Origin of the sequence: Bradyrhizobium sp. LTSPM299 (assembly GCF_000938235.1) — a bacterium.
GTDB lineage: Bacteria > Pseudomonadota > Alphaproteobacteria > Rhizobiales > Xanthobacteraceae > Bradyrhizobium.
In genome coordinates, this window is sequence record NZ_JYMU01000035.1 from 1 (window position 1) to 93,421 (window position 93,421).

The 93,421-nt window shown below is 64.3% G+C and carries 80 protein-coding genes; 36 read left to right on the forward strand and 44 right to left on the reverse strand.

The genetic code is table 11. The features are described from left to right. Positions 1-1,101: 1,101 nt before the first annotated feature. The gene (locus UP10_RS19155) at positions 1,102-2,604 is read left to right on the forward strand and encodes a sensor domain-containing diguanylate cyclase (protein ID WP_050043742.1); all 1,503 of its coding nucleotides are present in this window, start codon (positions 1,102-1,104) and stop codon (positions 2,602-2,604) included. A gap of 41 nt (positions 2,605-2,645) precedes the next feature. On the opposite strand, the gene UP10_RS19160 is transcribed toward UP10_RS19155, so the two are convergent. From UP10_RS19160 to UP10_RS19170, 3 genes are read right to left on the reverse strand one after another with little or no spacing between them, the layout of a single operon-like run. Further along, positions 2,646-3,524 (reverse strand): transglutaminase family protein, encoded by an 879-nt coding sequence (locus tag UP10_RS19160; protein ID WP_044588854.1) that lies wholly within the window; start codon positions 3,522-3,524, stop codon positions 2,646-2,648. Then, a complete protein-coding gene (locus tag UP10_RS19165) occupies positions 3,521-6,052 on the reverse strand; it encodes a circularly permuted type 2 ATP-grasp protein (protein WP_044588855.1) in 2,532 nt (843 codons plus the stop codon). The genes UP10_RS19160 and UP10_RS19165 overlap by 4 nt, the downstream gene beginning before the upstream one ends. Before the next feature lie 20 nt (positions 6,053-6,072). Continuing rightward, positions 6,073-9,339: a transglutaminase family protein gene (locus UP10_RS19170; RefSeq protein WP_044588856.1), complete on the reverse strand. Its 3,267-nt coding sequence runs from the start codon at positions 9,337-9,339 to the stop codon at positions 6,073-6,075. A 180-nt stretch (positions 9,340-9,519) separates the two neighbouring features. Here UP10_RS19170 and UP10_RS19175 point away from each other — a divergent pair, with 180 nt between their 5' ends. Further along, positions 9,520-10,452: a lipase family protein gene (locus UP10_RS19175; protein ID WP_050043743.1), complete on the forward strand. Its 933-nt coding sequence runs from the start codon at positions 9,520-9,522 to the stop codon at positions 10,450-10,452. 112 nt (positions 10,453-10,564) lie between these two features. Here the strand turns inward: UP10_RS19175 and UP10_RS19180 are convergent, their stop codons facing one another. From UP10_RS19180 to UP10_RS19210, 7 genes are all read right to left on the reverse strand, one after another. After that, a complete protein-coding gene (locus UP10_RS19180; protein WP_044537255.1) occupies positions 10,565-12,085 on the reverse strand; it encodes a UxaA family hydrolase in 1,521 nt (506 codons plus the stop codon). 203 nt (positions 12,086-12,288) lie between these two features. After that, positions 12,289-13,065 carry an HpcH/HpaI aldolase family protein gene (locus UP10_RS19185; RefSeq protein ID WP_044588857.1) on the reverse strand — a complete coding sequence of 259 codons (777 nt, stop codon included), beginning with the start codon at positions 13,063-13,065 and terminating at the stop codon, positions 12,289-12,291. 39 nt (positions 13,066-13,104) lie between these two features. Beyond that, a complete protein-coding gene (locus tag UP10_RS19190) occupies positions 13,105-14,190 on the reverse strand; it encodes a malate/lactate/ureidoglycolate dehydrogenase (RefSeq protein WP_044588858.1) in 1,086 nt (361 codons plus the stop codon). A 31-nt stretch (positions 14,191-14,221) separates the two neighbouring features. Next, entirely contained in the window at positions 14,222-14,950 is a 729-nt protein-coding gene (locus UP10_RS19195) for an ABC transporter ATP-binding protein (RefSeq protein WP_044588920.1), read from the reverse strand. Next, complete coding sequence (locus tag UP10_RS19200) at positions 14,950-16,725, reverse strand: branched-chain amino acid ABC transporter ATP-binding protein/permease (RefSeq protein WP_044588859.1); 1,776 nt, start codon at positions 16,723-16,725, stop codon at positions 14,950-14,952. Before UP10_RS19200 ends, UP10_RS19195 begins: the two co-directional genes overlap by 1 nt. Continuing rightward, positions 16,722-17,597, reverse strand: coding sequence for a branched-chain amino acid ABC transporter permease (locus UP10_RS19205; RefSeq protein ID WP_044588921.1), 876 nt, complete (start codon positions 17,595-17,597; stop codon positions 16,722-16,724). The genes UP10_RS19200 and UP10_RS19205 overlap by 4 nt, the downstream gene beginning before the upstream one ends. An 88-nt stretch (positions 17,598-17,685) precedes the next feature. Continuing rightward, on the reverse strand, positions 17,686-18,831 hold the full coding sequence (locus tag UP10_RS19210) for an ABC transporter substrate-binding protein (protein ID WP_044588860.1): 1,146 nt from the start codon (positions 18,829-18,831) through the stop codon (positions 17,686-17,688). A gap of 268 nt (positions 18,832-19,099) precedes the next feature. On the opposite strand from UP10_RS19210, the gene UP10_RS19215 reads away from it, so the two are divergent. Next, positions 19,100-20,131 (forward strand): GntR family transcriptional regulator, encoded by a 1,032-nt coding sequence (locus tag UP10_RS19215; RefSeq protein WP_245321790.1) that lies wholly within the window; start codon positions 19,100-19,102, stop codon positions 20,129-20,131. A gap of 15 nt (positions 20,132-20,146) precedes the next feature. Here the strand turns inward: UP10_RS19215 and hpaR are convergent, their stop codons facing one another. Further along, complete coding sequence (hpaR, locus tag UP10_RS19220) at positions 20,147-20,683, reverse strand: homoprotocatechuate degradation operon regulator HpaR (protein ID WP_044588862.1); 537 nt, start codon at positions 20,681-20,683, stop codon at positions 20,147-20,149. A 109-nt stretch (positions 20,684-20,792) separates the two neighbouring features. Between hpaR and hpaH the strand changes: the two genes are divergently transcribed. The 6 genes from hpaH to UP10_RS19250 all read left to right on the forward strand — a co-directional run bounded on the left by hpaH (position 20,793) and on the right by UP10_RS19250 (position 27,181). Then, positions 20,793-21,599 (forward strand): 2-oxo-hept-4-ene-1,7-dioate hydratase, encoded by an 807-nt coding sequence (hpaH, locus tag UP10_RS19225; protein ID WP_044588863.1) that lies wholly within the window; start codon positions 20,793-20,795, stop codon positions 21,597-21,599. 27 nt (positions 21,600-21,626) lie between these two features. Then, positions 21,627-22,028, forward strand: coding sequence for a 5-carboxymethyl-2-hydroxymuconate Delta-isomerase (locus UP10_RS19230; RefSeq protein ID WP_044588864.1), 402 nt, complete (start codon positions 21,627-21,629; stop codon positions 22,026-22,028). After that, on the forward strand, positions 22,021-23,562 hold the full coding sequence (gene hpaE / locus UP10_RS19235; RefSeq protein ID WP_044588865.1) for a 5-carboxymethyl-2-hydroxymuconate semialdehyde dehydrogenase: 1,542 nt from the start codon (positions 22,021-22,023) through the stop codon (positions 23,560-23,562). Before UP10_RS19230 ends, hpaE begins: the two co-directional genes overlap by 8 nt. Before the next feature lie 99 nt (positions 23,563-23,661). Then, on the forward strand, positions 23,662-24,645 hold the full coding sequence (gene hpaD, locus UP10_RS19240) for a 3,4-dihydroxyphenylacetate 2,3-dioxygenase (RefSeq protein ID WP_044588866.1): 984 nt from the start codon (positions 23,662-23,664) through the stop codon (positions 24,643-24,645). 9 nt (positions 24,646-24,654) lie between these two features. Next, a complete protein-coding gene (locus UP10_RS19245) occupies positions 24,655-25,527 on the forward strand; it encodes a fumarylacetoacetate hydrolase family protein (protein ID WP_044588922.1) in 873 nt (290 codons plus the stop codon). Positions 25,528-25,552: 25 nt separating this feature from the next. Further along, a complete protein-coding gene (locus tag UP10_RS19250; RefSeq protein ID WP_044588867.1) occupies positions 25,553-27,181 on the forward strand; it encodes a thiamine pyrophosphate-dependent enzyme in 1,629 nt (542 codons plus the stop codon). 13 nt (positions 27,182-27,194) lie between these two features. Here UP10_RS19250 and alkB read toward each other — a convergent pair whose 3' ends face one another. The 9 genes from alkB to UP10_RS19295 form a co-directional block, all read right to left on the reverse strand. Further along, positions 27,195-27,848: a DNA oxidative demethylase AlkB gene (alkB, locus tag UP10_RS19255; protein WP_044588868.1), complete on the reverse strand. Its 654-nt coding sequence runs from the start codon at positions 27,846-27,848 to the stop codon at positions 27,195-27,197. 8 nt (positions 27,849-27,856) lie between these two features. Continuing rightward, positions 27,857-28,603, reverse strand: coding sequence for a 2OG-Fe(II) oxygenase (locus UP10_RS19260; protein ID WP_044588869.1), 747 nt, complete (start codon positions 28,601-28,603; stop codon positions 27,857-27,859). A 155-nt stretch (positions 28,604-28,758) separates the two neighbouring features. Continuing rightward, positions 28,759-29,445, reverse strand: a complete 687-nt coding sequence (locus UP10_RS19265; RefSeq protein ID WP_044588870.1) for a DUF2848 domain-containing protein — start codon at positions 29,443-29,445, stop codon at positions 28,759-28,761. Beyond that, positions 29,438-30,787 carry an amidase gene (locus tag UP10_RS19270; RefSeq protein ID WP_044588871.1) on the reverse strand — a complete coding sequence of 450 codons (1,350 nt, stop codon included), beginning with the start codon at positions 30,785-30,787 and terminating at the stop codon, positions 29,438-29,440. Before UP10_RS19270 ends, UP10_RS19265 begins: the two co-directional genes overlap by 8 nt. Positions 30,788-30,878: 91 nt before the next feature. Then, a complete protein-coding gene (locus tag UP10_RS19275) occupies positions 30,879-31,598 on the reverse strand; it encodes an ABC transporter ATP-binding protein (protein WP_044588872.1) in 720 nt (239 codons plus the stop codon). After that, a complete protein-coding gene (locus UP10_RS19280; RefSeq protein WP_044588873.1) occupies positions 31,588-32,319 on the reverse strand; it encodes an ABC transporter ATP-binding protein in 732 nt (243 codons plus the stop codon). Before UP10_RS19280 ends, UP10_RS19275 begins: the two co-directional genes overlap by 11 nt. Then, on the reverse strand, positions 32,309-33,229 hold the full coding sequence (locus UP10_RS19285; protein WP_044588874.1) for a branched-chain amino acid ABC transporter permease: 921 nt from the start codon (positions 33,227-33,229) through the stop codon (positions 32,309-32,311). The genes UP10_RS19280 and UP10_RS19285 overlap by 11 nt, the downstream gene beginning before the upstream one ends. Continuing rightward, complete coding sequence (locus UP10_RS19290) at positions 33,222-34,145, reverse strand: branched-chain amino acid ABC transporter permease (RefSeq protein WP_044588875.1); 924 nt, start codon at positions 34,143-34,145, stop codon at positions 33,222-33,224. Before UP10_RS19290 ends, UP10_RS19285 begins: the two co-directional genes overlap by 8 nt. A 45-nt stretch (positions 34,146-34,190) precedes the next feature. Further along, on the reverse strand, positions 34,191-35,438 hold the full coding sequence (locus tag UP10_RS19295) for an ABC transporter substrate-binding protein (protein WP_044588876.1): 1,248 nt from the start codon (positions 35,436-35,438) through the stop codon (positions 34,191-34,193). Between the two features lie 207 nt (positions 35,439-35,645). Between UP10_RS19295 and UP10_RS19300 the strand changes: the two genes are divergently transcribed. The 4 genes from UP10_RS19300 (at position 35,646) to UP10_RS19315 (ending at position 39,477) form a co-directional block, all read left to right on the forward strand. Continuing rightward, on the forward strand, positions 35,646-36,059 hold the full coding sequence (locus UP10_RS19300; RefSeq protein WP_044588877.1) for a Zn-ribbon domain-containing OB-fold protein: 414 nt from the start codon (positions 35,646-35,648) through the stop codon (positions 36,057-36,059). A gap of 5 nt (positions 36,060-36,064) precedes the next feature. After that, on the forward strand, positions 36,065-37,204 hold the full coding sequence (locus UP10_RS19305) for a thiolase C-terminal domain-containing protein (RefSeq protein WP_044588878.1): 1,140 nt from the start codon (positions 36,065-36,067) through the stop codon (positions 37,202-37,204). Between the two features lie 107 nt (positions 37,205-37,311). Next, positions 37,312-38,226 (forward strand): SDR family oxidoreductase, encoded by a 915-nt coding sequence (locus tag UP10_RS19310; protein ID WP_044588879.1) that lies wholly within the window; start codon positions 37,312-37,314, stop codon positions 38,224-38,226. A 138-nt stretch (positions 38,227-38,364) separates the two neighbouring features. Continuing rightward, positions 38,365-39,477, forward strand: coding sequence for an SMP-30/gluconolactonase/LRE family protein (locus tag UP10_RS19315; RefSeq protein WP_044588880.1), 1,113 nt, complete (start codon positions 38,365-38,367; stop codon positions 39,475-39,477). A 126-nt stretch (positions 39,478-39,603) separates the two neighbouring features. Here UP10_RS19315 and ppc read toward each other — a convergent pair whose 3' ends face one another. The 3 genes from ppc to UP10_RS19330 form a co-directional block, all read right to left on the reverse strand. Beyond that, a complete protein-coding gene (gene ppc / locus UP10_RS19320) occupies positions 39,604-42,411 on the reverse strand; it encodes a phosphoenolpyruvate carboxylase (protein ID WP_044588881.1) in 2,808 nt (935 codons plus the stop codon). Between the two features lie 121 nt (positions 42,412-42,532). Further along, positions 42,533-44,080 carry an acyl-CoA synthetase gene (locus UP10_RS19325; protein ID WP_044588882.1) on the reverse strand — a complete coding sequence of 516 codons (1,548 nt, stop codon included), beginning with the start codon at positions 44,078-44,080 and terminating at the stop codon, positions 42,533-42,535. 144 nt (positions 44,081-44,224) lie between these two features. Beyond that, entirely contained in the window at positions 44,225-45,037 is an 813-nt protein-coding gene (locus tag UP10_RS19330; RefSeq protein WP_044588883.1) for a crotonase/enoyl-CoA hydratase family protein, read from the reverse strand. A 100-nt stretch (positions 45,038-45,137) separates the two neighbouring features. On the opposite strand from UP10_RS19330, the gene UP10_RS19335 reads away from it, so the two are divergent. Both UP10_RS19335 and UP10_RS19340 read left to right on the forward strand, forming a co-directional pair. After that, complete coding sequence (locus UP10_RS19335; protein ID WP_044588884.1) at positions 45,138-46,013, forward strand: SDR family oxidoreductase; 876 nt, start codon at positions 45,138-45,140, stop codon at positions 46,011-46,013. 81 nt (positions 46,014-46,094) lie between these two features. Further along, on the forward strand, positions 46,095-47,675 hold the full coding sequence (locus tag UP10_RS19340; protein WP_044588885.1) for a fatty acid--CoA ligase: 1,581 nt from the start codon (positions 46,095-46,097) through the stop codon (positions 47,673-47,675). Between the two features lie 143 nt (positions 47,676-47,818). On the opposite strand, the gene UP10_RS19345 is transcribed toward UP10_RS19340, so the two are convergent. Next, a complete protein-coding gene (locus tag UP10_RS19345; protein WP_044588886.1) occupies positions 47,819-49,093 on the reverse strand; it encodes an acyl-CoA dehydrogenase family protein in 1,275 nt (424 codons plus the stop codon). A 221-nt stretch (positions 49,094-49,314) separates the two neighbouring features. Between UP10_RS19345 and UP10_RS19350 the strand changes: the two genes are divergently transcribed. After that, entirely contained in the window at positions 49,315-50,094 is a 780-nt protein-coding gene (locus UP10_RS19350) for an enoyl-CoA hydratase-related protein (RefSeq protein WP_044588887.1), read from the forward strand. A gap of 100 nt (positions 50,095-50,194) precedes the next feature. Here UP10_RS19350 and UP10_RS19355 read toward each other — a convergent pair whose 3' ends face one another. From UP10_RS19355 to UP10_RS19365, 3 genes are read right to left on the reverse strand one after another with little or no spacing between them, the layout of a single operon-like run. Continuing rightward, positions 50,195-50,569 (reverse strand): DUF6285 domain-containing protein, encoded by a 375-nt coding sequence (locus UP10_RS19355; protein WP_044588888.1) that lies wholly within the window; start codon positions 50,567-50,569, stop codon positions 50,195-50,197. Between the two features lies 1 nt (position 50,570). Then, the gene (locus UP10_RS19360) at positions 50,571-51,557 is read right to left on the reverse strand and encodes a phosphotransferase family protein (RefSeq protein WP_044588889.1); all 987 of its coding nucleotides are present in this window, start codon (positions 51,555-51,557) and stop codon (positions 50,571-50,573) included. After that, positions 51,554-52,348 (reverse strand): enoyl-CoA hydratase/isomerase, encoded by a 795-nt coding sequence (locus tag UP10_RS19365; protein ID WP_044588923.1) that lies wholly within the window; start codon positions 52,346-52,348, stop codon positions 51,554-51,556. Before UP10_RS19365 ends, UP10_RS19360 begins: the two co-directional genes overlap by 4 nt. 153 nt (positions 52,349-52,501) lie before the next feature. On the opposite strand from UP10_RS19365, the gene UP10_RS19370 reads away from it, so the two are divergent. From UP10_RS19370 to UP10_RS19395, 6 genes are all read left to right on the forward strand, one after another. Then, complete coding sequence (locus UP10_RS19370) at positions 52,502-53,284, forward strand: SDR family NAD(P)-dependent oxidoreductase (protein ID WP_044588890.1); 783 nt, start codon at positions 52,502-52,504, stop codon at positions 53,282-53,284. 263 nt (positions 53,285-53,547) lie between these two features. Beyond that, positions 53,548-53,925, forward strand: coding sequence for a VOC family protein (locus UP10_RS19375; RefSeq protein ID WP_044588891.1), 378 nt, complete (start codon positions 53,548-53,550; stop codon positions 53,923-53,925). Between the two features lie 171 nt (positions 53,926-54,096). Next, positions 54,097-55,371, forward strand: coding sequence for an acyl-CoA dehydrogenase family protein (locus UP10_RS19380; RefSeq protein WP_044588892.1), 1,275 nt, complete (start codon positions 54,097-54,099; stop codon positions 55,369-55,371). Between the two features lie 139 nt (positions 55,372-55,510). Beyond that, the gene (locus tag UP10_RS19385) at positions 55,511-56,128 is read left to right on the forward strand and encodes a flavin reductase family protein (protein WP_044588893.1); all 618 of its coding nucleotides are present in this window, start codon (positions 55,511-55,513) and stop codon (positions 56,126-56,128) included. Positions 56,129-56,144: 16 nt separating this feature from the next. Next, positions 56,145-56,420 (forward strand): GNAT family N-acetyltransferase, encoded by a 276-nt coding sequence (locus UP10_RS19390; RefSeq protein ID WP_044588894.1) that lies wholly within the window; start codon positions 56,145-56,147, stop codon positions 56,418-56,420. Between the two features lie 108 nt (positions 56,421-56,528). Continuing rightward, on the forward strand, positions 56,529-57,410 hold the full coding sequence (locus UP10_RS19395; RefSeq protein ID WP_044588895.1) for a hypothetical protein: 882 nt from the start codon (positions 56,529-56,531) through the stop codon (positions 57,408-57,410). Between the two features lie 176 nt (positions 57,411-57,586). On the opposite strand, the gene yghU is transcribed toward UP10_RS19395, so the two are convergent. Continuing rightward, positions 57,587-58,465, reverse strand: coding sequence for a glutathione-dependent disulfide-bond oxidoreductase (gene yghU / locus UP10_RS19400; protein WP_044588924.1), 879 nt, complete (start codon positions 58,463-58,465; stop codon positions 57,587-57,589). A 283-nt stretch (positions 58,466-58,748) separates the two neighbouring features. On the opposite strand from yghU, the gene UP10_RS19405 reads away from it, so the two are divergent. Together UP10_RS19405 and UP10_RS19410 are read left to right on the forward strand one after the other, a co-directional pair. Continuing rightward, positions 58,749-59,882 (forward strand): nitronate monooxygenase, encoded by a 1,134-nt coding sequence (locus UP10_RS19405; protein ID WP_044588896.1) that lies wholly within the window; start codon positions 58,749-58,751, stop codon positions 59,880-59,882. A gap of 138 nt (positions 59,883-60,020) precedes the next feature. Continuing rightward, complete coding sequence (locus UP10_RS19410) at positions 60,021-61,529, forward strand: acetyl-CoA acetyltransferase (protein ID WP_044588925.1); 1,509 nt, start codon at positions 60,021-60,023, stop codon at positions 61,527-61,529. Between the two features lie 148 nt (positions 61,530-61,677). On the opposite strand, the gene UP10_RS19415 is transcribed toward UP10_RS19410, so the two are convergent. From UP10_RS19415 to ltnD, 6 genes are all read right to left on the reverse strand, one after another. After that, entirely contained in the window at positions 61,678-62,880 is a 1,203-nt protein-coding gene (locus UP10_RS19415) for an efflux RND transporter periplasmic adaptor subunit (protein WP_044588897.1), read from the reverse strand. Continuing rightward, positions 62,867-66,046: an efflux RND transporter permease subunit gene (locus UP10_RS19420; RefSeq protein ID WP_044588898.1), complete on the reverse strand. Its 3,180-nt coding sequence runs from the start codon at positions 66,044-66,046 to the stop codon at positions 62,867-62,869. The genes UP10_RS19415 and UP10_RS19420 overlap by 14 nt, the downstream gene beginning before the upstream one ends. A 399-nt stretch (positions 66,047-66,445) precedes the next feature. Beyond that, entirely contained in the window at positions 66,446-68,137 is a 1,692-nt protein-coding gene (locus UP10_RS19425) for a methyl-accepting chemotaxis protein (RefSeq protein ID WP_044588899.1), read from the reverse strand. Between the two features lie 153 nt (positions 68,138-68,290). Continuing rightward, a complete protein-coding gene (gene otnK, locus UP10_RS19430; protein ID WP_044588900.1) occupies positions 68,291-69,580 on the reverse strand; it encodes a 3-oxo-tetronate kinase in 1,290 nt (429 codons plus the stop codon). Then, the gene (otnI, locus tag UP10_RS19435; RefSeq protein WP_044588901.1) at positions 69,577-70,359 is read right to left on the reverse strand and encodes a 2-oxo-tetronate isomerase; all 783 of its coding nucleotides are present in this window, start codon (positions 70,357-70,359) and stop codon (positions 69,577-69,579) included. Before otnI ends, otnK begins: the two co-directional genes overlap by 4 nt. A 12-nt stretch (positions 70,360-70,371) precedes the next feature. After that, positions 70,372-71,283 (reverse strand): L-threonate dehydrogenase, encoded by a 912-nt coding sequence (gene ltnD, locus UP10_RS19440; protein WP_044588902.1) that lies wholly within the window; start codon positions 71,281-71,283, stop codon positions 70,372-70,374. Between the two features lie 103 nt (positions 71,284-71,386). Between ltnD and otnC the strand changes: the two genes are divergently transcribed. After that, positions 71,387-72,043 (forward strand): 3-oxo-tetronate 4-phosphate decarboxylase, encoded by a 657-nt coding sequence (gene otnC, locus UP10_RS19445; protein WP_156180157.1) that lies wholly within the window; start codon positions 71,387-71,389, stop codon positions 72,041-72,043. Between the two features lie 111 nt (positions 72,044-72,154). On the opposite strand, the gene UP10_RS19450 is transcribed toward otnC, so the two are convergent. Then, positions 72,155-72,919, reverse strand: coding sequence for an alpha/beta hydrolase (locus UP10_RS19450; RefSeq protein WP_082077183.1), 765 nt, complete (start codon positions 72,917-72,919; stop codon positions 72,155-72,157). Between the two features lie 141 nt (positions 72,920-73,060). Here UP10_RS19450 and UP10_RS19455 point away from each other — a divergent pair, with 141 nt between their 5' ends. Further along, complete coding sequence (locus UP10_RS19455) at positions 73,061-73,531, forward strand: MarR family winged helix-turn-helix transcriptional regulator (protein ID WP_044588904.1); 471 nt, start codon at positions 73,061-73,063, stop codon at positions 73,529-73,531. Here UP10_RS19455 and UP10_RS19460 read toward each other — a convergent pair. The 6 genes from UP10_RS19460 to UP10_RS19485 form a co-directional block, all read right to left on the reverse strand. Further along, positions 73,528-74,232: an ABC transporter ATP-binding protein gene (locus UP10_RS19460; protein ID WP_044588905.1), complete on the reverse strand. Its 705-nt coding sequence runs from the start codon at positions 74,230-74,232 to the stop codon at positions 73,528-73,530. The genes UP10_RS19455 and UP10_RS19460 overlap by 4 nt on opposite strands. Next, the gene (locus UP10_RS19465) at positions 74,216-74,947 is read right to left on the reverse strand and encodes an ABC transporter ATP-binding protein (RefSeq protein WP_044538653.1); all 732 of its coding nucleotides are present in this window, start codon (positions 74,945-74,947) and stop codon (positions 74,216-74,218) included. The genes UP10_RS19460 and UP10_RS19465 overlap by 17 nt, the downstream gene beginning before the upstream one ends. Beyond that, a complete protein-coding gene (locus UP10_RS19470) occupies positions 74,944-75,921 on the reverse strand; it encodes a branched-chain amino acid ABC transporter permease (protein WP_044588906.1) in 978 nt (325 codons plus the stop codon). The genes UP10_RS19465 and UP10_RS19470 overlap by 4 nt, the downstream gene beginning before the upstream one ends. Next, positions 75,921-76,799, reverse strand: a complete 879-nt coding sequence (locus tag UP10_RS19475; RefSeq protein WP_044538655.1) for a branched-chain amino acid ABC transporter permease — start codon at positions 76,797-76,799, stop codon at positions 75,921-75,923. The genes UP10_RS19470 and UP10_RS19475 overlap by 1 nt, the downstream gene beginning before the upstream one ends. Before the next feature lie 205 nt (positions 76,800-77,004). Continuing rightward, a complete protein-coding gene (locus UP10_RS19480) occupies positions 77,005-78,249 on the reverse strand; it encodes an ABC transporter substrate-binding protein (RefSeq protein ID WP_044588907.1) in 1,245 nt (414 codons plus the stop codon). Between the two features lie 83 nt (positions 78,250-78,332). Then, positions 78,333-79,148, reverse strand: coding sequence for a putative hydro-lyase (locus tag UP10_RS19485; protein ID WP_044588908.1), 816 nt, complete (start codon positions 79,146-79,148; stop codon positions 78,333-78,335). Positions 79,149-79,266: 118 nt separating this feature from the next. On the opposite strand from UP10_RS19485, the gene UP10_RS19490 reads away from it, so the two are divergent. The 3 genes from UP10_RS19490 to UP10_RS19500 are packed head-to-tail and all read left to right on the forward strand — an operon-like array spanning position 79,267 to position 82,400. Continuing rightward, entirely contained in the window at positions 79,267-80,199 is a 933-nt protein-coding gene (locus tag UP10_RS19490) for a LysR family transcriptional regulator (protein ID WP_044588927.1), read from the forward strand. Positions 80,200-80,213: 14 nt separating this feature from the next. Next, entirely contained in the window at positions 80,214-81,464 is a 1,251-nt protein-coding gene (locus UP10_RS19495; protein ID WP_044588909.1) for a Zn-dependent hydrolase, read from the forward strand. A gap of 24 nt (positions 81,465-81,488) precedes the next feature. Then, complete coding sequence (locus UP10_RS19500; RefSeq protein ID WP_044588910.1) at positions 81,489-82,400, forward strand: NAD(P)-dependent oxidoreductase; 912 nt, start codon at positions 81,489-81,491, stop codon at positions 82,398-82,400. Between the two features lie 173 nt (positions 82,401-82,573). Here the strand turns inward: UP10_RS19500 and UP10_RS19505 are convergent, their stop codons facing one another. Then, on the reverse strand, positions 82,574-83,653 hold the full coding sequence (locus tag UP10_RS19505; RefSeq protein WP_044588911.1) for a tartrate dehydrogenase: 1,080 nt from the start codon (positions 83,651-83,653) through the stop codon (positions 82,574-82,576). A 167-nt stretch (positions 83,654-83,820) separates the two neighbouring features. Here UP10_RS19505 and UP10_RS19510 point away from each other — a divergent pair, with 167 nt between their 5' ends. Then, positions 83,821-84,597 carry an SDR family oxidoreductase gene (locus UP10_RS19510; RefSeq protein ID WP_044538663.1) on the forward strand — a complete coding sequence of 259 codons (777 nt, stop codon included), beginning with the start codon at positions 83,821-83,823 and terminating at the stop codon, positions 84,595-84,597. 212 nt (positions 84,598-84,809) lie between these two features. Further along, entirely contained in the window at positions 84,810-86,231 is a 1,422-nt protein-coding gene (locus UP10_RS19515) for an amidase (protein ID WP_044588912.1), read from the forward strand. 171 nt (positions 86,232-86,402) lie between these two features. On the opposite strand, the gene UP10_RS19520 is transcribed toward UP10_RS19515, so the two are convergent. Then, positions 86,403-87,047, reverse strand: coding sequence for a TetR/AcrR family transcriptional regulator (locus tag UP10_RS19520; protein WP_502692214.1), 645 nt, complete (start codon positions 87,045-87,047; stop codon positions 86,403-86,405). A gap of 208 nt (positions 87,048-87,255) precedes the next feature. Then, positions 87,256-87,957 (reverse strand): haloacid dehalogenase type II, encoded by a 702-nt coding sequence (locus UP10_RS19525; RefSeq protein ID WP_044588913.1) that lies wholly within the window; start codon positions 87,955-87,957, stop codon positions 87,256-87,258. Between the two features lie 323 nt (positions 87,958-88,280). Between UP10_RS19525 and UP10_RS19530 the strand changes: the two genes are divergently transcribed. The 5 genes from UP10_RS19530 to UP10_RS19550 all read left to right on the forward strand — a co-directional run bounded on the left by UP10_RS19530 (position 88,281) and on the right by UP10_RS19550 (position 93,109). Then, complete coding sequence (locus tag UP10_RS19530) at positions 88,281-88,487, forward strand: ferredoxin (RefSeq protein WP_044588914.1); 207 nt, start codon at positions 88,281-88,283, stop codon at positions 88,485-88,487. Between the two features lie 52 nt (positions 88,488-88,539). Next, positions 88,540-89,778, forward strand: coding sequence for a cytochrome P450 (locus tag UP10_RS19535; RefSeq protein ID WP_044588915.1), 1,239 nt, complete (start codon positions 88,540-88,542; stop codon positions 89,776-89,778). Between the two features lie 84 nt (positions 89,779-89,862). Further along, positions 89,863-91,185 (forward strand): MFS transporter, encoded by a 1,323-nt coding sequence (locus tag UP10_RS19540; protein ID WP_044588916.1) that lies wholly within the window; start codon positions 89,863-89,865, stop codon positions 91,183-91,185. Positions 91,186-91,192: 7 nt separating this feature from the next. Further along, positions 91,193-91,858, forward strand: coding sequence for a sulfite oxidase-like oxidoreductase (locus UP10_RS19545; RefSeq protein WP_044588917.1), 666 nt, complete (start codon positions 91,193-91,195; stop codon positions 91,856-91,858). 27 nt (positions 91,859-91,885) lie between these two features. Beyond that, positions 91,886-93,109, forward strand: coding sequence for a bifunctional alpha/beta hydrolase/OsmC family protein (locus tag UP10_RS19550; RefSeq protein WP_044588929.1), 1,224 nt, complete (start codon positions 91,886-91,888; stop codon positions 93,107-93,109). Positions 93,110-93,421: the final 312 nt, after the last annotated feature.

Sequence of the window (93,421 nt, forward strand, 5' to 3'; positions counted from 1 at the left end):
GACGCTCCTTAACCAACCCCGCGGTGCGCGCACGGGCGGTAGCAATCATCTCTTCCGGCCTCACGCGGGGAGTACGCAAGAAGCGCGTAATCCGCATCTCGCCCGCGCGATTGCCTCCCACGCGACGCACACTAATACCGGATTGCCCGACACTGACCAAACGGGCCAGCAAGCCGGCCCCCCTTTTTCCAGGCGCCGGTCGCCAAACCGTCCCAAACCGCCTTCCATGCCTGTTCCCCGAATGTTGCGGGGCCATCATCGATTCAGAGAATGGGACGCTCCGCAAGGGCGCGTCTGGAGATGTGTGTATATCGTAGGGCTTGTCCGGGCGATCCAGTATTCTAGAGGCGGTTGTGATTAAGCCGGTGGGCCGCAGCGTACTGGGTCGCCCGGTCCATGTGCGCAATTGCGCACAGGCCGGGCGATGACAGCGGTGGATGGGGACGCAGCTTCGCATACTCGCGACATGAATCGCCCGAGCTTTGCATTTCGTTTGCCCTATTCTTGAGCAGAAGGCGCAGGGAAAGCCGGGTGCCGATCGCACCCATGGGCCCGGTGCAACAGAAAGCACCGGGGTAGGACCACAGGTGTAACCGGGAACTCCGGCTTTCCCTGCGCGATGGGTTACGGCTTATACGTGCTCTCCCGGCGAAGACCGGGCTTATTTGTCACCGTCATCCGCGAGACGCGTATGCGCCTTGCGGACTTTTGCCTGACACTGGGGCGTCGGGACCATACGATTTCGCCGTCCGCCTCACGCGCTCTCGTCAGTTGCGCATTCGGCGTCCACCGCATCCCACCGCGCGTTCGTGACGTGCGCTCGCCCCTCAATCGGGTGGGACGGCATATCTATATCACTGAGTTGCTATTCTGAAAATCGGAATATTTTTCACGCGAGGGCTTGACGGGTTTTTGCTGAGTTGCGCGACAGGCAGTTTTTGCATGGCTCACGGCCCTCATTCCGGGGGAATGCGCCATGGTTAATCACCCCCTAACCGGCTCGAATAAATTGCGTCCGGTTCACGCCGGCTTTCTCAATCCGATGCCCCCATAAAAACGGCCGAAGCACGGGGGTGCGGGGAATTCTCGGGGAAGCACGCGATGCACGGGCTTTTGCTACGACCGAAGGCGATGCCAGCGAAACGGCTGTTCGCACTCGGCATCGGCCTCATCCTCTGCTTTTGCGCAGTCTGCGCGGCCATCATCTGGGAGATGGCGCAGAAGGACTACCAACATGCGAAGGAAGCATCGACCAACCTCGTCGCCAGCATCGCAAGCGAAATCGACCGTAACATCGAGCTCTATGATCTCTCGCTGCAGGCTGTCGCCGACGGCGTGAAGCTGCCCGAGATCAACAGCATCAGCCCGGAACTTCGGCAGGTCGTGCTGTTCGACCGGGCCGCCACCGCAAAGGATCTCGGTTCAATTCTGGTCCTGAACCCGGCCGGCGACGTCACGCTGGATTCCAGAACGCTGACGCCGCCGCAGACGAATTTCGCCCAACAGGATTTCTTCCGGGTTCATCAGACGCAAGCGACCACGGGATTGTTCATCAGTGCGCCCTGGGTCACGTCGGAAGGGGAGTATCTGATCAGCCTGAGCCGACGCATCAGCAACAGCGACGGCTCGTTCGCCGGCGTCGTCGCCGGCAGCATGCGGCTCAGCTATTTCCACAATCTGTTCCGGAAGCTGAACTTCGGCCCCGGCGACAGCATGGCGCTGTTCAACAGCGACGGCGCGATGCTGATGCGGGCGCCGTTCGACATCAGCAAGATCGGGCAAAGCATCCGGGACTCCCAAGCCCTCAAGCAGTTTCCGGCACGGCAATCCGGCTCCTACGTCACGAAATCGGTCGTCGATCACGTCAGCCGGCTCTACGTTTTTCAGCAGGTCGGGCACCATCCCCTCATCATTGCCCAGGGTCTTGCGCTCGACGGTATCTATGCCGACTGGTGGCAACAGCTTTGGCTGATCGGCGGCGTGGTGGCCGCACTCGGCGGCTTCTCGATCGTCCTGATGTTCTACCTGGTGGCAGCCGTCAAACGGCGGGCGGCGGCTGAAGACCAGCTGGCGCATCTCGCCAGCACCGATGCACTGACCGGCCTTGCCAACCGCCGCCGCCTCGACAATACCCTCGACGTCGAATGGCGCCGCGGCATGCGCGCCAAGGCACCGGTCTCGCTCCTGATGATCGATGTCGATCATTTCAAGATCTTCAACGACACCTACGGGCATCAGGCCGGCGACGCGGTGCTTGCCACCGTGGGGCGGTGCATCGCAACCAGCACCAAGCGCGTAACCGACCTTGGCGCGCGCTATGGCGGCGAGGAGTTTTCCGTGCTGCTGCCCGGCATCGGCAAAGCGGGCGCGCAGGAAATTGCCGAACAGATTCGCGCAAGGCTGACGACCGCCCGCGCATCCCAGGGTGAGTTGCCGACCGTCAGCATCGGATTGGCTTGCCTGGTTCCCGACCATGAGCGCACGTCGCGCGATCTGATCAAGGCCGCGGACCTCGCGCTTTATGAAGCCAAGCGTGAAGGCCGGGACCGCGTCGTGGTCAGTCCGATCGGGTGGGACAAATCGGGCAAACGGCGCGTGGCTTGATCGAGGCGCTGGCGCCATCGAGTGCGCCCGCCTGTTTCCGCTCACTCCACCAGCAGCACGTCCACCGCGACGTTGAGCTTCTGCTTGCGCGCGCCGACGATGACGCCGTCGACCGGCGAGACGTCGGAGAAGTCGCGCCCGACGGCAAGGATGATGTGGTCGCTCGCGACGACGAGATCGTTGGTCGGATCGAACCCGATCCAGCCGAGTTCGGCGCCACACCAGACCGAGACCCAGGCATGGGTCGCGTCCGCGCCCTGCAGCCGCGGCTGGCCGGGCGGCGGAATGGTGCGCAAATAGCCGCTGACATAGGCCGCCGGCAGGCCAAGCCCGCGCAGCCCTGCGATCATCACATGGGCAAAATCCTGGCAGACGCCGTGGCGCTTCTCGAACACCTCCTTCAGCGGCGTCGAGATCACGGTCGCCTTCGGATCGTATTTGAAGTCGGTGCGGATGCGGCGCATCAGGTCGGCGGCGCCTCGCAGGATGCCGCCGCCGGACGCAAAGCTCGCCGACGCATAGGCGGTCACCGGCCGCAGCACCGGCACCAGCGCGCTGGCGAAGACATAGCCGACCGGCGAGTCCGCACCCAGGCTCGCGGCCTCAAAGGCGACGTCACGCACGGTCTCCCATGACGGACTCGCAGTATCGCGGGGCGGCGCCTGCCGTTCGACCGAGACGCGCGAGCGCGAATCGATGCGAAGGTTGCGGTGGGCGGTCTCGATCAGCACGTTCTCGGTCAGCGTGCCGAAGAAGTCCCGCCTCGCCGTGCGCTCCGCGGGCTTCGGCCTGATCTCGACGCTGTGGGAGATCAGCTGCTGACCGTCGCCGCTGAGTGGCTCCAGCCGCAGCGAGCAGCGCGCGAAGCTGACCTGGGTCTCATAGCTGTAGGTCGTGACGTGACGGATGTCGTAGATCACGCCAGCCCCGTGAGCTTCTCCGGCCGGCTGGCGTTCGGTCCGTGCGGGAAGTAGTGCAGCCCGATCGCATCGGCGAGGCTCAGCAGGTCCTGCTCCAGCGCGAACAGCGCCTTGACGTCGAGCGCGGTGGCCTCCGCCGTCGTCAGCATCGCCTCCAGTGCGACTGCCAGGCGCTGCGGCCGCTCCATCATCCCATGCTCCTTCAGGCTCGGCAGCGCGGCGACATGCTCGTTCAGGCAGGCGACCTGGAACACGACCGAGCGCGGATTGTAGGGATCGAGCACCGCCAGATCGCGCACCGGCGCCAGCAGCGGCTGCACCAGGTAGCGTGAGCGATAGGTGATCTGGCAGTCGACCAGCGTCAGCAGGACGTCGAGGTCTTCGTCGCCGGCATCGTCATAAGCAAACTGGCGGGCGAAGCGCGTGGTGTTGATGGCGCGCTCGGCGCGGCGGCCCATCTCGAGGAAGCGCCAGCCGGCGGCGCGGTTCATGTTCTCCTGCGCGAGCCCGGCAAAGCTTGCCAACTCCTGCAGCGTGAGCTCGGCGGCGCTAACGACGCCGTCGTCATCATGAACCTCGATGGCGAGGCGCTCGGCCATTTCGGTGATGACCTGCCAGGCATCCGGCGACAGCCGCTCGCGCAGCGACGTGGCGGTGCGCTGCGCCGATCGTACCAATGACAGCGCCGAGCCGGCTTTCTCATCGCTCTGCAGCGCTTCGAGGGCGACCTTGGCGGGATTGGCGCGCGCGGTCTGCGAGGACGCGCCCCAGGCAACCAGCATGCGCTGGATCCGCTCGGCCGAATGCAGCGTCGGCGCGGTGCCGGTGGCATTCGTGCGGGCCGGATCGCGCAACGGCGTGCCCAGCGCGCGGATCAGCCGCATGGTCGCTTCGGCGCGCTCGAGATAGCGGCCGAGCCAGAACAGATTGTCGGCGGCGCGGCTCGGCAGCACGCCGGCGATGCGGCGGATGCGCACGGTGTCGACCGCAGGCAACAGCGTCGAGGTTGCAACCGCCTTGTCGGAGACGATCCAGACGTCGGCCGAAACAGCGCCATCGCCCATCGACACCGCGCGTGCATCCGCCCGTTCGGCGATCCGGCAGAACCCGCCGGGCAATACAGTCCAGCCGTTCGGCGTCGCGGCTGCGAACACCCGCAGCGCGAAGGGGCGCGGTGCGATGCGGCCGTTCTCCCAAACCGGCGTCGTGGACAGGCGCACCAGCTCCTGCCCGACATAATCGATGCCGCGATTGGCGATCGCATCCTCGAGCCGGTCGCGCTCGCTTGCCGGCAATTGGCCAGGAAGCACCGGGCCATTGCCGGGGAAGCCCGGAACGCCGCGACCATAGGCGCCCTCGATCGCGAACTCGTCGAGCCGCGACAGCACCTCCTCGCGGGCCGCTTTCTGGCCGCACCACCAGGTCGCGATGTGCGGCATCGCCAGATCTTCGCCGAGCAGCCGCCGGCAGAGATTGGGCAGGAAGCCGAGCAGCGCGCGTGCCTCCAGCACCCCCGAGCCCGGCATGTTGGCGACCACGACGCCCTGCTTGCGCAGCACCTCGACGAGGCCGGGCACGCCGAGATAGGAGGATGAATCGAGCTCAAGCGGATCGAGCATGTTGGAATCGACCCGGCGCAGCAGCACGTCGAGCCGCTTCAGCCCGGCCACGGTGCGGATGTGGATGCGGTCGCCGGAGACGGCGAGATCGTCACCCTCGACCAGTAGGAAACCCAGATAGCGCGCCAGCGTGGCGTGCTCGAAATAGGTCTCGCTGAACGCGCCGGGCGTAAGCAGGCCGATCCGCGGCTCGTCGCGATCGGCGCTGGCGCGCAAGGAATCGCGGAACTGTTCGAAGAACGGCGCCACGCGCTCGACATTCATCGACTTGTAGAGATTGGAGAAGGCGCGCGACAGCACCAGCCGATTTTCCAGCGCATAGCCCGCGCCGGACGGCGCCTGCGTGCGGTCGCCAAGCACCCACCAGCGGCCATCCGGCCCGCGGCCGACATCGGCGGCGTAGAGATGCAGATAGCGGCCGCCCGCCGGCTTGATACCGCTGACCGCGCGCAGATATTCGCCGCTGCCGGCAATCGCCGCGGCGGGAACAGCGCCATCAGCGACCAGACGGCCCTCGCCGTAGAGATCGCCGAGCACCATTTCCATCAGCTGCGCGCGTTGCGCGACCGCGGCGGCCAGTTGGCGCCAGTCGGCGGCGTCAATCAGCAGCGGCAAATGGCTGAGCGGCCAGATCCGGTCGGCGGTATCGCCGGGCGCGCGATAGGTGACGCCGGCCTCGCGCAGATGCCGGTCGGCGGCGGCGAATCGCCGCTCGATATCGGCCGGCGACAGCGCGGCAAAGGCATCGAAGAAACGGGTCCAGACCGGACGCGGCGCACCGTCCTGCGCGATATATTCGTCGGGAATGCCGGGAAGCCGGGCGTAATCGCGGGTCCATTGCGCCGTCCGGCGCTGACCGGGACGGGCCCTGCTCTCCTGACTGCTACCTTGGCCACCCGAACCGGTCATTGCACTTCCCCTGACTACGATTAGTGCAGGAGCGGCGTCCGCAAGTCGAGGGTCAACGGAAACTCAACTGTGCGTTCCTCTGGCGGCGGCTCGATCGGGCCTGGGGTATGGCCGTGATCCTGGAATCGCGCCAGCCGCCGCGCCTCCGCCTCGTAGGAATTGACCGGTTTGGTCTCGTAGTTGCGGCCGCCGGGATGGGCGACGTGATAGACGCAGCCGCCGAGCGAGCGGCCGTTCCAGGTATCAATCAGATCAAACGTCAGCGGCGCGTGCACCGGAACGGTCGGGTGCAGGCCCGAGGCCGGTTGCCAGGCCTTGAAGCGAACGCCGGCCACCGCCTCGCCGGCACGACCTGTCTCGGTCATCGGCATCCGCCGGCCGTTGCAGGTGATGACGTGACGGCCCTCGACGAAGCCGGTCGCCTTGACCTGCAGCCGCTCGACCGAAGAGTCGACATAGCGCACGGTGCCACCAGCGGTGCCCTCCTCACCGAGCACATGCCAAGGCTCCAGCGCCTGGCGCAGTTCGAGGCTGACGCCGCCGTGATGGATGCGGCCGAAGGCGGGGAAGCGAAATTCGAGCTGCGCCTGGTACCATTCCGGCTCGACATCGTAGCCGGAGTGCTTGAGCTCGGCGAGCACGCCGAGAAAATCCTCCCAGAGGAAATGCGGCAGCATGAAGCGGTCATGCAGCGCGGTGCCCCAGCGCACGAATTTGCCGTGCTGCGGGTCGCGCCACAGTTTGGCGATCAGCGCGCGGATCAACAGCTGCTGCGCCAGCGACATCCGCGGATCGGGCGGCATTTCGAGCGCGCGGAATTCGACCAGGCCGAGCCGGCCGGTCGGGCTGTCGGGCGAATAGAGCTTGTCGATGCAGATCTCGGCGCGGTGGGTATTGCCGGTGATGTCGACCAGGATGTGCCGGAACAGCCGGTCGACCAGCCACAGCGGCGCGTCCATGCCCGACGGCGGCACATGCGCGAGCGCAATCTCCAGTTCATAGAGCCCATCGTGCCGGGCCTCGTCGATGCGCGGCGCCTGGCTGGTCGGACCGATGAACATGCCGGAGAACAGATAGGACAGCGACGGATGCCGCTGCCAGTACAGCACGAGGCTCTTCAAGAGATCGGGCCGGCGCAGGAACGGCGAATCCTCCGGCTTGCTGCCGCCGACCACGATGTGGTTGCCGCCGCCGGTACCGGTGTGGCGGCCGTCGATCAGGAAGCGGTTGGCCCCAAGCCGCGTCTTCGCGGCGTCTTCATAGAGCCCGAGCGTGATGTCGACCGCCGTGCGCCAGTCTTGCGCCGGCTGGACGTTGATCTCGATCACGCCGGGATCGGGCGTCACCTTGATGACCTCGATGCGCGGATCGTAAGGCGGCCCGTAACCCTCGACATTAACCTGCAGCTTAAGCTCTTCAGCAGTCGCCTCGAGCGCCGCGATCAGCTCGAGATAATCGTCGACCTTCTCGACCGGCGGCATGAAGGCACAGAGCACGCCGTCGCGGACCTCGATCGACATCGCGGTGCGCACCGGGGCCGGCTCGGGACTATCCTTGAGCGCCTGCTTCAGCTCCGGATCGATCTCGCCCAGCGCGTCGCGCGGCGCCATCGGATCCTGCTCGATGATGTAGGGAAAATCTTCGGCAGCGACGTGTTCGAGCGAGCCAATCGGAAGCCGAAGGCCGAGTGGGGAATCGCCGGGAAACAAAAACAGATGACTGCGCCTGATCTTCCAGCGCTCGCTGCGCCAGCGCGCCGGAATGCGATCCGCAAGCGGCGACCAGCGCTGGATCGGCAGCACGTAGCCCTTCGGCGTCGTCAGTCCCTCGTCGAACACCCGCGCGATCCGTGCACGCTCTTCCGCATCGGCCAGTTTGGCATTGGCCGGGCTGACATTGGCCGGCAAACCCGCCTCGCGCTGCAGCCAGAACGCAGTGTCCTCGTAGGCGGGCATGACGTAATCCGGCTTCAGGCCGAGCTTCGCGGCGGTCCCGCTCGCGAAGCGCTCCGCATCCGCGACCTCAGCTTTACGCGGATTTTCGACCGAAGCGATCAGATCGGCGTTCTTCCAGATCGGCTTGCCATCCTTGCGCCAGTACAGCCCGAAGGCCCAGCGCGGCAGGGTTTCGCCCGGATACCATTTGCCCTGGCCGTAATGCAGCAGGCCGCCCGGGGCGAAGCGCGTGTGCAGCTTGCGGATCAGCTCGTCGGCGAGCACGCGCTTGGTCGGGCCGACCGCGGCGACGTTCCATTCCGGGGACTCCAGATCGTCGATCGAGACGAAGGTCGGCTCGCCGCCCATGGTGAGGCGGACATCGTCCCTGGTCAGATCGGCATCGACCTGCTCGCCAAGTTTGTCGAGCCGCGCCCAGGATTCGTCGGAGAACGGCCTGGTGATCCGCGGCGCCTCGCGGATCCGCTTGACCGTCATCTCGAAGGCGAAATCGGTGTTGGCGAAGCCCGCGGTGCCCGTCACCGGCGCTGCCGAGCGATAATGCGGCGTGGCACAGACCGGAATGTGCCCCTCGCCGGTCAGCATGCCCGAGGTGACGTCGAAACCGATCCAGCCCGCGCCAGGCAGATAGACCTCGGCCCAGGCGTGCAGATCGGTGAAATCGCTCTCAACCTCGCGCGGCCCTTCGAGCGGATCGATGTCGGGCCGCAGCTGGATCAGGTAGCCGGAGACGAAGCGCGTGGCGAGCCCGAGATGGCGCAACGCCTGGATCAACAGCCATGCCGAGTCGCGGCAGGAGCCGGAGCCGGCCGCGAGCGTCTCCTCCGGCGTCTGGATGCCGGGCTCCATGCGGACGATGTAGCGGATTCTCTTCTGCAGCTGCGCGTTCAGCTCGACCAGGAAATTGACCGTGCTGTCGGCTGTGCGCGGGATGTCCTTGAGGTACGTTGAAAGCAGCGGACCGGGCTCGCTCGTCTCCAGATAGGGCGCAAGCTCGGCCTTGAGATCGCTACTGTATTCGAACGGAAAGCTGAAGGCGGAGGGTTCGACGAAGAAGTCGAACGGATTGACCACGGTCATCTGCGCGGTGAAGTCGACCTCGATCTTGAGCTCGGTCGCCTTTTCCGGAAAGACGTAGCGCGCCAGCCAATTGCCCTGCGGATCCTGCAGCCAGTTCACGAAATGGTTCGCCGGCGTCACCTTGAGCGAATAGCTCAGGATCGGCGTGCGGGTATGCGGCGCGGGACGGAGCCGGATGGTCTGGGGCCCGAGATCGATCGGCCGGTCGTATTTGTAGTGCGTGACGTGGTGCAGTGCGACGAAGATCGACACGGACGGGGGGACTCCAGCAGCTTTTTTGAGCAGAACACTGGTGTCCTCCGACATCAAGCACTAACAACGGGCATGGCGTGCCCACGGAGCGAGCGAATGATGGCGTAGCGCTTGCGGGCACTATCTACCCGTGGTTGATTTAGCGTCACTGGTCCCGCCCTGGCGCAGGAGCATGCCGCGATGAGCTTTCTGGTTGCGATCAGCCGAAGTGCCTATCCGGACAACGCACTCGACGCTTTTGCGGCAAACCCGTCGTTTGCCATGGGCGACGCCCGGGCGATGATGTGGATGTCGCAACTGGCTTACGAGACCAACGACCCGGACAAAGTCGCTGACATCCTGAAGGCATGGCAGCTGGTGCTGAAGGACCTGGCGAGCAACGATCCCGTCAGCGGCCTGCCGCCGCACAGCGCCTGCTTCGTGGCCGCGGCGGGACGCAACGCGACGATCATCGCGTTCTCCGGCACCGACCCGCTCAAGATCGAGGACTGGATCACCGACTTCACCGCGGCCCCTTCTCCCGACGGCCTGCACAGCGGATTCAAGGCCGCGGTCGATTCGATCTGGCCGCAGATCGTGCCCATCATCCAGCAGCGTCCCGCTGCCGCCCAAAAGCTGTTCTTCACCGGCCACAGCCTCGGCGGTGCGCTCGCGATCGTCGCGGCCGAACGCGCGATGCGCGAACTCAGCGCAACGGCGACTGCGGTCACCACGTTTGGCGGCCCGAGGGTCGGAGGACTGGATTTCTTCAACGGCTACACGACGGGGCTCGGCAACTGCACCATCCGCCTGGTGCATGGCGACGATGTCGTGCCGACGGTGCCGCCCGGGCTGGGCAATACGTTCCTCCATGTCGGGCGCCTGATTCAGTGTCCGACCGATGGCAGCTTTGCGGACCCGCCGACGATGTCCTTGGACGACAGCAACGAACCGGATTTTGTGAACGGGCTCGTGCAGGCCGGCCTCGACGATTTTCGCGCACTCGCGGCGTTCCGGTTCATCCGCAAGATCGGCCCGCGGCCGCTCGACATGTTTGCCAGCGTCCTGCCACGAATCGTGCGGGATCACGTGCCCGCAAGCTATTTCAGCGCGCTGGGGATAGCGTTGCGATGAACGCGTGTCTGCATGCCGCTGCGTAGCCCGGATGGAGCGCAGCGCAATCCGGGGTCCGTGCGCGTACGAGAGTCCCGGATTTCGCTGCGCTCCATCCGGGCTACGCTTTCAGCTACATCGTCGCCCCTAGCACCCAGGGTGCGAACTCGGCGCCGCCGAAATCAAAGCTCTCGCTCTTAGTCGGCTGGCCCGAGGCGGTCTTGAGGATCAGGTCGAAGATGCGCTGGCCGCAATCCTGCACGCTCTCCTCGCCGTCGAGGATGGTGCCGCAATTGACGTCCATGTCGTCGACCATCCGCGTGTACATCGGCGTGTTGGTGGCGAGCTTGATCGAGGGCGCGGGCTTGCAGCCGAACACGCTGCCGCGGCCGGTGGTGAAGCAGACGAGGTTGGCGCCGCCGGCCACCTGCCCGGTCGCCGCGACCGGGTCGTAGCCGGGCGTGTCCATGAACACGAAGCCCTTCTTAGTCACCGTCTCGGCGTAGTGCAGGACGTCGACGAGGTTGGTGCTGCCGGCTTTCGCCATCGCACCGAGCGATTTTTCCAGAATGGTGGTGAGGCCACCGGCCTTGTTGCCGGGGCTTGGATTGGCATTCATCTCGGCGCCCTCACGCTGGGTGTATTCCTCCCACCAGCGCATCAGGCCGACCAGCTTCTCGCCGACCTCGCGGCTAACGGCGCGGCGTGTCAAGAGATGCTCGGCACCATAGGTCTCCGGGGTCTCCGACAGGATCACGGTGCCGCCGTGGCGGACCAGAAGGTCGCTCGCCGCGCCCAGCGCCGGATTGGCCGACACACCGGAATAGCCGTCGGAGCCGCCGCATTGTAGCGCGACCGTGAGTTCGCTCGCCGGCACCGGCTCGCGCTTGACCTTGTTGGCGTCGGTCAGCGCTTCCCTCACGAAGGCAACGCCGGCTTCCACCGTCTTGCGGGTGCCGCCGACCTCCTGGATGTCCATCGCGCGCAGGCGCCCGGCAAGCTTCTGCTCCTGCATCAGGCCGCCGATCTGGTTCACCTCGCAGCCGAGGCCGAGCACGATCACGTTGGAGAAATTCACATGCCGCGCGTAGCCGCCGAGCGTGCGGCGAAGCAGCGCCAGCGGCTCGTCCTGGGTCATGCCACAGCCGGTCTTGTGGGTCAGCGCGACGACGCCGTCGACGTTCGGATAATCGGCCAGCGGATTGTCGCCGGTGAACGGGTTCTTCTTGAACATATCGGCGACGATGCCGGCGACATGGGCGCTGCAATTCACCGAGGTGAGGATGCCGATATAGTTGCGGGTTGCAACGCGGCCGTCGGCGCGGCGGATGCCCTCGAAGGTCGCGGGTAGATCGAAATTCGGCACCGGCTTGACGTCGACGCCATAGGCATAGTCCTTGGCGAAATCGCCCATGCCGCAATTCTGGGTATGCACGTGCTGGCCCGGCGCGATCGGCGCAGTCGCGAAGCCGATGATCTGGCCGTAACGCTTGATCGGCTCGCCGACCGCGATCGGCTTGATCGCGACCTTGTGGCCGGCAGGAATGCGCTCGACCGTGGTGACACCCTCCACCACCAGCCCCGGCGGCAGGCTCGCGCGCGCGATCAGGACGCTGTCGTCAGGATGCAGGCGGATGACGTGGGTCGGGGCCATGGGGATTCTCCTTCGTACTTTCTTTCACCTCTCCCCGCTCTTTGTGGGGAGAGGTCGAATTCTCGCGCAGCGAGAATTCGGGTGAGGGGCAAGGCACGTGCGCAATCACGAACAATGTGCTCGCCGGATGGAGGCCCCTCACCCCAACCCTCTCCCCGCGAAGAGCGGGGCGAGGGAGAACAGCGTGCGCTTGCGGGAAAAGCTTACGCCTTCCCGCCGGACTTCTCGCGGGTCTGGTTGACCTGCATCTTTGCGTAGGTCTGCATCAGGCCGACCTCGTTCGACAGCGTCACGAGCTTGAAGCCCATGTTGATGGCGCGCGCTGCGCCTTCGGCGCCGGAGCAGTGAATGCCCGGGTTGAGGCCACGCTTGCCGCATTCCTTGATGATCTTCTCGTAGATCTTGAGGATCTCCGGCTCGTCGCGATCGAGCTTCGGCACCAGGCCGTAGGAGAAGCCGAGATCGGACGGGCCGACATAGACGCCGTCGATGCCCTCGACATCGAGGATCGCTTCCATGTTCTCGACCGCGGTCCTGGTCTCCATCATCGGCAGCAGCACGATCTCGTCGTTCGCGGTCTGCTGGTAGGTGCCGGCCGAGCCGTACATGCCGGCGCGGATCGGACCGTTGGAGCGCACACCCTTCGGCGGATACTTCGCGTAGGAGACCAGGTTCTTGGCTTCCTCCGGGGTGTTGACCATCGGACAGATCACGCCATAGGCGCCGCCGTCGAGCACCTTGCCGACGATGCCGGGCTCATTCCAGGGTACGCGGACCATCGGAGTCACCGGATGGCCATGCATCGACTGGAAGCACTGCACCATCGAGAGATAGTCCTGCACGCCGTGCTGCATGTCGACGGTGACGCTGTCGAAGCCGCATTGCGCGATCACTTCGGCCGAAAACCCGGAAGGGATCGCGAGCCAGCCGTTGACGACAGCCTTGCCCGACGCCCAGACTTGCTTGACCTTGTTTGCCATTGATCGCGTTTCCCTTCGCGGTTTCTTGGGGGACCAGCCTTAGCTCGTCGCCCGCTGGATTAAGACTTCGCTGACGCCGACTTCGCGCGCGGTGTTCACTATCGCCGCCCAGGTGTCGTCAGGCAAGGGGATGCCGTTTTTGGTGCGCTCGGCGCGGGTTCTGCGCTCGGCATCGCCCGGAATCAGCACGGATTCGACACCCGCGATCGGCTTTGTTTCCCTGATGAAATCGACATAGCGCGCGATCTCGCCGTCGAAGAAATTTGCAGGGTCCACCACCTTCGGATCGATGTAGATGGCCAGCATGCCGTTGGCGAAACGGCGGTCCGGAGCGGTCGCGCCAGTGCCGGTCAGGGCGCCGCCGAGCAGTTCGCAGATGAACGCGAGGCCCGAGCCCTTGTGGTCGCCGAAAGCGCGGATCGCGCCAGTGCCCTTGGTGTGGTCGCGCGGTCCATCCGGCGTGAACGGCCCATAGAGCACATGCGGATCTTCGCTCAAGGTGCCGTCGGCATCGACCAGCGCGGCCTTCGGCAGGTTCTTGCCGCCGCGGCTTGCGACCAGCACCTTGCCCTCGGCAACCACGGAGGTCGCAAAATCGAGCACGATCGGGTCCTGTCCCTCGCGCGGAATGCCAACGCAATACGGCGCGGTCGACAGCCGCTTCTCGACGCCGCCGTAAGGCGCGACCAGCAGCGAGCCGGCGGCGTTGACGAAATGCACCGAGACCAGGCCTTCGGCGGCCGCCATCTCGGCCCAGTCGCCGACGCGGCCGATATGGCCGGCGTTGCGCAGCGCGATCGCTGCGAGGCCCGCCTTTTTGCACTTCTCGATGCCGAGCCTGACCGCGACGGGCGTGACGGTTTGTCCGTAGCCGAACTTGCCGTCGACCACCGCGAGCGCCGGCGTGTCGACCACGACTTCGGGGATCTGGTTCGGCACCACCGAGCCCATCTTCTTCCACCTGACATAAACGGGCACCCGGATCACGCCATGGCTGTCGTGCCCGGTGAGGTTCGCGGTCGTCAGGTAAGTCGCGATCCGCCGCGCCTCCTCGGTTGAGGATTCCGACTGCGAAAACACCTCGGAAACGAAGTTGATGAGGTTCTCAACCTTGATAGTGACCATGAAGAACAGCTCGTTGGATTGGGCGCGGCCTTTACACGTGGGATTTGGCGTGACCGCCAAGATAGGCCGCGGCGATGGCTTCGTTGGCCCACAATTCGTCCGGTCTGCCGCCCAGCACGATCCGCCCGGTTTCCAGGACGAAGCCATGATCGGCGACTGAAAGTCCCATGCGCGCATTTTGCTCGACGAGCAAGACCGTGGTGTCCTTCCTGATCTGCGAAATAATGCGGAACACCGCCTGCACGATGACGGGCGCGAGACCGAGCGACGGCTCGTCCAGCAGCAGCAGCCGCGGCTTGGCCATCAGCCCTCGGGCGACCGCGACCATCTGCAGCTGCCCGCCGGACAGCGTCCAGCCGAGCGCGCCGGAGAAGGCGCGGATGTCCGGAAACAGGTCGAACATCGCATCCGCCTCGCGCGAGATCTGCGACGCCGACACCTTCCGGTTCGACGCCCCTAACATGATGTTCTCTTTCACCGTGAGACCCGGGAACACGCGGCGGCCCTCCGGCACATGCGAGATGCCGAGCCGGACGATCGCTTCCGGCCCGAGGCCCGCGATCGAATGACCGTCGAAGATGATGTCGCCGGAAGCAGGTTTGGCGAGGCCGGAGATTGCGCGCAGCGTGGTCGACTTGCCGGCGCCGTTGGCCCCGAGCAGCGTGACCACCTGCCCCTGCTCCACGGCGATGGTGACGCCGCGCAGCGCTTCGATCTCGCCGTAGCGAACCACCAGATTGCGGATTTCGAGCAGCGGCATCATTCGCTCCCGAGATAGGCGGAGACGACGTCGGGATGACGCAGCACTGCCAGGGATTCGCCGTCGGCGATCCGGCGCCCGAAGTTCAGCACGGTGATATGCTGGGCGGCTTCCGAGACCAGCGTCATGTCGTGATCAATGATCAGGATGGTGAGACCTTGCGCAGCGATGCGCTTCAACAGCTCATGCAGCTCGAGCTTTTCGGTCGAATTGAGGCCGGCGGCGGGTTCATCGAGCAGCAGCAGCGTCGGATTAGACGCCAGCGCCCGCGCGATCTCGATCAGGCGCTGATGGCCGTAGGAGAAGCTCGAGATCAACTCGTTGGCGCGGCTGCCGAGGCCGACGAAGGTCAAGGCCTCCATCGCACGCTCGGTCAGCGCGTCGTCGCCCTTCCCGATCATGGTGTTGCCGGGCCGCTCGGCGCCGATCTCGACATTCTCCAGCGCCGTCATCGACCGGAACAGGCGGATGTTCTGGAAGGTGCGCCCCAGACCCGCAGCCGTGCGCTGATGCGGCGCCATATGGGTGATGTCGGTGCCGTCGAGCACGATCTTGCCCGACGTGGCCTTGTAGAGGCCGGACAGCACGTTCAGCGTCGTGGTTTTGCCGGAGCCGTTGGGCCCGATCAGCGCATGAACGCCGCCGCGCCTGACTGCGATGTCGACGCCGTCGACCGCCTTGAGGCCGCCGAAATGCTTCGACAGCCCGGTCACCTCGAGCACGATGTTGCCGCCGGTGGTCGCAGGTCTCAGCTGCAGCGCGGCCGCAGCCGGCGGCGCCTTGGCGCGCGCCCGCAAGCGCGTGAAGGCGTTGGACACAAAGCCCCAGATGCCGTCGGGCATGAAGCGGATGATCAGGATCACGGACAGGCCGTAGATCGCAAGGTAAAGCCCCGGCACGCTCTTGAGGAAGCGCAGCCATTCCGGGATCAGGATCAGCAATCCCGTGCCAATCGCCGATCCGATCGGCGAGGCCACGCCGCCGAGCAGCGACATGGTCAGGAACACGATCGATTCCGCGAACGAGAACTGGTCCGGGCTGACATAGGCGAAACCGCCGGCGAACAGGCCGCCGGCAAGGCCGCCCAGTGCCGCGCACACCGCGAACGCGTAGACCTTGGTGCGGAACACGTCGATGCCGTTGACCCCGGCCGCGAGTTCATTGTCGCGTACCGCCCGCATGGCGCGGCCGAGCCTGGTATCCGGCAGATGCCAGACCACATAACCGACGATGCCGAGTGCTGCGACGCAGAAGGCGAGATAGTTCTGCGAGCTCTGGAACAGAGCGGGACGTCCGATGTTCGAGACGCCGTCCGGCCCATGCGTCAGCCAGATCGCGTTGATCATCACCAGCGTCACGATCTGCTGGAACGAGATCGTGACCATCGCAAGGTAGTGGCCACCGAGCCGCAAAGTCGAGGCGCCGAGGAATGCGCCCGCCAGCAGGGCAATCACACAGCCCGCAACGAGACAGAGCCAGAAGCTCAGGTGCCAATCCGTGGTTCCGATGCCAACCGCGTAGGCGCCGAAGCCGAAGAACGCGGCCTGCGCCAGATTGATCTGGCCGCACAGGCCGAGCACGACCGAAAGCCCGAACACCGCGATCGAGAACGTCGTCGCCTGCATCAGGATGTTGTGGACGTAGCCGTCGAACTGCATCCTGGCGGCCAGCGCCACCACGATGGCAACGCCGATGAAATACGGCAGATGCCGAAGCAGCAGCGGCTTCGAGCGGATCGCAGGCGCCGGGACCCGAATGTTGTCGCTGGCGCTCATGCTTTCTCCGCGACACGTTCGCCGAAGATGCCCTGCGGCCGGAAGATAAGGAAGGCGATCAGCACCAGGAAGGCAAAGCCGTCCTTGTAGGGCACCGAGATATAGGCGGCGCCGAAGGTCTCGATCACGCCGAGCGCGAGCCCGCCGATGATGGCGCCGGTGACATCGCCGAAGCCGCCGATGATGGTGGCGGCAAACGCCTTCAGCGCGATCGTCGAGCCCATCTGGATCGAGACGAACAGCACCGGGGCGACCAGGAGGCCGGCGAGACCGCCGAGCACGGCTGAGTAGATGAAGGTGATCATGATCATGGTGGAGACGGAAATGCCGAGCAGCGAGGCCATTTCCTTGTCCTGCGAGGTCGCCTGCAGCTTCTTGCCGAGCAGCGTCTTCTCGAAGAACCAGAAGTTGAAGATCACCAGCAGGATCGTGACGCCGATGATCAGGAGATACTGGCTGTCGAGATAGACCGGGCCGAGCTGGATGCCTGGTGTCTCGAACCAGCCCGGCAGCACCTGCGGCTGCGGGCCGTAGATCGCGAGCACGGAGTTGGCGAGCAGGATCGAGGCGCCGATCGTGGCGATGATGACAGGCAGATAGGAGCGATGGCGCAGCGGATAATAGACGCCGAGATTGAAGATGACACCGAGCAGCGCCATGCCGGCCAGCGCGAGCAGGAACGACAGCCAATAGGGCCAGCCGAGATCGACGGCGAAATAGACCATCAGATAGGCCGCGACCATCGAGAATTCGCCCTGCGCGAAATTCACCACGTTGGTGGCGCGGAAGATCAGCACGAAGCCGAGCGCCACCAGCGCGTAGACCGCGCCGATGCCGATGCCCGTGAACAGGAGTTGAAGGATGAGATCCATGACAAGCATTCGGTTGAAGGGATAGGCGTTCCAACGGAGGATCGGCGCCGGCCTCCCCGGGGGCTACCGGAGAGGCCTTTTCGCCTGATCAGTCGTTGGACTCGATGTGCTTGTCGAAGACGATGTTGCCCTTTTCGTTCTTCACGATGTTGTAGCCGTGAAGCCCGTCGCCGTTCTGGTCGAAATTGTACTCGCCCTCGGCACCCGGGAACTTCTTGATCGCGAGAATCGCCTCGCGGATCTTGTCGGGCTCGGTCGAGGCGGCCTTGTCGATTGCCGCCGACAGCACAGTGACCGCGTCGTAGGTCCAGGAGCTCTGGTTGTCGGGCGCGACCTTGACCGCGTCGCGATAGAGCTTGCCGAACGCCTTCGAGCCTTCGCTGGAATCTTCCGCGTAGTCAGCGACGCCGTAGGTGTTGTAGAGCGCGGGACCTGCGAGCTTGAGCGCGGTGATGTTGACGATCGAGGGCGAGCCGACCCAGGGAATGTTGACGCCGAGCTGGCGCAACTGGCGGGCAAAGATGCCGAGATCGTTCTCGAAGGTGAAGTAAGAGCCGAGGATGTCGGCACCGGACTGCTTGATCGCGAGCACGACGGGGGTGAAGTCCTGGCTCTGGTTGGCGTAGCCCTGGTCGAGCACCGGCGGCGCGCCGAGCTTCTGCAGAGCTTCAGTCAGCGCCTTGCCGCCGGCGGTGCCGAACGCGTCGGTCGAGTGCAGCACGGCCCACTTCTTCTTGCCGAGCGTGCTGACGCCGTATTCGGCGATCACGCGGCCGGAATAGCTGTCATTAGGGCGGAAGCGGAACAGCCACTTGTTGCCCATATGGGTGAGGTTCGGATCGGTACCGCCGATCATCACGGGCTTGCCGAGCTTGATCACATCGGGCGCCATCGCGTGAACCTGGGTCGATCGGATCGAGCCGAGGAAGCCGACGATGTCGGGCTGCGACGCGAGTTTCGAGAAGGCCAGCACGATGCCGGGATTTGTGGTCTGGTCGTCCTCGACGATCAGTTCGCCCTGCTTGCCGAGGATGCCGCCGGCCTTGTTGACGGCCTCGAGCGCGAGCTTGGCGCCCTTGACGGCATAACCGCCGGACTCGGCGGCGGGACCGGTGACGGGCGCGCACATGCCGATCTTGATGGTCGCGCCTTGCGCCCGCGCGCTACGCAGCAGCGCCGGGGTAGCGAGACCTGCCGCCAAACCGGCGGAAAACTCACGCCTCGTCAGTTTCATCCAATCCTCCCTTTATAACGCCGAACTTGCATGTCGGCTGCATTGAGACGAGCTACACGCGTAGACTTGCTGCCCTGTCCTTGGCCATCGCACAGCGCGACAAAAAAATTCGCACCACTGCAGCGCACCCGACGCGCAACGGCGATGATCAATCTAAGCGTATGGCGCAGCTAATCATGATTGTACATTGCACGCAATAGTCAAAGGGTCGTCGCGGGCGGTGCGTAAATGCCTACTGCAAGCGACCTCGACGAAATCACGTGATAGTGTGGCGGGCGGGCAGCCATCCATGTCGATGCCAAAAGCGAATTCACAAAGAGCGAAATCACAGACCAGACGGAAACAGCCGGCCTACGCGCTGATCAAGGACGCATTGGCGAAGCGCATCCGGACCGGTGGCGTTCCGGCCGGAACCGTTCTCTCCGAATCGGCGATTGCGACCTTGTTTGGCTCCAGCCGCGCCCCGGTGCGGCAGGCGTTCGAGCAATTGGAGCACATCGGCCTGGTGCGCCGGTTTGACGGCCGCGGCGTCATCGCCGGCAAGCGCAAGGTCGAACCTCGGCGAATCCCGATCACACCGGAAATGCTGGGGCTGACCGACGGGCCGGTCGAGGCTATCAGAAGCGACGCCTGGGACACCCTCTACTACGAGCTCGAACGTGAAGTCATTTACCGGTCGCTGTTCGGACGCTTCCGCGTCAGCGAACTCGCACTGGCGCGGCATTTCCGGGTCGGACGCACGGTTGCCCGCAATCTGCTGCTACGCGCGCAGGCGATCGGAATCCTTGAGAAAGGCGCCAAAGCCCACTGGTATGTGGTGCCACTGGACGAGGATCGCGTCCGCGACATCTTCGAGGTGCGGGCGACCCTCGAGCCGCTGCTGCTGAAATCCGCTGCCGTGAAGATTCCGGCGGCACTGCTCGACCGGATGGCGGAGCGGCTGCGCGAGGGGATCCGGTTCCGCGACCGCATCGGCGTCGCCGAGCTCGACGCGATCGAGGGCGATCTCCATATCCGGTGCCTGGGCTACGGCATCAATCGCGAGATGATCGAAGCCCTCAAGCGCACCCACTGCGCTTTCGTGATCGGCAAGCACATTCAGGTGGCCCTGACCGCGCCGCAGATCGATTCCTTCATGGACGAGCATCTGCTGATCATTGACGCATTGCGCGCGCGCGACGGCGACGCGGCGGCCACGACGTTGCGCCGACATATCGAGTGGTCCCACTCGAAAGTTGCCGGCTGGATTGCCGAATTCCGGGCCATCAACGTGATTTCGCGCGTTCCCTACATGGCGTAGCCTGTATTGCCGTGATCATTCGTCGGCTTCCAGCTCGGCGTCCTCGGCGGACATCATTCCAGCCAGGCTCGCCTCGAGCGCGCCGAGCATCTCGTGCAGTTCCGCAAGCTTGCGCGCGCCGTAGCGCTTGGTGATCGCGGCGTAAATCGCCTCAGACGTCGGCGCCACCGCCTCGATCAGCTTCAACCCCTTCGCCGAGATCGAGACGACCGCGCGCCGCAGGTCGTTCGCCGCCGTCCTGCGCTCGATCAACTGGCGGGCCTCGAGATCGCGTAGGATGCGCGACAGGCTCGGGCCGAGCAGGAACGCCACATGCGCAAGCTCGGTGACCTCGATCTCGTCGACGGAGGTGAGTGCGCGCAGAATTCGCCACTGCTGCTCGGTCAACCCATGACTGCGCAGCGACGGGCGGAATTGCCGCATCACGGCTTCGCGGGCGCGGAGCAGCGACATCGGCAGCGAGCGTGAGAACTCGCGCATCGGCACCCGCCGGGACGATCCGGCCTCTGCTGGATTTGAACGCGGTTCGTTCGACGATTTCTTGCGAGCCATCGTTCAATCCACAACCGCAAACTTTTGCGCTGCAACATGCATCGATTCAGTTTGCGGACATTCACTTAACATGTTAATTATCTCCCAGCATCCACTTTGTGTAGCACGCATGGCCCTCTCCCACGACGATATCCGCGCGGCCGCCCAACGGCTCGACCAGGCGGAAAAGACCCGCACGCAGATCCGCCAGCTCTCGCTGGAATACCCCGGCATCACTCTTGCCGATGCCTACGCGATTCAGCAGGCCTGGGTCGAGATGAAGGTGGCGCAGGGCCGCGTCATCAAGGGCCACAAGATCGGCCTGACCTCGAAGGCGATGCAGAGCGCGCTCAATATCAATGAGCCGGATTCCGGCATCTTGCTCGACGACATGTTCTTTGCCGATGGCGGGCTGGTGCCGAGCGATCGCTTCATCGCAACCCGCGTCGAGGCCGAGCTGGCCTTCGTGATGAAGCATCGGCTCGCAGGCCCGGACTGCACCCTGTTCGACGTGCTCAATGCCACCGACTTCGTGGTGCCGGCGCTGGAAATCCTCGACACACGGATCGAACGCGTCGATCCGCAGACCAAGTCGACGCGCAAGATCTTCGACACCATCGCCGACAACGCGGCGAATGCCGGCATCGTGCTCGGCGGCCGCCCGATCCGCCCACTGGACACTGATTTGCGCTGGATCGGCGCGCTCTGCTACCGCAATGGCCAGCTCGAGGAGACCGGGCTTGCCGCAGGCGTGCTCAACCATCCCGCGACCGCGGTGGCATGGCTCGCCAACGAGATCGCGCCGAACGGGCTGGCGCTGGATGCCGGACAGGTGGTGCTGGCGGGCTCCTTCATCCGCCCAATCGAAACCCGCAAAGGCGACACGATTCAAGCCGACTATGGACCCTACGGATCCGTGAGCTGCTACTTCGCCTGACGCGCTGACATCAGCAGGAGACCGGCCATGCCGCATTTCACGCTAGAATATTCCGCCAATCTCGACGGCCTCGTCGACATGGGTCATGTCGTCGAAGTGGTTCGCAAGGCCGCGGTCGAAACCGGCATCTTCCCGCTCGGCGGCATCCGCGTCCGCGCCATCAAATGCGAGCATTACGCGATCGCCGATGGCGGAAAAAACTGCGGCTTCCTCGACATGGTGCTGCGGCTCGGCGAAGGCCGCGATCTCGCCGCCCGCAAGCGGGCCGGCGAGCACATCTTCAAGGCACTGTCGGCCCATCTCGATCCGGTCTTTGCCAACAGCAAATTCGCTCTGTCGTTCGACATGCAGATCAATGACAAGGAGACGAGCTGGAAACGCAACAACATCCACGACGCCCTGAAGAAAGTGGAGACGGTCCATGGATAAGCCCACCCCGAAATCCGCAGACGTATTCCAGGCCAACCGCGACCGCGCAGGTCCCCTGCTCGCCAAGTTGAAGGCGGAGGGCATCGGCCACATGATCGACGGCAAGGTGGTGCCGTCGGTCTCGGGCCAGACCTTTGAGACGAAATCGCCGGTTGACGGCGCGGTGCTGGCCACCGTGGCGCGCGGCAACGCGGAGGATATCGACCGTGCCGCGACCGCGGCGTCGCGCGCCTTCAAGGCCTGGCGCGACATGCCGGCGACGGCGCGCCGCAAGCTGTTGAATCGCGTTGCCGATGCGATCGTGGATCACGCCGACGACATCGCCGTGCTCGAATGCATCGACACCGGCCAGGCGCACCGCTTCATGGCCAAGGCCGCGATCCGCGCCGCTGAGAATTTCCGCTTCTTCGCCGACAAATGCGCCGAGGCGCGCGACGGCAAGAACATGCCGAGCGACGAGCACTGGAATATCTCGACCCGCGTGCCGATCGGCCCGGTCGGCGTGATCACGCCGTGGAACACGCCGTTCATGCTCTCGACCTGGAAGATTGCTCCGGCGCTGGCGGCCGGTTGCACCGTCGTGCACAAGCCGGCCGAATGGTCGCCGGTCACCGCCGATCTGCTGGTCAAACTGGCAAAGCAGGCCGGCATCCCCGACGGCGTGTTCAATACCGTGCACGGTTTTGGCGAAGACGCCGGCAAGGCACTGACCGAACATCCGGCCATCAAGGCGATCGGCTTCGTCGGCGAGAGCTCGACAGGCTCGGCAATCATGGCGCAGGGCGCGCCGACCCTGAAGCGCGTGCATTTCGAGCTCGGCGGCAAGAACCCGGTGATCGTGTTCGACGATGCCGATCTCGACCGCGCGCTCGATGCCGTCGTGTTCATGATCTACTCGCTCAACGGCGAGCGCTGCACCTCGTCGAGCAGGCTTCTGGTCCAGCAGAGCATCGCCGACACATTCATCGAGAAGCTGACCGCGCGGGTGAAAGCGCTCAAGGTCGGCCATCCCCTCGATCCTGCAACCGAGATCGGGCCGCTGATCCACGAGCGGCATCTGGCGAAAGTCTGCAGCTATTTCGACATTGCGAAGAAAGATGGCGCGACCATCGCAGTCGGCGGCAAGCCGCATGACGGCCCCGGCGGCGGGCACTATGTGCAGCCGACGCTGGTCACCGGCGCGAACGCCAAGATGCGCGTCGCCCAGGAGGAAGTATTCGGCCCGTTCCTGACCGTGATCCCGTTCCGCGACGAGGCTGACGCGATCGAGATCGCCAACGGCGTGCAGTATGGCCTCACCGGTTACGTCTGGACCGGCGAGATGGGCCGCGCATTGCGCGTCGCCGACGCGCTGGAAGCCGGCATGATCTGGCTCAACTCGGAAAACGTCCGCCATCTGCCGACCCCGTTCGGCGGCATGAAATCGTCGGGCATCGGCCGCGACGGCGGCGACCACTCGTTCGACTTCTACATGGAAACCAAACACGTCTCGCTCGCCCGCGGGACGCACAAGATTCAGAAACTGGGAATGTAACTGTCGTTCCGGGGGCGCACAGCGAACCCGGAACCTCGAGATTCCGGGTCTGGTGCTAGCGCACCATCCCGGAATGACAACACAATCAGGGAAACGTCCATGCCCGCTCCACAGCACGTCTTCGACCCGCCCTTCAACATCATCCGTTGCAGCCATGCCGTGCTCGATGTCACGGATCTGAACAAGAGCGCCGCGTTCTACGAGACCACGGTCGGCCTCCATGTCGAGGACCGCGACGACAAGTCGGTCTATCTGCGCGCCAGCGAAGAGCACCAGCATCACTCGGTGGTGCTGCGCAAGGCGCCGAAGGCGGCCTGCAACCGGCTCGGCTTCAAGGTCGGCAATGACGGCGACCTCGAGAAGGCAGCGTCTTTCTGCTCGGAAAACGGCATCGCTTACGCTTTCCTCGACCAGCCATTCCAGGGCCGCACGCTGCAGTTCACCGATCCGTTCGGCTTCCAGATCGAGCTCTACGCCACGATGGAGAAGCGCCCGCATCTGCTGCGGCGCTACGACCTCTACAAGGGCTGCCATCCGCAGCGGCTCGACCATTTCAACGTGTTCGCCGCCGAGGTGCAGGACACCGTCGACTTCTATGCAAGGCTCGGCTTCCGCCTCACCGAATATGCCGAGGAAGACGGCGCCAACGGCCGCATCGCCGCCGCCTGGATGCATCGTAAGGGCAACGTCCACGACTTCGCCATTACCAACGGCCGTGGCCCGCGCCTGCACCACATCGCCTATTGGGTGCCGACTGCGATGAACATCGTGCATCTCTGTGATGTGATGGCTTCCTCTGGCTTCCTCGCCAACATCGAGCGCGGCCCCGGCCGGCACGGCATCTCCAACGCCTTCTTCCTCTACATCCGCGATCCCGACGGCCATCGCATCGAGCTCTACACCAGCGACTATTTCACCGGTGATCACGACCACGAGCCGCTGCGCTGGTCGCTGCGCGATCCGCGCCGCCAGACGCTGTGGGGCGCGCCAGCGCCGCGCTCCTGGTTCGAGGAGGGCTCGGTGTTCGCCGGTCAGGCGGTGCGCGAACCGCGCTTCGTCGCCGACGTGCTGGTTGCGGATTGAGGATCGATGATGTCCGCACCCCGCCTCGCCACCTACTCCATCAACAGCGCCATCAGCTATGGCGCCGTCACCGACACCGGCATCGTCGATCTCTCCGCGCGCTTTGCCAAGGACTACCCGACGCTGCGCGACGCGATCGCGGCCGGCGCGCTGACCAAGCTAGCGGAGGACGCTGCCAAGCGTTCGCCCGACCACGCACTCGACGCGGTCGCCTTTCAGCCGCCGATTCCGGCGCCGGAAAAGATCATCTGCATCGGCGTCAACTATCCGGACCGCAACGCCGAATACAAGGACGGCTCGGATGCCCCGAAATATCCCAGCATGTTCCTGCGCGTGCCGCGCTCCTTTGTCGGCCACAATGCGCCGGTGGTGCGCCCGCGCGCTTCGCCGCAGTTCGATTACGAAGGCGAGCTGGTGCTCGTGATCGGCAAGGCCGGCCGCCACATCCCGGAAAGCGCCGCGCTCGACCACATCGCGGCACTTTCGCTATGCAATGAAGGCACCATCCGCGACTGGGTGCGGCACGCCAAGTTCAACGTCACCCAGGGCAAGAACTTCGATTCCACCGGCAGCCTCGGGCCGTGGATCGTGCCCTACAGCAACGAGGCGCAGATCGCCGATATCCGCCTGACCACCCGCGTCAATGGCGAGGTGAGGCAGGATGACCGCACCTCGCGGCTGATCTTCGGCTTCCGCTACCTGATCAACTACATCTCGACCTTCACGACGCTGATGCCGGGCGATATCATCGTGACGGGCACGCCGACCGGCGCCGGTGCGCGGTTCGATCCGCCGCGCTATCTGAAGCCCGGCGATGTGATAGAGGTCGAGGCCGAAGGCGTCGGCGTCTTGCGCAACGGCGTCGTCGACGAAGCCAGCTAACATCCTTAAGCAAGTGGACAGTGCCATGACCTCAACATCCGGCGGCGAAGCGATCGTCAATGGCATCGTCGCCCACGGCGTCGACACCGTGTTCGGCCTGCCCGGCGCACAGATCTACGGCCTGTTCGACGCGTTCCACCAGGCGCAGCTCAAGGTGATCGGCGCGCGGCATGAGCAGGCCTGCGGCTACATGGCGTTCGGCTATGCGCGCTCCAGCGGCCGGCCCGGCGTGTTCAGCGTGGTGCCCGGCCCCGGCGTGCTCAACGCCTCGGCGGCGCTTCTCACCGCATTCGGCTGCAACGAGCCGGTGCTGTGCCTGACCGGGCAGGTGCCGACGCAATTTCTGGGCAAGGGCCGCGGCCATTTGCACGAGATGCCGGACCAGCTCGCGACCTTGCGAACCTTTGTGAAATGGGCCGACCGGATCGAATACCCCGACAACGCGCCGGCGATGGTCTCACGGGCATTCCAGGAGATGATGTCGGGCCGCCGCGGTCCGGTCTCGCTGGAAATGCCGTGGGACGTGTTCACCCAGCGCGCCCAGGTCACGCCCGTCAAGCCGTTCGATCGGCTGCCAGCGCCGCAGCCCGATCCGGATAGGATCAAGGCCGCCGCCGCTCTGATCGCTGATAGCAAGGCGCCGATGATCTTTGTCGGCAGCGGCGCGATCGACGCCCGTGAGGAGGTTCTGGAGCTCGCCGAGATGATCGATGCACCCGTCGTCGCGTTTCGCAGCGGCCGCGGCATCGTCTCCAACGCCCACGAGCTCGGGCTCACCATGGCCGCGGCCTACAGACTGTGGCCGAAGACCGATTTGATGATCGGCATCGGCAGCCGCATGGAATTGCCGACGATGTCGCGCTGGCCCTATCAGCCCGCTGGATTGAAATGCGTGCGGATCGATATCGATCCGGTCGAGATGCGCCGCTGGCCGGCGGATGCCGCCGTGATATCAGACGCCAAGGCTGCGACCGCCGATCTCGCCGCCGCCGTGCGCAAGGCTGGCTACAGCAAGACAAGCGGCCGCCGCGCGGCGATCCGTGAGGCGACCGCAGCGGCCGAAGTCGATATCCAGCGCATCCAGCCGCAGATGGCGTATCTGAAAATCCTGCGCGAGGTGCTGCCGGCGAATGCCATCGTGACCGACGAGCTGTCACAGGTCGGCTTCGCCTCCTGGTACGGCTTTCCGATCTACGAGCCGCGCACCTTCATCACGTCGGGTTATCAGGGCACGCTGGGCTCAGGCTTTCCGACCGCGCTCGGCGCGAAGGTCGCCAATCCAAACAAGCCTGTGGTCGCAATCACCGGCGATGGCGGCTTCATGTTCGGCGTGCAGGAGCTAGCTACCGCCGTTCAATTCAAGATCGGCGTGGTGACGCTGGTGTTCAACAACAACGCCTATGGCAATGTCCGCCGCGACCAGCACGAACGCTTCGACGGCCGCATCGTCGCCTCCGACCTCGTCAACCCTGATTTCGTCAAGCTCGCAGAGTCCTTTGGCGCAGGCGCGGCGCGCGTTACCTCGCCCGATCATTTCCGTCCCGCGCTGGAGAAGGCGCTGGCGGACGGCGGGCCCTACGTGATCTCGGTGGAAGTGCCGACCGGCTCCGAAGTCTCTCCATGGGCATTCATCCACCCGGCGAAGAACATCTGAGAGCGTCAGCGCCTTAGCGCGCCTTGCGGAAAGTCAGGTTGATGCGTTGGCGGCCGAGCACGCCGTGCTCGCCGTCGGCGAGCGGCGCGACGCCGTGGTAAAACAGCCGTGACGGACCGCCCCACACCGCGACGTCGCCATGCTCGAGGCGGTAACGCCGTGGCGTGTCGTTGCGCTTGAGGCCACCGAACAGGAAGGTCGCCGGTAGCCCGAGCGACACAGAGACGATCGGCGCCGCGTAGTCGAGTTCATCCTTGTCCTGATGCAGCGACAATTTTGCGCCGGGGACGTAGCGGTTGATCAGGCAAGCCTCCGGCGCAAACCCGGTGAAGCCGCCCTCCTCCGCAGCCGCAGCGGCGAGCCTGCATAGCACCGGCGGCATCGCCGGCCACGGCGCGCCGTTATCCGGATCGATGCCGTCATAACGATAGCCGGTGGGATCCGAGACCCAGCCGAGCCGGCCGCAATTGGTCATCGCGACCGACATCCGGTGCCCGCCCGGCGTGATCAGATGGCGGAACGGCGCCTGCTTGACGACGTCACGCAACGCCTGAAGCAACTCGGCTTCGAACGTCCCTGCGAAACCGCGCAGCAGCACCGCGCCCTCCGCGATCGTCTCGCGCGGTGGGCGGGCGTCGCCAACGGTCTCGAACAGATCGGCAGTCACGTTCGTCGTTACTTTGCGTCGTGGAAGATCACGCCAACGGTGTGACGGTGACCATATCTGATACGGCTGACGCCGTGTCGCAGATTAACCCGATAGAAGCCGCGCGTCCCCTGCACCGGACGATGATGCACGGCAAAAGCGACGGCGTCGCCCTGCGCAAGCGACACCACCTCGGGCCGCGACTGCATCCGCGGCCGCTGCTCCGTCAGCACGAATTCGCCGCCGGTGAAATCGCGCCCTGGCTGCGACAGCAGGATCGCGACCTGGATCGGGAACACGTGCTCGCCATAGAGGTCCTGATGCAGGCAGTTGTAGTCGCCCTCGCCATATTGCAGCAGCAGCGGCGTCGGCCGCGTCTGCCCCGCATCATGGCAGCGCTTCAGGAACGCCTCATGGGCTAAGGGATAGCGAACGTCGATCCCCATCGTCTGGTTCCAGCGATTGGCGATCCCGGTGAGCCGCGCATAGAGCGCAGGCCGCAGGTCGGCGATCAGGTCCGGCAGCGGATAGGCGAAATATTTGTACTCGCCGCGGCCAAAACCGTGGCGGCCCATCACGACCTTGCTGCGGAAACGGCTGTCATCGGGATAGAGCGCGGTGATCGCATCGCATTCCTGTGACGTCAGCAGCTCCTTGAGGACAGCGCAGCCCTGCCCGTCGAGATCGGCCGTGACTTGCACCCAGTCGAGCGCATCGACGCGGGCGGGGATGTCTGACGGTGCCGCATGGGCGGCGGCTTTGGCTGTTGCTTTCATGAGCCGGAGTCTTGCCCATGCGCGTCATCCGCGCCACCCGATTTCCGTTCGTTCATCCGTCATTGCGAGCGAAGCGAAGCAATCCATGTCTCGACAAGCGGAGGGATGGATTGCTTCGTCGCTTTGCTCCTCGCAATGACGCAGGAAGGAACGAGCTAGCCCCTTACAGGCAACGTAACCACGTCATAACCATGCTGGATCTTTCGCTTCAGCACCGGATCCTCCAGCTCAAACTCGAAGCGGCTGGCCGGACGGATGCCGCCCTTGGCTGCGAAGGTGCCGCCGAACATCGCGCAGCCGTCGGGCAATCCGCCCGCGCCGAAGCCGCGCGCGATCAAATCCTTGACCGGCAGCATGTGGTCGAGCGTGCCTTCCTGGTAGAGCACGCGCTGGCCGCCGATCACGGCCCAGGAGCGCAGGACCAGTTGATCCCAATGGCCGATCACGTCCTCGAGTTCCCACAGCTCGGAGGCGACAGGCTTGTCGCACATCTGCTTCGACACCGTGACGCTGTAGGCTTCGACCTTGCGGTCGGTGTGGTCGGAGCCAGAGCCGACGAAGGTGCGGCCCTGCCAGCCGATCAGCACGAACTCGACCTCGCCGCTGGACTCCTCGCCGCAGACCTCAATCGTGTCGGCGAAAGTGATCCGCCGCGCCGAGCAGCGATAATAGATCGGCGTCGTCGCGGGACGCGCGATGCCGATCGCCTCGAGCTCGGCGATATGCTTGTCGCGCGCCACCGGATCGCGGCCGGTCCAGCCTGCGATCACGGCCTGCCTGATTTCGAGCGTGAGCGGCGTCGCGACGCCCTCGTCGTCGATAGTGAAGGTGAGATCAAACACGGATAACGGTCTCCATTCCGGCCGCAAGTTCGAAGATGCGGCGATCCGATCCGCCCGACGCCGCGAGCATCAGGCCGACCGGCACCTCGCCCTCGCGATGGGCGGGCAGCGAGATCCCGCAGCCGTCGAGCACATTGATCAGCGTGCAGTTGCGCAGCGCGCGCAGGTTCTCCGTGGTGAAGGCCTTGTCGTCGGCGAGATCGGCAATCCGAGGTGGCGTGTTCGCCGTGGTCGGTAGCACCAGCGCGTCGTAGGGCGCGATGCGCTTGTTCGTGCGGGCGATGAAGGAACGACGCGCGTTGAGCAGATCGATGTAGTCGGCGGCTGGAAAGCCCTCGCCGCGCAGGATGCGGGAGGAGACGCGGGGATCGTAGACGTCGCCCTTGCTGGCAATCAGGAAGCGGTGCCAGGCGTAGCTTTCGGCCGCGGCAAAGCCACCCTTGGCGTGCATCACCCCGACGTCGAGCAGCTCCGTCATCTCGATCCGCTCAATCAGCGCGCCGGCGCGCGACAGCGCCGCGAGCGCGCGCTCGAAGGTTTTTGCGACGGCGCCATCGAGATCGTCGAGCACAATTGTGGTCGGCACCGCGAGCCGCATGCCCTTCACGGAGCGCGGGGTGACTGGCTCGACCTTCTCGTCGGCCAGCACGGCGTCGAGTGCCGCGCAGCAGGCGACTGAATTGGCCAGCGGCCCGTAGCTGTCGAGTGAGAACGACAGCGGCACGCCGCCGTTAAGCGGAATGCGGCGCTGCGTCGGCTTGTAACCGACGATGCCGTTGAAGGCGGCGGGAATCCGGCAGGAGCCGCCGGTGTCGGTGCCGAGCGCGCCGAACGCCATGCCGTCGGCGATCGAGACCGCAGCCCCGGACGACGAGCCGCCGGGCACGTGGCCGACACTCCGGTTCCAGGCGCCCTTCGGCGTGCCGTAATGCGGATTAATGCCGATGCCGGAATAGGCGAACTCGGTCATGTTGGTGCGGCCGATCACGATGAAGCCGGCACGCTTGAGCCGCGCTACCACGGGCGCATCGGCCTCTGCGGCTGCGGAATCGTCCAGCGCCCGCGAGCCGGCGCGCGTCACCTGCCCCTTGATATCGAACAGGTCCTTGATCGAGACCGGGATGCCCGCAAAGGGTGATGGCGCCGCATTCGCCTTCCGCAGCCGGTCCATCGCATCGGCGGCATCCAGCGCGGCATCCCTGTCGACATGGATGAAGGTGCGCTGGCCCTCGCCCGCGGGATCGGCGATTTTGGCGATGCATTGCTCGACGAGCTTGCGGGCGGAGGTGGCGCCAGAGGCGAGATCGGAGGCAAGGGAGGCGAGTGTTGGATTATCAGGCATGGCTCTCACTTCATGGCTTTGGTCTGATTGTCGCCCGAACCGGCGCCGATTTCCAGATGGCTTGCGCCAGGGCAGATCATCGCCGTCGGCATCACTTCAGCCCGAAATAGGCCTTGTGCAGCTCGTCATTGCCGCTCATTTCAGCAACCGTGCCGGAGAAGCTGATACGTCCGCCTTCCAGCACGAACACCCGCGTCGCGACCTCAAGGAAACCGATGTTTTGTTCGGCAATCAGGAGCGCCAATCCGCGTCCTCGCAGGCTCGAGAGGATGCGGATCACCTCCTTGACGAACAAGGGCGACAACCCGGCGGAGGGCTCGTCCATGACCAGAAGCTTGGGCTCGGCCGACAGCGCCTTGGCAATGCCGAGCATCTTGCGCTGGCCGCCGGAGAGGCTGGAGGCAGGATCGCGGCGCTTGTCGCGCAGCACCGGGAACAGGCCGTATAATTCCTCGACCCGCGCACCTGGATTGGCGTGCCCCAGCGCCTGCGCGCCGACCCGGATGTTCTCCTCGATCGACAGATCGGGAAACACCGCGAGCTCCGACATGTAGGTCATGCCGCGCTTCATGCGATCCGACGAGCGCATCCGCGTGACATCCTCGCCGCCAAGGCTGATATAGCCGTTACGGGCCTCGATCAGGCCGACCAGCGACTTCAGGAAAGTGGTCTTGCCGGCGCCGTTGGCGCCGAGCAGCAGCACGGTCTCGCCGGGGCGGACGTCGAGGTCGACGCCCCACAGCACCTGCATGGTGCCGTAGCCGGCGTCGACGCCCCTGGCGTCCAGTAGCGATGTTGCATCAGGCGGCATGCTCGCCTCCCAAAAACACCTCGATCACCTGCGGCTCGCGCACGGCAGTCTCAAGCGTGCCTTCAAAGATTTCCTTGCCGGCGTTGAGCACGATGACGCGGTCGGTGATCTGTTCGATGAAGCCCATGAGATGCTCGACCACGATAACAGCCATGCCGGTGGCGGCCAGCGCCTTGATGCGCCCCGCGATCCAGTCGAGCTCCGCCGGATTGAGGCCGGCCGCGAGTTCGTCGAGCAGCAGCAGCCGCGGCCGCGTCGCGAGCGCGCGGGTCAGGTCCAGCATCTTCTGCTGTGCGCTGTTGAGATCGGCAGCGGGGCGTTCGGCAACCTCCGTCAGCCTGAAGTCGTCGAGCAGCTCCGCCATCGACGGCGGCGCGACTGACGCGCGGCCGTAAGCCAACGCAACCTGGATGTTCTCGCGCACGGTCAGCGACAGGAACGGCTTTGGGACCTGGAAGGTGCGGTTGATGCCGCGGTGAACGAGTTTGTGCGAGGCGACGCCGCCGACGGACGTGCCATCGAACACGACCTCGCCGCCATCGGGCGCATAGAGGCCGGAGATCACGTTGATCGCCGTCGTCTTGCCCGAGCCGTTGGGACCGACCAGCCCCAGGATCTCGCCCGATGCGACGTGAAAGCTCAGGCCGTCGAGCGCATGGAAGCCGCCGAAGCGCTTGACCAGCGTGGAGACCTTGAGAATGGGCGTTTGCTCAGGGGACATGCCACCCCCTGCGCGTTGCCAGCGACACCAGACCTGCCGGCAGGAACAGCACCAGTCCCATGATCAGGAGGCCATAGATCAGCTGGAAATATTGCGGCGTGGTGAAGCCGATCAGATTGTAGATGCCGTAGAGGATGAGCACGCCGACGATCGGCCCGGTGATGGTGGCGACGCCGCCGAACAGCGCGAACACGATCGCGAAGATGCTGAAGTCGCCGGAGAACACGTTGTCGGGATAAAACACCGAAACGTACCAGGCATAGATGCCGCCGGCGAGGCCGGCGACCAGCGCGGACGCCAACCAGGCGATTACCCGCATCTTGATGACGTCGACGCCGGCCATCGAGGCTGACACCGCATCCTCCCGCACCGCCTGCAAAGCGAGGCCGAACGGCGAGTTCTTCAGATAGATGACGCCGCCAACCGTCAGCGCCAGCACGACGAGCGCGGCGTAGTAGGCATTCTCCGGGTTGAACGTACCGGTGAGCGACACGCCATAGGGGCCCTTGGTGATCCCCTCCAGCGCCGGATTGGCGACGAAGTGCAGCACCGCCAGCGAAGCCGCGAGGTTGGCGATCGCAAAATACGCACCTGATAGCCGCAGCAGCGGCGTCAGCAACAGGCCGAGCAAGACCGCGACCACGCCGCCGACCAGCACGGCAAGTGCGGCGGGCGTCTGCAAATGCATCACCATGATGGCAAAGCCATAAGCGCCGGCGCCGAAGAAGCCGACATAACCGAACGGCAGATAGCCGGTGAAGCCATAGATGATGTTCACGCCCTGGGCGAGGATCAGGAAGATCACGAAGTTGAACAGCAACAGATGGTTCTGATAGACGCCGGGCAGCACCGCGAACACGACGATCAGCGGCGCAAGGATGAACAGCAGATGTTTCGGAGCGCTAGGCAACGCGCACCCGCCTTCCGAGCAGGCCGCTCGGGCGCAACAACAGGATCAGGATCAGCAGCACATAGGGCAGCAGATCGGCCCATGAGCTGAGATAGGTCTGCACCAGCATATAGAAGACACCGTAGACGACGCCGCCGAGCGCTGTCCCTAAGGGATTGCCGAGCGAGCCCAGCACCACGATCGCAAACGACGTCACGGTGGCGTCGGCGCCGAACGCCGGCGTCACCGAGCCGAACATGAAGGGCGCGAACACGCCGGCCACCGCGGCGAGCCCAAGCCCGATGCCGAATGCCGCCGCCGAGACGCGCTCGACATCGATGCCGGTCGCGAAGGCCTCGTCGCGGCGTGACATCACCGCGCGGGTCAGCGTGCCGAGCCTTGTGTGGTAGAGATAGAGATAGACACAACCGATCGCGATCAGGCTGGTGATGGCCGCGATCACCCAGGGCGCCGGAAATCCCTGGCCGAAGATCTGGATCGGCCCTGCCCCGCCGGCCTTGCCGCCGAACCATTTGACCTTGATGGTCGTGAACACGGTGCCGAGCAGCCGACTCTGGATCGACCGCTCGCTGGTGCCGGCGAAGATCGTGGTGATCGCTTCGACCACCTGCGACAGGCCGAAGAACAGGATGATCGACAGCATTTCGGGATTGGCAGAGCCCTGCAGCCGCGGCACCAGCACCCAGTACAGCAAGAGGCCAGCGAGCACGAAGTTTACGAAAGCCAGCGGCACCGCGAACAGCGGGTCGATGCCGAAGACGCCAACCACGCCGACTGCGATGAAGGCGCCGAGCATCAGCATGTCGCCATGCGCAAGGTTGACGATGCGCATGACGCCGAACACGAGATTGAGGCCGATACCGACAAGGCTGAAATACAGCCCGAACAGCACGCCGGCAACGAGCGCGTAGGTCATGCTACCGCCCGCCGCCGAAGGCTTCAGATGTCGTCGATATCCGCATTACGGCGCCGGATAGATCGGCTTGCCGTTGGCGCTCTCGTGCGGATAGATCGAAACGAACTTGATGTGCTCGTGCTCGTCCACGGTAAGCTGACCGAGCGGCGTCAATTCGCCGATCTGTCCACCGGCCTCGTCCAGCGCGAAGGTGCCGTCGAGTGTCTTGAGCTCGCCGTTGAGCGAGAACACCGCGCGGCGCAGCTCCATCTGGTCAAGGCTGGTCGCGACCGACAGCGTCTTTTCGATCACCAGCGCGGTGGTGTAGCCGGCCACCGCGTTGAAACCGAACTCCATCTTGCCGTCGCTGTACTTCTTTTGCCAGGCGGCGCGGAAGTCCTTCATGTTCATCCCGAAATTGACGGGATAGTCCAGCTCGGACGGCGGCACATAGGTCCAGACGTGCTCGAGCCCCTTGGCGCCGACGTTCTTTTCCAACAGCTCGGTCTCGAGACCGGCATAGATCGAGAACAGCATCTTGAACTTGATGCCGACGTCCTGGACGTTGCGCAGGAAGGCGATGTCGTTCGGCGCGTAGCCGAAATGGATCACCGCGTCGGGATTGGTATTGTTGATGTTGTTGATGATGACGTTGTAGTTCGTGGTCTCGGTCGGCACGCCCTGATCGTAGACAATCTCGATCGGCGCACCGGAATCCTTGACGAACTTCCTGAACGCGTTGGCCTGCGTTCCCGTGAACTCGTTGGTGGAATAGAGGATCGCGACCTTCTTGATACCGAGACCGGGGCCGTCATGGCTGATGAAGTCAGCCACCGGCTTCGGCCAGATGGTCGACACCGGGTCGGCCATCAGCGCGATGTAGGGATTGTCCTTGGAGAAGAAGCTCGCACCGGTGCCGGTCTGATCGAACAGAAACATCTTGTGATCGCGCGCGATCGCAACCGCGGGCGCGGTCAGCACCGATCCGGAATCGGCGACCAGGAGGTCGACCTTGTCCTGGGTGATGAGCTGGTTATAGAGCGTCGAGGCGGTCGCGGTGTTGCTCTGGTCGTCATAGGAGACGAGCTTGATCGGGAGCTTCTTGTCGAACGCCTTCACGTAGACGCCGCCCTCGGCGTTCTTCTGTTCGACCCAGAATTTCAGCGAGCTGTAGACCGGCATCGAGATCGAGGCGTAGCGCCCGGAGGACGCATAGAGCGTGCCGATCTTGAATTCCGACGGCGCATCCGCCGCCATGGCCTGCGTCGCAAATGCGAGGCCGGCAGCGAGTGCTGCGCCCGTCATCCTCAGCATGTTGTTTCCTCCCGGATGCTTGTTTCGGGGTCCTTCTACGCGCCGTGCCGGAGGGACACAAGCACGACCGCCTCATCAATTGTGCGAGGGGCGGAATATGCGGCATGCGCGGGACACAGGCGGCTGCGCAGGGCGCGGATAGACCGTTGACGGCCATTGGTCCGATGGCGCATCAAGATCACAACGATTTCGGGAGGAAGATCAGAGATGGCCGAACCCGCGCGCGCGAAACCGAAGCCGACACCGGAAACCCAGCATTTCTGGGACGGCACCAAGGCCGGCGAGCTGCGCCTGCAGCGCTGCGATGCCTGCGCCAATGTCTACTTCCCGCCGCGCCCGTTCTGCCCGTCCTGCGCCTCACGCAAGGTCTCCATCTTCAAGGCCAGCGGCAAGGGCAAGCTCTACAGCTATGTCATCAACCATCGCCCCGCCGCGCCCGGCTTCACGCCGCCTTACGCCATCGCGGTGGTGGAGCTCGACGAGGGCCCGCGCATGATGAGCAACATCATCGATTGCCCGCAGACGCCGGAGGCGCTCGAACTCGACATGAAGCTCGAGGTCGCCTTCGAGGCACTCGACGACAAGATCACCCTTCCCTTGTTCCGTCCGGCGAAGGGATAATCGTCATGCGCAGAAATGCAGTTGCCGTCGTCGGCGCGGCTGAAACCACCGAACTCGGCGTCATCCCGAACGTGTCGCAGATCCAGCTGCACGCGGACGCGGCGCTGAACGCGATCGCGGATGCCGGGTTGAAACTCTCCGATATCGATGGCTTTGCCACCGCGGTCGAGAGCCCGCAGCAGGTCGCGCACTATCTCGGCATCACGCCGACCTGGGTCGATGGTACCTCAGTCGGCGGCTGCTCCTTCATGCTGCATGTCCGCCACGCCGCGGCGGCGATCGAGGCCGGTCTCTGCAAGACCGTGCTGATCACCCATGCCGAAAGCGGCAAGTCGATGATCGGCAAGCAGCCGCGCTTCACGGCCCCCGACAGCCTCAACGGCCAGTTTGAAGCACCGTTCGGGGTCTACGGTCCGCCGAGCATGTTCCCGATTCCGGTGCTGCGCTTCATGAAGACCCACGGCATCACCCATGAGCAGCTCGCCATGGTCGCGGTCGTGCAGCGCGAATGGGCGGCCAAGAACCCGCGCGCGACCATGAAGGACCCGATCACGGTCGCCGACGTCTTGAACTCGCGGATGATCGCCTATCCATTCCGCCTGCTGCAGTGCTGCCTCGTCACCGACGGCGGCGGCGCGCTGATCCTGACCTCGGCCGACCGCGCCAAGGATTTCCCGAGGAAGCCGGTCTATGTCCTCGGCACGGGCGAGAGCGTGGAGACGCCGATGGTCAGCCAGATGAAGACGTTTGATTCATCACGCGCCTTCAAGGTCGCGGGCCCCCTCGCCTTCAAGGAAGCCGGTATCGCGCACAAGGACGTCGATCATCTCATGATCTACGATGCGTTTGCGCATCTGCCGCTGTTCGGCCTCGGCGACCTCGGCTTCATGCCCCACGAAGAAACCGGCAAGTTCATCGAAGACGGCCACACGCGCCCCGGCGGCAGGCTGCCGCTCAACACCAATGGCGGCGGGCTGAGCTACATGCACTCCGGCATGTACGGCATGTACGCGCTGCAGGAGAGCGTGCGGCAGATGCGCGGCATCGCGCCGGCGCAGGTGCCGAACGCAAAAATCTCGGTCTGCCACGGCGTCGGCGGCATGTTCGCGGCGAGTGGCACGATCATCTTTACGAACGAGAAGTAACCCCAACCCGTCATTCCGGGATGGTCCGAAGGACCAGACCCGGAATCTCGAGATTCCGGGTTCGCACTTCGTGCGCCCCGGAATGACGGAATAGACAGGAGACTCACATGGCAAAATCACTGCAGGACAAAGTCATCATCGTCACCGGCGCGGGCCGCGGCATTGGCCGTGAGATCGCGCTGCTCTGCGCCGCCGAAGGCGCCAAGGTCGTCGTCAACGATCCCGGCGGCGCGGCCGACGGCGCCGGCTCGAGCACCTCGCCCGCGGAAGAGGTGGTCGAGGAGATCAAGAAACGCGGCGGCATCGCGGTCCCTAATTTCGAGTCGGTGGCGGAAGCGATTCCGGCGAGCAAGATCGTGAAGACCGCAACCGACCATTTCGGCCGGCTCGACGGCGTCGTCAACAATGCCGGCATCCTGCGCGACATGATCTTCCACAAGATGAGCGTGGAGGCCTTCGAGGCCGTCATCAAGGTGCATCTGATGGGCTCGTTCTACGTCTCGCACGCCGCGGCCCGGCTGTACCGCGAGCAGGAGTCAGGCTCGTTCGTGCACTTCACCTCGACCTCGGGCCTGATCGGTAATTATGGCCAGGCCAACTACGCTGCCGCCAAGCTCGGCATCGTCGGTCTGTCGAAGTCGATCGCGCTCGACATGGGCCGCTTCAACGTGCGCTCGAACTGCGTCTCGCCGTTCGCCTGGACCCGCATGATCGGCACCATCCCGACCGAGACCGAGGCCGAGAAGGCGCGCGTTGCAAAAATCCAGCAGATGGGCCCGGAGAAGATCGCACCGGTCTGCGCCTATCTGCTCTCGAACGCCGCCAAGGACGTCACCGGGCAGATTTTCGGCGTGCGCATGAACGAGATCTTCCTGTTCGGCCAGCATCGCCCGGTGCGCTCGGTGCACCGCGGCGAAGGCTGGACGCCGGAGACCATCGCCGAGCATGGCATGCCGGCACTGAAGGGATCGTTCTCCAAGCTCGACCGCTCAGCTGACGTCTTCACCTGGGATCCGATCTGACAGTTTTATGAAAAGTCGTCCCGGCGAGAGTGCCGGGACGACACACTCTTTGGTTGCTTCATAACGCCTCGCCCGCTTTGTGCCAGATTGCGGGCGTACGACTTGCCTCCCCATAACAAAAAAACCTGGGAGGACGTCATGACAAACCCAAACAATACACAGAACCACCAGCACGACGGCGCGAAGGCGTTCGACCGTCGGACAATCTTGCGCGGTGCAACCGCGCTTGCTGCGACTGCGATGGCCGCGACAGACGCGGTCGCGCGCGACTACGGCCCGAATGCGGAACCGCAGCGCTATCCCGATTCCGACATCATCGTGATCGACGACAAGCGCTTCAAGGCCAAGGTCGGCAACACCGCGATCAAGCGGCTCTATACCGGGTGCCTGTGGGCGGAAGGACCGGCCTGGAATGCGCAGGGCCAGTACCTGGTCTGGAGCGACATCCCGGCCAACCGGCAGCTGCGCTATCTCGACGATGACGGCCACATCTCCGAGCAGTTCCACAAGCCGTCGAACGAGGCCAACGGCTCGACATTCGATTTCGAGGGCCGCCAGATCACGGCCGAGCGCACGCGGCTGGCCCGCTACGAGCACGACGGAACCATCACGACGCTGGCGGAACAGGCCGGCGGCAAGCCGCTCAACGGGCCGAACGACATGGTCGTGCATCCCAACGACAAGTCGATCTGGTTCACCGATCCCGGCTACGGCGCGATCTCGATCTACGAGGGGCAGCTTGCCAAAACCGGCTCGCTCCAGCCCTACCAGAAGGAAGCGGTCTACCGGGTCGACGCGCAGACCGGCCAGGTCACCAAGGTCGCCGACGAACCGTTCAAGCCGAACGGCATCGCCTTCAGTCACGACTACAAGAAGGTCTATGTCTGCGACACCGGCATCACGCATTATCCCAATGCGAAGAACATCATCTGGCAGTACGATCTCAACGGCGACAAGCTCTCCAACCCGCGCACTCTGATCGACATGACGCTGGACGGAAAGTCAGGCTTCCCGGATGGCATGCGCGTCGATATCGACGGCAACATCTGGGTCGGCGCCGGCTGGGTCGGACCGGGTTATGACGGCGTCCAGGTTTTCGCACCCGACGGTCAGCGCATCGGCCAGATCCTGCTGCCGGAGACCTGCGCCAACCTCACCTTCGGCGGCAAGAAGCGCAACCGCCTGTTCATGACGGCGAGCCAGTCGCTGTATGCGGTGTATGTGGAGACGAAGGGCGCGCATAATTGCTGAGCTAATCTGACTCCGCTCTCTCAGCCGTCATTGCGAGGAGCGAAGCGACGAAGCAATCCATTCTCTCCTTATGCCGCGAGATGGATTGCTTCGCTGCGCTCGCAATGACGGGAGGGCGCCACGGCACTACCCGCTATTCCTCAGCCCCGCCGAGATGCCATTGATCGTGATCTGAATCCCGCGCAGGACCTGCTCGTCGGGGTTCTGCGCGCGGTGCTCCTTCAATAGCTCCACCTGCACATGGTTGAGCGGATCGAGATAGGGAAAACGGTTGCGGATTCCGCGTTCCAACAGCGGGTTGCCCTGCAGCAGCCGCTCGTGGCCCATGATGTCGAGCAGCGTCTCGATCGAAAGATGCCATTCCCTGCGGATGCGGCCGAAGATCTTCTCGCGCAATTCGACGTCGGGCACCAGTTCCGCATAGCGCGAGGCGATCGCGATCGAACTCTTTGCGAGCACCATGTCCATGTTGGACAGCAGCGTGCGGAAGAACGGCCATTCCTTGTAGAGCTCCTGCAGGAACGGCATGCCCTGCTCCGGGTGCTCCGCGATCCAGGTCTCGACTGCCGCGCCAAAGCCGTACCAGCCCGGCAGCATCAGCCGGCATTGCGCCCAGGAGAACACCCAGGGGATGGCGCGGAGGTCCTCGATCTCGCGCGTCTTCTTGCGCGAAGCCGGCCGGCTGCCGATGTTCAGCGTCGCGATCTCGTTGATGACGGTCGAGCCCCAGAAATAATCGGCAAAGCCCTCGGTCTCGTAGACGAGGCCGCGATAGGCATTGAAGGCGAGTGCTGAGATTTGCTCCATCGCCTTGAGATATTCAGGACGCGGCGCGCTCTGCCGCGGCTGCAGCAGGCTGGTTTCCAGTGTCGCGGCGGCGAGAATTTCCAGATTGCTGCGGCCGACCTCGGCATTGGAATATTTCGACGAGATGATTTCGCCCTGCTCGGTGATCCGGATCTGACCGTTCACGGCACCACCGGGCTGCGCGATGATCGCATCATAACTCGGGCCGCCGCCGCGCCCCACCGATCCGCCGCGGCCATGGAACAGACGCAAGCGGACGCCGTGGCGCTCGAACACGTCGACAAGACCGATCTCGGCTTTGTAGAGCTCCCAGCCCGAGGTGACGAAGCCGCCGTCCTTGTTGCTGTCGGAATAGCCAAGCATCACCTCATGGACGCCGCCGCGGCTGTCGACCAGCTTGCGGTAGTCGTGCAGCGCCAGCATGCGGTCCATGATGCCGCCGGAGTCCTGCAGGTCCTCGATCGTCTCGAACAGCGGCACGATGTTGATGGCGCTGCGGCCGGACGGATTGACCAGCCCGACCTCCTTCAACAGCACCGCGACCTCGAGCATGTCGGACATGCTCTTGCACATCGAGATGATGCATTGGGAGATGACCTCGGGGCCGAATTTGGCATGCGCCTCGGCCGCGGCACGGAACAGAGCGAGTTCGCCGAGCGTCTCCTCCGAATATTTGACGAAGGGCGAGGCGAGCGGCCGCGCGCTGCGCAACTCATTGAGCAGCAGGCTGACGCGGGCGTCCTCAGCCAACGCCAGATAGGATGTGCCGGGATTGGCGGTATCCAACAGCTCGCCAATGGTCCGCTCGTGCACCGCCGAGTTCTGGCGGATGTCGAGCCGCGCGAGATGGAAACCGAAGCAATCCACCGCGCGGCGCAGCTGCCGCAACCGGCCGCGCGCGATCACGCCGGAATTGTTCGCGATCAGCGAGCGATTGAGCACGTCGAGATCGGCCTGGAACTCCTTGACGCTCTGATACGGCTCGGCCTTGCCGACCGGCCGCCTTGTGGTCTCGACCTCGAGCCTCGCCGCCGTCGCCGCGAGCCTGGCATAGATGCCCGACACGGCTAGGCGATAGGGTTCGCCGCTGCGATGCGGCGAGGTGTCGGGCGAGCGCTCGGCGAGCGTCCGCAACTCGTCCGAGATGTCGGCGAGATGCGCTGCCAGCGACAGCTCGGCGCCGAGCGTATGCAGCTGTTCGAGATAGAAGCTGAGCACCCGGCTGGATTGCAGCCGCAGCGTGCCGCGCATTACGTCGGCGGTGACGAAAGGGTTGCCGTCGCGGTCGCCGCCGATCCAGCTGCCCATCCGCAGGAATGAGGCCAGATCGCCGGCCTCGCCGCCTTCCTTGTTCAGGCGGTCCTCCAGCGCGCAATGCAGCCGCGGGACTTCCTGCAGGAAGGTATAGTCGTAGAACGACAGGCCGTTGGCGACCTCGTCGAGCACGGTCAGCTTGGTCCGGCGCAACAGATTGGTCTGCCACAGTGTCACGACGGCACGGCGGAGCTGCTCGTCGCTCGTCTCGCTCTCATCCGGCGTCATCTGCAGCCGCTCGCGGCGATCGAGCAAATCAGCGATCTCCATCTCGCGGTCCATCGTGCTCTTGCGGCGAACTTCGGTCGGATGCGCCGTCAGCACCGGGCTGACCAGCGCGCCCTTGAAGAAGCTGCGGAGGTCGGCCGGACTGATACCGGCCTGGCGAGCATGGATCAGCGTCTGCTCCAGCGTGCTCGGCTGCGGGGCTCCGCCCGGGCCGCGGCTGCGCATCTGGCGGATGTTGTTCTGGTCCTCGGCGATGTTGGCGAGGTGGGAGAAATAGCTGAAGGCGCGGACGATCTGCAACGTCTCGGCGATCGACATGCCGTCGAGGATGGTTTCCAGCTCGTGCCGCGCCAGTTTGTCCTCGTCACGATGGAACCGGACCGAGGTCTGGCGGATGCGCTCGACCAGATCGAACACGTCGGCCCCCTCCTGGTCACGCACGGTGTCGCCCAGAATGCGGCCCAGCAGGCGGATGTCGTTCCGGAGCCGCGCATCCTCCTCCATGGCCTGCGCCTCTTCCGCGCGCTTGGCACGGATATCGGTCTCGGAGAGCACGGTCTGGGAAGGCAAGATCTGGGAAGACATGGCTGGCTACTCCAGAAGTTGCCCGGCAATGCCCCGGAGTGTGCAAGTTTTTTGCCGCAGCGCAAGATGAACTTGGAGGCGGCGCACACACACCCGCCCTCCGCCGCGCGCCCAGCCGGCCCTAAATCCTCCGCCCCGCCCGCTCCCAATACGGATCCCGCAGCCGGCGCTTGAATATCTTCCCGGAATCCTCGCGCGGCAGGTTGCTCTGGATCTCGATGTGCTTGGGCACCTTGTAGTCCGCAAGCAACGTCCTGAGCCCGGCGCGGATCGCCGCCATGTCGAGCGTGACGCCCGGCTGCGGCTCGATCACCGCCATCAGCGCCTCGCCGAACTCGGCGTCGGGAATGCCGAACACCGCGCAATCGTGCACGCCTGATACCGCGTGCAGCACCGCCTCGATCTCGGCCGGATAGATATTGACGCCGCCCGAAATCACCATGTCGCGTTTGCGGTCGCAGATGAAGACGTAGCCGTCTGCGTCGATATAGCCGACATCGCCCGAGGTGATGAATCCCTGCCGGTCGATCTCGGCGCGCTTCTCCGCCTTGTTGTGGTAGGTGAAATCGGGATTGCCAGATATCCGCGAATAGATCTCGCCGATCTGCCCCTGCGGCACCTCCTTGCCGTCATCGCCGATGAAGCGCAGCTCGGCGCCGGGCGAGATCTTTCCCACCGTGCCGGGTTTCTTCAGCGCATCCTCTGAATTGGCGAAGGTGACCGCGCCAGATTCCGTTGAACCGTAGAATTCATAGATCACCGGCCCCCACCATTCGATCATCGCGCGCTTGACGTCCGCCGGACACGGCGCGGCGGCGTGGATGATGTGGCGCAGCGACGACATGTCGTATGTCTTGCGGACCTCCTCCGGCAGCTTCATCAGGCGGATGAACATGGTCGGCACCATGAAGATGGTATCGATTTTCTCGCGATCGATCAGCGCTAAGAATTCCTCCGCGTCGAACCGCGGCATCAGCACCAGCGCGCCGCCAAGCCGCCCCGAGCGCAACCCGAACGAATTCGGCGCGGAGTGATAGAGCGGACCGGGCAGGATCGCCCGCGCACCCGGCTTCAGGCCATAGATCATCGCGCGCATCGCTTCGGCATTGGCGGTCTGCGCCGGCGTCGGCGCGAAACGTCTCACGCCCTTGGGATGGCCCGTGGTCCCCGAGGTGTAGATCATGTTCTGCGGCTGCGGCACCGCAGGGCCGTCATAGCGCACCTGCTGCGCGAGCCATGACTCGAAATCTACCGCGAACTCGGGTGTCGCGAGATGATCGGGATCGATCTTGTAGTTGGCAAGGATCTCCGGCGGCGTCGGCACACTGAGTACGGTGACATCAGGCGGAATGGCACCGTGCAACGGATGCAGCATGTCGGCATGGGCGATCAGGACCCGCGTGCCGGAATCGGTCAGCACGTAGTTGATCTCTTCCGGCTTGAAGTGCCAGTTGATCGGTACGCCATAGGCGCCGAGCCGCATCGCCGCGTAGGCGGCCTCGATGAAGGCGATGTCGTTGCGCATCAGCATGCAGACGCTGTCGCCCGGCTTGACGCCGAGCTGGTGCAGGCCGCTGGCGATGCGGTCGGCGCGCTCGGTGACCGCGGCATGATCGCGTTTGCGCTCGCCGCTGATGATTCCGAGGAATGGTTGGGGCGTTTCACTCATTTGTTGTGATCCGATCTGTCGTCGGGTTAGGTCGTCATTCCGGGATGGTCCGAAGGACCAGACCTCAGGTGCGCAATTGCGCACCGGGGAATCGCGAGATTCCGGGTTCGATGCTTCGCATCGCACCGGAATGACAGCGTGCCGTTACCCCACATCCGCAAATCGCGGCGCGCGCTTCTCCAAGTTCGCGCGCACCGACTCGGTCTGGTTCGGGCTGCCGAGCAGCTTCTGCTGCTCGACCGATTCCGCCAGCAGCGCCGCGGCGGGATCGACCGAGAGAGTGTTCAGCATCCGCTTCGCCGCGCGGATCGCATCCGGGCTCTTGCCGGCGATCTCGCGTGCCATCTCGAGCGCCGCAGCACGCGGATCGTCGCAGATCCGGGTGGCGAGGCCATAGCTCTGCGCTTCCTGCGCCGAGAAGATGCGGCCGGTGTAAGTGAGTTCGCGCAAGATATCGTCGCGCACCAGGCTCGCGAGGATCGGCGTGCCCGCCATGTCGGGCACCAGGCCCCATTTGATCTCCATGATCGACATCCGCGCGTCAGGTGAGAGCAAGCGGATGTCGGCGCCGAGCGCAAGCTGGAAGCCGCCGCCGAAGGCGACGCCGTGGATCGCCGCGATCACAGGCACCGGAAGCTGACGCCAGCCCCAAACGGCCTGCTGCGCGAAATTGGCCTTGCCATGGGTGCGGATGGAGAGGTCGCGCTTTTCGCCGCCCGGCACCCCGTTACCGCCATCCTTCATGGCGGCGAACCGTCCCATGTCGAGCCCGGCGCAGAACGCCCGGCCCTCGCCGGACAATACGACCACTCGCACACCCTTTTCCTTGGACAATCGCTCGGTTGCGGCCACCAACGCCTCGAACATCGCGGCATCGAGCGCGTTCATCTTGTCGGCGCGCACCAGGCGGACGTCGGCGATACCGTCCGAAATCGAGATCGAAACGCGATCCTCCATTGAAATCTCCTCCACTTTTCCTCGTTGGCGCTTTACAGAAAGGCCGTTGTCCGGTTTTAGTCAATCGACCAATTAACAGACAACCCCGTGGGTGGAAACGATGTTCAACGATCAGCTTCTCGCCGGGCGACGCATTCTCGTGACCGGAGGCGGAACCGGCCTCGGCAAATCCATGGCTTCGCGGTTCCTGCAGCTCGGAGCCGAGGTCCATATCTGCGGACGCCGCAAGAGCGTCTGCGACGAGACCGCCACCGAGCTGATGGCCGAGTACGGCGGACGCGTGGTCAGCCACGGCGTCGACATCCGCAACGCGATGGCCGTCGACGAGATGATCGAGGGGATCTGGACCACCAGCGGCCCCCTCACCGATCTCATCAACAACGCCGCGGGCAATTTCATCTCGCGCTCGGAAGAGCTGTCGCCGCGCGGCTTCGACGCCGTCGCCAACATCGTGATGCACGGCACCTTCTACGTGACGCATGCGGTCGGTCGCCGCTGGATCGCGGGCGGCCATCGCGGCAACGTGGTGTCGATCACCGTGACCTGGGTGCGCAACGGCTCGCCCTATGTGGTGCCGTCGGCGATGAGCAAATCGGCGATCCACGCCATGACCATGTCGCTCGCGATCGAATGGGGCCGCCACGGCATCCGCCTCAACACCATCGCCCCCGGTGAAATTCCGACCGAGGGCATGAGCAAGCGCATCAAACCGGGCGACGAGGCCGGCGCGAACACCAAGGCGATGAACCCGATGGGCCGGGTCGGCACCATGGAGGAATTGCAGAACCTCGCGGTGTTCCTGATCTCCGGCGGCTGCGACTGGATCAACGGCGAGACCATCGCCATGGACGGCGCGCAGGCACTCGCGACGGGCGGCAATTTCTACCAGCTGCGCGACTGGAGCAACGACGACTGGACCAAGGCCCGCGACTCGATCAAGGCGCAGAACGAGAAGGATCGCGCGGCGCGGGGTTGAGGCCGCGCCTCCCCCGTATTGTCTTTGCTGCCGGATGTCGCCACACTCCGCGCAACCAGAACAAGACACCACGGGGGAAACATGTCCGCTACGCAGCAACTGGCAAACCTTGCGGACATGGTGCGCGACCGCGCCAAAAGCCGCGGCGATGCACTGGTCTATGAATTCGAGGGCCGCCAGACCACGTTTGCCGAGTTCGATATTAAGGCCAACCGTGTCGCCAATGCCTTGATCGCGATGGGCGTCAGCAAGGGCGAACGCATCGCCTATCTCGGCAAGAACAGCGACTTCTATTTCGAGCTGCTGATGGGCGCGATGAAGGCCGGTGTGGTGATGGCGCCGGTGAACTGGCGACTCGCAGGCCCCGAGATCGCCTTCATCGTCGACGACTGCAAGGCGCCGGTGCTGTTCACGGGCCCCGAATTCATCACGCAGGTGCGCAACATCAGGGACCGGCTGCCGAGCGTGCGCACGATCATCACGACCGAGGGCGGCGCGCCTGAATGGCCCGATTATCTCGCGTGGCGTGACGCGCAGAGCGGCGATGATCCGAAGGTCGTGATCGAGCCGAAGGATATCGCGATCCAGCTCTACACCTCGGGCACCACAGGCAAGCCGAAGGGCGCGATGTTGTCGCACGCCAACTTCCTCAATCTGGTGCAAAGTGGCAACGACGCCGAGAAGCCGGAGTGGAACCGATGGACCACCGACGACGTCTCGCTGGTCGCGATGCCGATCTTCCACATCGGCGGCTCTGGCTGGGGCGTGATGGGGCTCTATCACGGCGCCCGCGGCGTGATCGCCCGCGAGTTCGATCCGACCAAGGTGCTGGATTTCTTCGAGCAGTCCGGCATCACCAAACTGTTCATGGTGCCGGCGGCGATGCAGTTCGTGGTGCGCCAGCCGCGGGCGCGGCAGGTCGACTTCTCGCGCCTGAAATACATGCTCTACGGCGCCTCGCCGATTCCGGCGGCACTGCTGAAGGAATGCATCGAGGTCTTCAAATGCGGCTTCGTGCAGATGTACGGCATGACCGAGACGACCGGCACCATCGTGGCGCTGCCGCCGGAAGACCATGTCGAAGGGCTCGATCGCATGCGCTCGGCCGGCAAGGCGCTCCCGGGCATCGAACTCGCGATCCTCGACGCCGAGGGCAACCGCCTGCCGCCCGGCGAAGTCGGCGAGATCGCCACCCGCTCCGGCTCCAACATGGCCGGCTACTGGAATATGCCGGAGGCGACGGCGCGCACGATCGATAGCGATGGCTGGCTGCGCACCGGCGACGCCGGCTACATGGACAGCGACGGCTATCTCTATATCCACGACCGCATCAAGGACATGATCATCTCCGGCGGCGAGAACATCTATCCGGCCGAAGTCGAGAGCGCGATCTGCGATCATCCCGACGTCGCGGAAGCCGCTGTGATCGGCATTCCCGACGACAAATGGGGTGAGGCGGTGAAGGCTGTGGTGGTGATGAAGCCGGGTAAGAGCGCCACCTCGACCGACATCATCAACTTCACCCGCGAGCGGATCGCCGGCTTCAAGACGCCGAAGTCGGTCGACTTCATCCCCGCCCTGCCGCGCAACCCGTCGGGCAAGATCCTGCGGCGGAACTTGCGCGACGCCTACTGGGTGGGGAAAGACCGGCAGGTGAACTAGCCACACCAAGCGAGCCACCGGTCTCTCCACGTCATTGCGAGGAGCGAAGCGACGAAGCAATCCATGTTCCCGCTTGCCGAAGCATGGATTGCTTCGCTTCGCTCGCAATGACGGCGTGGCGAGCATGTATTGTGGGCAATACTTCAGTGCTTCCCTGCTCCCATGTAGCCGAACAGGAATCCCGCGACCTTGCGCTTCTGGATTTCCTCGCTGCCTTCGGTGATGCGGTAGCGGCGGTGGTGGCGATAGATGTGCTCGAACGGCTTGTGGCGCGAATAGCCCATGCCGCCATGCACCTGCATCGCGCGATCGGCGGCCTCGCAGCACAGACGGTTAGCCCAGAAGTTGCACATCGAGACCCGGTCCGACAGCGTGTGCTCGACCTGGGCCTGGGTGAGCTGGTCCATCTCCCAAGCGGTCTTGCGGATCAACAGCCGCAGCATCTCGGCCTGGGTCGCGAGTTCGACCAGCGGCCACTGGATCGCCTGGTTCTCGGCCAGCGCCTTGCCGAACGGCTTTCGCTCCCGCGCGTATTTGACGCTCTCATTGATGCAGTAGACGGCAGCGCCGAGCGAGCTGGCGGCCTGGCGGATGCGGTTCTCGTGGACGAAACATTGCGCCAGCGACAGGCCGCGGCCGACCTCGCCGAACAGCGCATCGTCAGGCACAAACACATCGGTGAACGAGACCCGAGGGTGATCGGTCGGCATGTTGAAGGTCCACATATATTCCTCAACCTTCACGCCCGGCGATTTCGCCGGCACGAGAAGGCAAGTGATACCGCGGGCGTCGCCGTCATCGCCTGAGGTGCGGGTGAACAGCGCGCAATGCGTGGCGACATGCATGCCGGTGGTCCACATCTTCTCGCCGTTGATGATCCAGCCCTTGACGTTGTCCCGGGTCCCGGGCACCGCCCTGGTTTCCATGTGCGTGGCATCGGAGCCATGGTCAGGCTCGGTCAGACCAAACGTGATGCGGTATTTGCCGGTGATGGAGCCATCGATCATCGCCTTCTGTTCGTCGGTTCCGTAGCGATCGAGCATGGTGACGATGGGCAAATTGCCAACGATCGAGTGCTCGTTCTGCAGATCGTTGTGCAGGCCAAGACCCTTCGAGGCGAAATGCTCGCGGATCACGGCCATCCAGAGGTTGGAGCCATCCTTGCCACCATAGCGCTTCGGAATCGCAAAGCGCAGATGACCGGCGGCGTCAGCCAGGTTCTTGACCTTCCGTAGCAACGCCTCCCATTCATGCCGCGGCAGGCCGCCATTGTCGAAATCGGTACGCGCCCATTCGCGGCGATGGTCGAAGAAGCGGATGTTGTCGTCGGCCGCTTCCAGCGGCTTGATCTCGCGTTCGATGTAGCCGTCGAGTTCGGCGAGATAGGCTGTCAGGTCGGCCGGCAGATTGAAATCCAAAGCAGTCTCTCCCGGAACTATTGTTGATTTTCGATTTTGCGTTTAGGCGCTATCGCTCCCACGCCTTCGGATCGATTAAGGTGAGAAGCGTCCCTCCAAGTCAAGCTGGTGGATGGTGCTTGCACGCGCGGTGCCTTTGCGTAATTGGATGGCACGGGACGGCGCCCACGCGCTAGGATGCAACGAATATTCTTCGCCACAGAAAATCGACGGGAGCCAACATGGATCTGAAATTCTCCAAGGTGACGCGCAAGGGTCCCATCACCATCGTGACGCTGTCGCGCCCCGAGGTTTACAACGCGCTGCATATCGACGCGCATTTCGAGCTCAACAAGGTGTTCGACGACTTCTCCGCCGATCCCGAGCAGTGGGTCGCGATCGTCACCGGCGCCGGCGACAAGGCGTTCTGCGCCGGCAACGATCTGAAATGGCAGGCGGCGGGCGGCAAGCGCGGCTGGGACAAGGGCGGCTTTGCCGGCCTCACCTCGCGCTTCGACTGCGACAAGCCGATCATCGCCGCCGTCAACGGCGTGGCGATGGGTGGCGGCTTCGAGATCGCGCTGGCCTGCGACCTGATCATCGCCTCCGAGAATGCGACCTTCGCGCTGCCCGAGCCGCGGGTCGGCCTCGCGGCGCTCGCCGGCGGCGTGCATCGCTTGCCGCGGCAGATCGGCCTGAAGCGCGCCATGGGCATGATCCTGACTGCACGCCATGTCAGCGCCAAGGAAGGCCTCGAACTCGGCTTCGTCAACGAAGTCGTCCCGCAGGGCGAAGCGCTCGCCGCCGCCGAGCGCTGGGCCGAGACCATCGCCAAGAACTCGCCGATGTCGATCCGCGCCTCCAAGCAGGCGATCCAGCGCGGCCTCGAAGTCTCGCTGGAACAGGCGATCGCCGAGCAGCGCGAATATCCGGCGGTGAAGGCCATGGCGGCCTCGCAGGACTACATCGAGGGACCCAAGGCGTTTTCGGAGAAGCGGCCGCCGAAGTGGCTGGGGAAGTAGGCGCTCTCTCCCCGTCATTGCGAGGCGCGAAGCGACGAAGCAATCCATCTCTCCGCAAGCGGCGAGATGGATTGCTTCGCTTCGCTCGCAATGACGAATTCTATTTTCCACCAAGCTCCCGCTTGTACGACGCATAGTTCGGCTGATCGACGGCGAGCTTGTCCATCGTGGTCTGCCAGAGATGCTCCGACAGGCCCGGCGTCGTCAGATCCACCTCGCCGCTTGCGATCTTCTCCGATAGCGCGCGGTTCAGCTCAAGCAGTGCACAGTCGGCACCAAGCAATTGCTTCAGCCGCGCGGCTTCAGCCGCATCGCCTTGCTCCGCCAGCGCCAACTGCCGCGTCACCAGATCGAGCGCGTTGATGCCGACGCGGAGCTTGAAGGCGTTGTGCCCCTTGATGACGGGCGTGATCTCGTTGCGCAGGAAATCGGCAACGGCCTTGATCAGCTCGGTGGGCGTCGGTTCGTCCTGCATCTTACTTTCCTCGCGGAGCCAGTAGCCGCAGCAAATCGATCTCGGTCTCCGACGAACGCCGCCCGATCATCGCGCGCTCCATCGAATGGTCCGGGCCGGAACGAAAGCGCTGCATCATGCCGCAGCACATCACGCCCCAGCGCAGCGTGCCCATGACCTCCCAGAACATCACCCTATCAGGGTCGGCCTTGCGGCCGGCCTCCGCGTAGCCGGCGAACAGTTCCTCGCGTGTGCCAAAACCGCCGACCGGCTTGTCGATTTCGCCGAAGCGCCAGGAGTTGACGCAGATCCAGCCGAGATCCTCCATCGGATCGCCGAAATGCGCGAGCTCCCAGTCGAGCACGGCGCGGACGCCGTCGGGGCCAATGATCAGATTGCCATGGCGGAAATCGCCATGCACCAGCGTCACCTCCGACGACGGGCCGGGATCGTGATCGCGCAGCCAGCGCAGCGCCAGCTCGAACACCGGCCGCGGCCAATTGAAGCTGCGGTACTCGCGCTCGAGATCGTCGATCTCCTTTGTCGCCGACATGCTGCGCAGTTGCGGCAACTTCGCGCGCGGCAGGCCATGGATGCCGGCGATGACGCGCCCAAGCTGGCGCGCCAAGATCGGCCGCGCGCCGGCATATTCCTCGTCGCGCAAAATCTTGCGCGCGATGGTCTCGCCCTCGATGCGCGCCATGATGAAACCGCGGCCGAGGCCGTCTTCCGGTCTCAAGACATGCATCACCTTCGGCGACGGCAGGCCCGCGTCATGCGCGAGCTGCATCAGCACAGCTTCCGCATCGAGGCCGGCGGCACGTCCCGGCGCAGCGCCATAGCCCGGCGGCGCGCGGCGCAGGATCGCGCCAACAGGGCCGTCGGGATGCACGATGTCGAACGTCCAGGTCTCCTGGCTGGCGCCGCCGGACAATTTTGCCGCGCCAGTGACGCCGGTCGCGCCGGGATGGAAGGTGGCGACGCAGCGCCCGAGTTCGGTCTCGATCATTTGCCTTTGAACTTCGCCGGTCGCTTTTCAAGGAATGCGGTGACGCCTTCCTTGAAGTCCTCTGCGCGCCCGGCGATGCGCTGCGACTCGAATTCGAGGTTGAGTTGGTCCTCGAACGAATTCTCCGGGCTGTCCCAATACAGTTTTCGGATCAGCGAGAGCGCGACCGTCGGACCGTTGGCCAGCTCATGCGCGAGCTTCATCGTCTCCTCCATCAGCGCATTGTCGTCATAGACACGGTTGATGAGGCCCCATTCCAACGCCTTTTCGGCGGGCAGCCGCTCGCCGAGCAGCGACAGCTCGACCGAGCGCGCCTTGCCGATCAGCCGCGGCAGCAGCCAGGTCGAGCCGCAATCCGGCACCAGGCCGATGCGACGGAACGCCTGCAGGAAGTAGGACGAGCGCGCGCACAGGATCAGGTCGCCCATCAATGCGAAGCTCATCCCGGCGCCGGCGGCCGGGCCGTTCACGGCCGTGACGATCGGGCAGTGCAGCTTGCGCAGCCGGCGCAGGAACGGATGGAAGCCGGTCTCGAGCGACGCGCCGGCGTTGCTCTTGCCGGGTTTCTGCTGGGCGTTGCGGCCCTGCAAATTGGCACCGGTGCAGAACGCGCGGCCCGCACCCGTGATAACCAGGCAGCGCACCTCCTCGCGCTTGTCGTCGATCGCATCGAGGGCCTCGGCGAGGCCGCCCAGCATGTCCATCGAGACCGCGTTCATGACCTCCTGATGGTCGAGCTTGAGGATCGCGACCGATCCGTCGAAGTCGAGCGTGACATGTTTGAACTGCATGGTTTCCTCCGTCAGTTGTGCCGCGTTGGTAGCGCGGCAAGTCGAATTGTGCTCCGACCCATATTTGATTTTTGTACCGGGCTTGTCCATGGTTGCGGCCAAGCCCATCCTCGGACGCGTGATTAACGCGCGCCAAACCAAATGGAAACCCCAATGAGTGGCATCTTCGACCTCACCGGCCGCGTCGCAGTGATCACCGGCGGCAATGGCGGCATCGGCCTCGGCATCGCGCAGGCGCTGAACGCCGCCGGCTGCAACGTCGCGATCTGGGGTCGCAACGCCGAGAAGAACGCCAACGCGGCGGCCTCGATGGCGGCCGGACCCGGCAAGGTCGTCACGCAATTCTGCGACGTCAGCGATCCCGGTTCGGTCAAGACCGCGATGAAGGCAACGCTCGACACCTTCGGCCGCGTCGACGGCTGCTTTGCCAATGCCGGTATCGGCGGCGGCGGACGGCGCGCCTTCATCGACCGCACCGAGGAGGAATGGCGCAAGATGTTCGCGACCAATCTCGACGGCGTCTTTCATGTGTTCCAGGTCGCCGCGCGCCACATGACCGAGCGCGCCGAGGCCGGCGACGGATTCGGCCGGCTGGTCGCGACCTCGAGCCTGGCCTCGCTGTTCGGCACCGCGCGCAACGAACATTATGCCGGCTCCAAAGCGGCGCTGAACGCGCTGTGCCGCGCGCTCGGCGTCGAGCTGGCGCGCCACGGCGTCACCGCGAACGCGATCCTGCCCGGCTGGATCAAGAGCGACATGACCGCAGGCATCATGGCCAACGACAAATTCGTCGCCAACGTGATGCCGCGCATCCCGGTGCGCCGCTTCGGCGAGCCGAGTGATTTCGGCGGTATCGCGGTCTACCTCATGAGCAAGGCGTCGTCGTATCATACCGCGGATTGTTTCGTGATCGATGGCGGGTACACGGCGTTTTAGGCGATCGCTTGCCACACACACAATCGTCGTCCCGGCGAAGGCCGGGACCCATACTCCGCGGAGGTGTTGTAAGCGAGACTCGTCGTTCCGGCGCAACGCAACAATCAACATTTGTGGTTGGGTCCCGGCCTTCGCCGGGACGACACCGAGTGTTGCGTAGATTGCACGTCGCGCATCAATACTCCCGCGGCGCGGCACCCGCTTCCGTCGGGCCAAAACTGCTGCTAGCGTTCGCGCCATAGGCAACACGGAGGATTTCAAGAATGTTTTCGCACGTGATGATCGGCACCAACGACCTCGACAAGTCCAAGGCGTTCTATGACGCGTTGCTGGCCACCGTCGATGTCCGGTCAGCCAGGGTCGACGGTCACCGCATTTTCTACATCACCAAGACCGGTGTATTCTCGGTCTCCAAGCCGATCGACGGCGAGCCCGCGACGCACGCCAATGGCGGTACGATCGGTTTTGCCTGCCATTCGCCCGAGCAGGTCGAGGCCTGGCACGCGGCCGGCGTCGCTGCCGGTGGCAAGCCGTGCGAGAATCCGCCCGGCGTCCGCGAAGGTGCTGCCGGCAAGCTCTATCTTGCCTATCTGCGCGATCCCGACGGCAACAAGATTTGCGCGATGCACCGGATGGTGTGAGTCCATCCGCGACACATTGGGTCGCAGACGACGGCGTTCAAACATTGTTTGAAGCGCCGCCGTCATATTCCGCGATGCGGTAGAGATCATCGCGAAAATCGGCTCGCGCTTGACGCGGCCCGCGTCTATTGTCCGCCGCAACACGCGCCTTCGCCGATGGGAGAAACAACAATGAAACACGCCTATGTGCCCCGCACCACCAACTACACGCTCAGCCCGGGCGATGAGCTGAACGATCTGCGGATGTCGGAACGGGTCCGCCCGCTTTACGATCATGTGAAGCAGTTCATCCGCGAGACCGTCGAGCCGATGTCGGTCGAGTTCTATCGCCACGGCGAAAAGAAGACCGATCGCTGGAGCTTTACGCCCGAACAGCTCGCGGTGCTGCAGAAGGCCAAGGACAAGGCCAAGGAGGTCGGCCTCTGGAACTTCTTCCTGCCCGACGCCGAGACCGGCGACGGCCTGAACAATCTCGACTACGCCTATATCGCGGCCGAGCTCGGCAAGAGCCCGCTGGCGTCGGAGTCCATGAATTGCTCGGCGCCCGACACCGGCAACATGGAGGTGCTGGAGCGCGTCGGCACCAAGGCGCAGAAGGAGAAGTGGCTGAAGCCGCTGCTCAACGGCGAGATCCGTTCGGCCTATGCGATGACCGAACCGAACGTCGCCTCCTCCGATGCCAAGAACATCTCGACCACCGCAAAGCTGGTCGGCGACGAGTGGGTGATCAACGGCGAGAAATATTACATCTCCGGCCTCGGCGATCCCCGCTGCAAGATCATGATCGTGATGGTGAAGACCAATCCGGACGCGGCCCCGAGCAAGCAGCAGTCGCAGATCCTGGTGCCAAAGGACACGCCCGGCGTGGAGATCCTGGGTCCGATGCACGTGTTCGGCCACGACCACGCGCCGCGCGGCCACATGCATCTGCGCTTCAGCAATGTGCGCGTGCCGAAGGAGAACATCCTGCTCGGCGAGGGCCGCGGCTTCGAGATCTCGCAGGTCCGCCTCGGTCCCGGCCGCATCCATCACTGCATGCGCACCATCGGCAAGGCCGAGAAGGCGCTCGACATGATGGTGCAGCGTGGCCTGACCCGCGAAGCGTTCGGCAAGAAGATCGCTCATCTCGGCGGCAACTTGCAGATCATCGCGCAGGCCCGATGCGAGATCGAATCGATGCGGCTGATGGTGCTGAAGGCAGCGAAGGCGATGGACGTGCTCGGCAACAAGGAGGCGCGCGTCTGGGTGTCGATGGTCAAGGCCATGATCCCCGAGCGCGCCTGCAAGGTGATCGACCAGGCGATCCAGATGCATGGCGCCACTGGCATCTCGCAGTGGACCCCGCTCGCCGAAATGTACCAGGACGTCCGCCACCTCCGCTTCGCCGACGGTCCGGACGAGGTGCACTGGATGGTGGTCGGCCGCCATGAACTGAGCATGGTGTAAACTCTCTCCTCCCCGCTCTTCGCGGGGAGAGCTTCGTAGGGTGGGCAAAGCGAAAGCGTGCCCACCTTCGCGAGCACGACACTTGATGGTGGGCACGCTTCGCTTTGCCCACCCTTCGGCAGCCGACCAGGACCTCCCCATGGAATACGCCGCCAGCGACCTCACCCAGCGCGAACGCTACAAGGTGCTCGCCTCGTTCGTGTTGCCTCGGCCGGTCGCCTGGGTGACGAGCGTAGGCCCGAGCGGCGTCGTCAACGCCGCGCCGTTCTCCTTCTTCAACGTGTTCTGCGAGGATCCGCCGCTCTGCATGTTCGCAGTCAACCGGCGCCCCGACGGCCGGGAGAAGGACACGCTCATCAACATCCAGCGATCAGGCGAATTCGTGGTCCATCTCACCGACGAGCCGCTGGCGCGTGCGATGCACGAGAGTAGCGGAGACTTTCCGCCCGAGATCGGCGAGCCGTCCTATCTCGGCTTGAAGCTTGCACCATCGAGCAAGATCGCAGTGCCGCGGCTCGCCGACGCGCCTTTCGCAATGGAGTGCAAGACCTGGAAGCTGATCGACGTCAATGGCGACCGCCAGCTCATCATGGGCGAAGGCATCAATTTCTACATCCGCGACGAGCTCTGGGATCGCGACGCCATGCGCGTGCATATGGAGCGCTATCACCCGATCGGCCGTATGTTCGCCGACCGCTATTGCCGCACCGACGACCGGGTGGTGTTTCCGGCGGCCGAAGGCGCGCAGAACAAGTAACCGCGAGCACCGGACCATGGCCGAGACATTCCGCGACAACGAGGCACAGAGCCGGTTCGAGCTGGAGGCCGACGGCGCCATCGCTTTCGTCGTCTATCGCAAGTCGCCCGATACGATCACCCTCATCCACACCGAGGTGCCGCCCGAACTCGGCGGCCGGGGCATCGGCTCGAGGCTCGCGCGCGCTACGTTGGAGGCGATACGTGCGCAAGGCCGCAAGCTCGTCGTCAAATGCGAATTCATCCAGGGCTTCATGAAGAAGAATCCGGACTACGACGATCTGCTGGCATAGGCCGACGATTCAAATTCTCCTTAAAGTTGTTATGTGAGAAACATCACTACTGCGCTTCCCGCCACGCCCCATACTGACCGCATTGAAACCACCAACTGGAGCAATGCCATGTCAGACGTCTTCGTCCTTGGAACCGATCAACGCTTGTGGCTGGAGCACAGTCCCTTCGGTCACGTCCCCCCTGCCCGCAATTTCATCGATCAAAACGTGTCGACGTTTCAGGCGCTCGACGAGCAGAACATTCTCGTGCTCGGCAGCGACGGAAAACTGTGGCTCGAGCATCCGCCTTTTCCGCGGCTGGACCGTGTCGGGCCGCGCGTCCAGGTCGACGCCGACGTGATGGCGTTTCACGGACTGGATGCCGGGACCGTAGCTGTTCTCGGCACCGACAGGCGGCTGTGGCTTGAGAAGGCGCCGTTCGGCAACGTCCCTCCGGCGCGTCAATTCATCGACCAGAATGTGGCCGGCTTCCAGGTGCTGGATACGGACAATCTCATCGTCCTCGGCACCGACGGAAACCTCTGGCATGAGCACTCCCCGTTCGCACGCACCGGCCGGGTCCCGCCGCGAACACAGATCGACAGCAACGTCCTGTCTTTCGCCGCGCTCGACGTCAACACTATCGTCGTCCTCGGCAGCGACCGCAGGCTGTGGCTGGAGCATGCGCCGTTTGGCAACGTGCCGCCGGCGCGCCAGTTCATTGACCAGAACGTGACCGGATTTCAGGCGCTGGATACCGACAATCTCATCGTCCTCGGCACCGATGGAAACCTCTGGCACGAACACTCGCCGTTCGCGCGCACCGGCCGCGTCCCTCCGCGGACGCAGATCGACAGCAAAGTGCAGTCGTTCCGCGCGGTCGATGCACAGAACGTCGTCGTGCTCGGAACCGACGGAAATCTCTGGTTCGAGCACGCGCCGTTTGGGCACGTGCCGCCGAGCCGGCAGCAGATCGACGCCAACGCGCGTGCGTTCCAACCGATGAACTGAGGCTGGCACCGATATCTCCCTCGCCCCGCTCTTGCGGGGAGAGGGGCCGCCTCCGCAAATTCGATAGACGCGAGTGTGCGGACGGTCCCCCTCACCCGGAACGCATCTAACGATGCGTTCCGACCTCTCCCCGCACGCGGGGCGAGGTGGATTGAGATCGCTCCCGCGACACTAACTTACGACGCGGCCGGCTCGCCGATCTTGTCCTGCGTCCTGGTGTCGAAATCACCGGCGTCGTGGCGCTCGTGGAGCTGGCTCGAGGGCTCGCCCCAGGTGCGGTTGACCATGCGGCCGCGCTTCACCGCCGGCCGTGCCGCGATCGCATCGGTCCAGCGCTGCACGTTCTTGTAGTCCTGCACCGAGAGGAATTCACCGCCGCCGTACAGTAGGCCCTTGGCGAGCCCGCCATACCAGGGCCACACCGCCATGTCGGCGATGGTGTAGACATTGCCGGCCAGATATTCGTTATCCGCGAGCCTGCGATCGAGCACGTCGAGCTGCCGCTTCACCTCCATCGCAAAGCGGTCGATGGCGTATTCGATCTTGGTCGGCGCATAGGCGTAGAAGTGGCCAAAGCCACCGCCGAGATAGGGCGCGGCGCCCATCTGCCAGAACAGCCAGGAGAAGGTTTCGGCGCGGGTCTTGACGTCGGTCGGCAGGAAGGCGCCGAATTTTTCGGCGAGATGGACCAGGATCGAGGCCGACTCGAACACCCTGATCGGCTCCGGCCCGCTGCGGTCCATCAGCGCCGGGATCTTCGAGTTCGGATTGACGTCGACAAAGCCGCTGCCGAACTGGTTGCCGTCGATCTTGATCAGCCAAGCATCGTACTCCGCGCCCTTGTGTCCGGCCGCCAGCAGCTCTTCCAGCATCACCGTGACCTTGACGCCGTTCGGCGTCGCCAGGGAGTAAAGCTGCAGCGGATGACGTCCGACCGGCAATTCCTTGTCATGCGTGGGACCTGCGATCGGCCGGTTGATGCTGGCGAAGCGCCCGCCGCTCTCCTTGTTCCAGGTCCAGACTTTCGGCGGCTCGTAGGCAGAGGTGTCAGTCACTTGCGGCTCCGGTTTTGCGGTCTTGCGTGGTTTCGTAGGGTGGGAAAAGGCGCGCAGCGCCGTGCCCACCATCCAGATACGTGCAGTAGATGGTGGGCACGCTGCGCTTTGCCCACCCTACGGCACCGGCTTTTTTTGCCGTACGGAATGCGTCCCGCGCGCAGCGCCTGCACGCAAGATCGCAGCAAGCGAAACCCGCTTGGCTTGACCGTCCATGAGCGCTAGCGTCGCGGGGCCTGATGCAAAAAAACACAATAAGCTGCCGCCGGGAGAGAACGCATCCATGAAATCACCTGTTTGCGACATGCTGGGAATCGAATTCCCCCTGCTTGCCTTCAGCCATTGCCGCGACGTGGTGGCGGCGGTCAGCCGCGCCGGCGGGTTCGGTGTGTTCGGCGCGACCGCGCATTCACCGGAGACGCTGGAGCAGGAGTTGACCTGGATCGACGCGCATGTCGACGGCAAGCCTTACGGCATCGATGTGCTGATCCCCGAGAACATCTCGACCTCGGGCGAGAAGAACGTCACCTGGAAGAGCCTGGAGAAGCGCGTCTCGCAGGAGCATCGCGACTTCACCCGCAATCTGCTGAAGAAATACGATATCGAGCTCACCACCAGGAACGTCGCCGACAACCAGCCGCAGCCGTTCGACGCGGAAACTGCGCTCGAGCTGCTCGACGTGTCCTTTCGTCATCCAATTAAACTGATCGCCAATGCGCTCGGCGTGCCGCCGAAGGCGATGATCGATCGCGGCAAGAAACATGGCGTGCCGGTGGCAGCGCTGGTCGGCGCCAAGGAACATGCGCTGCGCCAGGTCGCGGCCGGCGTCGATATCCTGGTCGTGCAGGGCACGGAAGCTGGCGGGCATTGCGGCGAGGTCTCGACCATGGTGCTGGTGCCGGAGGTGATCAAGGCGATCAAGCCGATCCGCGACGTGCCGGTGCTCGCCGCCGGCGGCATCATGACCGGCCGACAGATGGCGGCCTGCATGGCGATGGGCGCGGCCGGCGCGTGGACCGGATCGGTGTGGCTCGCCACCGTGGAATCGGAGACGTCGGAAATTTTCCGCGAGAAGATGATCGCGGCGTCGTCGCGCGACGCGGTGCGCTCCAAGGGCCGCACCGGCAAGCCCGCGCGGCAGCTCCGCTCGGTCTGGACCGATGCGTGGGATCGCTCGCCCGAGAGCCCCGGCGCGTTGCCGATGCCGCTCCAGAGCATCATCAGCCGCGATGCCTTCAACTCGATCGACCGCGCCGCGGCCGCCGGCAACGCCAAGGCGCGCGATCTCGTCAGCTACTTCGTCGGCCAGGGCGTCGGCCTGATCGACAGCGTGAAATCCGCCGGCGCCGTGGTGCAGGAGTTCAAGGAGGATTTCGCCGAAGCCGTCGAGCACATGAATGCGCTGGTGGCGGAGTGATGGCCCTCGCCGTCATTGCGAGGAGCGAAGCGACGAAGCAATCCATCTTTCCGCGAGTTGCGGAATGGATTGCTTCGCTTCGCTCGCAATGACGGCCAAAGGCACCATCGAATTCAATCTCTCAAAGTGAACAAGAAAATGACCGCATCCCCCGAAGACCGCATTCCCGTCATCGTCGGCGTCGGCGAGATCGTCGATCGTCCGAAGGACATCGTTGCCGGCCTTGAGCCGCTGACGCTGCTGGAACAGGCGCTGCAGCGCGCCGAGGCCGACAGCGGCGCAAAACTGCTGGGCGAGATCCAGTCGCTCGACATCGTCAACTTCCTGAGCTGGCGTTACCGCGATCCGGAGAGGCAGCTTGCCCAGCGCCTCGGCATTGCGCCTTCGCATCTCTATTTCGGCCCGGTCGGCGGCGAGAGCCCGATCCGCTATCTGCACGAGGCGGCGCAGCGCATCGCCCGCGGCGAGTGCAGCGTCGCCGCGGTTTGCGGCGCCGAGGCGCAGTCGACCGCAACGAAAGCACAGCGTGCCGGCGTCGCGTTGCCGTGGACGCCGTTCGCGCATGACGTCGAAGAGCCGAAGCGCGGCGCCGCGTTCCAGAAACCGATGGCGGTGGCGCTCGGCGTGTTCCGGCCGATCACGGTCTATCCGCTCTATGAATCCGCAACCGCGGCGCATTGGGGCCAGACGCCGCGCGAGGCGCTGACGGAGTCGGGCGAGTTGTGGTCGACCTATGCGCGCGTCGCGGCCGACAATCCGAACGCCTGGCTGAAGAAGCATTTCACCGGCGACCAGATCACGACGCCGACCCCGGAGAACCGGCTGATCGCCTGGCCCTACACCAAGCTGATGGTGGCGAACCCGATGGTGAACATGGGCGGCGCGCTGATCCTGACCAGCTTGGCAAAGGCGCGCGCCGCCGGCGTGCCGGAGGAGAAGCTGATCTACCCGCTCGGCGGCGCCTCTGCGGAAGAGCCGCGCGACTATCTGACCCGCGATCAGTTCGTCGAGAGCCATTCGCAGACCGTGGTGCTGAAGACGGTAATGGATCTCATCGAGGGCGACGGCAGGAAGTTCGACGCCATCGAGCTCTATAGCTGCTTCCCCTGTGTGCCGAAGATGGCGCGGCGGACGCTCGGTCTCGGCCCTGACGTGCAGCCGACCGTAACCGGCGGGCTGACGTTCTTCGGCGCGCCGCTCAACACCTACATGACGCATGCGGCCTGCGCGATGGTGCGCAAATTGAGAAGCGGCGGCAAGCTCGGCCTGCTCTACGGCCAGGGCGGCTTCGTCACCAAGCATCATGGCGTGGTGCTGTCGCGCGAGGCGCCAAAGCAAGCACTGAAGCAGGACATCAGCGTGCAGGCCGAAGCCGACCGCAACAGACGCGACGTGCCCGAGTTCACCACCGAGGCCCAAGGCAAGGGCAAGGTCGAGGCCTTCACCGTGATCTATCGCGGCAATGGCGAGGTCGAACATGGCGTGGCCATGCTGCGCACGGAAGATAACCGGCGTACCCTCGGCCGCATCTCCGCTGATGATACGGCGACGCTGGCCTATCTGCAGAACATGGATCGCACGCCGGTCGGCTCGCTCGGCGACATCGTCACGGCGGGTGACGGCATTCTGGAATGGCGGGTCGCTTAGCTCCCTCGCCCCCGCTCTTGCGGGGAGAGGGTTGGGGTGAGGGGCTTTCTCCGCAATATTGCTCTATCGAGAGACCTGCACCCCCTCACCCGGATTGCTTCGCAATCCGACCTCTCCCCGCAAGCGGGGCGAGGTGAAGGGGAGCACGCTACCCCTTGACGTCCTGCTTTTCGGAGGCGGTCGTCGGCTTGCCCTTGGCGCCGACCCCGACCACGCGCACATGGTCGCCGTCGGCGAGGCCGTCCGGCGGCGCGGTGATGACGCGGTCATCGGCCGCAAGGCCCGACGCCAGCTCGATCTCCTTGCCGAGGTCGCGCCCGATCGTCACCGTCTTGAACAGCACCTTGTCGTCCGAGCCGACGGTCGCGACCCGCAATCCGCTGCTGTTGAAGATCAGGGCGCTGGCCGGAATGCTCAGCGGCGTAGAATCGCGCTGCAGGCTGAGCTTCACGCCGGCGTAGCCGCCCGGCATCAGCTCGCCACTGGAATTGTCGAGCCCGAGCTGCATCCGCGTGGTGCCGGAGGCGACATCGACCGCCTGCGAGGAGGCTTCCACCGTCGCCAGGAACGTCCGGTTCGGATATTCCGGCATCGCAATCGTCGCCTTGGCGCCGATCTTGATCGCCGGCACATAGGTCTGCGGCACGTTGACGTAAACGCGCAGCTTGCTGATGTCAGAGATCGTGAACATCGCCGGCCCGGAGCCGCCGCCGGCGTTGATCAGCGCGCCGACGTCGGTGTCGCGCGACGTGACGATGCCGTCGAAGGGCACCGTGATCTTCTTGTAGCCGGCAAGCGCTTCCAGCCGCTCGACATTGGCCTGCCCGGAATTGACCGACGCGTTCTTGTTGGAGAGATCGGCGGTGCGCTCGTCGATTTCCTGCGCCGAAACGAAGTTCGACGCCACCAGCGTCTTGCGCCGGTCCAGCGTGGCTTCCGACAGCTTGGCACTGGCCTTTGCACTCGCCAGGTCGGCCCGCGCCTGCAGCAATTGCTGGTCGAGGTCGGGGGCCTCGATCTCGGCGATGACCTGGCCGGCCTTGACCCGCGCGCCCATGTCCGCGTTCCAGCTCTTGAGGTATCCGGAAACCCGCGCGAAGATCGGCGCGCGCGAGTACGCCTCCAGCCGGCCCGGCAGGTCGAGGGTCGGGCTCGAGACCCTGGCGTTGGGCAAGGCCACGGCAACGGTCGGAATCGCCTGGTCCTCGGTCCATTCCTTCAGCCGCGTACCCTGCTCCTCGCGGGCGCGAATGCCGGTTCCGACGATGAGGCCTGCGGCGATCAACGCCACCACGCCGAATATGCCCAATTTCCGGTGCGAAACCGGCGGGCGCTGTTCAGTGGGCGACATGCGGAATCTCCGATGAGGCGGCGGCCTTGGCGCCTTGTTTCTTGTGTACCATACTGAACACCACGGGAACAAACATCAGCGTTGCGAAGGTTGCAAAGATCAGGCCGCCGATCACGGCCCGGCCGAGCGGGGCATTCTGCTCACCGCCCTCGCCCAGTCCCAGCGCCATCGGCGCCATGCCGATGATCATGGCGAGCGCCGTCATCAGCACCGGGCGGAACCGGACGAACCCGGCCTCCAGCGCGGCCGCGACGGGATCGCCAAGTTCCTCATAGCGCTCGCGGGCGAAACTGATCACGAGCACGCTGTTGGCGGTCGCCACGCCCATGCACATGATGGCGCCGGTCAGCGCCGGCACCGACAGCGTCGTCTGGGTCGTGAACAGCATCCAGACGATGCCGGCGAGGGCTGCGGGCAGCGCCGTGATGATCACGAACGGGTCCGACCAGGACTGGAAGTTCACGACGATCAGGAAGTAGATCAGCACGACGGCGCCGAGCAGGCCGAACAACAGGCCGGTGAAGGCTGAGTTCATGGTCTGCACCTGGCCCAGCAGCACCACGGACGAACCCTTTGGCACCTCCTTGGCGGTCTCTGATATCAGCGCCCGCACCTCGGTGGCGACAGCGCCGAGGTCACGGCCCTGCGTCGTCGCGTAGATCTGCACCAGCGACTGGATGTCGTATTGCGACACCACCGCGCTCGAGGTCGAGCGCTTGATGTCGGCGATGCCGCCGAGGATCGGCGCCTGCGTGTTGCCGGTCGCGGTGATCGGCAGCGCCTGCAGCGCGCTCAAGGAGTCGATCTGGTACTGCGGCGTCTGCATCACGATCGAATAGGACACGCCGTTGTCAGGATTGAGGTAGTAGGTCGGCGCGACCTGCGAAGAGCCGGCGAGATTGACCACAAGGGCGTTGGTGACGTCGCGCTCGGTCAGGCCGACATATTGCGCGCGGGTGCGGTCGACATCGATGTTGAAGGTCGGGCTATTCGGCGATTGCTGGATCCGCGCATCCGCGATGCCGGGAATCTTCCTGATCCTGCTCAGGAGCTTGTTGGCGTAGGCGAAGTTGGCTTCGATGTTGGCGCCGCGGACCTGCAAATCGATCGGCGCCGGGGCGCCGAAGTTCAGGATCTGGCTGACGATGTCGGCCGGCAGGAACGAGAAGCTGACGCCGGGGAACAGCCGCGGCAACTGCTCACGCAGCGTGCGCACATGTTCCTCGGTCGGCCGGTGGCCTTCCTTCAGCTTGATCTGGACGTCGCCGTCCTGCGGGCCGATCACGCCGGTGTTGTTGTAGGTCATGTTGATGCCGGAGATCGGCATGCCGATGTTGTCGGTGAGCGTCTCGATCTCACCGGGGACCAGCTTGCGGACCGCCTTCTGGATGTCGGCGAGCTGGTTGGCGCTCTCCTCGACGCGGGTGCCGACCTGGGTGCGGACATGCATCAGGATGTTGCCGGCGTCGACCGACGGAAAGAAGTTGCGACCCAGGAACGGCACCAGCAAGAACGACGCAGCCACGATCGCAAGGAAGCCGGTCACGAACGTCGGACGGTGGCGGAGCGCCATCGCTAGCAGGCCGTGATAGCCGCCGCGGATGCGCTCGAACCGCGCCTCGAAGCCGCGCTGGAACCAGACCAAAGGATTGCGCGACTTCGGCGGCGCGCCCTCATGATGCACATGCGGCTGGAGCAGATAGTTCGCCATGGTCGGCACCAGCGTGCGCGACAGGATGAACGACCAGATCATCGCGAACATCACCGCTTCGGCCATCGGCACGAACAGGAAGCGCGCCACGCCGGTCAGGAAGAACATCGGCACGAACACGATGCAGATGCAGAGCAGCGAGACGAAGGCCGGCGTCACGATCTGGTTGGCGCCGTCGAGGATCGACTGCTCGACCGGTTTGCCTTGTTCGAGGTGATAATTGATGTTCTCGATCGTCACGGTGGCGTCGTCGACGAGGATGCCGACCGCGAGCGCCAGGCCGCCGAGCGTCATGATGTTCAGCGTCTCGCCGATCGCCGACAGCATGATGATGGCCCCTAACACCGATAGCGGGATCGACACCGCGATGATGACCGTCGAGCGCCAGCTGCCGAGGAACAGCAGGATCATGACGCTGGTCAGCAGCGCTGCGATCACGCCTTCGAAGGCGACGCCCTGGATCGCGCCGCGCACAAACACCGACTGGTCGCCGATGAAACCGATCTTGAGCGCGTCCGGCAGCTGATCCTTGACCTCGATCACCTTCTGCTTGATGCCGGAGATGATATCGAGCGTCGAGGTGGCGCCGGCCTTCAGCACCATCATCAGCACCGAACGGTTGCCGTCGACATGCACGATGTTGGTCTGCGGCGGGTTGCCGTCGCGCACGGTGGCGACGTCGCGCACATAGACCATCGCGCCGTTGACGGTCTTGATCGGGAGGTTACCAAGCTCGTCGATCTTGAGCGGCGAGTTGTTGAGATTGACGGTATATTCGAAACCGCCGATCTTCTGGGTGCCGACCGGCGTGATCAGGTTCTGGGCCGCGAGCGCGTTGGCGACGTCCTGTCCCGACAAACCGCGTGCCTGCAGCGCCGCCGAGTTGAGGTCGATCTGGACCTGGCGCTGCTTGCCGCCGAACGGATACGGGATCGCCGCACCAGGCACCGTGACCAGCGGCGTGCGCAGCTGGTTGATGCCGATATCGGCGAGGTTCTGCTCGGTCAGGCCTTCACCCGACAGCGCGACCTGGATGATCGGCACGGTGGACGCGCTGTAGTTCAGGATCAGCGGCGGCGTCGAGCCCGGCGGCAATTGCTTGAGCAGCGTCTGCGAGATCGCGGTGACCTGCGCATTGGCGGTGCGGATATCGACATTGGGTTGGAAGAAGATCTTGACGATGCCGACGCCGTTATAGGAATTGGCGACGATATGCTCGATGTCGTTGACCGTCGTGGTCAACGAGCGCTGGAACGGTGAGGTAATGCGCCCGGACATCTGGTCCGGCGGCAGGCCGGTGTACTGCCAGACCACGCCGATCACGGGAATGCGAATATCCGGAAAGATATCGGTCGGCGTGCGCAGCGCCGCCAGCGGTCCGATGATAAGCAGCAACAGCGCGAGCACGACGAAAGTATAGGGCCGGCTCAGCGCGATACGCACCAGTGCGATCATAGAAGGAGTATTCCCGAAATTCCCGAAAAGGCCTGCCCAGGCAAGGGAATCGGCGTTTCAAAAAAAGCCGCTCCGCTAGGGGTCGATTTACCCGATGCGAAGCCAAACGCCAACCCGCGCAGCGTGGGTGGCCTTCACTTCCTTGGCATAGCTTGGTGAGGAGCGTGGCCGCCTCAGTTGCGACGCTGCCTGCCCTCGGCCGGACCACGGCCCCAAAAGCGACGGACGTGCTACGAAAGTCAGCAGGCGCGGCGCTTTTTTGCCCCTGCAACCCCGATGCATCGCAGGTCTGCAGAAATGCAAAAGCGTGATGAGCTGGGTGAGCTCACCACGCCTGGTTTCTGCTGCGGCAGCTGCCCCGGAACGATGGCTCCGTGGGTGGCGCTCATCCTGCCCCCGTTAGGCGGCGCGGACCGACTCCAGGAACTTGCCGACTTCGAGCTTGAGACGGTTGCTGTCGCCCGACAGCGACTGCGCCGCCGACAGCACCTGGCTCGAGGCCGAGCCGGTCTCGGTGGCGCCGCGCTGCACGTCCGTGATGTTCGACGAGACCTGCTGGGTGCCCTGCGCGGCCTGCTGCACGTTGCGGGAAATCTCCTGCGTCGCCGCGCCCTGTTCTTCCACGGCGGCCGCAATGGTCGAGGAAATCTCGGAGAGCCGCTCGATGGTGCTGCTGATCTCCTTGATCGCGCCGACCGACTCCTGCGTCGCGGCCTGGATGCCGGAAATCTGCTGACCGATCTCGCCGGTCGCCTTTGCGGTCTGCTCGGCCAGCGCCTTCACCTCCGACGCCACGACCGCAAAGCCGCGGCCGGCCTCACCGGCGCGCGCCGCCTCGATAGTGGCGTTCAGCGCCAGCAAATTGGTCTGGCCGGCGATGGTGTTGATGAGCTCGACGACGTCGCCGATGCGCGCGGCCGCCTTCGACAGCTCGCTGACGCGATCGTTGGTGGTGCGGGCCTGGCCGACGGCATCAGTGGCCATCCGCGCCGATTCCTGCACCTGGCGGCTGATCTCGGTCACCGACGATGACAACTCTTCAGTGGCCGAGGCCACCGACTGCACGTTGGCGGAGGCCTCCTCGGAGGCGGCTGCGACCGCGGTGGTCAGCTCCTCCGAGCGAGAGGCGGTCGACGACAGCGTGCCGGCCGAAGCCTCGAGCTGGGTCGAGGCCGACGACACCGTCTGCACGATCTCGCCGATCATGGTCTCGAAATTGCGGGTGATGGCATCGACCCGGCGACCGCGCTCGATCTTGGCCTCCGCGTCAACCGCGGCGGCTTCATCAGCCGCCTTCTTGGCGACCAGGGCTTCCTTGAAGACCTGCAGCGTGTCGGCCATGGCGCCGATCTCGGTCTTTTCGCCCTGATGCGGCACGATCGCGGTCAGGTCGCCGCGGCCCAGCGCCTGCATCGGCGTCACGATCGAGGCAATGCCGCTGGATATGTCGCGAACCAGGTAGAAGCTGACGCCGACGCCGACAACAAGAGCTATTCCGAGCAGCACGGCAAGCATCATGAAGGCAGACGAATAGTTGTCGGCGGCGTCCTGGGCCGCCTTGTCGGCGCCGGTATTGTTGAGGTCGATGTCCTTGCGCAGGATCTCGTCGGCCTCCAGACCGATCTTGTTCACGGTTTTGGTGTTCAGCTCGTGGGCTTCATGCGGAATCTTGCCGGCTTCCTTGCGCGACAGCTCCATCACCTCTTCGGTGCCCTTCTTGTACCGCGTCCAGGTATCAACCCACTGATTGTACAGCGCGCGCTCTTCCGGCGAGGTAATTACGGCCTCGTAGGTCGCACGGGTCTTCGTGTTGGCCTCGACCACACCAGCCAGGGTCTTTTCCGCTGCCAGCTTCTCCTCGAGCGTTTCGGCGAGCATGTGTTCGCGGATCACGTTGCGATAGGTGATGAGGCCCGCGCGCAATTCGCCAAGAATCCGCACGCTCGGCAGCCAGTTGGTCGTGATGTCGACGGTGTTGGCGTTGATTGCCCGCATGTCCCTGACGGCCAGCAAACCCATGCCCGTAACGACGAGGAGGAGGAACGCAACCACGGCAATGATCTTGGCGCGGATCGAGTATTTGGCGAGCATCGTGAGCTTCCGATCGTGACGGCTGGAGAGACACCGGCGTGGCAGGACGCCGCAGGCATCAATGCCTGCTCGCCCCTGCGGTAGAGTTAATTTGGAACCCCGTTGAACTACTGAGTCGAAAATGTGCGTCTGAAAATGGCGCACTTCGCGCGGTCAGCGCATCAAATCGAGTGCGTCCAGGAAAAATTGCGGACCGCCGAAATTGCCTGATTTCAGGGCAAGCAGCATCTCGCCGCTTTCGACTCCGACGGCGCGCAAAACCGGCACGCCCGCAGCGATTTCCGCACCGACGAGGAATCCCGGGATACGCAGCCGATCGACCACGGCGCCCGATGTTTCACCACCGGCGACCACCAGCCTGCGCACGCCCGACTGCACCAGACCTTCGGCGATGTCGGCCATCGCCTGTTCGATGGCATGTCCGGCTGCATCACGGCCATGACGAGATTGCAGAGCTGCAACCTCGTCGGGGGTCGAACTGCTCGCGATCAGAACCGGTCCGTCGCCGATTCGGTCCTTTGCCCAGGCAACCGCGCGCCGCGCCTCGTCCGGGCCTGCGACCACCCGTTCGGGATCAAGATGCAAGACCGGCATCACCCTCTCAGCGCTGGCGATCTGCTGCAGGGTCGCCTGCGAGCAACTGCCGGCGAGGCAGGCGGCCGGCCCTCCGACCGCCGCGTCAGGCGTAGCATTCAGTGCGTCTGGCTTCACGCGACCCGAGGCGACCAGCGCGCGCGCCAGTCCGAGCCCGATGCCGGAGGCGCCGACCGAGAGGCGATGGCCCAGCGCCACCTGCCCGATGGTTTCGAGGTCGCGGTCGAACACGGCGTCGACGATCGCAGCGCCGGTCCCCTTGCCGACGAGATCGGCGAGCCTGGCCCAGACGGCATCAGCGCCGCGATTCAGCGTCGCCAGGTCGATCAGCCCCACCCCAGTCCTGCTTTGCTGCGCCAGCACCCGCACGAGGTTGGAATCGTGCATCGGGTTGAGCGGATGGTCCTTCAGCGGGCTCTCATTGAGGGGCACGGCGCCGACGAACAGATTGCCCTGATAGACGGTGCGGCCGGTTTCCGGAAAGGCTGGTGTCACCAGCACGATCGCGTCGCCGGAATCGGCGCGCAGCGCATCCATCACCGGGCCGATATTGCCTGTAACGGTGGAGTCGAAGGTCGAGCAGATCTTGAACAGGACGTGCTGAGCGCCGCGGCCGCGCAGCCAGGTCTCGGCGGCACGTGAGCGGGTGACGGCGAGACCGGCCTCGATCGAGCGGCTCTTCAGCGAAACGACGACGGCATCGACCTCGGGCAGCGCAAGATTATCTGCGGGAACGCCAATGGTCTGCACCGTGCGCAACCCGGCGCGGGTCAGCGTGTTGGCGAGGTCGGAGGCGCCGGTATAGTCGTCGGCGATGCAGCCAAGAGCCAGTTTCGCGGCCAGCGTCACGATTTTGCTCCGGCGTAGGGCTTGAACCAGGCGAGGCCATCGGCGGTCTTGCCGCGCGGATTGTATTCGCAGCCGACGAAGCCGCCATAGCCGAGCCGGTCGAGCTCCTCGAACAGGAACAGATAGTTCAGCTCCTCCCCGTCGGGCTCGTTGCGCGAGGGGATCGAGGCGATCTGGACGTGGCCGATGATTGGCATCATCTCGCGCAGCCGCATCGTCACGTCGCCATGGATGATCTGGCAGTGGTAGATGTCGAATTGCAGCTTCAGGTTCGGAATCTTCAGCTCGTTGATGAGGTCGCGCGCGAACAGGAAGTCGTTGAGGAAATAACCGGGTACATTGCGCGGATTGATCGGCTCGATCACGACGTCGAGGCCGTGGGGCGCAAAGAATTCGGCAGCGTAAGCGATCGACTTGCGAAACGCCGCGACCGCCCTGGGATCGCTGCGGTCGGCGATTCCCGCCATCAGATGCAGCCGCTTGACGCCGGTTGCCTGCGCATGGGGCAGCGCCGTCTTCAGGCTCTGCTGCAGATCGGCGAAACGATCCGGCAGCGCGGCAAAGCCCTTTTCGCCGGCGTTCCAGTCGCCCGGCGGCAGATTGAACAGCGCCTGCGTCAGTCCGGCAGCCTTCAGCCGCTTGCCGACTTCGTCGGCGGGATATTCGTAGGGGAACAGGAATTCGACCGCGGCAAAACCCGCTTTCGCCGCGGCCTCGAAGCGGTCGAGGAACGGGACCTCGGTGAACATCATGGAGAGGTTGGCGGCAAAGCAGGGCATTTTGAGATCCTCTTATTTCGCGCCGGGCAACTTCGTGCCGGTGACCTGGGCATACATCCGCGCCACCGAGGCATCGTCGTCGCGGCCCATGCCGGCGGCTGATGTCATCAGGAACATCTGCAACGCCGCGGCCGACACCGGCACCGGGAAGCGCGCGGTGCGCGCCATGTCCTGGATGATGCCGAGATCCTTGACGAAAATCTCGACCGCGCTGCGCGGCGCATAGTCGCCGTCAAGCACATGCGGAATCCGGTTCTCGAACATCCAAGAATTGCCGGCGGAGGCCGTGATCACCTCATAGACCTTGCGGATGTCGAGGCCCTGCTTGGCGGCGAAGGCGATCGCTTCCGAGGCCGCCGCGATATGGACGCCTGCAAGCAGCTGGTTGATCATCTTGAACGCCGCGCCCTCGCCCGCGGCATCGCCGAGTTCGTAAAGCTTCGCGGCCATCGCATCCAGCGCCGGCCGCGCTTTCGCGAACGCCGCGGCGCTGCCGGAGGCCAGAATGGTGAGTTCGCCCTGCGCGGCACGCTGCGCGCCGCCGGAGATCGGGGCGTCGAGATAGTGGCGGCCGGTCGCCTCGAGCTGCTTGGCCAGGCGCCGCGCGATGTCGGGGTCCATGGTCGCGGAGGAGACGAACACGGCGTCATCAAGCATCGCCTCGGCGACGCCATCGGCGCCGAACAGGATGGCTTCGGTCTGTGCCGCGTTGACGACGACGCTGACGACGATGTCGGCATCCTTGGCCGCCGCGGCCGGCGTCGTCGCGCCCCTGCCGCCATCTGCTACAAGCCGTGCGACCGCATCAGCCGACACGTCGCAGCCGGTCACCTCAAGGCCGGCGCGCCTCAGCGAAATCGCCATGCCGAACCCCATCGAGCCGAGCCCGATCACGGCGATACGCGGTTTGGCGGAACTGGACATGCGACGATCCCTCGAGAGTTTTTCTTAGCCGTTACGCCTGCCTATCACGGCTTGGCCGCGCTGCCAAAGCATGGGACAAGGCGGGAAATCGGAGGCTGGCATCATGAGCGAAACAAAGCTTCGTGAGGACATCTGCCGCTTCGGCCGTTCGCTGTTCGAGCGCGGGCTGACGCCGGGGTCGTCAGGCAATATCAGCGTCCGCGTCCATGATGGCGGCTGGCTGGTGACGCCGACCAACGCCTCGCTCGGCTTCCTCGATCCCGCCAAGCTGTCGCGCCTAGACGCGGACGGCCGATTGATCTCCGGCGATGCGCCGACCAAGGAAGTGCCGCTGCACACCGCGCTCTATCAAACCCGCAGCGCGGCCCGCGCGGTGGTGCACCTGCACTCGACCCATTCGGTGGCGCTCTCGATGCTGCCCGAGATCGACCCGCGCGCCGCACTGCCGCCGATGACCGCTTATTACGTGATGAAATGCGGCCAGACCGCGCTGGTGCCGTATTATCGCCCTGGCGACCCTGATGTCGCCGACGCGATCAGGGGATTGGCGGGAAAATACTCATCCGTGCTGCTGGCCAATCACGGCCCGGTCGTGTCGGGCGATACGCTGGAAGCCGCAGTGTTCGCGACCGAAGAACTGGAAGAGACTGCAAAGCTCTATCTGCTGCTGCGCGGACTGAACCCGCGCTATCTGTCGCCGGAGCAGGTGGCGGATTTGACCAAGGTGTTCGGGCTGACGTTGCCGGAACATGGGCATTAGACCCTCCCCCGTCATTGCGAGGAGCGGAGCGACGAAGCAATCCATGGCTCAGCACGCGGTGAGATGGATTGCTTCGCTTTGCTCGCAATGACGTATGGGTAGAGCGGTTGCTTACTTCGCGTGAGCCTTGGCGGCTTTCTCGATCAGCTCAGCGACGGCCTTCGGCTGCGAGACGTAGACCGCGTGGCTTCCGCTCTGTTCGACGACCGAGGCGCCTGCCCGCTTCGCCATGGCGCGCTGGGCATCCGGCGGGATCATCTTGTCGGCGGTCGCAACGAGGTACCAGCTCGGCTTGGTCTTCCACGCCGGCTCCGTCACGGCACCACTGAGAGCGGCAACGCCCCAGGGCACTTGCGCGTTGGCCATGAAGGACGCGAGCTCAGGCTTCACGTCGGCGGCGAAGGAGGCCGCGAACTTGGCCTTGTCGAGGTGCAGGAAGCCATCCTGCGGCGGCAGGATCGGCGGCACCGGCGCGCCGGGCGGCGGGTTGGCGATCAGCGATGACACCGACTCGCCTTTGTCAGGCGCGAAGGCTGTGATGTAGACGAGCTTGTCGACCTTGGGGTCGTTGCCGGCTTCGGTGATGACGACACCACCGTAGGAATGTCCAACCAGGATCACCTTGCCGTTGGCTTCGGCGATCGCACGCTTGGTCACCGCCACGTCGTCGGCCAGCGTGGTCGTCGGGTTCTGAACGATGGTGACCTGATAGCCATCCTTCTTGAGGATATTGTAGACGCCCTCCCAGCCGGAACCGTCGACGAATCCGCCGTGCACGAGGACGATGGATTCGGGTTGGGTCGATTGGGCGGCCGCAGGCGAAATGCCGGTCGCGAGGGCAAGCAGCGCCGCCGAGGCGAGAAGCTTCTGGATCATTTTGGCTCTCCTTATTAATTATCACGATAATCATTATCGCGATAAATATTTGATAGCGACAATCTGAAGCCTTGTCCAGAACTATTTATCGCGATAAGTATTATCGCAGTAACCCGCTCATCTCGCAGGGAAAAGCTCGTCATGACATCTCATGTCCCGCTCGACGGACAGCTCTGCTTCTCGCTCTACGCGACGTCGATGGCGATCAACCGGGCGTACAAGCCGATGCTGGACGCCATGGGGATCACCTATCCGCAATACCTGGTCTTGAGCGTGCTGGCGGAGAACGGCGAGCAAACCATCTCGACGATTGCCGAGCGGCTCGACCTGGAGCCGAGCACGATCACGCCGCTGGTCAAGCGGCTCGAACACGCCGGACTGCTATCGCGTCGGCGAAATCCCCGGGACGAGCGCGAGGTCCAGGTCGCGCTCACGGCTAGCGGCAAGCGGCTCCATGATGAGAGCGGATGCCTCACCGAAACCCTTCTGCGCCGTTCGGGACTGACGGTGCCGGAGATGATTTCCCTCAACGAGCGAATTCAATCGCTCCGCCATGCGCTGGTCGCTGACGACGGCGGCCAGAGCTCGGATCCAGGCTCGGTCGACAGCTAAAGTCCCAAATACGCCTTGCGCACGTCGGGATTGCCGCTGATCTCGGCCGCGGTGCCCTGCATCAGCACGCGGCCGGTTTGCAGGATGTAGGCGCGGTCGGCGATCTCGAGGCATTCGGCCATGCGCTGCTCGACGATCAGCACGGTCATGCCGGCGTCGCGGATGCGTTTCACGGCCTGGAAGATCTCATCCACCAGTTTTGGCATGATGCCCTGCGACGGTTCGTCCAGCATCAACAGCCGCGGCCGCGTCATCAGCGCGCGGCCGATCGCCAGCATCTGCTGCTCGCCGCCGGACAGCGTCTCGGCGCGCTGCTCCAGCCGTTCGCCGAGCCGTGGAAACAGCTGGAACACCAGATCGAGCGGCGCATCGCGGTCGGCCTGGCTGCGATAGAGATAGCTGCCGAGCCTTAGATTGTCGCGCACCGAGAGCCGCGGAAACAGCCGGCGGTTCTCCGGCACGAAGGCGATGCCGCCGGCGGTGATCACATGCTGCGGCTTGCCGTCGATGCGGTTGCCGTCGAAGGTCACGGTCCCCGAGCGCGGCCGCTCGGCGCCGGCGATCGATTTGAGCAGCGTCGACTTGCCCGCGCCATTGGCGCCGGCGACGCAGACGATCTCGCCCTTGGCGACGTCGATCGAAACCGAGGAGATCGCGACCAGGCCCTGATAGGCGGTGGTGACTTCACGCACCGACAGCATGACGATCCCCGAGATAGGCAGAAATAACTTCTGGATTGCGGACGACGTCGGTGGGCTTGCCCTCGACCAGCACCTTGCCGAGATTGAGCACGATGGCACGGTCGACCAGCGGCATCACGATCTCCATGACATGCTCGACCATCAGCACGGTGACGCCTGTGGCGCGCACCTTGCGCACCAGTTCGACGCCGGTCTGGGCTTCGACCGGCGTCAACCCGGTGAGGACCTCGTCGAGCAGCAGCAGCTTTGGCTCGGTGGCGAGCGCGCGGGCGACCTCGAGCCGGCGCTTCTCCGACGGCACCAGGTCGCTGGCGAGCACATTGGCGCGCGCGGCAAGGCCGCAGAAGTCCAGCACCTCGTAGGCCTTCTTTCGCGCCACCCGCATCACCGTGTTGCGGATCAGCGCGCCGACGATGACGTTGTCGATGACGGTCATGGTCTCGAAGCTTTTGACGACCTGGAAGGTGCGCCCGATGCCGCGCTGGCAGCGCTCGGCCGCCGGCAGGCTGGTCACGTCCTCGCCGTCGAAGATGATCGAGCCTTGCGTCGGCGGCAAAACGCCGGCGATCAAATTGAACAGCGTCGACTTGCCGGCGCCATTCGGGCCGATCAGGCCGACGATCTCGCCGCGGCCGACCGAAATCGAGACGTCGCTATTGGCGACGAGGCCGCCGAAGCGCTGCCAGACGCCGCGGGTTTCCAGCAGTGCGGTCATCGCGCGGTCTCCTTGCGGGAGGCGAACAGTCCGACCAGTCCCTGCGGCCGCGCCAGCGAGATGGCGACGATCAGAGAGCCATAGACGATCAGGTCAACACCACGGCCGGAGCCGCCGATGAAAGAGCGCGTCAGCTCGGTGAGCGGGATCAGGATGACGGCCCCGAGCATCGGCCCCCACAGCGTGCCGATGCCACCGACCACCGCGGGCAAGGCCATCAGCAGCGAGAACTGAAAGCCCATCACGCTTTCGGGGTCGATATAGGAGACGAATTGCGCATAGAAGCCGCCGCCGACAGCGACGAGGAATGCGGAGACTGCGGCTGCGCCCATCTTGGAATTGAACACGACCACGCCGAGGCTTTCGGCGGCGTCGGGATTGTCCTTCACCGCGCGCCACCAATAGCCCCATTTGGAATCTTCCAGCCACCAGGTGACGAACCAGGCGACACAGGCGAGCGCCAGCGCGAAGTAGAAATAGGGCAGCTTGGAGCGGGCGAACTGGAATTTCAGCCAGCTGTCCCCGCGCATCGGAATCGTGATGCCGAGCGCCGCACCCGCCCAATCCCAGTTCTGGATCAGAAGCAGCCCGATCTCGGCGATCACGATGGTCGCGATCACGAAATAATGCCCGCGCAGGCGGAAGAAGGGATAGCCGAGCACCATCGCGATCACGGCGGAGATCACCCCGCCGGCCAGCATGCCGAACCACGGCAGCACACCGAACTTGGTGAACAGCAGCGCGGTGGCATAGGCCCCTAATCCGAAATACAGCGCATGTCCGAGCGAGATCTGCCCGCAATAGCCGGACAGGATGTTCCAGCTCTGCGACAGCGCCGCGTACATCAGGGTCAGCACCATGATGTTCTGGACATAGACGTCCTTGACGAACAGCGGCACCAGCGCGGCGACGACGGCGAGACAGAAGGCCACGATCAGGTCGCGGCGGCGGCGTTGGGCGAAGGTCGTATCCATCACATCGATCCGAACAGGCCGCGCGGCCGAATGAAGACGACCAGCAGATAGACGGCGTAGATGCCGACCGATTTCAGCGACGGCGGCAGGATCAGCGCGGTGGTCGCCTCCACCAGGCCGACGATGATGCCACCGGCAAAGGCGCCGAACACGCTGCCGAAGCCGCCGAGCGCCACGGTGACGTAGGCGATCAGCGCGAACGACGCGCCGACGTCCGGATAGATGTAGAAGAAGCTCGCCATGATGGCGCCGGCGAGCCCGACCAGTGCCGCGCCAAGGCCCCAACCGAGCGCGAACACGCGGTTCTTGTCGATGCCGACCAGAGCCACCGCGCCGGCGTCCTCGCGTGTCGCCTCGAGCGCGCGGCCGAAATCGGTACGGTTGATGAAGAAGTAGAGCGCGACAAACGCCGCAATCGAGACCAGCGCGCCGACCAGCTGCGGCTCGGGCAAATAGATGCCCGCGACCGAGATCGTCTTGCCGCCGAGCCAGGAATGGGTGACGCTGCGATAATCAGGCGTGAAGAAGAACTGCGCCAGACCCCGCATCACAATCGCAAGACCGAAGGTCGAGAAGATCTGCACCATACCGGCATTGGCTTTGGCCCGCACCGCGAAACGGACGATCAAGAGATAGACCACCGCCCCGAACACGAACAGGGCCGCTGCGACCAGCGGCGCCGCCAGCAAGGGATCGATCGCGAAGAACGCGAACAGGAAGAAGGTCGCGTACATCGCGATCATCAGGAATTCGCCGTGCGCGAAATTCACGACGTCCATCAATCCGAAGATCAATGCGAGCCCGACGGCGATCAATCCGTAGAGCAGCCCCATCAACAGGCCGCTTGCCAGACTCTGGATAATGGCTTCGGCGGTCACGGGCGTTGCGCCCCTGTCCAGGCATGACTCCGATGTCGTCCCGGCGAAAGCCGGGACGCATAGCTACGAATGCGTCGGTAGGAGGGACAACAACCAATCATCGCAAATCGCCTGCCTGAGGTTACGCGACGAGTGCGAGCACTCGCGTGGGGGACCGGGATTGCGTTTCGCTTGCCCGGGACGACGTCGGAAAATGCGACCCGGCCTACTTCATCGGCCAGATGGCTTCGGCGACGGCGGCCTGCGCCGGCGAGATGGTGACGAACTTGCCGCCGACATATTGCAGCAGCACCGGGTCGGCGTCGTTGTTCTGGCCCATCTCGTCGAACTTGACGCGCTTCCAGGGCATGATGGTCTGCTCACCCGGGATATCGGTCGCCGCCAGCGCGTCGCGAATCTTCTCGCCATCGGTCGACTTGGCGCGGTTGATAGCATCCGCCATCACGATCAGGGCCATGAATTCCCGCGACGTGTTGTCGTTCAAATCCTTGCCCGACTTTTCCTTGAACATGGCGTTGATCTTGCCGACCATCGGCCGCTTGGCCGCGAGATCGAGCGAGAAGCTGCCACGGGTGATGACGCCTTCGAGCTTGTCGCCGACCGCGTCGTACAGCGCCTTCTCCGAGAAGCCTGCCGCCTGCGCGACAATGGCGTTCGGCTTGTAGCCGAGCTCACCCATGGTCTTGATCAGCAGGATGCCGTCGGTGGTGTAGCTCGAGGGCATCAGGACGTCGGCATTGGCCGCCTTGAGTTGCTGAACCTCGGCCGACAGCGACGGCGAATTGGCGCGGTACTTGATGTCGGCGACGATCTTGTAGCCGCGCTCATTGGCAAGTTTGGTCTGCGCGTTCGCGGAGTCCGTTCCGAAGATGGTGTCCTCGTGGAACAGTGCCAGCGTCTCGATCTTGGTGCCCTTCTTCTTCATGGCGTCGTAGAAGTCGAACATGCCCTTCGAGAACATCTCGTCATGGGGAGCCGCGCGGAAGAAGAATTTCAGGCCGCGGGTATGCAGGCTCGGCGACGAGTTGTCGGCCGAGACAAACGGGATCTGATAGCGCTCGCAGGTTTGGCTCACCGTGACTGCGACCGCGCTCTGATAGGTGCCGACGATCGCGCAGACCTTCTCCTGTGTGATCAGGCGTTCGGCCTCAGCACGGCCCTTCTGCGGGTCGCCCTGGTGGTCGGCATAGACAAGGCGAATCTTGGCACCGCCGAGCCCCGGCAATCCTGCGTCCTTGGCAAGCGGCAGGTCGAAATCATACTTGGTGTTGATGACGTCAAGTGCGGCCTCATAGGCCTTCTGCGCGTCAACGCCCATCTGGGCGCTGGCGCCGGAGAATGGGTAGAGGACGCCGATCACCACTTCGGCGGTCTGCGCGCGGGCTACGATCGGGGCCAGCGCGGCGGCGGCGGAGGCGCCAAGCAATACGTTACGGCGAGTAATCGTCATATGCGAAAAGTCCCCTGTTTGGTCTATCGATGAGGCGCTTATAGCGCGCAGTAAAGCCTCAATGAATTGCACGAAATGCCTATTCAGAGCACAGCAAGCTGCTTGTTCCTGAGATCGGTGACAAGCATCAAGCCCGGCGCATGCGTGATCGAGAAGGGCAGCTTTGCATTTGCGATCACCGCTTGCGGCGTCACGCCGCAGGCCCAGAACACCGGGATCTCGTCGTCGGCGACCGGCACCGGATCGCCATAGTCGGGCTTGGCAATGTCTTTGATGCCGATCGCATGCGGATGACCGAGATGCACCGGCGCGCCATGAACCGACGGGAAACGTGACGTGATCTGCACCGCGCGGATCGCATCCTTCGGCTTGAACGGACGCATCGACACCACCATCGGCCCCGCGAACGGACCCGACGGACTGCACGCGATATTGGTGCGGTACATCGGCACGCGCACCTTGTGCTCGATGTGGCGGATCGGCAGCCCGTCGTCCATCAGCGCCTCTTCGAACGAGAACGAGCAGCCGAGCACGAAGGCAACCAGATCGTCGCGCCAATATTTGATGATATCGGTCGGCTCCTCGACCACCTCACCGGCGCGCCAGACCCGGTAGCGCGGCACGTCGGTGCGGATGTCGAGGTCGAGGCCAAGGGCCGGGATCCTGAAATCCCCGACGTCGGACATGCCGATGATCGGACACGGCTTCGGATTAAGCTGGCAGAAGCGATGGAAGGCGCCGGCGAGTTTCCCCGGCAGGATCGCAAGATTGCCCTGGACGAAGCCGTTGGCGACGCCGGCCGTGCTGGAGGCCATACCGTTGCGGCAGGCCAGGCGCGCGTCCCGGCTCGGAAGCGACGATTGTTCGGACGATCGCTGCGCTGCCGCAAAATCAGTCATTAAACTCCCCTGCCTGTAATCTCAGCAAAGACAGCCAACACCAAGTATGCTATAATGTCTAATCGTCCTTTTTAATCATAATCGATAAATCCTGCTTATCGATTGGAAAATGCTTCCGATGACGGACTTCCGCTCGATCGAAACCTTCCTCTGGGTCGTCAAGCTCGGCAGCTTCCGCGGCGCCGCCCAGCGACTGAACACCACCCAACCGGCGATCTCGCAGCGCATCGCGCAGCTTGAGCGCGAAATGGGTGTCAAGCTCTTGAATCGCGACCATCGCGTGGCGTCGCCGACGCCGAGCGGGCGGCAGATGATGGTCTATGCCGAGAAGCTGATCGGCCTGCGGTCCGAAATGATGGCGGAGGTCGGCGACCGCTCGGCGATGCGTGGCGTTCTGCGCCTCGGCGTCGCCGAGACAATTGTCCACACCTGGCTGCCGCGGCTGGTCAAGAGCGTCAACGAAATCTACCCGAACCTGTCGCTGGAGATCGAGGTCGACATCACGCCGAATCTGACCGCGCGATTGCTCGCCCAGGAAATCGAGCTCGCCTTCGTGGTCGGGCCGTTGTCCACCCCCGGTGTGCAGAGCCGCGTGCTGTGCGACTACCAGATCGGCTTCCTGGCCAGCCCCTCGCTCGGGCTCGGCAATGCCCCTGTCACACGCCGCGATCTTGCACGGTTTCCGATGATCACCTTTCCGCGCAAGACCAAACCCTATGAGGCCGTGCGCGCCGTGTTCGACCGGCCCGACCTGCCGCCGATCCGGCTGCACGCCAGCGCCTCGCTTGCGACCGTCATTCACATGGCGATCGAGGGGCTCGGCATCGCCGTGATCCCCTCGGTGATCGTCGAGAACGAACTCACCGCCGGACGGCTGCAACTGCTCGACACCGACGTCAAACTGGCACCGCTCACCTTCTCGGCAAGCTGGCTTACCTCCCCCGATGCGGTCGCCGTCGAGCGTGTTGCGGATCTCGCCCGCCAGTTCGCGCAAGCAAGCGTAGCGGTTGACGGCGCCGCGACGGCGGGCCATGAAAAAACCGTCGCGTGAGGGAAACAAGCCGCATGAACCGAGCCGTATCCAATCTGCAGATCGATTCCGCCCGCCTCTGGGGCACCATCCACGAAACCGCGCAATACGGAGCAACCGCCAAAGGCGGCGTGCGGCGGTTGACGCTGAGCGCCGAGGACAAGCAGGTGCGCGACTGGTTTCGCAAAGCCTGCGAGGAGGCCGGCCTCGAATTTCATGTCGACGCGCTCGGCTCGATGTTCGGGCTGAGGAAAGGAAGAGATATGTCGAAGCCGCCGATCGGTGTCGGCTCGCATCTCGACACCCAGCCGACCGGCGGCAAATATGACGGCATCCTCGGTACGCTTGCCGCGCTCGAGCTGGTCCGCACGCTCAACGGCGCCGGTATCGAGACCGAGCTGCCGATCTGCATCTGCAACTGGACCAATGAGGAAGGCTCGCGCTTCGCGCCGGCGATGATGGCCTCGGCGGCTTATGTCGGCGACTTCACCACCGACGACATCCTGTCGCGCAAGGACGCCGACGGCGTCACAGTGGCGCAGGCGCTCGACGGCATCGGCTATCGCGGAGAGGCCCCTGTCGGGCGGCAGAAATTCTCTAGTTTCGTCGAGCTGCACATCGAACAGGGCCCGATCCTGGAGGCCGAGGGCAAGACCATCGGCGTGGTCGATTCCGGCCAGGGCGTGCTTTGGTACGACGGCAAGATCACCGGCTTCGAGAGCCACGCCGGATCGACCCCGATGCCGCTGCGGCGCGACGCTCTGGCGACGCTGTCGGAGATCGTGCTGGCGATGGAAAGCATCGCCAAAAAACACGGCCCGAAGGCGGTCGGCACCATTGGCGAAGCTGTGATCGCAAACCCCTCGCGCAACGTCATCCCCGGCGAGATCGCCTTCACGATGGACTGCCGCAGCGCCGATGCTGCGATCATGGATGCGCTCGATGCGGATTTGCGCGCTGCAATCGCTGAGATCGCGGCGCGACGCAAGGTCGACGTCAAGCTCGACCTGGTCTGGCGCAAGCCGCCGACGCATTTCGACCCGAAACTGGTCGACGCGGTGGAGAACGCCGCCAGGCAACTCGGCTACTCCCACCGCCGCATCACCTCCGGCGCCGGCCACGACGCCTGCAACCTCAACACCGTGATGCCGACGGCAATGGTGTTCGTGCCCTGCAAGGACGGTATCAGCCACAATGAGCTGGAAGACGCGACGCAGGCCGATTGCGCCGCCGGCGCCAACGTGTTGCTGCACACGGTGCTGGCGCTCGCCGGCGTCGCATCCTGACGACAACAACACCGGAGGCCTTCCGTGCGCGGAGTATTCGTCGACGCCAATGAATCGCTCGCCGTGATCATGGAGCGGCTGGAGAAGCCAGGTGATCCCAGGATGCGGATCAACCGCGATGCCGACATCAAGCCGGAGCACTACCCCGCGGTCCTCGACGGCGCCGAGATCGCGGTCGTCGATCATACCGCGTTGCCGACCGAGGTCGCCAAGGCCTGCACCAGCTTGAAGCACGTCGTGTTCCTCGGCACCGGCGCGCGCAGCTACATGAATCCGGAGGAGCTCGCCGAGCTCGGAATCTCCGTGCACCTGATCAAGGGCTATGGCGACACGGCCGTGGCGGAATCCGCGATCGCGCTGATGTGGTCGTCGGCCCGCGTGATCGCGCAGATGGACCGCGAGATGCGCGCCGGCAACTGGCTGCGCGAAGACGGCATGCAGCTCACCGGCAAGACCCTGGGGCTGGTCGGCTTCGGCGGCATCGCAGCCGAAGTCGCGCGCATCGCGCTCGGCAGCGGCATGAAGGTGATCGCCTGGAACCGGTCGCCCAAGACCTATCCCGGCATCGACTTCGTCGATCTCGACACGGTGCTGGCGACCAGCGACGTGGTCTCGATCCATTTGCTGCTGAACGACGAGACCCGCGGCATGATCACCCGCGAAAAGATCGCAAAGCTGAAGCCGGGCGTGATCCTGGTCAACACCGCGCGCGCCGCGATCGTCGATGAGGCCGCGATGATCGACGCGCTCGCATCAGGCCATATCCGCCACGCCGGCCTCGACGTCTTCAACACCGAGCCGCTGCCGAAGGATCATCCGCTGACGAAGATCCCCAACGTGACGCTGTCGGCACATTCAGCCTTCCGCACACCCGAGGCGAGCGAGAATCTGATCGACGCGGCATGGGAGCATTGCCGAAGGATTGTGAAGGGGTAACTACCCTAAAGGTGTGCGCGAACAGTGCGCTTCTTCCCTTCTCCCCCTGTGGGAGAAGGTGGCGCGGACGCAGTCCGCGACGGATGAGGGGTTTCTCTCCGCGGATGCAGACCCCTCACCCCGCTTCGCTGCGCGAAGCGACTCTCCCCCACAAGGGGAGAGGGTGAGAACAATCAATCCACCATCTCCGCGACGGCCTTGCCGCAAGCGGTGGTATCGGCATTGCCGCCGAGATCGCGCGTCCGCAGCGTGCGTTCGCCGAGCGTGCGCTCGATGGCGCCGACGATGGCGTCTGCCGCCTGCTTCTCGCCGAGATGCTCCAGCATCATCGCGCCCGACCAGATCATGCCGATCGGGTTGGCGATGCCCTGCCCCGCGATATCGGGCGCCGATCCGTGCACCGGCTCGAATACCGAGGGGAACTTGCCTGCCGGATTGATGTTGCCCGACGGCGCGATACCGATCGTGCCGGTGCAGGCAGGTCCCAGGTCGGAGAGGATGTCGCCGAACAGATTGGAGCCGACCACGACGTCGAACCAGTCCGGATGCAGCACGAAATTCGCGGTCAGGATGTCGATATGGTACTTGTCCCACTTCACCTTGGGATAGTTCTTGGCCATCGCCTCCACGCGCTCGTCCCAATAGGGCATGGTGATGGAGATGCCGTTCGACTTGGTCGCCGAGGTCAAATGCTTCTTCGGCCGCGACTGCGCCAGGTCGAACGCGAATTTCAAGATGCGGTCGACGCCGATGCGGGTCATCACCGTCTGCTGCGTGACGAATTCGCGGTCGGTATCGGGGAACATGCGGCCACCGACGGACGAATATTCACCTTCGGTGTTTTCACGCACCACCCAGAAATCGATGTCGCCGGGCTTGCGGTTCGCCAGCGGCGACGGCACGCCGGGCATCAGCCGCACCGGGCGCAGATTGACATACTGGTCGAACTCGCGGCGAAACTTGATCAGCGAACCCCACAGCGAGACGTGATCCGGGATCTTCGCCGGCCAGCCCACCGCGCCGAAATAGATCGCATCGTGCTTGCCGATCTTCTCTTTCCAGTCGGCCGGCATCATCTCGCCGTGCTTTTCGTAATAGTCGTAGGAGGCGAAGTCGAAATGGTCGAACTGCACCGCGACGCCGTGCTTCTTCGCCGCCGCCTCGATGACGCGCAGCCCCTCGGGCATCACTTCCTTGCCGATACCGTCGCCGGGAATGACCGCAATCCGATACTGCTTCTTTGCGCTGCTCATCGAGAACACCCTTGTGATTTGCCCGGCCGGGAATGCCGTCTATTGTGATCGCCTGCAATGAACCAAACTTCGCGCGGGCGCAACGCTGCAGTGCAGTGTTGACCGGGGCGCGACCCTGCCCCACCAAATTCGCCGACATCCGTTCCTCATAGCAAGCGAGCACTCCCATGGATCTGCATCTGCGCGGCAAGCGTGTCCTGATCACCGGCGCCTCCAAGGGCATTGGCGCGGCCGCCGCCGAAGCCTTCGCCGAGGAAGGCGCCCATCTGCTGCTGGCCGCCCGCAACGGCGAACAGCTCAAGGCACTCGCCGAGCGGTTGCGCTCGGCGCATCAGATCGATGCCGCGATCAGCGTGGTCGACCTGCGCAAGCCGGACGACCTCGCGCGGCTCGCAAAAGAGGCCGCCGACATCGACATCCTCGTCAACAATGCCGGCGATATCCCGGGCGGCTCGATCGACAAGATCGACGAACCCACCTGGCGACACGCCTGGGAGCTGAAGGTGTTCGGCTACATCAATTTGACGCGCGCGATCTACGCCCAGATGAAGGCGCGCGGTGGCGGCGTTGTCGTCAACGATATCGGCGCGGCCGGCGAGAAGTTCGATGCCAATTACATCTGCGGCAGCGCCGGCAATGCGGCGCTGATGGCCTTCACCCGCGCGCTCGGCGGAAAAAGCCTCGCCGACAACATCCGCGTGGTCGGCATCAATCCCGGCCCGGTCGGCACCGACCGCCACGTCACGCTGCTCAAGACCCGTGCAAAGCATCAGTTCGGCGACGAGAACCGCTACAAGGAATTCCAAAAGGGCCTGCCGCTCGCCCGTCCCGCCCATGCGCGCGAGATCGGCGACCTGATGGCGTTCCTGGCATCGGACCGCGCGGGGTATACGTCGGGGGTGATCTATACGGTGGATGGCGGTTTGACGTCGGGGTGGGGCTAGGCACAAACCTCTCCACGTCATTGCGAGGAGCGCAGCGACGAAGCAATCCATCGCTCCCGATATGCGGACCGATGGATTGCTTCGCGGAGCCTGTCATCGGGCGCGCATCGCGCGACCCGTTGGCTCGCAATGACGGCTAACTCCGCGCATTGCCACAACCGCGAAAAATGTTCTACAGCACCTGAAAGCAAAACCGATAGGAGCAACGGCGCATGGCAGATCAGGGATTGGTACGGGAAACGGCATGCGCCATCGTCGACAAACTGAGAGCCGGCGACGTGACCCCGCTCGACCTGCTCGACGTGCTGGAAAAGCGCATCGCGGAGGTTGACGGCAAGGTCAACGCGCTGCCGACGCTGTGCTTCGACCGTGCTCGCAGCCACGCAAAGGCCTTGATGCAGAAGCCCGCGGCCGAGCGCGGCCTGCTCGCCGGCCTGCCCGTTCCGATCAAGGACCTCACCAATGTCCAGGGGGTTCTGACGACGCTGGGCTCGCCGATCTTCAAGGACAATATCCCTGCAAAGTCCGACCTGATGGTCGAGCATCTCGAACACAATGGCGGCGTGATCTACGCCAAGTCGAACACGCCGGAATTCGGCGCCGGCGCCAACACCTTCAACGAGGTGTTCGGCCCGACGCGCAATCCTTGGGATACATCGCGCTCGGCTGCCGGCTCCTCCGGCGGTGCGGCGGTGGCGCTCGCGACCGGCACGGCCTGGCTCGCACACGGCTCCGACATGGGTGGCAGCTTACGCAACCCGGCCAGCTTCTGCGGCGTTGTGGGCCTGCGGCCGAGCATCGGCCGCGTCGCGCACACACCGAAATTCGGGGTCAACCGTACGCTCGGCGTGCAGGGACCGATGGCGCGCAACGTCGAGGACCTTGCGCTGCTGCTGGATGCGATGAGTGGCGAGCATGCGGCCGATCCACTGTCCCTGCCCGTGCTGCCGACATCGTTCCTGTCAGCGGCGCGTTCTGGCAACAAGCCGAAGCGGATCGCCTATTCACCCGACCTTGGCATCACGCCTGTCGATGCTGAGGTCAGGGCGGTAACCCGCAAGGCGGCGGAGCGTTTTGCCGAAGCCGGCGCGATCGTCGAGGAAGCCCATCCCGACCTGCGCGAAGCCCATGAATGCTTCCACGTGCTGCGCGCGTTCGATTTCGCGATCAGCAAGGCCGAATTGTTGCGCACCAAGCGCGACCTGCTCAAGCCGGAGGTGATCTGGAACATAGAGGAAGGCCTCAAGCTTTCCGTCGAGCAGCTCGCGCGTGCCGAGGCGCAGCGCGTGGCGCTGACCGAGCGGACCCTCGCCTTCTTCGACAAGTATGACCTGCTGCTGGCGCCCGCGACGATCGTGCCGCCGTTCCCGATCGAGAACCGCTACGTCGCCGAATGCGACGGCAAGAAGTTCGACAATTATGTCGAATGGCTCGGCATCGTCTATGCGATCACGCTGGCCTGCTGCCCGGCGCTGTCGTTGCCCTGCGGCTTCACCGCATCGGGACTTCCGGTCGGCCTGCAGATGGTGGCAAAACCCCGTGCGGAGGCGCAGCTTCTGGCCGGCGCGAAGGTGCTTGAAGATATTCTGGGTCTGCGCGGCACGACGCCGATCGATCCGCGGCCGCCGAAGTAAGGCCTGAATTCGTCATTGCGAGCCAACGGATCGGACGAACGCGCGCCCGATGACAGGCTCCGCGAAGCAATCCATGCCTCAGCGTATGCCGAGCGATGGATTGCTTCGTCGCTCCAGCACAAAATTGCTTTGCAATTTTGTCGCGGGCTCCTCGCAATGACGCGGTGAGGCTTACGCCTTCTCTTCCGCCGCCTTCAGCGCGACTGACAGCGCGAGCTTGGTCTGTTCGACGATCTCGTCCATCAATTCCTCGCGGCTGATATGGGCGACCTCGCCGGTGAGCAGTCCCTGCTCCGCCAGCATCACGATGCCGTGCAGTCCGGCCCAGATCTTTAGCGCCTGGCGTTCGCGCAGCAGGCCGACCGCCGGCGCCTCGAACGCCTCGATCAACAGCGCCAGGGTTTCCATCGCCGCCGTATGCAGCTCGCTGCCGACAGGCGCGCAGGCCATGGTTCGCGACGCGAACATCAGCCGGTAGATGCCGTGGCGCTCTAGCCCGAAGGCGAGTGCGGCTTGCGCAAAGCGCGACAGTTTCGATTGCGATACCGGCGTCTCGATGGCCTCGCGCATGATCACGTTGAACTGCCGGAACGCTTCCGCGGTCACCGCCTGCAGCAGCGCGTCGCGGTCGGCGAAATGCCGGTATGGCGCCGGCTGCGAGACGCCGAGCTGCTTCGCCAACGCCTTGATGCTGATCGCCTCCGGGCCGCCGAGTTCGACCTCCTGCAAGGCAGCCTGGATCAGGGCGTCTCGGAGATCGCCATGGTGGTAGGTTTTGAACGGCTTACGAACGATTTGTCCCATCACGGCTGACATCACTGACTTTTCGCTTGACGCGCAAGCGCTTCGATAATGTAATATGCTATAACTTGGCGATCCGGTTAAGAGGCCGGCCGCCCCCAAGCAAGAACTTACATAAAGAGGAATGAGGAAACCGGCGCGCCCGATTGCACGCGAGGGCCCGAAGGAAAGCGCCGCCTGAATCCAGGTCAGTGGTCGGTCATCCGAGACTTCCCCTCACGAGCTACATCCAACCAGCTTCTGAAAGAAATCCCGGAACTTGATCGAGTGCCGCGGCAACCTTGTTCGGCGAATAGTCGGGCAACGGCTTGCGGCCCGTGCCGCGGTCGATCCAGATCGCCCGGAACCCAAGATCACGCGCGGCGACGAGATCGAGATGCGGGCTGGCGCAGATATGGACGAGCCGCGGCTTGTCAATCCCGATCGACGCCCAGGCATACTTGAAAATTTCACGCGATGGCTTGTAGGCTTGGGCCTGCTGCGCCGTGATCACCCGATCGATGTGACCGCCAAGCTGTGCGACGTTCCCGGCGATGATCGCATCGTCCGTGTTTGAGATGATCGCCAGCTTGAATCCCGCGGCCTTCAGGCGGCCGAGCGTCGCGACCACTTCCGGAAAGGGCGGCATCTTGCCGATCGACGACGTCAGGATCTCTGCGTCATTCGGGTCCGACGGCAGCGACAACTCGGTCATGGCGGTTTCAAGCGCTTTGGCGGTCACCTCCTTGAACGACAGATGCGGGCGGCTTCGCTCGAGGGAATGTTCATGGCGATCAAACACCTCCAGAAACGCCTGCGGCTCGATGCTCGATCCGGTGCGCGCCAGAATTCGATTTGTCGCCGAGATCAGGCCCTCATCCCATTGAATCAGCGTCCCGTAGCAGTCGAACGTCAGCCAGTCCGGACGCGACCCGATGAGTGCCATCGCAAATACCCCTTCAGTCTGCCGTTCATGCTGACAATTCACAGCGTCATTTGGAAATTAGATTCCTCAATGGTCTCGATCGAAAATCCAAATGATGATCCCTCTTGCAGATCGCGGATTGGCCACTCTGCCGTGCAGACGTTGCCCGGACGGTCCACCACGCCGAATTTTCGCTTGACGCGTAAGCGGTTCGATAATGTAATATGCTATAACTTGGTGGTCCGGTTAGATGCCAGCCGCCCAAGCAAGCTAGAACTTGCAAAGAGAACAATGTGGAACCTGGCGCGCCCCACTGCGCGCGAGCACCGAGGGAGAGCGCTTGCATGTCCAAGCTGAAGATCCGCGTCGACCAGGACAAGTGCCAGGGTCACGCCCGCTGCAAATCACTCGCCCCCGAACTGTTCGAACTCGACGAATACGGCAACGCCCATGAGATCGGCGACGGGTCCGTCCCTGATGGCCTCGAGGACAAGGCTTGGCTTGCCCAGACCAATTGTCCGGAAATCGCGATCGAGGTCACGGAAGAGTAACCCCCGTCGCATTCAGTCCATTCTTGAACGAACGAGCAGAGGAAACGACCCGATGTCCGATTCCGAGTCCGTAAACTTCGTGCCCGAACACCCGGCGGTCACCGACTGGGTCAACGATTTCGACCACACCGATCCGACCTGGACCGAAGATCCGTTTCCGATCTGGGAGGAGCTGCGCGCCGCCTCGCCCGTCGTGCACACCGAGCGCTTCCTCGGCTGCTACATGCCGACCACTTATCAGGCGGTGAAGGAGATCGCCTACGACACCGAGCATTTCTCCTCGCGTCGCGTGATCGTGCGCGACGTCCGCCCCGACATCACCGCGAGGGCGCCGCCGATTACCTCCGATCCGCCGGAGCACAAGCCCGCCAAGCAGGTGCTTCTGCACCCCTTCACGCCCGATGCGATGAAGAAGCTCGAACCGCGGGTGCGCGCGATCTGCAACGAGCTGATCGACGAGTTCATCGCCGATGGCCGTTGTGACGCCGCGGCGCGCTACACCAAGCACATCCCGGTGCGCGCCATCGCCCACATGCTCGGCATCCCCGAGAAAGACGGCGACCTCTTCATCAAGTGGATCCACCAGATCCTCGAGCTCGGCATCAAGGACGACAACCAGCTGATGAGCGGCGTGCGGGAGATGACGGGCTACTTCATGGCCCATCTCGAGCAGCGCAAGCTTGAGCCGGGCGACGACCTGATCTCAAGCCTGATGCAGGCAAAGGGACCGGACGGCCAGCCGCTCTCGGACGATCATGTGCTCGGCTCGCTGCGGCTGCTTTTGATCGCCGGCATCGATACCACCTGGAGCGCGCTCGGCTCCTCGCTCTGGCATCTCGCCAAGACACCCGCTGACCGCGAGCGGCTGCTCGCCGAGCCCGCATTGATCCCGACCGCGATCGAGGAATTCCTGCGCGCGTATTCGCCGGTGACGATGGCCCGCGAGGTGATGAAGGAGACCACGATCTCTGGCTGCCCGGTGAAATCGGGCAACATGGTGCTGCTGTCGTTCCCGGCGGCCAACCGCGATCCCGCCATGTTCCCCGACGCCGACAAGGTGGTGATCGACCGCAAGGAGAACCGCCACGCCGCCTTCGGCCTGGGCATCCATCGTTGCGTCGGCTCCAATCTGGCGCGGATGGAGATGACGGTCGCAATCGAGGAATGGCTGAAGCGGATCCCGGATTTCCGGCTCGACCCGGCCGGCAAGGTCACCTGGTCTGAAGGCACGGTGCGCGGCCCGCGTCAACTGCCAATGCTCTTTGGCAAGAACGCCTCCAAGAACGCCTGACGAGCCGGAGAGCAGTTCCATCACGCCACCCAAATGAGGTAGCTTGGCCCCGGAATCAAACAAAAGAGTCCGGGAGGCCACGCTATGACCGATCAAACCGCTCAGTCCGCGAGCGACCATCTCGACATCCACGACGTCGAGCGGCGGGTGAAGGCGATCTTCATCGGATCGGTCGGCAATCTCGTCGAGTGGTATGATTTCTACGCCTACACGGCATTTGCACTGTATTTCGCGCCGGCGTTCTTTCCGAACAGCGATCCGGTGGTGCAGCAGCTCAATGTCGCGGTGTTGTTTGCCGCAACCTTCCTGATGCGCCCGCTCGGCGGCTGGCTGTTCGGCTACATCGCCGATCGCTATGGCCGCCGCCTGTCGCTGACGCTCTCGGTGGTCTGCATGTGCTTCGGCTCGCTGATCATCGCGGCGACGCCGACCTACGCCACGATCGGCATTGCCGCCCCCGTGATCCTGGCGCTGGCCCGCATCATCGAGGGCCTGAGCCTCGGCGGTGAATATGGCGCAAGCGCCACCTATCTCAGCGAGGTCGCCGACCCGAACCATCGCGGCTTCTATTCCAGCTTCCAATACGTCACGCTGATCGGCGGCCAGCTCACCGCGATCATCGTGCTGTTGCTGCTGCAAAAGGTCTTCCTGACGCCGGACGAGCTGAGGGCCTGGGGCTGGCGGATTCCGTTCGTGATCGGCGCTTTCCTTGCGATCTTCGCGGCGGTGATGCGGCGCGGCCTGCACGAGACCGAGGCGTTCATCGAAGCCAAGAAGGTTTCCAAGCCGACCGGTTCGATCCGCGGCCTCCTGAACTACCCACGCGAATTGCTGCTGGTGGTCGGCCTCACCGCCGGTGGCACCGCGGCGTTCTATACCTTCACCACCTACATGCAGACCTTCGTCAAGCTCTCGGTGGGCCTGACCGAGGACCAGACCACCTTCGTGATCTTCGGCTCGCTGATCTTCGCGACCATCCTGCAGCCGATCTACGGCGCGCTTTCCGACCGCATCGGCCGCAAGCCGCTCCTGATCTTCTTCGGCGTCGCCGGAACGCTGGCGACCATCCCGATCCTGACTGTATTGAAGGAGACCAAGTCGCCCTTCATCGCGTTCCTTTTGATCTGCTCCGCCTGGATCTTCGTCGCCGGCTACACCTCGATCAACGCAATCGTGAAGGCCGAACTGTTCCCGACCAATGTCCGCGCGCTCGGCGTCGGGTTACCATACGCCATCACTGTCTCGGTGTTCGGCGGCACCGCGCCGGCGGTCGCGCTCTACTTCAAGAGCATCGGGCATGAAGACTGGTTCTACTACTACCTCAGCGGCATGATCTTCCTGTCGTTGCTGATTTACACGACCATGCGCGATACCAAGCACGAATCGGCGATGCATCGCCACGAGTGACGCCGCCATGACCGACGACGACCAACCGCCCACCGAGAGCAAGCTGACGCGCAGCAAGCAGCGTTGGGCGCGCGAAGGCAAGTTCCTCACCGGCAAGATCAGCCGGCCGGAGGAACAGCGCTTGCCGCCCGGTCAGCATCTGACGCGGGATTGGCCGGTCCTCGACCTTGGGCTGCTGCCCAATATCTCCGAGGCACGCTGGCGTCTCGACGTCTACGGCGCGGTCGCGCATCCGATCTTCTGGACCTTTGAGCAATTCGTGGCGCAGCCGCAGACGCAGTTCGTCTCCGACATTCACTGTGTCACGACCTGGTCGCGCTATGACAATCAATGGGAGGGCCTCGCAACACGCGACCTGCTCGCCGCCTGCCAGCCACGTGAGAACGCAAGCTTCGTCGTGCTGCACTCGCATGACGGCTATACGACGAACCTGCCGCTTGAGGATTTCGCCGTCGAGGACGCCCTGCTCGCCCATAGCTGGTCGGGTAAGCCGCTGGAGCAGGAGCATGGCGGCCCGGTACGGCTCGTGGTGCCGCATCTGTATTTCTGGAAGAGCGCCAAATGGCTACAGCGCATCGAATTTCTGACCGAGGATGCGCCGGGCTATTGGGAGGTGCGCGGCTATCACAATCGCGGTGATCCCTGGGCCGAACAGCGCTATTCTGGCGACTGAACAACAGCAACAATGATGGAGCCCGACATGCCGCATGAACGCTTTCAATTCACCGGTGTCGGCGGCCATCAGCTTGCCGCTGCGCTCGATACGCCTGACGGACCGGTCAAGGCCTATGCGCTGTTCGCGCATTGCTTCACCTGCGGCAAGGACGTGCTGGCCGCAAAGCGCATCGCGGTGGCGCTCGCGGCCAAGGGCATTGCCACGTTGCGGTTCGATTTCACCGGCCTCGGCTCCAGCGAGGGCGATTTTGCCAATTCGACCTTCTCGTCGAACGTCGCCGATCTCGTCCGCGCCGCCGATCATCTGCGCGAGACACGGCAGGCGCCCGCGATCCTGATCGGCCACAGCCTCGGCGGCGCCGCGATCCTCGCGGCAGCCGGGCAGATTCCGGAAGCGAAAGCGGTCGTCACCGTCGCGGCACCGTCCGATCCCGCCCATATCACGCATCTGTTCAAGGACAAGGTCGAGGGCATCCGCGCGCAGGGTGAGGTCGAGGTGTCGCTCGCTGGCCGCCCGTTCCGCATCAAACGCGAACTGCTCGACGACGTCGCCGAGCAGAACCTGACGGCGCAGGTGACCAAGCTGCACAAGGCGCTGCTGGTCATGCATTCGCCGACCGACGATACCGTCGGCATCGACAACGCCACGCATATCTTCGTCGCGGCCAAACATCCCAAGAGCTTCGTCTCGCTTGCGGGCGCCGATCATCTGCTAAGCGGGAAACAGGATGCTGCCTATGTCGCCGACGTGATCGGCGCCTGGGTCGAACGCTATGTCGATCTCGCGGCACCGAAGCCGACGGCAAACACGAGCAACACGCCGCGCAACGTCGTGGTGCAGGAGACCCGCAACAGCAAGTTCCAGCAGATCGTCACGACAGGGCCACACCGGATGCTGGCCGATGAACCCGCCGCCGCTGGCGGCGAGGATACCGGCCCCGGCCCTTACGATTTCCTGCTGACTGCGCTCGGCGCTTGCACCTCGATGACGATGCGGATGTATGCCGACCGCAAATCGCTGCCGGTCGAGCGCATCACCGTGACGCTTCAGCACAACAAGATCTATGCGAAGGATTGCGAGGAGTGCGAGACGCGGGAGGGCATGCTGGACCAGATCGACCGCGTCATCAAAATCGAGGGTGCGCTCGACGCCGATCAGCGCAAGCGGCTGATGGAAATCGCCGACAAATGCCCGGTGCACAAGACGCTGACGTCGGAGGTGCGGATCGTGACCAAGGCGGCAGAGTAAACGGCCGCCGCAGACGCGCGCTGCCAAAATATCGAAAACAACCCCATGCAAAGTAGCCGGCCGCTGCCGGCGCTCGACACGGCAACTTGACACGTCGGGCAACTCAGAGGTATTCTTCCAATATTCCGAAATCGTGTACCCGACCCGCCCGCACTTCTAGCACTACTTTGGCAGATTTTGGCGATTGATTGGCGAAACTGGATTCCCGAATCAGATTTTCAATGATTCATGGGTGGTCGGCTTTGGAGGGCCGACCATGGTGGACACGAAGTCGAAGTGGGAAGACGAGCTTGGGCGCTGGCTCAAGCCATT

Bases quoted from the DNA above. Each gene is read 5' to 3' on its own strand.
- UP10_RS19350 (WP_044588887.1), top strand. From the start codon at position 49,315: ATGGATCTGAAATTCTCCAAGGTGACGCGCAAGGGTCCCATCACCATC.
- hpaR (WP_044588862.1), bottom strand. From the start codon at position 20,683: ATGGCTCGCAAGAAATCGTCGAACGAACCGCGTTCAAATCCAGCAGAG.
- UP10_RS19305 (WP_044588878.1), top strand. From the start codon at position 36,065: ATGCGCAGAAATGCAGTTGCCGTCGTCGGCGCGGCTGAAACCACCGAA.
- otnC (WP_156180157.1), top strand. From the start codon at position 71,387: ATGAGCGAAACAAAGCTTCGTGAGGACATCTGCCGCTTCGGCCGTTCG.
- UP10_RS19250 (WP_044588867.1), top strand. From the start codon at position 25,553: ATGACCTCAACATCCGGCGGCGAAGCGATCGTCAATGGCATCGTCGCC.
- hpaH (WP_044588863.1), top strand. From the start codon at position 20,793: ATGGCCCTCTCCCACGACGATATCCGCGCGGCCGCCCAACGGCTCGAC.
- UP10_RS19525 (WP_044588913.1), bottom strand. From the start codon at position 87,957: ATGGCACTCATCGGGTCGCGTCCGGACTGGCTGACGTTCGACTGCTAC.
- UP10_RS19480 (WP_044588907.1), bottom strand. From the start codon at position 78,249: ATGACGATTACTCGCCGTAACGTATTGCTTGGCGCCTCCGCCGCCGCC.
- UP10_RS19495 (WP_044588909.1), top strand. From the start codon at position 80,214: ATGAACCGAGCCGTATCCAATCTGCAGATCGATTCCGCCCGCCTCTGG.
- UP10_RS19410 (WP_044588925.1), top strand. From the start codon at position 60,021: ATGACCGCATCCCCCGAAGACCGCATTCCCGTCATCGTCGGCGTCGGC.
- UP10_RS19520 (WP_502692214.1), bottom strand. From the start codon at position 87,047: ATGTCAGCCGTGATGGGACAAATCGTTCGTAAGCCGTTCAAAACCTAC.
- UP10_RS19260 (WP_044588869.1), bottom strand. From the start codon at position 28,603: ATGAAAGCAACAGCCAAAGCCGCCGCCCATGCGGCACCGTCAGACATC.
- otnI (WP_044588901.1), bottom strand. From the start codon at position 70,359: ATGCCCTGCTTTGCCGCCAACCTCTCCATGATGTTCACCGAGGTCCCG.
- ltnD (WP_044588902.1), bottom strand. From the start codon at position 71,283: ATGTCCAGTTCCGCCAAACCGCGTATCGCCGTGATCGGGCTCGGCTCG.
- UP10_RS19360 (WP_044588889.1), bottom strand. From the start codon at position 51,557: ATGATCGAGACCGAACTCGGGCGCTGCGTCGCCACCTTCCATCCCGGC.
- hpaE (WP_044588865.1), top strand. From the start codon at position 22,021: ATGGATAAGCCCACCCCGAAATCCGCAGACGTATTCCAGGCCAACCGC.
- UP10_RS19450 (WP_082077183.1), bottom strand. From the start codon at position 72,919: ATGATCCAGAAGCTTCTCGCCTCGGCGGCGCTGCTTGCCCTCGCGACC.
- UP10_RS19540 (WP_044588916.1), top strand. From the start codon at position 89,863: ATGACCGATCAAACCGCTCAGTCCGCGAGCGACCATCTCGACATCCAC.
- UP10_RS19340 (WP_044588885.1), top strand. From the start codon at position 46,095: ATGTCCGCTACGCAGCAACTGGCAAACCTTGCGGACATGGTGCGCGAC.
- UP10_RS19510 (WP_044538663.1), top strand. From the start codon at position 83,821: ATGGATCTGCATCTGCGCGGCAAGCGTGTCCTGATCACCGGCGCCTCC.
- UP10_RS19280 (WP_044588873.1), bottom strand. From the start codon at position 32,319: ATGTCCCCTGAGCAAACGCCCATTCTCAAGGTCTCCACGCTGGTCAAG.
- UP10_RS19175 (WP_050043743.1), top strand. From the start codon at position 9,520: ATGAGCTTTCTGGTTGCGATCAGCCGAAGTGCCTATCCGGACAACGCA.
- UP10_RS19365 (WP_044588923.1), bottom strand. From the start codon at position 52,348: ATGCAGTTCAAACATGTCACGCTCGACTTCGACGGATCGGTCGCGATC.
- UP10_RS19550 (WP_044588929.1), top strand. From the start codon at position 91,886: ATGCCGCATGAACGCTTTCAATTCACCGGTGTCGGCGGCCATCAGCTT.
- UP10_RS19395 (WP_044588895.1), top strand. From the start codon at position 56,529: ATGTCAGACGTCTTCGTCCTTGGAACCGATCAACGCTTGTGGCTGGAG.
- UP10_RS19335 (WP_044588884.1), top strand. From the start codon at position 45,138: ATGTTCAACGATCAGCTTCTCGCCGGGCGACGCATTCTCGTGACCGGA.
- UP10_RS19295 (WP_044588876.1), bottom strand. From the start codon at position 35,438: ATGCTGAGGATGACGGGCGCAGCACTCGCTGCCGGCCTCGCATTTGCG.
- UP10_RS19310 (WP_044588879.1), top strand. From the start codon at position 37,312: ATGGCAAAATCACTGCAGGACAAAGTCATCATCGTCACCGGCGCGGGC.
- UP10_RS19380 (WP_044588892.1), top strand. From the start codon at position 54,097: ATGAAACACGCCTATGTGCCCCGCACCACCAACTACACGCTCAGCCCG.
- UP10_RS19300 (WP_044588877.1), top strand. From the start codon at position 35,646: ATGGCCGAACCCGCGCGCGCGAAACCGAAGCCGACACCGGAAACCCAG.
- UP10_RS19470 (WP_044588906.1), bottom strand. From the start codon at position 75,921: ATGGATACGACCTTCGCCCAACGCCGCCGCCGCGACCTGATCGTGGCC.
- UP10_RS19315 (WP_044588880.1), top strand. From the start codon at position 38,365: ATGACAAACCCAAACAATACACAGAACCACCAGCACGACGGCGCGAAG.
- UP10_RS19545 (WP_044588917.1), top strand. From the start codon at position 91,193: ATGACCGACGACGACCAACCGCCCACCGAGAGCAAGCTGACGCGCAGC.
- UP10_RS19535 (WP_044588915.1), top strand. From the start codon at position 88,540: ATGTCCGATTCCGAGTCCGTAAACTTCGTGCCCGAACACCCGGCGGTC.
- UP10_RS19515 (WP_044588912.1), top strand. From the start codon at position 84,810: ATGGCAGATCAGGGATTGGTACGGGAAACGGCATGCGCCATCGTCGAC.
- UP10_RS19420 (WP_044588898.1), bottom strand. From the start codon at position 66,046: ATGATCGCACTGGTGCGTATCGCGCTGAGCCGGCCCTATACTTTCGTC.
- UP10_RS19275 (WP_044588872.1), bottom strand. From the start codon at position 31,598: ATGCCGCCTGATGCAACATCGCTACTGGACGCCAGGGGCGTCGACGCC.
- UP10_RS19270 (WP_044588871.1), bottom strand. From the start codon at position 30,787: ATGCCTGATAATCCAACACTCGCCTCCCTTGCCTCCGATCTCGCCTCT.
- UP10_RS19390 (WP_044588894.1), top strand. From the start codon at position 56,145: ATGGCCGAGACATTCCGCGACAACGAGGCACAGAGCCGGTTCGAGCTG.
- UP10_RS19460 (WP_044588905.1), bottom strand. From the start codon at position 74,232: ATGCTGTCGGTGCGTGAAGTCACCACCGCCTATCAGGGCCTGGTCGCG.
- UP10_RS19385 (WP_044588893.1), top strand. From the start codon at position 55,511: ATGGAATACGCCGCCAGCGACCTCACCCAGCGCGAACGCTACAAGGTG.
- UP10_RS19230 (WP_044588864.1), top strand. From the start codon at position 21,627: ATGCCGCATTTCACGCTAGAATATTCCGCCAATCTCGACGGCCTCGTC.
- UP10_RS19370 (WP_044588890.1), top strand. From the start codon at position 52,502: ATGAGTGGCATCTTCGACCTCACCGGCCGCGTCGCAGTGATCACCGGC.
- UP10_RS19355 (WP_044588888.1), bottom strand. From the start codon at position 50,569: ATGCAGGACGAACCGACGCCCACCGAGCTGATCAAGGCCGTTGCCGAT.
- ppc (WP_044588881.1), bottom strand. From the start codon at position 42,411: ATGTCTTCCCAGATCTTGCCTTCCCAGACCGTGCTCTCCGAGACCGAT.
- hpaD (WP_044588866.1), top strand. From the start codon at position 23,662: ATGCCCGCTCCACAGCACGTCTTCGACCCGCCCTTCAACATCATCCGT.
- UP10_RS19155 (WP_050043742.1), top strand. From the start codon at position 1,102: ATGCACGGGCTTTTGCTACGACCGAAGGCGATGCCAGCGAAACGGCTG.
- UP10_RS19325 (WP_044588882.1), bottom strand. From the start codon at position 44,080: ATGAGTGAAACGCCCCAACCATTCCTCGGAATCATCAGCGGCGAGCGC.
- UP10_RS19505 (WP_044588911.1), bottom strand. From the start codon at position 83,653: ATGAGCAGCGCAAAGAAGCAGTATCGGATTGCGGTCATTCCCGGCGAC.
- UP10_RS19465 (WP_044538653.1), bottom strand. From the start codon at position 74,947: ATGACCGCACTGCTGGAAACCCGCGGCGTCTGGCAGCGCTTCGGCGGC.
- UP10_RS19415 (WP_044588897.1), bottom strand. From the start codon at position 62,880: ATGTCGCCCACTGAACAGCGCCCGCCGGTTTCGCACCGGAAATTGGGC.
- UP10_RS19195 (WP_044588920.1), bottom strand. From the start codon at position 14,950: ATGCCGCTGCTCGAAATCCGCAATCTGGTGGTTCGCTACGGCGAGATC.
- UP10_RS19425 (WP_044588899.1), bottom strand. From the start codon at position 68,137: ATGCTCGCCAAATACTCGATCCGCGCCAAGATCATTGCCGTGGTTGCG.
- UP10_RS19205 (WP_044588921.1), bottom strand. From the start codon at position 17,597: ATGGATCTCATCCTTCAACTCCTGTTCACGGGCATCGGCATCGGCGCG.
- UP10_RS19530 (WP_044588914.1), top strand. From the start codon at position 88,281: ATGTCCAAGCTGAAGATCCGCGTCGACCAGGACAAGTGCCAGGGTCAC.
- UP10_RS19405 (WP_044588896.1), top strand. From the start codon at position 58,749: ATGAAATCACCTGTTTGCGACATGCTGGGAATCGAATTCCCCCTGCTT.
- UP10_RS19375 (WP_044588891.1), top strand. From the start codon at position 53,548: ATGTTTTCGCACGTGATGATCGGCACCAACGACCTCGACAAGTCCAAG.
- UP10_RS19165 (WP_044588855.1), bottom strand. From the start codon at position 6,052: ATGACCGGTTCGGGTGGCCAAGGTAGCAGTCAGGAGAGCAGGGCCCGT.
- UP10_RS19330 (WP_044588883.1), bottom strand. From the start codon at position 45,037: ATGGAGGATCGCGTTTCGATCTCGATTTCGGACGGTATCGCCGACGTC.
- UP10_RS19200 (WP_044588859.1), bottom strand. From the start codon at position 16,725: ATGAGCGCCAGCGACAACATTCGGGTCCCGGCGCCTGCGATCCGCTCG.
- UP10_RS19490 (WP_044588927.1), top strand. From the start codon at position 79,267: ATGACGGACTTCCGCTCGATCGAAACCTTCCTCTGGGTCGTCAAGCTC.
- UP10_RS19210 (WP_044588860.1), bottom strand. From the start codon at position 18,831: ATGAAACTGACGAGGCGTGAGTTTTCCGCCGGTTTGGCGGCAGGTCTC.
- UP10_RS19185 (WP_044588857.1), bottom strand. From the start codon at position 13,065: ATGGCAAACAAGGTCAAGCAAGTCTGGGCGTCGGGCAAGGCTGTCGTC.
- UP10_RS19455 (WP_044588904.1), top strand. From the start codon at position 73,061: ATGACATCTCATGTCCCGCTCGACGGACAGCTCTGCTTCTCGCTCTAC.
- UP10_RS19290 (WP_044588875.1), bottom strand. From the start codon at position 34,145: ATGACCTACGCGCTCGTTGCCGGCGTGCTGTTCGGGCTGTATTTCAGC.
- UP10_RS19245 (WP_044588922.1), top strand. From the start codon at position 24,655: ATGTCCGCACCCCGCCTCGCCACCTACTCCATCAACAGCGCCATCAGC.
- UP10_RS19180 (WP_044537255.1), bottom strand. From the start codon at position 12,085: ATGGCCCCGACCCACGTCATCCGCCTGCATCCTGACGACAGCGTCCTG.
- UP10_RS19485 (WP_044588908.1), bottom strand. From the start codon at position 79,148: ATGACTGATTTTGCGGCAGCGCAGCGATCGTCCGAACAATCGTCGCTT.
- UP10_RS19190 (WP_044588858.1), bottom strand. From the start codon at position 14,190: ATGGTCACTATCAAGGTTGAGAACCTCATCAACTTCGTTTCCGAGGTG.